Raw genomic sequence first — 114,422 nt, 5'->3', positions numbered from 1 at the left:
CCTTGGCATCCACCATGCCCTGCTTCTCGGTGGCGTCCGCCGTGGCGATCATCACCCTGGCCTGGGCCAGGCCTTCTGCCGCCGCCAGGGCTTCCTTGCCCTCGGCTTCCCGCTTCTTGGCCTCGGCGTCCTTCTCGGCCACCTTCAGCTTGGCTTCCGCCAGGGTCAGCTCCTCGGCGGCCTTGTGCCGGGCCTTGCGTTCCTGGGCTTCGGCGGCCTTCACTTCCAGCACCAGCTTTTCCTCAGCCTGGCCTTCGGCGCTGATCACCACGGACTTCCTGGTCCGGTCGGCTTCTGCCACCACCCGCACTTCCTTGATGGCTTCTTCCTGTTCGGCCACCGTGCGCTCGACGATGACCCGCTCCCGGACCACGTCGGCAATGGCCTTCTTCTGCACTTCGATGGCCTTTTCCTTGTCGATGCGCTGCAGGGCCACTTCCTTTTCCCGGTCCACGATCTCCAGCTCCCGGGCCCGGGTGACTTTTTCTTCTTCGATGGCCACGGCCCGCATGCGGTTGTTCTCGGCCACTTCCTTTTCCCGCAGCACGTTTTCCTGCTGCACGGAGATGGCCTGCTCGGCCAGCAGCCGGGCCAGTTCCGACTTGGTCTTTTCCTCGGCCTGGATCTTGGCGGTCTCAGCCTCTTCCCGGGCCCGCACGGAGGCCACTTCCCGCTGCTGCTTGGCGGTGGCGTCGGCCTGCTGCCGCTCCAGCTCCAGCAGGGCTTCCTGGGTTTCCACGTCCTTCTTCTTGATCTGCATTTCCTCGTTGCGGCGCAGTTCGTTGGTCCGCACGTGTTCCACCGCCGTCAGCTCGGTGATCTTCTTGATCCCCTGGGCGTCCAGGATGTTGTTGGAATCGAGCTTGTGCAGGGGGGTCTGTTCCAGGTAGTCGATGGCCGCGTCTTCCAGGACGTAGCCGGACAGGTCATCGCCGATCTGGCGGATGATTTCGTCGCGGAAATGGTCCCGGGCCTGGTAGAGGTCCACGAAGTCCAGGGACTTGCCTACGGTCTTCAGGGCTTCGGAGAACTTGGCGGAGAACAGCTCCTCCAGGATTTCCGGGCTGGAGGCCCGCTCGCAGCCTATGCCCTGGGCCACCTTGAGCACGTCCTCGGCGGTCTTGTTCACCCGCACGAAGAACTTCACCTTGATGTCGGCCCGGATGTTGTCCTTGCAGATCAGCCCCTCGTTGCCGGTCCGGTCGATTTCTATGGTCTTCAGGGAGATGTCCATCATCTCGGCCTTGTGGATGATGGGGTACACCATCCGCCCGGTGAAGGTGACCTCCGGCTCCGAGCGCAGGGTGTTGACGATCATCGCGTAGCCCTGCTCCACCTTGCGGTAGAACTTGGCGAACATGGCCAGCATCCCGAAGATGAAGACGGCCAGAACGCCTACGGCGATCAGTATCGGTTCCATGAAATCTCCCTTGTGATTGATTGTGAAGTGATGTTGCGTCCGGCCGGTGGGGGCCGGGTCAGGTTTCGGTTTCCGGGACGATCAGGTAGCGCTGGCGCTCCGGATCGTATTCGACGATGCGGGCCAGGCTGCCCTTGCCCAGTTGATTGGGTTCATCGGCCCAGACGGAAATGTTCACCCCGGCGCCCCGGGTGCTCACTTCGGCCCGGCCGAAGCTCTGGTCCACCCGGGTGGTGAGCACCTTGCAGGTACGGCCCACCAGGGCCTGGTTGGAGATGGCGTTGTGGGTGACGAACAGGCCCCGCAGGGGACGGATCAGCCGCGCCGTGACCGGCAGGGCCAGCACCGGGCAGAGCAGCAGCACCCCAGTGCCGGCCACCAGGGTGAGCACGGTGGTGGGCACCAGGGGCAGCAGCCACATGCCCAGCAGGCAGCTCAGGGTCCAGGAGATCAGCACCATCAGGCTGACGACGATGGAGAAAGGCACTCCGTTGATGCCCAGGGCCACCAGATAGCTGGCCAGGGTGCCCAGGTCCCCCACGTCGGCGTCGGCCTGCAGCTCGCTTTCCAGCTCGATGCCGCCGGACTCGAAATCCACCAGCCCGACCATGGCCAGTAGCCAGTAAAACAGCACCAGCCCCAGGAGGGCCGTGTAGATCATGGTGGGGTAGGCAAGCGCCGCGTCAATGAAGCTGATCATGGAGGTTCAGACCTGTGTCTCGGATTTTCGGGTTTCGGCAAAGTGGATCAGTTCCAGGGTCACCTGCTCCTTGATGGCCAGCCGGTCATCGGCGGCCAGCCCGTAACGCTGGGCCAGCAGCTCGTAATCGGCCGGGGCCAGGGACACCGTGAGCCGGGGCCGCTTGGGCCGGCTGGCGGTGCTCAGCCCCAGGAGGGCGCGGATCTGGTCCGAGGTGGAGCGGTTCTCCTCGAAAGCGGCCCGGCGCACGGCCTCCAGCACCGCCTCCTCCACGTCGAAGGCCACCTGGACGGCCCGGATGGCATCGTCGGAACTCTGCCAGCGGGCCGGTTTGCGGGCGGCGTTCATTCGCCCTTCTCGGCCGTCTCCTGGGCCGCTGCGGCCCGTTTGGCCTTGATCCGCTCCAGGGCCTTGCGCCCCCGGTCGCCATAGTTGCCGATGCCGGCTTCGGCCAGCTTGGCTTCCAGGGCCTTGTGTCCCAGCTCCTTGTCCAGGGCCTCGGCGGCCTGCATCCGGTCAGCCAGGTCCTCGTGGCGCTGCTTGATGCGCTCCAGGGACTGGCGGGCATCCAGCAGCTTGGAGCCGCTGCTGCCTATGGTGTCGGAGATGCTGCGGGTGGCCCGGTACACGCTCTCGGTGGTCTTGGCCATGGCGATTTCCCGCTCGTGCTCGCGAATCCTGGCTTCGGCCGACTTGATCATGTCCTTCAGCTTGACCACCTGCACCGCATAGGCCGCGTGCGCCTTGCTCTGCTCTTCCAGTTCCAGTTCCAGGGCGCCGACCCGGCCGGCCACTTCCTCGGCCAGACCTTCCTGACTCTTCTCCAGGGCCTCCAGGGCCAGGCCCTCGTAGCGCTCGACTTCCTTTTTCAGCCGCTCGATTTCCCGGGCGCTCTGCATTTCCTTGGCCATCACCCCCGTCAGGCTGGCCCGGGCCTCGTCGATGCTGTGCTTGGCATCGAGGATTTCCTGCTCGTAGATGCGGGTGGCGTTGGCGTCCAGGACGCTTTCACTGATCTCCCGGGCGCTACCGCGCAGCAGGGTCATCATCTTCCTGATTACCGACATGATCTGATCTCCTTATTTCAAGAATTCCGACAGGGCGTCCAGGGCATCCAGGGCGTTGTCGCTCAGGGCGACGATGTCCTGGGCCACGTCCTCCACCCGGGCATTGCGGGCCAGGGCACCGAACAGGACGTAGCGGTCGCCCACCCGGCCAAAGGAAGAAAGAGGCACCGAAGGGTTCAGGTCGAGCATGGTTTCCAGCATTTCCATGCGGCGCCCGGGCTGAACCTCGGCCTCGGCCCAGAGGTAGCACATGCAGAGAATCTGGGTATCGGAACAGGTCACGAAGATGGGCAGTTCTTCCCGCCCCTCGATGCTGACCTGGATCACCGGCACTTCGCCGGGGATGGGCTGGAGTTGCACCATCACCCCGCCCATCTGCTGGGCCGTGATCGTGTCCAATCCCTTCAGTTGCGCTTTCAGTGTCACTTTTGCTTCCTCCCTTGGATGAGCTGGCATGCAGCGGTCACGGCTCCAGATTAGTCAGCGGGACATATCATGTCAAGACATTTTATGTCGGATTTTTATCGAGCCCCGGATGATTCCGTGTGGGTCAGGCGATGAGCACGTCATTGTACGGATATGCCCCTGGCCCGGGAAAATTTCCGGCGCCGCCAATAGAGCTCAGCGCACGCTCAGGCTGACCCGGTCGTGACGGCCCTGGTCATCCATGGCGGTGATGTCGTACCGGCCCGGCTGCTCCAGGCGCTGGGCGTAGCCGGCCCGGGCCGGGCGGCGTCCCATGTTGCGGCCGTTGACCAGCCAGATCACCTCCCCTTCCGTCTTGCCGCGCACCTCCAGGCGGATCAGCGGCGCCTCATCCTTGACCGTGCGCCGCAGCACCTCGCCGGTGCTGGCACCGACGATCTTCAGGCCGCCTTCCGGGCTGCCGTGCCCGGCGCAGGCCGGCAGCCAGGCCGGGGCCAGGGCCCGCTCGCGCACATCGGGGGACAGCCAGGGTTCCAGCACAGCCGGCCAGCGGGCGATCTGCCGTTGCTCCAGGGGCCCGGCAAAACAGTCGGGCAGGGCCCGCCGGCCGCTGGCCGGGTCCACCTGCAGCGCCAGGCGGGGTTCCCCGCCCCGCAGCCGGTCGGCGAAGGTGGGCGGCGCCCCGCCATTGAGGGTCCAGGCCAGACGGGCCACATGGCAATGCTCCCCGGGCGTGGTCGACTCCCGCGTGCCCAGGGGCCAGCAGATCCGCTCCTGCTGCACCTCCGGCGGTGGCTGGCGCTGGCTGCCGGGTTGGGGGTCGATGGCGTCGAAGATGTCCACCAGCAGCGGCGCCGCCACGTTGGCACCGAAGAATCCCGGGTTGGGAGTGCCATCCGGCCGGCCCACCCAGACGCCTACCGTGTACCGGTCCGACACCCCGATCGACCAGGCATCCCGGAAGCCGAAGCTGGTCCCGGTCTTCCAGGCGATGCCCCGTTTCAGGCCGGCCCCGGTTTCCAGGGCCCGACCCATGGGGCCGCCGGACTCGAGAATGTCGCGGATGATGAACGCCGCTCCCGGCGACAGCAGACGCTGCTCCTCCAGGGGGTCTTCCGGGGTGAACCGGGGCCGCCCGGCCAGCCCCTGGCGGGCCAGGGCCCGGTAGGCGCCCACCAGCTGCTCCAGGCTGGTGCCGGCGCCCCCCAGGATCACCGCAAGGTTGGGCTCCGCCCCCCGGGGAAAGTCCAGCTTCAGGCCGCCCCGGCGCAGCAAGGCGACGAAATGGGCCGGCCCCAGGCGTTCCAGCACTTCCACGGCCGGCACATTGAGGGATTTGACCAGGGCTTCGGTAACGCTCACCGGGCCGTGGAAGGATTGCTGGAAATTACCCGGCTGATAGCCGGAGAAGGATTGCGGCACGTCCGCCAGGAGGGACTCGGAATGGATCAGTCCCTCATCCAGGGCCAGCCCGTACAGGAAGGGCTTCAGGGTGGAACCCGGGGAACGGGAGGCCTGGACCATGTCCACGTGGCTGAAGCGCTGGTCGTCGCCGAAGTCCGCCGAACCCGCGTAGGCCCGCACTTCCAGCGTGGTGTTGTCCATCACCAGGGCCGCCATGGAGACCCGCGGAGGCAGGCCCCGGATGCGGTCCGCCAGCAGCAGTTCCACGGTCTGCTGGGCCTGGACGTCGATGCTGGTATCGATGCGGATGCGCCCCTCCGCCTGCCGTTTCAGGCGCTGGGCAAACAGGGGCGCCAGCAGGGGCTCCTTGAGGGTCTGGGCATAAGGGGGCTCGCTCAGGGCATCCTCGATGTCCTGCGCTGCCCAAGTGTCTCCCATGCGTGCCAGTACCTTGTCCCGGGCCCGGCGGGCCCGCTCGGGGTGCCGGTCGGGCCGGTACAGGCTGGGGGCCTGGGGCAGCACCGCCAGGAGCGCCGCTTCCGCATGGCTGAGGCGGTTGGCGGGCTTGCCCAGGTAGGCCCGGCTGGCGGCCTCCACGCCTTCCAGGACCCCGCCCATGGGAGCGTAATTCACGTAGAGCCCGAGAATTTCCGCCTTGGAGTAGCGCCATTCCAGCTGCAGGGCTCGCAGCATCTGCCGGAACTTGCCCCCCAGGGTACGGGGCATGGGCTCGAGGATGCGCGCCACCTGCATGGTCAGGGTGGAGCCGCCGGAGACGATGCGCCCGTGGCGCAGCCACTGCCAGGCGGCCCGGGCCAGGGCCAGGGGATTGATGCCCGGATGCCAGTAGAAGGCCCGATCCTCGTAACGCACCAGGGCTTCCAGATAGCGGGGCGAGACCTGCTCCAGGGTCACCGGGTGGCGCCAGATATGGTTACGGTCGGGAAAGGCCCGCAGGGGCGTGCCGTCCCGGGCCACCACCAGCAGGGCCCGGGGCGAGTCGCGGCCGGGCACCGGGGGCGGATAGAGGCGGTCGAGCAGCAGCAGCCCCAGGATCAGGGCCAGGCTGCCGCCTACCAGAAAGCGCCAGGGGCGCGGCAAGGCTTGCCAGCGGCGCAAACCGGCTTACCTGTTCCGGGCTGCTGGAGCAGCTTTCCCGGCAGCGGGGGCAGCAGGAACGGGAGTGGCGGGCAGCGCACAGTCGCGCCGGCCCTCCTCCAGGTAGGAAAGCAGCGTCTTGCGCAGGGAGTTCTGGTCGGCGAAGTCCACATCCACCACCCGCCACTGCCCTTCCTGGCGCCCCAGCCGCAGGCGCTCGTGCCAGACCAGGGTCCGATAGGGATGGGCCCGGGGATAACGGGTGTCTAGGTAGACCAGGTCCACCTCCATGCTGGCTTCGTGCCCCATTTCCCGCTTCTGGCCGTAGGCTACTTCGCTGGCGCCCTCGTAATTTCCCACAAAAATATTGCCTTCCAGGACCGAGGGCTTTTCGTCCTTGGCCGCGGCCCGTATGCATTGTTGCTCCATCCGGGCGGCCTGATCCAGCAGGGTGAGCAGGTCCCGGGAAAGGACTCCCTCCAGCTTCTTTCGCAGGGCCGGCTCGGGCAGGCCAAAGCTGGCCGACCCCAGGATCAGCTGGTAGTAGTTTCTCGCCGCCGTTTCCACGGGGCCGGTCTCGGCCCGGGCCCCCGACAGCAGCAGCCCCAGGGCCAGGCCCAGGGTCAGGTCCAGAAGCAGCCGGCGTGCGCCGCCCTGCCCCCGGCTCATGGCCGCCCCCGGTAACGGCTGGCGAGGGAATCCCCCAGGGGCGTGATCAGATCCCTGACCCGCCAGCAGCGGGGTGCTGCCCCGGCCTCCAGTTCCAGGATCACCTGGCGCTTTTCCGCCGGCTGGCCGGGATCGAGTTCGAAGTCGAAGGCCATGCTCACCCGGCTACCGCCCTGGGAATCCGGCGTCGCGGCAAAGCTGGCCGCCCCCCGCATCTCGCCATCCTGGGCCCCGAGCCAGGGGTCGTAGTCCAGATGGCAGAGGCCTTCCCGCTCGGCACAGCGGTAGTGCCGCTTCAGGGCCTGCATCAGCGCCGGCGTCACATAGCCGGCCAGGCCCCGGGTTTGCTGGAAATAGAAGTCCCGGTGCTGCTGGAAGAATTCCCGGGCGAAGGCGGCCGGGTCGGATTTGCTGCAATCGCCGGCGGCCATGGCCAGGCCGGAGGAAAAAAACAGCAGGGCAAGGAAGGAACGCATGGTGGAACTCAGGGCTGAAGAAAAAAAACGGAGTAAAAGGCCAGGAAAAGGCGTTCGGCGCATCCTGCCCGGAAGCGCCTGGAATATCAAGAATTCCCCACGTCATGGTCCGCCGCCCGGGCCATGAAGTCCTGCACCCGGGCTGCGCAAGGACCGGGCAGGACCTGCAGCAGGAAATGGGGGGCGTGGAAATCCACCCGCTGGGCTCCGGGAATGTGTTCGGCTACCCACCGGGAAACCCGGGAGGGGATCAGCCGGTCGGCATCGGCCTGAAGACACAGGACCGGCATCCGGATCCGGGGCAGGCAGTCCCGCACATCCACCGCCAGTGCAGCTCGGGCCCGATGGCGCAACACCGCCGGCGACACCTGCCGGAGGGCAGCAGCCAACTGAGCCTGCAGGGCCGGAGTGGCGAAGGGCCCCAGCACCAGCAGGCCCAGCAAGCCCAGGGGCAGCAGACTGTGGGGCAGCGGCGGCAGCAGCGGTCCCAGGCAAGTCGGCAGGGGCTGGTGGGCGAAGGTGCAGCACAGGATGAGGCCCTGCAGCCCGGGAGGGGGCGCCGCCCCCAGGCGGATGCCCAGGGGACCGGAGAAGGACTCCGCCAGCAGGAAGAACGGCCGGTCCCGGGGCAGCCGGGCCCGGATCAGGGCTTCCAGCTCCGGATAATCCAGGGGGCGATCGGCGGGATAGGCCAGGGGCAGCACCTCCACCTGGGGACCGCAGGCGGCGGCGAACTCCCCCAGCAGCAATCCCGTGCCATCCAGCCCGGGCAGCAGCACCAGGGTATTCAAGGCGGGGCCATCGGGTGCCGGGCAGATTCGGCCCGGGCCATGGCCTTGCCATCGCAGCTCCGGAGCAGGACCATGGCCTGACGCCCTTCATCCCAGACCAGGGCCACGGGGCCGTCGGCCAGGACGTAGGGCTCCTCTCCGGGCGGATTGACCAGCAGCAGACGGCTGTCCCGGCGGTAGGAAAGGCCCATTTCCGAGGTATAGGGCAGCACCTGGGCCCGCCCGCTCTTCAGGCTCACCACCGCGTGCTGGATGCAGCCGCTGCCGCAGCCCCAGCTCACCAGCCGCAGGTGGCCGGCAAAATCCGGCGGCCCCTCCGCCGCCCCTGTGCGGATGCGGGTCCGGAAGAGCCGGGTTTCCCGGTTTTCCATCACCCGAGGCGGCACATAGGGGCCGCGAAAAGCCAGGGCGGCACGGGAGGCCGGGTATTTCCCGAAGTCCAGACAGCGGGCCGGCAGCTGCATTTCCATGGCCTGTCCCGGCAGGGCTGCGGCCCCGAGCAGCAGGAGCAGCCAGCGGCTCAAGCCCATGGGCTCAGTTGCACTGGGCCACCAGGGAATTGACCACCCCGTCCACCTTGGCCTTGCTGGGTTCGTCGAAATAAGTCTGGATGAAGGACAGGGCGTGTTCGCCCTTGACACAGGCGTAGTAACGCTGCTTGACCTGAATGCCGTTGATGCTGGTGCTGGCATCCAGATAGCCCAGCTTGGCCGCGCCCACCTGGGTGGTCTGGCAGCCGCCGGCGAACTTCAGGTTCATGGGGGAGGCTTCGATCAGTTTCTGGGCATGGAACAGGTAGTCGCAGCCGGACTTGACCCCGGGCATGACGCTGACGTTTTCGGCAACGGAGATGACGCTGGGGTTGGTCCGCACCGGGGCGCCCGGCTCGCTCTCGAAGAAGGCGAAGATGGGGGTGGTGCTCTTCAGGGACTGGTCGATGATGGCCTTCATCTGCTTGTTGTCACCGGCCATCATCCCGGAGGCCTGGGCATTCATCTTCATGGTGGTTTCCGGATCCTGGGCGAACCAGCCTTCCGGTTTCTTCACTTCCACCCCGAAGAACTCATTGACGTATTTGACCTGGTCGGCGGAACGGGTCAGGGCGGATTTTTCCTTGGCAGCGTCGGAGCAGCCGGCCAGGGCCGCCAGGACGCACAGGGACAGGATGGAATATTTCAATTGGGATCTCCCGAAAAAGGCCCCGGTATTCCCGGGGCCGTCAAAAAAACTGGGGCCGGGGCAAGGCCGCCGGCCCGGAACCGCTACCGGCCCCGGTTTCCCGGGAGCGGCAGCAGCGAGTTGTCGGCTTACTTGCCGCGCTTTTCATCCACCACGGTGAGACTCCCCTCCCCTTCGGCCAGGCCGTAGATGTTGGGCCGGTACATGTCTTCCGCGTAGATGGGCGGGAACACGAACTTGCCGGGAGTGACCACCCGGGCCCGGTAGAAGAGCAGCATGTTGCTGTCCAGGCGCAGGGCCGCCACGAAGCGGTCATCCCGGAACTCCACGTGCTGGATGCGGGAATCCGCCATGACCTGGGCAGGAAGCAGGCCATCCACCTGGACAGCATCCATGCCCTCGCCCTGGACGATGTTGAGGTTCTCGATTTCCAGGCCGGCGGGGATGCGGTCCACCACCAGGGCATTGGCCATGCGCACGAAGGGGTTGACGCTGAGCTTCACCAGCACGGTCTCGCCCACCTTGAGGCTGCGGTTGCCCAGGGGGCGCCCCTGGGCATCAAGCAGCTCCCGGCTCAGGCTCACCGCATCCTTGCGGGCAGCGGGCATCTTCACCGGATAGCCGCCCAGGGCCAGTTCCAGGTACAGCTTGTCGCTGCCCGGATTGCTGAGCTTGATGCCGGCGCTCAGGTCCCCGTTACCCAGCCCGTGCACCACGGCGCCCTTGCCGGACAGGCTGCTCTCGCCGGACTTGCCGGCCAGCTTCACCTGCCAGGACTTGCCTTCGCCGCTGCTCATCTGGCGCCCGGCCAGGAACAGGGCCAGCTTCTCCTGGGTGCTGGTGTAGCGCTTCTGTTCCAGCTCCAGGGCCACCAGGCTGATCAGGTTTTCCTGCCCCTGGACCTTCAGCTTGTGACGTTCCAGCAGGGCGTAGGACAGGGCCGCATCCCGCAGGGGGGTGCCGTAGTCGCCCCACCAGGAGTCATTGACCCGGGCTTTCACCACCCCTTCGGCCAGGGCGGTCTGGGCCCGCTTCTCGTCGCCCATCAGATGCAGGGCCAGCCCCAGGTGCACCAGGGCTAGGCCGGAGTGGGCCTGCTGGCGCAGGTCGAACATCTGCCGCAGGGTGGACAGGGGCGCCTTGGACTCCCGGGCCAGCACATAGGCCCCGTAGGACAGGGCCCCGAAGCGGCCGCTGCCGCCGTAGTGGTAGTCACGCCAGACATTTTCCTGGTTGTAGGCCTGGGGGCTGTTGGGCAGTCCGGCCACCCCCTGCTGCAGGGCCTTCAGGAGGAAATCCATGGCCTTCTGCTGCATCTGCTCGGGGACGTTGAAGCCCTGCTCCCGGCTGTCCAGCAGGAAGTTGGTGACGTAGGAGGAGAGCCAGTACTCGTAGGTGGACACATTGCCCCACAGGCTGAAGCCCCCGTTGGGCGCCTGCATGGCCCCCAGGCGGGCGGTGGCCTTCTCCAGCATCTCGGTACGCTGGGCCCGGCTGTAGGGCTTGAGCCCGAAGCTGCGGGCCTCCTCCTCGCCGATGAAGACGTGGGGATAGGCGGTGGAGGTGGTCTGCTCGGTACAGCCGTAGGGATAGGTGAGCAGCCCCTGGATGGCGCTCTTCACGTCGATGGGCGGCTTGTCGGACAGGGTCAGGTGGCTTTCCACCGTGGCCGGCAACAGGCCGCCCAGGTCCGCTTCCCGCAGGGTCATGGTTTCACCCGGCGCCAGGGTGTAGCGGCGCAGGAACTGCTGCCGGGGCGTGGCGGCCTGGACCTGGAGGGCGAATTCCCGCTTCAGGGTGACGCTGCCGCCCACCTTGACCTGCACCGGCACCAGGCCGAAGGCACTGCCCGCCTCCAGGGGGAAGCGCAGGGTGACCTTCTGCTGGTCCTGGAGGGTCAGGTTGCGCCGGGGCTCCTGGATCCTCAGGCCGTTGTCGTTGGCCAGCTCCACCTGCAGCTGCTGTTCGGCGCCGGAAAGGTTGTGCAGGTCCAGGGCGACGATGGCGCTGTCCCCCACGGTGAGGAAGCGGGGGGTGGCCAGCTCCGCCACCAGGGGGGCGGCCACGGTGACTTCGGATTCCGCATTGCCGAACCGGTCCGGTGCCGCCACCACGGCCATCAGGCGCAGGCGGCCGTTGAAGTCGGGCACCGGCAAGGTGATCTCCGCCTCGCCCTTTTCATCCAGGGCCACGGGGCCGGAGAACAGGTCCACCAGCTTCACCTTCTTGGGCATGCTCTGGGTGGCCTGGGGCGCCGCATCGCCACCGAACTTGAGCTTGCCCTTCTGGCCCGCCATCTTTTCGATCAGGCGGCCATAGACGTCGTACTGGTCGGCCCCGTAGCGCAGCTTGCCGAAGAAGTGGCCGAAGGGATCGGGGGTACGGAAGTTGGTGATGTTGAGGATACCCACGTCCACCGCCGAGAGGGTCACCTGGGCCTTCTGGCCCTTGGCGTCCGGCACCCGCACCTTCACCTTGAGGGGGGTCTCGGGGAGCATCTTCTGGGGCGCTTCCAGCTTCACCTGGAGCTTGCGCTCACCCCGCTCCAGGGGCAGGTGCACCAGGCCCAGGGCCCGGGCCGGGGTGACCTGCACGGCGCCGTCGCCGGGACGCAGCACCAGCACCGAGACATAGAGGTCATGGCGCAGCCAGTCCTTGTGCACCGGGATGTCCACGGTGCTGCCGGTGGCAGGCATGCGCAGCCGCTGCACCCACAGGGTCCGGTCCCCTTCCACGGTGATCAGGGCCTCGCCTCCGTGGGGCGGGGTGATGGTCAGGCGGGCGGTCTCCCCTTCCTTGTAGGCGGGCTTGTCCAGTTTCAGGTTGACCCGGTCGGGACGCACCCCCTGGCTTTCGTCGGAACGGGCGCTCCAACCTGCATAGAAGCGGTAGGCCAGACGCTTGCCGGTTTCCGGATCGTTGATCTCGAGACGGTAACGGCCGTATTTCACGGGCAGGGACAGTTTGCCCCGGCCGGTGGCCGGCAGCACGACGCTGGAGGAGGACACCAGCTCATCGGTTTCCGTGTAGCCCGAGTGCCAGCCACGCTGATCCTCGAAGCGCCAGTAGTAGTCCCGGTTTTCCCGGAACAGGCGCACCGGATAGGTGCCGGCGTGGAGCTTGCCGGTGGCGTCGGCACGGATCACCTCGAATTCCGCCAGGCTGCCTTCCCGGGCGTAGTCGCCGTTGAACAGGGGGCGCACGGCCAGGAGCTTGGGCGCCGGCCAGTAGGTGCGTTCCAGGGAGCGGATCACCGGCCGGCCGCCGCTTTCCAGCAGGCTCATGGTGGTCCGGATGCTGAAGGGGGAATGACGCCCTTCCACCTTTTCCAGGTCGATGTCGAGGCTGGCCTTGCCCTGCTCGTCCAGGGTGGTTTCGGGCAGCTCTTCCCGGGCCCGGGCCGTGTCTTCATTGACGTCGCCGAACTCGAAACCGGGCAGCTTGTCAGCCAGGGGATTCTTGTTGCGGAAGAACTGGGCCACCCCCAGCAGCCGGTTGCCGGCGGCTGGCGCCCCGTACAGGTAATTGCCGTCCACCTGCAGGGCAAAGGGATGCTGGGCATCGAGCTGGGGACTGGCGGTGCTCAGGTCCAGCTTCATGCGTTCGGGCAGGAATTCCTCGACCCCGAAGCGGAACACGGTGGTGGGCCGCTTGTCGGCAGGGTCGGCGCGCAGTTCCAGGTTCCAGAAGCCGGTGGGGGCATCGGCCGGCAGCTCCAGGCTACGCTGGTAATAGCCGTTCAGGGCGCCGCTGGGCTGCCAGGTGGCGGTGAACTGGGCCTTGCCGTCGGGCCGCTTGAGGATGGCCTGGATGGGCTGGGCCGGCACGGCATGGCCATCCGCATCCCGGGCCAGGACCGAGACGTCGAAGCGCTCCCCGGGCCGGTACAGGTCCCGGCCGGAGTAGGCGAACAGGCTCACATCCCGGCCGGGCAGGCCGCCGATGTCGTATTCGGACAAATCCAGGGCCGGCTCCTTCAGAGCGATCATGGCTACCTGCTTGCCCTGACGGGCCAGGATCACCACCGCGCCCTTGGGCCGCTCGGGGAAATGGGCCCGGCCGTCGGCATCGGTCTGCTTCTGGGCCAGGATCTTGCCCTGGGCGTCGAGCCAGGCGATGTCCACGCCGCTGGCCGCCGTGCCCTTGTCCAGGTTGCTCACGTAGGCATCGGCGCCCTTCTCGAACAGGCGGGTGTGCAGGCCCAGGTTGCTGGTATAGAAATAGGTCACCTGGTAGTCATGGCGGAAACGGTTGGGCTGGCTCATGACGGCGATGTAGATGCCCGGCTCGGCCAGCTCCTTGATCTCCTCCACGGGAATGAAGGTGACGCTGCGCCGGTTGGCCTTCTGCTCGGTGAGGAAGCGGCCGGTGTAGACGCTCTCGGTGAGCTTGTGCAGGGGGTCCAGCTCCCAGTTGCTCACGGCACCCTTGAGGCTGCTGGAGCGGTCGTAGTAGTAGCCCTCGTCTTCCTCGTCCTCGCTGGTATAGGTGTTGCCGCTGATCACCTGGTCCAGGAAGCGGGGCAGCTGGTCGGGCTTGACCCGCAGGAACTGGATGTCCACTTCCGGGACATTCACGGTGACCACCGGCAGACCGCCGTTCTGGCGGGCCGGCAGCACCATGCCCTTGCTGGCAAAGTAATAGGCGGGGGAAACGGCGGCCGTGCGGATGCCATAGGCAGACTCGGCGGCGAGCTGCTCGCCGTTGCGGGCCGGCAGGCCGGGGCTGACGCGCACCACGTAGCGGGTCTCGGGCTTGATGTGGGGGAAGAACAGCAGGCGGGGATTCTCGCCCACCACCCAGGCCCCCTTCACCAGGGTGCCGCCCTCGGTGTTCACGTCCTCGGGGGCGGTGCTGGCCACGGGGGCGGTGCTGCGGCTGCCGTCGTCGCCGTAGTAGCCGTCGTCATCCTGGCGGGCCTTGCGGTCCTGGGGACGGGCCGGCATCTCGAACACCTGAATGAAGCTGTTGTAGTTCTGGCGCGGGTCCAGGGGCTGGCTGAAGGTCAGGGCCAGGGCCGGAGAACCGTCCAGGTCCCGGTTGTTGAGCTCCACCAGTTCGATGGGGCCGGTACTCTCCTCCACCGCAGTGCGGCTGGGCAGCATCGAGCCCCCCTGACGCAACTCCCCGCCCAGGTAAAGGCCCAGGCCAGCCACCAGGCCGATCACGAGCACCACAATCAGAATATTGATTTTATTGCCGCGCCATTGACTCACGTCCCACCCCTCGAGTTGCCAAGCCGGCCCCAGGCCGGAAAAGCCGCCATTATTCCATCATTCTGAGTTGAAATGCTGGCCGGATGCGCTGGGGAAATACGGCCGCGAAAATTGACAGGGCCTGGAGCGGGCTGCAGAATCCGCCGCATTTGTCATGGACCCTCCGCCATGCGTATCCTCGTTCTCAGCGTTTCCGCCGGCGCCGGTCATGTGCGTGCCGCCCAGGCCCTGTGCGCCACTGCCGCCACCGAACTGCCGCAACTGGACGTCATCCACCAGGACCTGCTCGAACTGGTGCCCCAGGGCTTTCGCAAGCTCTACGGCAGCGGCTACATCAAGCTGGTGGAACGGGCGCCCCTGGTCTGGGCCTATCTCTACCAGCGCACCGACCATCCTGCCGGGGATTCCCTGCTCTCCCGCTTCCGCCGGCATGTGGAGCGCCTCAACACCCGGCGGCTGGAGGCGGAAATCGAGCGGATCAGGCCGGATGCCATCGTCTGCACCCACTTCCTGCCCGCCGAGCTGCTCTCCCGGCGCATCGCCCAGGGCCTGCCCACGCCCCCGGTGTGGGTCCATGTGACCGACTTCGACATCCACGGCCTCTGGCTGCATCCCCACATGGCTGGCTACTGCGTCGCCAGCGGCGAGGTGGCGGCCCGGCTGGCGGCCCGGGGAGTGGCCAAGGAGAACATCCACGTCACCGGCATCGCCATCATGCCCCAGTTCCGCCAGACACCGGAGCGCTCCCGGGCGGCCGCCGAGCTGGGCCTGGACCCGGCGCGCAGCACCCTGCTGATGATGTCCGGCGGTGCCGGCGTCGGGGACATGGAAGCCCTGGTGGCCCAGGTGGCCGCCCTACCCCTGGACCTGCAGATCGTCGCCCTGGCGGGCCGCAACGAGGCCCTGCTGACCCGGCTCCAGGCCCTGGCCGCCCGTCATCCGGGGCGCATCCTGCCCCTGGGCTTCACCCGCACCGTGGAGCGGGTCATGGCCGCTGCCGACCTGGCCATCACCAAGCCCGGCGGACTGACCTCCAGCGAGTGTCTGGCCATGGGACTGCCGATGCTGATCGTCTCCCCCATTCCCGGCCAGGAGGAGCGCAACGCCGACGCCCTGCTGGAGGCCGGCTGCGCCTGGAAGGCCGTGGACCCGGCAGCCCTGGCCTACAAGCTGGAACTGCTGATGCGCGATCCGGAACGGCGCCAGCGCATGGCCGCCTGCCAGCGACAGATGGCCCGCCCCGAAGCCGCCCGGGCCATCCTGGAGCGGGTCGGGGGCCTGGCATGAAGGGCCTGGGAAGGTGGCTGGCCGGCCTGACGCTGCTGCTGGCCGCCCTGCAGCCGGCCCAGGCTGAGGCCGACCGGATCAGCCTGTACCCGGGCTACAGCAACGGCCAGCGCCTTCTGGTCGAAGGCCGCATCGTCGAGGCCCGGAGCGCCGCCCCGGTTCGGGAGGCCGATGGCCGGCTCACCAACCTGTGGCGCAACTTGGGCCATTTCTTCAACGACGAGCGCCAGGGGCAGCCCCTGCAGCTGCACCTCCAGGGCCAGGTCTGGCCCCTGGTGAGCGATGCGGAAGGCTATTTCAGCCTGGACACCCCCCATCCGCCCCTGGCCCCGGGCTGGCACCAGATCATGGCCGAAAGCCGCGGCCACCAGGGACAGGGCCGGCTGCTGGTGGTGCCAAGGGAAAACCGCCTGGGCCTGATCTCCGACCTGGATGACACCCTGCTGATCTCGGAAGTGACCCGCAAGCACCGGCTGCTGGGCAACACCTTCCTCAAGAATCCGGCCCAGCGTCAGGTGGTGCCCGGCACGGCGGCCCTCCTGGCCCGGGTGGCTGCCGCCAACCCCCGGCCGGAGGCGGCGCCCCTCTTCTATCTCTCCGCCTCGCCGCGGCAGCTCCAGGATGGCATCGCCGATTTCCTGGAGCGCAACGCCTTTCCCGCCGGGGTGCTGCTCACCAAGCAGATCCGCGAGGACGGAGGCGGGGATCCCCTGCTCGACCAGTTCACCTACAAGACCCGGAAGATAGAAGGCATCCTGGCCCGCCTGCCCGGGGTGCGCTTCCTGTTGCTGGGAGATGACGGGGAGAAGGACCCGGAAATCTACGCCTGGATCCAGAAGCTGTACCCGGAACGGGTCGCCGGCATCTGGATCCGCCGGGTCAGCCCGCCGCCCCGGCAGCCCCTGCCGCCCGGCCAGCGGGACCTGGCCGAAGTCCTGGCGGCGACTTCCCTGCCGGAACTGGCCCCCTGAGGCCCCGGGGGCGCCGACAAACTGGTAGGATTTCCCCCTTTTTCCCAGTCCCTGTTTCGGCCTCATGCATACCCTGAACCGCACCATCTTCTTCGTTTCCGACGGCACCGGCATCACCGTGGAGGCCCTGGGCCACAGCCTGCTTTCCCAGTTCGAGGGCGTCAAATTCACCCAGGTGCGCATCCCCTTCGTGGATAGCGAGGACAAGGCCCGGGAAGTGGTGGCCCGCATCAACGCCAGAGGCGAGGCCGACGGCATCCGTCCCATCGTGTTTACCACCCTGATCAACCCGCGCCTGGCGGAGATCGTGCATCTGGCCGATGCCTTCTCCCTGTCCTATTTCGAGACTTTCCTCTCGCCCCTGGAAACCGAGCTGGGGGTGAAATCCAGCCATACGGTGGGACGCACCCACGGCTCCACCGACAGCTCCGACTACAAGGAGCGCATCGAGGCCATCAACTACACCCTGGCCCACGACGACGGGATTACCGACCTGGACCTGGAAGAAGCCGACGTGGTGCTGGTGGGCGTATCCCGCTGCGGCAAGACCCCCACCTCCCTGTACCTGGCCATGCAGTTCGGCCTCAAGGCCGCCAACTTTCCCCTGATCCCCGAGGATTTCGAACGAGGCCGCCTGCCGGGCACCCTGGAGCGGCACCGGGCCAAGCTGTTCGGCCTCACCATCCAGCCCGAGCGGCTGGCCCAGATCCGCGAGGAACGCCGGCCCAACAGCCGTTACGCCAGCCTCTCCAACTGCCGCCACGAGGTCAGCGAGGCGGAGCGAATGATGCGCCGGGAAGGCATCCGCTGGCTGGATTCCTCCACCAAGTCCATCGAGGAAATCTCCACCACGGTGCTGGAAGAACTGAAGCTCCGTTAAGCCCCACCGGAAAGGAAAGCCATGCTCAACTTCGACTACTACAACCCCACCCGCATCGTCTTCGGCCGTGACAGCATCGCCCGCCTGCAGGAGCTGGTCCCGGAAAACGCCCGGGTGCTGGTGCTCTACGGCGGCGGCAGCGCCGAGAAGAACGGCACCCTGGCCGAGGTGGAGGCTGCCCTGGCACCCCGCACGGTGATGCGCTTTGGCGGCATCGAGCCCAATCCCGCCTACGAGACCCTGATGCAGGCGGTGCAACTGGTGCGCCAGGAAGGCCTGGACTTCCTCCTGGCCGTGGGCGGCGGCTCGGTCATCGACGGCACCAAGTTCGTGGCGGCCGCGGTGGAATATCCCCGGGAAGACCCCTGGCACATCCTGGAAACCTTTGGCGCCAAGATCAGCAGCGCCCTGCCTCTGGGCTGCGTCGTCACCCTGCCCGCCACGGGCTCGGAGATGAACCATTTTTCCGTAGTCAGCCGCAAGTCCCTGCAGGCCAAGCTGCCCTTTGCCAGCCCCCACGTGTTCCCGCGCTTTGCCATCCTGGACCCGGTCAAGACCTTCAGCCTGCCGCCCCGGCAGATCGCCAACGGCATCGTGGATGCCTTCGTGCACGTCATCGAGCAGTACCTGACCTACCCGGTCAACGCCCCCCTCCAGGACCGCTATGCCGAAGGCCTGCTCCAGACCCTGGTGGACATCGGCCCCCGGGCCCTGGCAACGCCTCAGGATTACGATCTCCGGGCCAACCTGATGTGGGCCGCCACCCAGGCCCTGAATGGCCTGATCGGGGCGGGGGTGCCCCAGGACTGGGCCACCCACATGCTCGGCCACGAGATCACCGCCATGTATGGTCTCGACCACGCCCAGACCCTGGCCGTGGTCCTGCCGCCGCTCCTGGACCTGCGCCGGGAAGGCAAGCGGGAAAAGCTGCTCCAGTACGCGGAACGGGTCTGGGGCATCCGGGAAGGCAGCGACACGGCGCGCATCGACCAGGCCATCGCCCGCACCCGGGAGTTCTTCGCCTCCCTGGGGATGAAGTCCCGCCTGGGGGACTACCAGATCAGCGCCGAAGCCGTGCCCCGGCTGCTGGCCCAACTGGAGGCCCATGGCATGGACAAGCTGGGGGAAAGACAGGACATGGACCTGGAACTCAGCCGCCGGGTCCTGGAAGCCTGCCTCTGAGCGGCATCCATCCCTGAACACCGGGCCCTGCCCGCTGGCAGCAGCGGCAGGGCCCGTATGCTATCGGACGCCGGAAACAGGAACAGGGAGCAGGAACCGCCCCCCGACTCAGGCCGGCAGGCGCCGGCGCAGGGTTTCGAACAGGCAGATGGCGGCGGCGGCGCCCACGTTGAGGGATTCCACCGCCCCGGGCATGGGGATGTGGATGCGCTGCCCGGCCCGGGCCAGGACGGCGGGACTCACCCCCTGCCCTTCCGCACCGAACACCCAGGCCACGGGCCCCTGCCAGCAGGCCTGATGCAGGGATACGGCGCCTTCCAGGGCAGTGGCCAGACTGGCACCCTGGAACTGGGTGAGGAAGGTTTCCAGGTCAGCCCCTTCATGGATCTGCACCAGGAAATGGGCCCCCTGCCCCGCCCGCAGCACCTTGGGCGACCAGGCCCCGACACAGTCCGGCGACAGGAGCAGCTGCCCGAACCCGGCGGCAGCGGCCGTGCGCAACAGGGTGCCCAGGTTGCCCGGGTCCTGGATGCCGTCCAGGAGCACCGTGTCCCGGTCCAGCGCCGGCGCCTGATCAGCGGCGGGCACCTCCACCTCGGCCAGGACCCCGGCCGGAGTTTCCGTATCCGCCAGTTCCGCCAGCAAGCCATCCGCCAGCAGCACCACCCGGGCCTGGGGATGGGCGGCCAGCCAGGCGGCGATTTCCCCCTGGGCCGCGCCCCGTTCGCTCACCAGCACCATCTCCGGCAGGCCGTGCCGGGCCGTCCAGGCGGTCAGCAGGTGCATGCCTTCGAGCAGGGTACGGCCGGCCTTGCGCCGTTCCCGGCTGGACTGGGCCAGCTTCTTCCAGGCCCGGAAGGCCGGGTTATCCCGGGAAACGATGTGCTTCATGACTTCAGAGCAGGCTGAGCTGGGCCACCGGGCCGAAGCTGCGGCGGTGGGCCGGACAGGGCCCGTGGGCCTGGAGGGCGGCCAGATGGGCGGCCGTGGGGTAGCCCATGTGCCGCTCGAAACCGTATTGGGGATAGTTCTGGTGCAGGGCCACCATGCCCGCATCGCGCACGGTCTTGGCCAGGATGGAGGCCGCGGCGATGGCGGCGATCTTGCCATCCCCCTGCACCACCGCCTGCACGGGGATTTCCAGCCGCGGGCAGCGGTTGCCATCCACCACCGCACGGGCCGGGGCCAGGGCGAGGCCGGCCACGGCCCGCTGCATGGCCAGGAAAGTGGCCTGGAGGATGTTGATCCGGTCGATTTCCGCGGGGCTGGCTTCGGCCACGCACCAAGCCAGGGCGTGGGCCCGGATTTCTTCGGCCAGGATCAGGCGGCGTTTTTCCGAGAGCTTCTTGGAATCGTTGAGGCCCGGGATCGGGCGCTCCGGATTGAGGATCACCGCAGCAGCCACCACGGGCCCCGCCAGGGGCCCACGGCCGGCTTCGTCGATGCCGCAGACGTCGGCGGGCAGCGCACTCAGCTGGGCAGGCACGCAATCACCGCTTCGGCCGCCCGGGCAGCCGTGTTCTGCCGCAGTTGCTCGTGGATGCGGGTGAACTCCCCTTCCAGGTAGCTGGCCACCCGGGGGTCGCTGGCCAGGTTCACCAGGGCCTGGGCCAGGTTTTCCGGGGTGGCTTCGTCCTGCAGCAGCTCCGGCACCAGGAAGCGCCCGGCCAGGACATTGGGCAGCCCCACGTAAGGCAGGTAGCCCCGCTTCTTCATCATCCGGTAGGTGGTGGGCGAAAGCTTGTAGGTGATCACCATGGGGCGCTTCACCAGGGCGGCTTCCAGGGTGGCGGTTCCGCTTGCCACCAGCACCACGTCGGCGGCGCCCATGGCGTCCTGGGCGTGGCCGAACAGGAGCCGGAACGGCAGGTTGGCCACCTGCTGCCGGTAGATGGCGGTCTCGAACTGGAGCCGGGTCTCCCGGGTGGCCAGGGGCACCAGGAATATCGCCTGGGGCTGCAGCTGATGGATCAGGCGGGCGGTCTGGACGAAGGTGTCGGCCAGGTATTCCAGCTCCGACTGGCGGCTGCCCGGCAACAGGGCGTAGAGGGTGCCTTCCAGGGGCAGGTTGAGCTTGGCCCGGGCTTCCTTCTTGTCCGTGTGCAGGGGAATCTGGTCTGCCAGGGGATGGCCCACGTAGGTGACCGGGACCCCGGCCTTTTCGTACAGGGGTGGCTCCATGGGGAACAGGGCCAGCACCCGGTGCACTGCCTGGGCGATCTTGTGGATGCGCTTGCCCCGCCAGGCCCAGATGGAGGGACTGACGTAGTGGAGGGTGGTGACGCCCCTGGCCTTCAGGTCCGCTTCCAGGCCCAGGTTGAAGTCCGGGGCATCGACGCCGATGAACAGGTCGGGAGGGTCCTGCAGCAGGCGGGCTTTCAGGTCCCGGCGGATGCCGGCGATCTCCCGGTAGCGCTTCAGCACTTCCACGTAGCCCATGACCGCCAGCTTTTCCATGGGCCACCAGGCGGTGAAGCCCTGGGCCATCATCTTGGGACCGCCGATGCCGAAGAAGGAAAGCTGGGGCAGGCGGGCCTTGAGGGCGGCGATCAGGTGGCTGGCGAGCAGATCTCCGGATGCTTCGCCCGCCACGATGGCGATGCGAAACGGCCGGCTCATCGGATGATGCCGCGCTTGGAGAGTTCGAGGAATTCCACGAAGCGATGCACGTCCGGCTGCTCCCTGGCCATTTCCTCCAGCTTCACCTTGGCCTCTTCCAGCATCAGGCCGGACTTGTACAGGGTCCGGTAAGCCCGCTTCAGAGCGGTGATGGATTCGGCGGTAAAGCCGCGCCGCTTCAGGCCTTCCACGTTGATGCCATAGGGCGAGGCGGTGTTGCCGGCCGCCATCAGGTAGGGCGGCACGTCCTGGAGGATCACGGTGCCCACGGCGGTCATCACATGGGCGCCCACCCGGCAGAACTGGTGGATGCCCGTGTAACCACCCAGGATGGCCCAGTCGTCCACATGCACGTGGCCGGCCAGCTGGGCGTTGTTGGCAAAGGTGGTGTGGTTGCCCACCTGGCAGTCATGGGCGATATGCACATAGGCCATGATCCAGTTGTCGTTGCCGATGCGGGTCACCCCCGCATCCTGGACCGTGCCCAGGTTGAAGGTGCAGAACTCGCGGATGGTGTTGCGGTCGCCGATTTCCAGGCGGGTGGGCTCGTCCGCGTACTTCTTGTCCTGGGGCACTTCGCCCAGGGAGGAAAACTGGAAGATCCGGTTTTCCCGGCCGATACGGGTATGGCCGTGGATCACAACGTGGGGGCCAACCACGGTCTGGTCGCCGATCTCCACGTGCTCGCCGATGATGGAATAGGCGCCAATCTCGACCCCGTTGCCGATCCTGGCACCGGGATGGACGATGGCGGTGGGGTGGATCCGTTCACTCACTTGGCGATGTCCCGCTTGGCACACATGAGGTTGGCTTCGGCGGCGATTTCCCCATCCACCTTGGCCACGGCCTTGTACTTCCAGATGCCGCGCATCTGGCGTTCGATGTCCACGTGCAGGTGCAGCTGGTCGCCGGGCAGCACCGGCTTCTTGAAGCGGGCGTTGTCGATGCCGACAAAGTAGAACACGGAATCGTCGCTGGGCATCTCGCCCATGGTCTTGAAGGAGAGGATGCCGGCGGCCTGGGCCAGGGCTTCCATGATCAGCACACCCGGCATCACCGGATGATGGGGGAAATGGCCCTGGAAGAAAGGCTCGTTGATGGTGACGTTCTTGTAGGCGTGGATGGACTTGCCCGGCTCCACCTCCACGACCCTATCCACCAGCAGGAAGGGATAACGGTGCGGCAGGTGTTCCAGAATTTGATGAATATCCATTTAATCAGCTCTTTGTCTCTAATTCTTGAAGTTTTTTCTCAAGCTCGCTCACCCGCTGGGCCAGTTGCCCCAGGTGTTTCAGGTGGGCAGCGTTCTGCAGCCATTTGTCGTGGCTGTCCAGGGGATAGAGGGCCGTGTACTTGCCGCTCTTGGTGATGTTCTTCATCACCATGGTGCCCGGGGAAATCTCCGTGCCCGGGGCGATCTCCAGATGCCCCAGGATCATGGCCGCCCCACCGATGGCGCAGTGATGGCCGATGCGGGTGCTGCCGGCGATGCCGACGCAGCCGGCAATCACCGTGTGCTCGCCGATGACGCAGTTGTGGCCGATCATGATCTGGTTATCCAGCTTGCAGCCATCGCCGATCACCGTGTCTTCCAGGGCACCCCGGTCGATGCTGGTGTTGGCACCGATTTCCACGTCGTTGCCCAGCACCACCCGGCCGATCTGGGGAATCTTCAGCCATCGGCCCCCTTCCGGGGCAAAGCCGAAGCCGTCGGCCCCGATCACCGCACCGCTGTGGATGATGGCCCGCTCCCCAATCTGACAGCCGGGGTAGATGACGGCGCCCCCGTGCACGATGCTGTCGGCGCCGATACTGACCCCGGCACCGATCACGGCGTTGGCGCGGATCTCCACCCCCTCCCCCAGGCTCACCCCCGGACCTATCCAGGCCCCGGGGCCCACATGACAGGAGGCCGGCACCGGGCTTTCCAGCACGGCGGCCCCATGGCAGCCGGGCCCCAGGCGCGGCACCGGATTGAGCAGGGCCGCCACCCGGGCGTAATAGACGTAGGGCCTGGGCGTGACGATGGCGGCCACCCGGGGCTGACCGGCCGCGTCCACGGGCAGGTCTGCCAGGGCCTCAGGCGCCAGGATCACTGCACTGGCGCGGGTTTCCCCCAGGTGCTTGCGATACTTGGGATTGGCCAGAAAGGCTATCTGGCCGCTGACGGCGCCCTGCAGGGTGCCGACCTGGGCGACGGGGAGACTGGCGTCCCCCCGGATCTCGCCGCCCAGGCGGTCCACGATGGCCGCGAGCGTCCACACCGCTCCGCTCGCGTGCCCCTGCATCACTTGCCGTCCGAAAGGGCCTTCACCACCTTGTCGGTGATGTCCAGTTTGGGGCTGACCCAGACCACATCCTGCAGGATCAGGTCGAACTTCTCGCTGTCGGCGATCTGCTTGATGGCCCGGTTGGCCTTCTCGATGATGGCGGCGTTGGCTTCGTTCTGACGCAGGTTCAGGTCTTCACGGAACTCGCGCTGCTTGCGCTGGAACTCCCGGGACAGCTCGGAAAACTCGCGCTCCTTGTTGCGGCGCTCGGTTTCGGACATGGTGACGGCGTTCTTTTCCATGTTTTCCTGCATGCCCTGGAGCTGCTTGGCCATGCGCTGCAGTTCCTGATCCCGCTTGGAGAATTCAGCTTCGATTTCCTTGGCCGCCTTGATGGCGGAAGGCGCATTGCGGAAGATGCGCTGGGTATCCACATACCCCACCTTCAGATCAGCCGCCTGGGCAACCGGAGCCACCAGGGTGGCGGCACAAAGACTGGCGGCAAGAACGGACTTGGTATTCAACATTGTTCTCCTGCTTCAAAAAGTGGAACCCAGTTGGAACTGGAAGGTTTCGGTATCGTCCCCCGGCTTGTCGTTGAGCGGGGCGGCAATACTGAATTTGAGGGGACCGACGGGAGAGATCCACGCCAGCGAAACGCCGGTGGAAGCCCGGAAATCGTCAGTCTTGATTTTCTGGCCGGGACCGAAGGTCTGGCCGATATCGAAGAACACGCCCATGCGCAGGGACTTGTCGTAGCCGGGCAGGCCCCAGAGCAGTTCCGCATTGCCGACGATCTTGCGGTTGCCCCCGAGACGCTCGTCCTCGTACTTGGCATCCACGGGGCCCAGACTGGAGGCCGCATAGCCGCGCACGGAATTGATGCCGCCCACGTAGTAGTTCTTGTAGAACGGCAGGCCGTCCTGGCCCCCGTAACCGTCCCCGTAGCCGAAGTCCCCGTTGACCATCAGGGTCAGGGACTTGGAAATGGGGAAGAAACGCTGGTACTGGTAGCTCAGCTTCCAGTACTTCAGGTCGCCCCCGGGGAGGGCCAGTTCCAGACCGGCGCGCTGGTAGGTGCCGGTAGTCGGGAAGATGTAGCTGTCCTTGCCGTCACTGGTCCAGTTGATGGTCAACGGGATGGTGATGTTGGAGCTGCCATACTTATCCACAAAGTCGATGTAGCGCTGGGGACTGCTGTCGTAGGTGGTGATCTTGGTATGGTCCAGGGTCAGGCCCACGCCGATGGATTCCCGCTCGGAAATGGGGAAGCCGAAGCGGATGCCGGCCCCGGTGGAGGCGGTCTTGTAATCCCCCACGTCGATGGTGGTGGGCTCGTAGGTCCGGTGATAGACATCGAAGCCCTGGGAAATACCATCGATGGTGAAATAGGGATCGGTATAGCTCAGGGACAGGTTGCGGTTGGTCTTGCTGGTGTTCAGGCCCAGGGTCAGGTGCTTGCCGCTACCGAAGATGTTGTTCTGGGAGATGGAGCCGGACAGCATGACCTTCTCCGACTGGGAGAAGCCGGCCCCCAGCATGATGTTGCCGGTGGGCTTCTCGGTGACGTTGAGGTTTACGTCCACCTGGTCGGCGGTACCGGGCACGGGCGGTGTTTCCACGGTCACGTCGGCAAAATAGCCGAGCTTGTCCACCCGCTGCTTGGACAGGGTGACCTGCTCGGCGTTGTACCAGCCCCCTTCCATCTGCCGCATTTCCCGACGGATCACCTCGTCCCGAGTACGGGTGTTGCCGGTCACATTGATGCGGCGCACGTACACCCGCTTGCCCGGGTCCACGAAGATGGTGAAAGCCACCTGCTTCTTTTCCTTGTCCAGCTCCGGGGAGGCATTGACGTTGGCAAAGGCATAGCCCTGATCGCTCAGGCGGTCGGTGATGCGCTTGGTGGTGTTGTTCAGCTCTTCCCGGGAGAACACCTGGCCGGGCTTCAGGGGCACCAGCTTGCGAATCTCGGCCTCGGGCAGGATCAGGTCCCCGGCCAGCTTGATGGAGGAGATCTGGTAACGGTCCCCTTCGCTGATGTTCACCGTGATGTAGATGTCCTGCTTGTCCGGGGAAATGCTCACCTGGGTGGAATCGACGGCGAACTCCAGGTAACCCCGGTTCATGTAGTAGGAGCGCAGCTTTTCCAGGTCGGCGGACAGCTTCTGGCGGGAATACTGGTCATTCTTGGTGTACCAGCTCAGCCAGCCCGGGGTGCTCAACTCGAACAGTTCAAGCAGATCCTTCTCCTTGAAGGCTTGCACCCCGACAATGTTGATGGCCTTGATCTTGGCGGATTCCCCTTCGGTGATGTTGAAGTTGATCCCCACCCGGTTGCGCTCCAGGGGCGTCACGGTGGTGGTGATCTGCACCCCGTATTTGCCCTTGGTCAGGTACTGGCGTTTCAGTTCCTGCTCAGCCCGGTCCAGAAGGGCCCGGTCGAAAATCTGGGTTTCCGAGAGGCCCATGTCCTTCATGGCCTTGAGGATAGGGTCCTTCTCGAACTCCTTCATGCCAACGAAATCGATCTTGGCAATGGCCGGACGTTCCTGGAGGATCAGGACCATCACGTCCCCTTCCACCTCGACCCGCACATCCTTGAAGAAACCCGTGGCAAACAGGGCCTTGATGGACTGGGATGCCTTCTCGCTGGTAAGGGTGTCACCCACCTTGACCGGCAGATAGGTAAACACCGTGCCGGCCTCCGTCCGCTGGATGCCTTCAACGCGGATATCCCTGATGGCAAAGGGTTCGAAGGCATGGGCCGAAGCCGACAGCAGACCGGCAATCAGAACCGCACAAAGTTTTTTATTCATTCACTCAGCCGTTAAACAGGGGACCCAGCAGGCGACTCAAATCGTTGAAAAAGGCGAAAGCCATCAGGGTGAAAAGCAGGGAGAGCCCAATCTGCTGCCCCCATGCCATGGCCCTTTCCGAGAGTGGGCCGCCCTTGATGACTTCGAGAATATGATACATCAAATGCCCCCCGTCCAATACGGGGATGGGGAGCAGGTTCAGGATGCCCAGGCTGATGCTCACCAGAGCCATGAACTTGAGATAGTAGTCCAGGCCCAGGCGGGCCGACTGGCCGGCATAGTCGGCAATGGTGACCGGCCCGGAGAGATTGCGCCAGGAGGCTTCCCCGGTGATCATCTTGCCGAACATCACCAGGCTGAATACCGATTTGTCCCAGGTTTCCCGCACCGCCTTGATACCGGACTCCAGGAAGCCGTAGCTGACGAAGCCGCGCAGCTCCGGCATGGCCACCCCTGGAGCCTCGGCCACGCCCACTCCGATGCGTCCGAAGGTGACCCCCCGCTCCTCGACGGCTTCCGGCGTGATCTGCACCCGGAACTCCTGGTCGCCGCGGCGCAGCAGGAAGGACATGTCCCGCCCCGGAGCCTGACGCACGGTTTCCAGCACCTGGGCCCAGTGCTCGATCTTCTGGCCGCCGATCTCCAGGAACAGGTCCCCCTCACGCAGCCCCGCCCGGGCGCCCGGGGTACCCGGCTGCACCTGCCCCACCAGAGCCGGAATACGGGGCTGGTAGAAACGTAGCCCCAGATGGGCGAAGGCGTCCCCCTGCCAGCCCTGTTCGGCCAGCTCGGCCACGTCCAGGCTGCGGTAATGGCGTTCCTGCTGCTCGTTCAGGAGTTCCAGCTCCACCTGGGGCGCCTTGGCTGCCTGCTGCAGGAGCAGCCAGCGGAAATCCTGCCAGGTTTCCACCGGGATGCCGTTGACCTGCAGCACCCGCTCCCCGTTGGCGATGCCCGCCCGGGCCGCCGGCGTTTCCGCCACCGGGGGGCCTAGCACCGGGCGCAGCTCCTCGCTGCCCTGCCAGAACATCAGCCAGTAGATCAGGATGGCCAGGAGAAAATTGGCCAGGGGGCCCGCCGCGACGATGGCGCTGCGCCGCCCCACGCCCTGACGGTTGAAGGCTCGGGACAGTTCGGCTGCGGGCACCGGGGCCTCCCGCTCGTCGAGCATGCGGACATAGCCGCCCAGGGGAAAGGCGCTCAGGGACCATTCGGTCTGGTCCGCCCCGAAGCGGCGGCTCCAGATGACCGGGCCAAACCCCACGGAAAAGCGCAGCACCCTGACGCCGCAGAGTCGCGCCACGGCGAAATGGCCGAACTCGTGCACCACGATCAGCACCCCGAGCACGAGGATGAAGGCGCCCAGGTAAAAAGGAATGTCGCTCATGACCTGCCTCAGTTCATGCCGCGCAGCAGTTCCCCGGCGCGGCTCCGGGCCAGGGCATCGGCCGCCTCCACCTGCTCCAGGGTATCGGCCGCCGAGGCCGGCAGGGCTTCCAGCACCGCCGCCACCAGGCGGGCGATGCCGGTGAAGGCAAGCCGCCCTTCCAGGAAGGCTTCGACCGCAATCTCGTTGGCCGCGTTCAGCAGGGCCGGTGCCGTGCCTCCGGCCGCCAGGGCCTCGTAGGCCAGCTTCAGGCAGGGGAAGCGCTGGAAATCGGGCGGCTGGAAGTCCAGCCGGGCCACCTGGAACAGGTCCAGGGGTGCCACCCCGGCCTCGATCCGCTCCGGATAGGCCAGAGCGTGGGCAATGGGGGTGCGCATGTCCGGGTTGCCGAGCTGGGCCAGCAGGGAACCGTCGGCGTATTCCACCAGGGAATGGATCACGCTCTGGGGATGGACCACCACCTGGATGCGCTCGCCCGGCAGGCCGAACAGCCAGCGGGCCTCGATCAGCTCCAGGCCCTTGTTCATCATGGAGGCGGAATCCACGGAAATCTTGCGTCCCATGACCCAGTTGGGATGGGCGCAGGCCTGGGCCGGGGTGACATGTTCCAGGTCCGCCGCCGGCAGGTTGCGGAAGGGGCCGCCGGAAGCGGTCAGCAGGATGCGCCGCACCCCGGTGTTTTCCAGCCCCGGGCGGAACCCGGCCGGCAGGGACTGGAAGATGGCGTTGTGTTCGCTATCCACCGGCAGCAGGGTGGCGCCGTTCCGGGCCACCGCGTTCATGAACAGGGCTCCGGCAGTGACCAGGGCTTCCTTGTTGGCCAGCAGCACCCGCTTGCCGGCCTCCACCGCAGCCAGGGTGGGCGCCAGTCCTGCGGCACCAACGATGGCGGCCATCACCGTATCGGCCTCCGGCAAGGCGGCCATCCGGCACAGGGCCTCGGGACCGTACAGCACCTCGGTGGGCAGCTGCAGCGTTTTGAGCGCAGCGGCCAGTTGCGCGGCGCTCCCCGCATCCCCAAGCACCGCGTAGGCGGGGCGGAATTCCTGGCACTGGTCGCGCAGTTTCTCCCACTGGCGATGGGCGCAGAGGGCCAGGACCCGGTAGCGGTCCGGGTGGCGACGCACCAGATCCAGGGTGTTTTCCCCGATGGACCCGGTGGAACCGAGCAAGGTGATTTGACGCATGGGAATCAGGCCAGGAGCAACAGGAAACAGGCGGAAACCGGGAGGATGGCAGTGAGGCTGTCCACCCGGTCGAGGATGCCCCCGTGGCCGGGCAGCAGCTGGCTGCTGTCCTTGATGCCGGCGAGGCGCTTCAACAGGGATTCGAACAGGTCGCCCACCACGCTCACCCCGGTGAGCAGGGCCAGGACCAGGGCCCAGGCCCAGGGGGAAACGCCGGGCCAGGGGCCGACGACGAAGCCGAACAGCAGCACGCCGAGCACGGCACCGCCCACCCCTTCCCAGGTCTTGCCGGGGCTCACGGCGGGCGCCAGCTTGTGTTTGCCGAAGGCCCGGCCGGTGAAATAGGCGGCGATGTCCGCCACCCAGGCGATGGAGAGCACGGCCAGCAGCGTCAAGACCCCCAGGGCCCGGAACTGGACGATGGCCAGCCAGGCCGGCAGCAGCACCAGGAGGCCGAGCAGCAGGCCGCTCCAGCCCCGGACTGCCCAGCGCCGCCTCAGCCACAGGGGCACCAGGATCAGCCAGAACAGGGCGCTCAGGCCGTAGATGCCGAGCAGGAAGGCGCGCCAGCCGGGGGCCGACCACTGCAGCAGCTCGGGGTGGATCAGGGTGGGCGGGACCAGGAGCAGGAACACGGCCAGACCGTAAGCCTGCCGACCCCGGCCGGCATAGCCAGCCAGGGCCGCCCATTCCCAGGCCCCCAGGGCAATCACCAGGGCGGCAAACAGGGCCCAGCCGGACTGGGGCAGCCAGACCATGGCGGGGACCAGGACCAGCATCAGGAGGATGGCGGTGACAACCCGCTGGCGCAGCATTACCGGGCTCCCGGTTCCTGGGCGGTCAGTTGCTCACTGGTGCGGCCGAAGCGGCGCTCCCGGCGCTGGTAGGAGGCAATGGCGGCCGCCAGGGCTTCGGCGTCGAATTCAGGCCAGAGGGTTTCGGTGAAATGCAGCTCCGCGTAAGCCAGCTGCCAGAGCAGGAAATTGCTGATCCGCTCTTCACCGCCGGTACGGATGAACAGGTCCGGCTCCGGCGCGAAATGGGTGGAGAGATAGGGTTCCAGATCCGCTTCCGTCCAGCTGCCCGCCTTGTCGGGCGCTACGGCCGCCAGCCGGTTCACGGCCTGGAGGATGTCCCAGCGGCCCCCGTAGTTGGCGGCGATGGTCAGATGCAGGCGGGTGTTGCCGGCCGTGGCGGCCTCGGCATTGCGGATCAGCTCCTGGAGCCGGGTGTCGAAGCGGGACAGATCCCCGATCACCCGCAGGCGCACGCCGTTGCGGTTGAGCTTTTCCACTTCCTGCTGCAGAGCCGTGACGAACAGCTGCATGAGCAGGCTCACCTCTTCGGCCGGACGGCGCCAGTTCTCGGAACTGAAGGCGAACAGGGTCAGGTATTCGACCCCCTGCTCGATGCAGGCCCGCACGATCTCGCGTACGGATTCCACGCCCTTGACGTGCCCGGCGACCCGGGGCAGGAAACGCTTCTTGGCCCAGCGGCCATTGCCATCCATGATGATGGCCACGTGCCGGGGAACCGGACGGGTGTCCGGGACTTCCCGGGTTGCGCTCTTGAAGAAAGCCACTCAGTCCTTGCCCTGTGGCCTCAGACGGCCATCAGTTCGCTCTCTTTTTGAGCGAGCATCTTGTCTACTTCGGCCACATACTTGTCGGTCAGCTTCTGGATGTCTTCCTGGGCGCGACGCTCGTCGTCCTCGGAGATGTCCTTGTTCTTGACCCCGTCCTTGAGGGTGCTGTTGGCATCCCGGCGCAGGTTGCGGATCGCCACCTTGGCGTTCTCGCCCTCGCCCTTCACCACCTTGGCCAGGTCCCGGCGGCGCTCCTCGGTCAGGGGCGGCATGGGGACGCGGATCACTTCGCCCTGGGCGGAAGGATTGAGGCCCAGGTCGGATTCACGGATGGCCTTCTCCACCTTGGCGGCCATGGGCTTTTCCCAGACCTGGACGCCGATGGTACGGGCGTCGATCAGGGTCACGTTGGCCACCTGGTTGATGGGCATCATGGAGCCGTAATACTCCACCTGCACATGGTCCAGGATGCCGGTATGGGCACGACCGGTGCGCACCTTGGCCAGATCGTTCTTCAGGGCCTCGATGGACTTCTGCATCTTGCCTTCGGTGGTTTTCTTGAGTTCGGCAATCATGACTGACCTCGTTAGCAATACACCAGGGTGCCTTCGCTCTCGCCGCAGACCACGCGTTTCAGGGCACCCGGCTTGAAAATGGAAAAAACGTTGATGGGCAGCTTCTGGTCCCGGCACAGGGCGAAGGCTGTCGCATCCATCACCGCCAGATTGTTGGCGATGGCTTCATTGAAGCTGATCTGCTCGTAGCGGGTGGCGGTGGGATCCTTCTTGGGATCCGCCGTGTAGATGCCGTCCACCTTGGTGGCCTTGAGCACGATCTCGGCCCCGATCTCGGAGCCGCGCAGGGCGGCAGCGGTATCGGTGGTGAAGAAGGGGTTGCCGGTACCAGCACCGAAGATCACGATCTTGCCTTCTTCCAGATAACGGATGGCCTTGCCGCGGATATAGGGCTCCACCACCTGTTCGATATTCAGCGCCGACTGCACCCGGCCGTTCAGGCCGGCCTGGCGCATGGCGTCGGACAGGGCCATGGCATTCATCACCGTGGCCAGCATGCCCATGTAGTCGGCGGTGGCGCGATCCATCCCGGTGGCGGTACCCGCCATGCCCCGGAAGATGTTGCCGCCGCCGATCACCACACCGATTTCCACCCCCAGGTCGGCCACCGCCTTCACCTCGCCGACGATCTCGCCGATGGTCTGGGGATTGATGCCATAGGCATCCCCGCCCATCAGGGCCTCGCCGGAAAGTTTCAAGAGGATGCGCTTGTACTTGGGGGTGGTCATCGTTGGGCTCCTGACGGAATTACTTCTGGGCAGCGGCGGCAGCCTGGGCGGCCACTTCGGCGGCGAAGTCGGTAACCTTCTTCTCGATGCCCTCGCCCACCACGTACAGGGTGAAGCCGGCAATGGAGGCACCCTTGCGCTTCAGCAGCTGTTCCACGGTTTCCTTGCCATCTTCGGCCTTGACGAACACCTGGCCCAGCAGGGTGACTTCCTTGAGGAACTTCTGCACGGTGCCTTCGGCGATCTTTTCCAGCATGGCCTCGGGCTTGCCGGATTCCTTGGCCTTCTCGATGGCGATGCGGCGCTCGGCGTCGATCAGGGCGGCATCCACACCGGATGCATCCAGGGACTTGGGCTTGTTGGCCGCGATGTGCATGGCCAGGTCCTTGCCCAGCTGCTCGTCGCCACCCACCAGGTCCAGCAGCACGCCGATCTTGGCGCCGCCGTGGATGTAGGACACCAGCTGACCCTTGGCCTCGACGCGGACGAAGCGGCGCAGGGACATGTTTTCACCGATCTTGCCGACCAGGGCGGCACGGGTGGATTCCACGGTGCCGTCGCCCAGGGGCAGAGCGGACAGGGCTTCCACGTCGGCGGGGGCCTTGGTGGCCACCAGCTCGGCGCAGTTCTTCACCAGGCCCAGGAAATCGTCGTTCTTGGCCACGAAGTCGGTTTCGCAGTTCACTTCCAGGATGGCGCCCAGCTTGGCGTCAGCGGAAATGTGGATGCCCACGACGCCTTCGGCGGTGACGCGGGTGGCGGCCTTGCTGGCCTTGTTGCCCAGCTTGACGCGCAGGATTTCTTCGGCCTTGGCCATGTCGCCACCGGCTTCAGCCAGGGCCTTCTTGCATTCCATCATGGGCGCGTCGGTCTTCTCGCGCAGTTCCTTGACCATGCTTGCGGTGATTTCCGCCATGTTGTACTCCGGAATAGGGAACGAATATAAAGAAATGGCGAAGCTTAAAGACTTGCGTCCCGCTTCGCCATTACAGACAGATTACTCGGCGGACTCTTCTTCGACCTCGACGAATTCCTCGTCGCCACCGGCAGCCACGATCTCCTGGATCACCTGGCTGCGGCCTTCCAGGATGGCATCGGCGACGCCACGGGCGTACAGGCGGATGGCACGGGAAGAGTCGTCGTTACCGGGGATCACGTAATCCACGCCGGCGGGAGAGTGGTTGGTATCGACCACGCCGATGACGGGAATGCCCAGCTTGCTGGCTTCGGTCACGGCAATCTTGTGGTAACCCACGTCCACCACGAAGATGGCGTCGGGCAGGCCGTTCATGTCCTTGATGCCGCCGATGGACTTCTGCAGCTTTTCCAGCTCACGGGAGAAATCCAGGGCTTCCTTCTTGGGCATGCGCTCCAGCTCACCGGCTTCCACGGCGGCTTCCATGTCCTTCAGACGCTTGATGGAGAGCTTCACGGTCTTGAAGTTGGTCAGCATGCCACCCAGCCAGCGCTGGTCCACATAGGGAGCACCGGCGCGACGGGCTTCTTCAGCGATGATTTCGCGGGCCTGACGCTTGGTGGACACGAACAGGATGGTGCCGCGGTTGGAAGACAGCTTCTTCACGAACTCCATGGCCTCGTTGTACTTGGCCAGGGTCTTTTCCAGGTTGACGATGTGAATCTTGTTGCGGGCACCGAAGATGTAGGAAGCCATCTTGGGGTTCCAGAAACGGGTCTGGTGACCGAAGTGAACACCAGCTTCCAGCATTTGACGCATGGTTACAGACATTGCAAAAACTCCATTAAGGGTTGTACCGCCACCCGCCGCCAACGTCGCGAACATCCGGTTCGCAACACCCTTAACCGGCGGATGTGAGGATTTCCGGGCAAAACACCTTTGCCCAGGTTTTCAGCCACCATCGGCGAAAACCCGTCGATTATAGCAGCCCAGCCCCCCGCAAGACAAAGGGATCATGCATCTGCAGCCATTGCCCCGGGCCGGCGGGGCCGCTCCAGGGCCCGGCCGGCCCGCCCGGGAACTTCGGAACGGGCCAAATTGCCCAATCCCGGGCCTTCCCTTATCCTTCACCCCTTGCCGAACAGAAGAAGCCTTCATGACCATTCATATCAAGACGCCCGAAGAAATCGAGAAAATGCGCGTCGCGGGCCGGCTGGCCTCCGAAGTCCTGGATTACATCACTCCCCTGGTCAAGGCCGGCGTCACCACCGAGGCGCTGGACCGGCTCTGTCATGACTACATGGTCCAGGAACAGGGCTGTGTTCCCGCCCCCCTCAACTATGCCCCCCCGGGCTACAAGCCCTACCCCAATTCCATCTGCACCTCCATCAACCACCAGGTCTGCCACGGGCTACCCAACGACCGGCCCCTGAAGAACGGGGACATCGTGAACCTGGACATCACCGTCATCAAGGACGGTTTCCACGGGGATACCAGCCGCATGTTCTGCGTCGGCGAACCCTCGATCCAGGCCCGTCGCCTCTGCGACGTGACCTTCGAATGCCTGTGGCTGGGCATCCAGGCGGTGCGGCCCGGCGGCTTCCTGGGGGACATCGGCGCGGTGATCCAGAAGCATGCGGAGAAAAACGGCTACTCGGTGGTGCGGGAGTTCTGTGGTCATGGCATCGGCCGCAAGTTCCACGAGGACCCCCAGGTGCTGCATTACGGCAAGGCCGGCACCGGCCCCCTGCTGGAGCCGGGCATGATCTTCACCATCGAACCCATGATCAACGCCGGCAAGGCCGCCATCCGGGAACTGCCCGACGGCTGGACCATCGTCACCAAGGACCGCAGCCTGTCGGCCCAATGGGAACACACCATCCTGGTCACCGAGACCGGCTTCGAGGTGCTCACCCTGTCCGCCGCCTGTCCCCACGCCCCCCTGCCCTGACGCCCATGACGACCAGCGTGCCGGTAAAGACCCTGCGGGAAAATCTCAAGGCCGGCCGCAAGGCGCTGGCCGCCCGCTACCTGGAAGAACACGACGCCCCAGCCTACCTGACCCGGCACGCCGGCCTGGTGGATGGGGTGCTGGCAGAACTCTGGCACAGCCTGGCCTTCCCCCCGGAACTGGCCCTGGTGGCCGTGGGGGGATATGGTCGCGGCGAGCTCTATCCGGGCTCGGACGTGGACCTGCTGATCCTCCTGCCCGGGGAGCCCGATGCGGCCCTGACCGTCCGCCTGGAGCAACTGGTGGGCCTGTTCTGGGACATCGGCCTGGAAGTGGGCCACAGCGTGCGCACCGTGCCCGACTGCCTGCGGGAGGCGGCCGGCGACATCACCGTGCAGACCGCCCTCCTGGAAAACCGCCTGCTCACGGGCAGCCCGGACCTGTACACGGGCTTTGCCCAGTCCCTCAAGGCGGGGCTCAATCCCCAGGCCTTCTTCAAGGCCAAGCGCCTGGAGCAGGAAGAACGCCACCTGCGCTACCAGGAAACCCCCTACAGCCTGGAGCCCAACTGCAAGGAAAGCCCGGGGGGGCTGCGGGACCTGCAGAACATCCTCTGGATTGCCCAGGCCAGCGGCTACGGCACCAGCTGGCGGGACCTGAAGCTGCGCCAGCTGATCACCCAGGGGGAACACATCCAGCTGCAAAAGTGCGAACGCCACCTGCAGCACCTGCGCATCCACCTGCACCTGCTCACGGGCCGGCGCGAGGACCGGCTGCTGTTCGACCATCAGACCGCCCTGGCCCAGGCCATGGATGTGACGCCCACGGCCGCCAAGCGGGCTTCGGAAGAGCTGATGCAGGCCTACTACAAGAACGCCAAGCTGGTCACCCAGCTCAACACCATCCTGCTGCAGAACATCGCCGCCGACCTGATGCCGGTGGAGGCCGCCCCACCCTGCCCCCTGAACGAGCGCTTCCAGGTCGTTGGCGATTTTCTCGACGTGGTGCACGAACAGGTTTTCGAGGCCACCCCCTCGGCCCTGCTGGAAAGCTTCTGGCTGCTGCAGCAGCACCCGGAACTGCGCGGCATGACGGCCCGCACCCTGCGTGCTCTGTGGCGCAGCCGGGACCTGATCACCCCCGCCTTCCGCAAGGACCCGGCCCATCGGCGTCTGTTCCTCAGCCTGTTCCAGAGCGAACAGGGGGTGGTGCACGAATTCCGGCGCATGAACCAGTACGGCATCCTGGGGCGCTACCTGCCCGCCTTCGGCAAGATCGTCGGCCAGATGCAGCATGACCTGTTCCACGTCTATACGGTGGACCAGCACATCCTCATGGTGATGCGCAACCTGCGCCGCTTCGCCCTGGAGGAGTTCGCCCACGAATACCCCTACTGCAGCCGCCTGCACAACGCCTTTGCCCGGCCCTGGGTGCTCTACGTGGCCGCCCTCTTCCACGACATCGCCAAGGGCCGGGGAGGCGACCACTCCCTTTTGGGGATGGAAGACGCCCGGGAATTCTGCGAGACCCACGGGGTGGAGGGAGAAGACCAGGAGCTGATCGTCTGGCTGGTGGGCCAGCATCTGCAGATGTCTCAGGTGGCCCAGAAGGAGGACCTGACCGATCCCGAGGTGGTGGCCGCCTTCGCCGCCCGCATGAAGGACCAGCGCCACCTGACCGCCCTCTACCTGCTCACGGTGGCGGACATCCGCGGCACCAGCCCCAAGGTCTGGAACAACTGGAAGGCCAAGCTGCTGGAGGACCTGTACCGGCTCTCCCTGCGCTACCTGGAGGCCGGAGACGCCCCGGGACCCCAGGGGGTGATCCAGGAGCGCCAGGCCGAGGCCCTGCGCCTGTTGCGCTACTTCGCCCTGTCGGACACGGTGCACGAGCGGCTCTGGAAGCAGCTGGACACGGTCTATTTCCTGCGCCACACGGCCGAGGAAATCGCCTGGCACACCCGGGCCCTGCATTACCGCACCCAGATCGACAAACCCGTGGTCAAGGCCCGGCTGCACCCTGGCGGCGGTCTGCAGGTGATGGTCTATACCGAGGACCAGCCCGATCTTTTCCTGCGCCTGGTGGGTTTCTTCGCCAAGGCCGGCTACAGCATCGCCGACGCCAAGATCCACACCACCCGGCACGGCTACGCCCTGGACAGCTTCATCCTCCTGGACGTGGCCGACAATGCCAGCGACCGGGACATGATCCCGGTGATCGAAGCCGAACTGACCCGCCACCTGGAGTGCGGTCTCCCCGCCGAAGCCCCCTCCTCCGGCCGCCTGTCCCGGCAGGTGCGCCATTTCCCCATCACCCCGGAAGTGCACATCCGCCCCGACGAACGGGAAGCCCAGCAGATCCTCTCCCTGGTGGCGGCGGACCGGCCCGGCCTGCTGTTCCACGTGGCCCGCATCCTGGCCCAGCACGGCATCGCCCTCAAGGCGGCCCGCATTGCCACCCTGGGGGAACGGGTGGAGGACACCTTCCTGATCGCCGGCCCGGAGCTGGATAAGAGCAGCACCCGCATGAAGCTGGAAAGCGACCTGCTGGACGAACTGCAGATCTGAGCCCGCCACCCCCGGGGCCGGGGCTGCACTTGCCAGCTACTTGCCAAATAGGCAATTAGTAGTAGTCTAGCTGGCATAAGCACAAGCCTGCGGGCGGAACAGCCATGAACCCCGACACCCCTTTCGGCCCCCTGGGACTGACGCAGATCATCGAGGGCAATCCGGTCGCCACCCTGGTCATCGATGCCGGGCACCGGGTCACCCACTGGAACCGGGCCTGCGCCATCCTCACCGGGGTGGAGGCCGGGCAGATGCTCGGCACCCGGGAGCAATGGCGCCCCTTCTACCCGGAGCCGCGGCCCATCATGGCCGACCTGATCGTGGATGGCGCCATGGAAAGCGCCGTGGATCAGTTCTACGGCGGCAAGTTCCGCCGCTCCGGCATCATTGCCGGCGCCTTCGAGGCCGAAGACCATTTCCCCCACCTGGGCCCCGGTGGCCGCTGGCTGTTCTTCACCGCCGCCGCCCTGAGGGACGAAGCAGGCCAGATCATCGGCGCCATCGAAACCCTGCAGGACATCACCGCCCGGCACCGGGCCGAGGCCGCCCTGAAGGAAAGCGAGGAACGTTACCGGCAACTGAGCCGTACCGACGCCCTTACCGGCCTCTACAACTCCCGCCACCTGCAGGAATGCCTGCTCCAGGAGGTGGAGCGGGCCCGGCGCCATCCCTGCCCCCTGTCCCTGCTGGTCCTGGATGCCGATCACTTCAAGCGCATCAACGATACCCACGGCCACCTGGAAGGGGACCGGGTGCTGCAGGCCCTGGCCCGGACCATAGGGAACAATCAACGCCGCAGCGACCTGGCCTTCCGTTACGGGGGAGAGGAATTCGTGCTGCTCCTGCCCCATACCACCGGCACCGAAGCCCTGGTTCTGGCGGAACGGCTGCGCCGGGAATTCGCGGCCCAGGAGGTGGTGCCGGAACAGGGGGAGACCATCCGCTGCACCATCAGCATCGGCGTCAGCCAGTATCAGCCCGGGGAAAGCCCCCGGGATTTCATCCGCCGGGCCGATGCGGCCACCTACGCCGCCAAAGCCAGGGGGCGCAACTGCGTGGTCGGGGCCGACTGAAGGCCGGCCAGCGCCCCGATCAGTCCCGGCAGCAGGCCGTGTGGCAGCCCACCAGGCGCTCGATCACCGTGCGCACCCGGCCCATGGCCTCCTGCAGGGTTTCCTCCAGCCGTTCGAAGCGGATGCCATGGGTGCTCTCACCCCGCCCGGCCGCGTGGTTGGCCACCAGGTTGATGGCTGCATAGGGAATTTCCAGTTCCCGGGCCAGCACCGCTTCCGGCATGCCGGTCATGCCCACCACATCCACCCCTTCGCGCTCGTAGCGGCAGATTTCTGCCGCCGTTTCCAGGCGCGGCCCCTGGGTGGCGCCGTACACACCCCCGTCCTTGATGGCGATGCCCGCCTCGGCGGCAGCCTGGATCAGCAGGCGGCGCAGCTCCCCGTCGTAGGGCTCGGTGAAATCCACATGGACCACCGGGGTGCCGTTGCCGTCGAAATAGGTGGACTTGCGCCCCCAGGTGTAATCGATGATCTGGTGCGGAATGACGATGTCGCCGGGGTTCAGGTCATCGCGGATGCCGCCCACGGAGGCCACCGAGACGATGTGGGTGGCGCCGTATTCCTTCAGGGCCCAGATGTTGGCCCGGTAATTCACCATGTGGGGGGGAATCGCATGGCCATAGCCGTGCCGGGCCAGGAACACCACCTCCGCATTGCAGATGCGCCCGAACGTCAGGGCGCCGGAAGGCTCGCCGTAGGGGGTACGGGCCACCTCCCGGTGGGAGACGTCCAGGTTGGACAGCTTGGTCAGGCCGCTGCCGCCGATGATTGCCAGCATGGGAAAACTCCTAGGAAATCTTGCGCCGCACCAGCAGGGAAGCCAGTACGGGGGTGACGCTCTTGAGGGAGGGATGGGCGCGGCGCAGCTCGGCCAGCTCGGGCCCGCCCTCCAGCTTGCGGTACAGGGCATCCCGGCGCTCCGCCGTGAACGGCAGGTCCACCAGGGTCTTCATCTGATGGTAGCGCACCAGGGTATCCCGGCCCAGGTCCTTGGCCTGCCAGGGAATGGCAGTGCGGTCCACCAGGTGCACGGCCTGCACTGCAGGCAGACTGGCAGCCAGCTCCAGCACCAGCCGGTGCATCCGCTCCCGGTAGGCGGCCACGGCAGCCCGGGTATCCTGGCCCGGGGTCTGGGTGACATCCTGGGGAGCGCCCATCAGCCAGCAGACCACGACATCCGGCGCGAAGCCGGTCAGGGTCTGGTGGGTGGCGTCATCCAGCCCGGCCAGGTCCACCTGCAGGAAACTCACCCCGGGGGCCTCTGCCACCCGGGCCCGGGCCGCTTCCAGACAGGGTTCGAGAAAATCCAGGGCGAGCACTTCCAGGCCCCGGTCGGCCAGGGCCCGGGTACCGAAGCCCAGGCCGCAACCGATTTCCAGAACCCGGCGACCGGGAACCTGCTCCGCCATCCAGGCGTAATCCCCCTGGCGGGCGTAGGCCGCCCCTTCCGCTTCCCAGTAGCTGATGAAATCTTCCGTATCGGCACCGCTCATGCTGCCTCGCCTCCCTTGGCGTAAATGGCCGGCAGGTTACGCCAGGCACCGCAGATATCCATGCCGAAGCCGAAGACGAACTTGTCGGGCACGCTGAGCCCGACGAAATCCGCCTGAAGGGGCTTGGCCCTGCCGGTTTCCTTTTCCGCGAACACCGCCGTCAGGACCCGGGCCGCGCCCATCTGGCGCAGGCGCTCGCAGATGGCGGCCAGAGTCACCCCCTCGTCGAGGATGTCATCCACCACCAGCACGGTGCGCCCCTTGAGGGTGATCCAGGGACCGCTGCGCCAGGTCAGCTTTTCATTGCCGCTGGTGTTGGCCCCGTAGCGGCTGGCATGGAGGTAATCGAAATCCAGGGGAAAATCCAGGTGGGTCATCAGGTGCCCGGCAAAGGGCACGGCCCCGCTCATGACGCAGAGCAGCACCGGGTTGGCGTCCCCCAGGCTGGCCTTGATGCGGGCGCCGACCTCGGCCACGGCGGCCTGGACCGCTTCGGCCGAGTGGATCAGTTCCGCCCCGGCCAGGACGGCCCGGGCTTCCTCATTGGTCATGGTGCTGACCCAGCTGTTTCAGGTAGGCGCTGAAGGCTGCGCCCACTTCCGGATGGCGCTGGCCGAACACGGCGGTGGCCTGGAGGTAGCCCAGCTTGGAGCCGCAGTCGTAGCGGGTGCCGTCGTAGCGGTAGGCCAGGACCTGTTCCTCGGAGAGCAGGGCGGCAATGCCGTCGGTAAGCTGGATCTCGCCCCCGGCGCCAGGCTTGCCGTTTTCCAGGTGATGGAAGATGCGCGGCGTCAGGATGTAGCGCCCCACCACGGCCAGGTTGGAGGGGGCCTCCTCGGGTTTGGGCTTCTCCACCATGGCGCTGATCTGCTCGACCCGCTCGGCCACCGGCTTGGCAGCCACGATGCCGTAGCTCTTGGTGTCTTCCCGGGGCACTTCCTGGACTGCCAGCACCGAGCAGCGGTAGTAGTCATAGGCGTCGGCCATCTGCTTCAGCACCGGGGGCTGGCCGTCCAGCAGGTCATCGGCGAGGATCACGGCGAAGGGATCGTCCCCCACCACCTGCTTGGCGCACAGCACCGCATGCCCCAGGCCCAGGGCTTCGGCCTGGCGGATGTAGACGCAATTGACGCCCTTGGGGAGGATGTTGCGCACCAGCTCCAGCATTTCCGTCTTGCCCTTCTTCTCCAGCTCGGTTTCCAGCTCGAAGGCCTTGTCGAAATGGTCCTCGATGGCCCGCTTGCTGCGGCCGGTGACGAAGATCAGTTCCGTCACCCCGGCCGCCACGGCTTCCTCGACGGCGTACTGGATCAGGGGCTTGTCCACCACCGTCAGCATCTCCTTGGGGCTGGCCTTGGTGGCCGGCAGGAAGCGGGTTCCCAGACCCGCCACCGGGAATACGGCCTTGCGCACTTTCTTCACTGTTGTCCTCCTTGATGATTCAGTAAGTCCCTGAGGGCCGCCTCATCCAGGATGGGCACCCCCAGCTTCTGGGCATTGTCCAGTTTGGAGCCGGCTTCACTGCCGGCCACCAGGTAATCGGTCTTTTTCGAAACGGAGCCGCTCACCTTGCCCCCGGCCGCCTCGATCAGGGCCTTGGCCTCGTCCCGCTTCAGGCTGGGCAGGGTGCCGGTGATCACGAAGGTGAGCCCGGCCAGGGGCTGGGCCGGGCCTGCTCCGGGTTCGGGCAGGGCCGCCAGGATGGCCGCGCGCAGCTCGGCGGTCTGGAGCAGCAGCGCCCGGTGGGCAGCCACTTCCAGCCAGTCCACCAGGGCGGCGGAAACCGTCTGGGGCAAAGGCGAGAGGCGGGCCGCCAGGGCGGTTTCCCGGGCCAGTTCGGCACCGTCGGGAACCAGGGCCGCCAGTTCCCGGGCCCGGGTTTCCGTCAGCTTGGGCACCCCCAGCATCTCGTAGAGGCGGGCCCAGGCCAGGGCTTCGCCCAGCTCCGCCCGGGGCGAATGCTCGTCCCGGGGCAGCACACCGGCCGCCAGCAGGGCGTCGATGGCCGTTTCGTTGCGGGGCTCGGCGAAGAAATCGGCGATGGACTGGGCCACCACCCCGCCGATGTCCGGCAGCACCGCCAGAATGGGCTGGGGGGTGCGGCGCAGCAGGGCCAGGCTGCCGAGCCAGTCAGCCAGGGTCCTGGCGGTGGATTCCCCCACGTGGCGGATGCCCAGGGCGAAGATGAAACGCCCCAGGCTGCAGGCCTTGCTGGCCTCCAGGGCTGCCACCAGGTTCTCGGCGGATTTCTCCCCCATCCGCTCCAGACTGGCCAGGTTCGCCACCTCCAGCCGGTACAGGTCGGCGGGAGTCCGTACCAGGCCCTGATCCACCAGCTGCTCCACCAGCTTGTCGCCCAGGCCTTCCACATCCATGGCCCGGCGCCCGGCAAAATGCAGCAGGGCCCCCTTCACTTGGGCGGGGCAGACCAGACCGCCGGAACAGCGGGCCACGGCCTCCCCCTCCTCCCGCACCACGTGGGAGCCGCATTCGGGGCAGGTGGCCGGCAGCACGAAGGGGGGATGGAGGGGCTCCCGGGCGAACAGGTCGTCCGGCGACTGGGTCATGGGTCGCTCTTCGGGCACCACGGCCACCACCTCGGGAATCACGTCCCCGGCCCGGCGCACGATCACCAGATCTCCCACCCGCACATCCTTGCGGCGGGCCTCGTCCTCGTTGTGCAGGGTGGCATTGGTGACGGTGACGCCGCCCACGAACACCGGCTGCAGCTTGGCGACGGGGGTGATGGCACCGGTGCGCCCCACCTGAACCACGATGGCTTCCACCCGGGTCCGGGCTTCCTGGGCCGGATACTTGTGGGCCACGGCCCAGCGCGGCTCCCGGGAACGGAAACCGAGTTCCGCCTGGAGCGCCAGGCTGTCCACCTTGTACACCACCCCGTCGATGTCGAAGGGCAGCTCCGGCCGCAAGGCCCCCATGCGGGCATGAAAATCGGCCAGGGCCTGGGGACCGGCCAGCACCGCCCGGTGTTCGCAGACGGGCAGGCCGAAACCGGCCAGGGCATCCAGGAGACCGCTGTGGCTCGCGGGCCGGGCTGCGTCCCAGCCTTCCACCTGGCCGATGCCGTAGGCGAAGAATTTCAGGGGCCGGCCGGCGGCAATGGCCGGGTCCAGCTGGCGGATGCTGCCGGCCGCTCCGTTACGGGGATTGACCAGGGTCTTCTCGCCCCGGGCTGCAGCCTTTTCGTTGTAGCGGGCCAGGTCGTCCCGGCGCATGTAGACCTCGCCGCGCACTTCCAGCACGGCGGGAGCCTGGCCCTGGAGTTTCAGGGGAATGTCGTGCACGGTACGCAGGTTCTGGGTCACGTCCTCCCCGGTGGCGCCGTCGCCCCGGGTGGCGCCCTGGACCAGGACTCCCTGTTCGTAGCGCAGGCTCACGGCCAGGCCGTCGAACTTGAGTTCGGCGGCGTAGCGCACCGGCCCGTCCCCCTCCTCCAGCCCCAGCTCCTTCCTTACCCGGGCGTCGAAGTTCCAGGCGCCGCTGGCTTCCGTATCGGTCTCGGTCTGGATCGACAGCATGGGCACCCGGTGGGCTACCTGGGCAAAGGCCTCCAGGGGACGCCCCCCCACCCGCCGGGTGGGAGAATCCGGGGTCGCTAGTTCCGGATGCGCCGCTTCCAGGGCCTGCAGCTCCCGGAACAGGGCGTCATAGACCTCGTCGGAGACCGTGGGGGCATCCAGCTCGTAATAGGCCCGGTTGTGGGACTCCAGTTCCGCGCGCAGGGCGGCAGCCCGTTGCCGGGCAGTGTCGGGAACCGTCATCTCAGCTGAACAGCCGCAGGGCCAGGGAGCCGCCGGCGGGCAGGCCCTGGCTTTCCATCACGGCCTGGGGCTTCTGCACGTATTCCTGGCGGATGTGGGCCAGCTGGGGCTCGGCCAGGGGCTGACGGTTGTCATCCACCAGGGCCCCGTTCAGGGCCTCGGCAAAGCGCTTGGCGATATCCACCATCTGGGTATAGACATGCTGGCCCCGGGGCGTACGCGGCACATCCAGGAGGAACACCAGGCCATGGGTGCTCAGGGATTTCAGGGTGTCGGCGGCAAAACCGCTGGCTTCGAAGTTCTGTAGGGAGAACAGGGCCCGGCCGTCGTCGTCGTGGCGGGTGTAGCTACCGTCCATGCCCAGGGTCATGCCGGCGGCCTCGGCCAGGGCGCGGATCTTGGTGCCGGCAAAGGGGGTGCCGCGGCTCACCAGGTTCACCCCGATCTGCATGTCCACCTCGGCACAGAAGCGGTCGAGCTGCTGGGCCTGGTCCAGGGCCTGCTGGCTGGAGGGCATGTCCACCACGGCCATCAGCTCATCGGCCAGCTGCTGCATGGCGCCGGAAAAGAGGGAGAAATCGCCGCTGCTCACCGGCCCCTGACGGTCCGCCAGCTGCAGCCCCACCCGCAGACGCCGGTAGGCCCCGGGGGTGTCAGGCTGGATGAACTCCCATTCCCCCTGGGCCTCGTTGAACCCGACCCAGTGCAGGGGTTTGCGCAGGCGGCGCAGGGCCTCCCGCTGGGAAGCCATGACCTGGCTGGCCGGCACATGCTCCACCAGTTCCAGAATGGCAATGGCGTCCACCGCCGGGGACAGCAGGGTGGTGGGCATGGGCACGTCCTGGGCCGGCGCGGCCTGGGGTGCCGGAGCGGCGGCCGGAGCGGCAGCAGCAGTAACGGCGGGGGATTCCTCCTCCCAGGGCGGCAGCGAGCCGGCGGGCGTTTCACTCCCGGACCGGGGCTCGGCAACAGGCGCCCGGAACTCGGCAGGTTCGGCGGGCTGGGCGAGTGCGGCAGCCTGGACTGCAGCCGCCTGCTCGGCTTCGTGCCGTGCCCACTCGTCGTCCTCGTCCTCCACCCGGGCCAGGGCCGGCTCCCGGCGGAAATCCCCCGGCGCCGCTTCCTCATCCCGCCACACGGGTTCCGCCGCGCGACGCTCCAGCAGCACGTCCTCGTCCGGCTGCTGGAACACCCGTTCCGCCACCTTGCGGTGCTGATATTCCTGCCACTTGTTGTAGGCGAACACCAGCAACACGCCCACACCACCCAGGGCCAGAACCCCCATCTGCAATTCACTCATCAGGCTGCATCCCTCATCTTCAATGCTGCTTCCATATCCACTTCCACCACCCGGGAAACGCCGGATTCCTGCATGGTCACCCCCACCAGCTGCTCGGCCATTTCCATGGCGATCTTGTTGTGGCTGATGAACAGGAACTGGGTCTGGCCGGACATTTTCTGCACCATCTGGCAGAAGCGTTCAGTGTTCGTATCGTCCAGGGGCGCATCCACCTCGTCCAGGAGGCAGAAAGGCGCCGGGTTCAACTGGAACATGGAGAATACCAAAGCAATGGCCGTCAGGGCCTTTTCCCCGCCCGAAAGCAGGTGAATGGACGAATTTTTCTTGCCCGGCGGCTGGGCCACCACCTGCACCCCCGCATCAAGGATCTCGTCTCCGGTCATCACCAGCTCCGCCCGGCCGCCGCCGAACAGCTCCGGGAACAGCCGGCCGAAATGGCCATTGACCGTATCGAAGGTGTTCTGCAGCAGGTCCCGGGTTTCCCGGTCGATGCGGCGGATGGCGTTTTCCAGGGTCTCCATGGCCTCCACCAGGTCGGCGGCCTGGTCATCCAGGTAGCCCTTGCGCTCCCGGGCGGTTTCCAGTTCCTGCAGCGCCGCCAGGTTCACCGCCCCCAGCTCGGCAATGGCCTTCTGCAGCCGGCCGATTTCCTGGGCCAGGGCCTGGGGCCGGGCCTGCTGCAGTTCTTCCTGGAGCAGGCTCTCGTCGCTGCCGGCTTCCAGCAGCTGCCCGGCCAGCTGCTCCGCGTTCAGGGCGGCGGCCTGCTCCTTCAGTTTCAGTTCGCCGATGCGGCTGCGCAGGGGCTCCAGGCCCTGTTCGATGCGCAGGCGCTGCTCCTCCAGGGCGCGCAGGGCCTGGGTGGCGGATTCCAGGGCGTCGCGCCGGCCGGCGAGCTGGAGTTCCTGCTCCCGGCGATTTTCCAGGGCCAGCTGCAACTGTTCCTCATAAACCTCGGGGGGCGTGTCCAGGGCCTGGGCCCGGCCTTCGGCCAGGTCGCTGCCGATGCGCTGCAGCTGGCGCTGGGCCAGGGCCTGGTTGGCGAAGATTTCCTGCAGCTTGGCGGCGCATTCGCGCTGGGAAAACTGGGCTTCCCGCACCTCCCGGTCCCCGGCTGCAGCCCGTTCCCGTTCATCGCGCAGGGCCCGCTCGGCGGCCTCCAGACCGGCCCGGGCGTCTTGCTCCTGCTCCCGCAGCCCTTCCACCTGCTCGCGCAACTGGGCCACCAACTCCTCGGCCGTGTATTGCCGCTCCCGTTCGCTCTCCTCTTCCGCTTCCAGCTCGGCCAGCTGCTCGCTTATCCGGGCCTGCTGTTCCCGGTGCCGCTCCAGGGCCTGGGAGAGTTTCAGGGTTTCCACCTGCAGGGCATGAATGCGGCCCTGGGCTTCGCCCTGCTCCCGGCGCAGCTGCTGCAGGCTGGCCTGGAGCTGCGCCACCTCGTCTTCCAGGGCGGCCAGTTCCTCCCGGCAGGCTTCGGCCCGCAGGCGGAAGGCCTCGATGCTGCCCCCCAGGGTTTCGATTTCCCGCTGCCGCTCCAAGAGGCCATGCTCGGCCTTGTCCGGTGCAAACAGGGTAAGGCCGTGGCGCTCCACCAGGTCACCCCCCGGGGTGACACAGCAGCAGCCGGGAGGCAGCGTTTCGCGTCGGGCCAGGGCTTCCGGCAGGCTGGCAGCGGTCAGGACCCGGGCGAACCAGTCGGCCAGCAGCGGCTCCCAGGCGGGATCATCGACCCGCAGCCGGGCCAGCAGGCTGTCGGAGGCGGCGGCCTGGGGGGCGGCGCTCCCCGGCAGGCGCAGGGTGAGCTTCACCCCGGGCCGGTCCTGGGCCCAGCCGGCAGCCGCCTCGGCGGAGGGAGCCGCCAAGGCGCTCAGACGTTCCCGCAGCACCGCTTCCACGGCGCTTTCCCAGCCCGGCTCCACCTGCAGCTGCTGCCACAGGGGGCGTGCTTCGGCCAGGCCGTGCTGCTTCAACCATTCCGGCAGCTTGCCGCTGTGCTGCACCCGGGCCTGCATCTGCTCCAGGGTGCTGCGCCGGGATTCGGCGGCGGCCACCTCGCGCTGGGCCTGCTGCAGGCCTTCCTGGAGTTCCCGGCGCCGCTGTTCCAGGTCCGGCAGGCGCTCCTGCAGGGTCTGCAGCCGTTCATGGGCCTCGGCCTGGAGTTCCTGCTGCATGAGGAGTTCCGCCTGCCGGGTTTCCAGGGTGGTGGTGTCGGGGGCCTCCTGTTGCTCCAGCTCCTGGCGCAGGCGCTCCCGGCGCTGGGCCAGGCTCTGCAGGCTGCGCTGGGCGTGGGCCTGGTGGGTCAGTTCCACCTGCAGGTGCTGCTCCAGCTGGGACATGTCCCGGCGCAGACGGTCCACCTCCGCCTGGGCCCGGGCCTGCTGTTCTTCCGCCAGGGGCAGGCGTTCGGCCAGCATCTCGCCCTTGGCCTGGGCCTGTTCCAGGCGCAGCTCGGCTTCCTCCTGGCGCGCTTCCCAGTCGGTCCGGTCGCTGGCCAGCCGGGCGGCCTGGGTTTCCCAGTGTTGCTGCTCCCCTTCGAGCTGCACCAGCCGGGATTCCAGCTGCCGGCGGGATTCCTTGCGATGGCGGATTTCTGCTTCCAGGCGCGCCACTTCCGCGTTGGCGGCAAACAGTTCGCTCTGGGCCTGGTGCACCCCGTCGCCAGCGGCGAAATGGGTTTCACGAGCCTCTTCCAGCCGGGCTTCTGTTTCCCGCAGGCCGGCCGTGGCGCCTTCGAGCTCGGTGCTGGCCCGCTCCACTTCCAGGGACAGCCGCTGGGCTTCGGCCCGGGCGTCGTTGCGGCGCAGGATCCACAGGACCTGCTGTTTCCGCACCAGGGTGTCGTTGTAGTGGTGGTACTGGCGCGCCACCTCGGCCTGGCCTTCCAGCTTCTCCATCTGGGCGCCCAGTTCCAGGCGGATGTCTTCCACCCGGGTGAGGTTTTCCCGGGTGTCCTCCAGGCGGCCTTCGGTTTCCTTGCGCCGCTCCTTGTAGCGGCTCACCCCGGCGGCTTCTTCCAGGAAGACGCGCAGATCGTCGGGGCGCGCCTCAATGATGCGGGAGATCATGCCCTGGCCGATGATGGCGTAGGCCCGGGGGCCCAGGCCGGTGCCCAGGAACAGGTCGGTGATGTCCTTCCTGCGCACCTTCAGGTTGTTGATGAAGTAGTCGGACTGGCCGTTGCGGGTCAGCACCCGCTTCACTGCCAGCTCCGCGTACTGGCTCCACTGGCCCAGGGCCCGGCCCAGGGCATTGTCGAAGATCAGTTCCACCGACGCCCGGGCCACGGGCTTCCGGTTGGTGGAGCCGTTGAAGATCACGTCCTGCATGGACTCGCCGCGCAGTTCCGAGGCCTTGGATTCCCCCAGCACCCAGCGTACCGCGTCCATGATGTTGGACTTGCCGCAGCCATTGGGGCCGACCACGCCCACCAGCTGCCCGGGCAGGGCCACCGTGGTGGGATCGACGAAGGATTTGAAGCCGGCGAGTTTGAGTTTGGTGAGGCGCATGGAACGGATCGAAACGGACGGAGAACGGCCCGCCCCATGGGCGGCCCGCCAAAGCGGCCGCTATAATATCACCCAGTCAGGGGCCGCACCGGGCCCCTGGTTTGTTTTCATAACCGGACAGCATCCATGAGCAGCCAACCCAGCAAGACCCTGGAAACCTTCCCCAACCCCAACCCGGAGCGGGACTTCCACATCCACATGCAGATTCCCGAGTTCACCTGCCTGTGCCCCAAGACCGGCCAGCCCGACTTCGCCACCCTGATCCTGGACTACATTCCCGACCAGCTCTGCGTCGAATTGAAGAGCCTCAAGCTCTACACCTGGTCCTACCGGGATGAAGGCGCTTTCCACGAAGCTGTCACCAACCGCATCCTGAACGACCTGGTGGCCGCCACCCAGCCCCGCTTCATGCGCCTCACCGCCAAGTTCTACGTGCGCGGCGGCATCTTCACCAACGTGGTGGCCGAACACCGTCAGGCTGGCTGGCAGCCGGCTCCCCGGGTGGATCTGACCCAGTTCGAGACGAATTCCAACACCCGCGGCTAGAATGTCAGTTGCCTAAGCCCCAGGAGGACCGCCCATGCAGCCCAGCCCCTTCAACGACCAGGACCAGGTTTTTCTGCGCCGCACCCTGGAGCTGGCCCGGGACAATGTGGAGCGGGGCGACGGCGGCCCCTTCGGTGCCCTGGTGGCCCGGGACGGGCGCATCATCGCCGAAGGCTGGAACCGGGTGGTGGTGGATCATGACCCCACCGCCCATGCCGAAATCCTGGCCATCCGGGCCGCCTGCCGGGAACTGGGGCATTTCCACCTGGAAGGCTGCACCCTGTACGCCTCCTCCGAGCCCTGCCCCATGTGCCTGGCGGCGGCTTACTGGGCCCGGGTGGACCGCATCATCTACGCCAATGACCGAAGTGTCGCTGCGGCCATAGGCTTCTGTGACGACGAGCTCTACGGTCAGCTGAATCTGCCCCCGGAAGCCCGCCGGGTGCCGATGCTGCACCTTCCCCTGGAAAACGCCGCCGCCCCCCTGCTGGCCTGGGAGCGCAGCAGCCGCAAGACCGCCTACTGAGTGGGCGGGGCTTGCCGGCCATCGAGGGCCGGTCTATGCTTGCCGCCCATCAAGGATGCGGCGCGCCGAGCACAAGGGCAGGCGCGGACCCCAGGCGCCGCATACCCACTACAGCCCATCCCTGACAACCAGAAAAAAAGCCGCGCCCGATACCGGGACAGCGGCCCCCATGCCTTCAGGGAGATCCGCATGAGCTTTTTAGGAAAACTGACGCGCCTGTTCGGGCAGGAGGATGAGCCCATCCCTGCCGAACAACAGTGGCTGGCCCATGTGGTCGAGATGACCGACCACCGCATCGCCAGCGTGCCGGCCTATCAGGACATCCTCAGCCCGGCCATAGACCTGGCCCTGGCCTATTTCGAACAGACCCTGGCTCTGGTCCCCGGCCCCATTGCCATGGACAGCGCCAATCCCCTGCTGCCCCAGCTGTTTCCCCACCCCGAAGACCAGTCGGCCAGCCTGGGGCGCAGCCTGGCCGTGAAGCAGGAGCTGCCGGCCCTGATGGAAGAAGGCCACACCCGCCTGTACGCCCTGCTCGGCATGCGCACCAAGATCTCCCCCGAAGACGGCAGCCCCTACCTGACCGACCATACCATCCGGGCCCTGAGCACCAGCCCCACGGCGGTACGCCACAATCTCCAGGATGCCGCCTTCAACAGCCTACTCCAGGGCTTCGCCAACGAAAACCTGCACCACCAGAAGAAACTGGAACTGGCCCAGACCCAGAAGGAATTGCTCAAGGAAGCCCGGGCCCAATCCGGGCGCAAGACCCACTACTCGGGGGTATCCCAGTCCCTGGACGCCCACATCTCCCGAGCCAGCCACGACCTGAGTGCCGACAAGGTCCTGCAGAACCTGAAGGAATGGATACAGGCGCCGGAAAACTGCATGCGCCTGTGCAACCGCAGCGGCCACGCCCTGCGCCTGGCCCCGGAGCAGGAGGCCGCCGACGCCCTGCACCTGCCCCTGATGTCCACCCAGGACCGGCGCCAGTGGCTGGTCTGCCTGGTGGAGTTCCCGGCAGCCCTGGCCCGGGACGCCCTGGCGGCGGAGAACCACAACCACCGTTTCATCCTGATCTGAAACCGCCCGCCCGGCCAGGGCGGGTGCGGAAGATGCGAAGCGGGGCATTTTTCAGGGATAATCCCGCCCCTTGGCCCCGCAACCCTCCAGACCCAGCAACGTGAATCCCCACCTCGCCCAACTCCAGCCCTACCCCTTCGAAAAACTGCGCGCCCTGTTCGCCGGCGTCACGCCCAACCCGGGTCTGAAGGAGATCAAGCTCTCCATCGGCGAACCCCAGCACGCCACCCCGGCCTTCATCATGGAGGCCCTGGCCGGCAGCTTGAAGGGACTGGCCAGCTACCCCACCACCCTGGGCATTCCCGCCCTGCGCCAGGCCATCACCGCCTGGGCCCAGCGCCGCTATGCCCTGGAACTGGACCCGGAAACGGAAATCCTGCCGGTGAACGGTTCCCGGGAAGCCCTGTTTTCCTTCGCCCAGACGGTGATCGACGGCAGCCGCCCGGCACCCCTGGTGGTGAGCCCCAATCCCTTCTACCAGATCTATGAAGGGGCCGCCTACCTGGCCGGGGCCGAGCCGCGTTTCCTCAACACCCTGCCGGAAAACGGCTTTGCCTTCGACCTGGATTCCCTGACGCCGGAAGAGTGGGCCCGGGTGCAGCTCTTTTACGTCTGTTCTCCTGGCAATCCCACCGGCAAGGTGCTGAGCCTGGAAGACTGGAAGACCCTGTTCGCCCTCTCGGACAAGTACGGTTTCATCATCGCTTCCGACGAGTGCTACTCGGAAATCTATTTCGACGAGGCCAATCCGCCCCTGGGTGGCCTGCAGGCCGCCCAACTGCTGGGCCGGGGCATGGAGCGGCTGGTGATGTTCTCCAGCCTGTCGAAACGCTCCAACGTACCCGGCATGCGCTCCGGCTTCGTGGCCGGGGACCGGGAACTCCTGAAGAAATTCCTGCTCTACCGGACCTACCATGGCTGTGCCATGGCGCCTCCGGTCCAGACGGCCTCCGTGGCGGCCTGGAATGACGAGGCCCACGTGCTCGACAACCGCCGCCAGTACCGGGAAAAGTTTGCTGCCGTGACACCCCTGGTGGCCCAGGTGCTGGACACCGGCATGCCCGATGCCAGCTTCTACCTGTGGGCCCGGACCCCGGTGCCCGACACCGATTTCGCCCGGGCCCTGCTCGAAGCCTATAATGTCGTGGTTCTGCCGGGCAGCTTCCTGGCCAGGGAAAGCCGGGGCGTGAATCCTGGCGCCGGTTTTGTCCGCATCGCCCTGGTGGCCGGACTCGAGGACTGCCTGGAAGCCGCCGGGCGCATTCGCCAGTTTGCTCAACAACTCTAACAAGGAAATACGTCGTGTCCGTGACGTTGAAAATCATGCCGACCCATCAACATCCCCTGCAAGCCGTCATCGAACAACTCTGGGAACAGCGCGCCGAGCTTTCCCCCAACAGCCCCGCCGAGCACCTCCACGCCATCGAGCAGATCATCGGCGAACTGGACTGCGGCACCCTGCGCGTCGCCGAGAAGATCGACGGGGACTGGGTCACCCACCAGTGGATCAAGAAAGCCGTGCTGCTGTCCTTCCGCATCCGTGACAACCGGGTCCAGGAAGCCGGCGATCTGCGCTTCTTCGACAAGGTGGACACCAAGTTCGCCGACTGGAGCGAAGCCGATTTCCGCCAGGGTGGCTTCCGCGTCGTTCCCCCGGCCGTGGCACGCAAGGGCAGCTACATCGCCAAGAACGCCATTCTCATGCCCTCCTACGTGAATATCGGCGCCTACGTGGATGAAGGCACCATGGTGGATACCTGGGTGACCGTGGGCTCCTGCGCCCAGATCGGCAAGAACGTGCACCTCTCCGGCGGCGTCGGCATCGGCGGCGTGCTGGAGCCCCTGCAGGCCAACCCCACTATCATCGGCGACAACTGCTTCATCGGCGCCCGCTCCGAGATCGTCGAAGGGGTCATCGTCGAGGACAACTGCGTCATCTCCATGGGGGTGTACATCAGCCAGTCCACCAAGATCTACGACCGGGCCACCGGCGAAATCACCTATGGCCGGGTTCCGGCCGGCTCCGTGGTGGTGTCCGGCAACCTGCCGGCCAAGGATGGCAGCCACAGCCTGTACTGCGCCGTGATCGTCAAGAAGGTGGACGCCCAGACCCGGGCCAAGACCAGCATCAACGACCTGCTGCGCGACTAACCTGAAACCACACCAACCCGGCGGAGATTCACGCTCATGATCCTGGACAAACTTTTCCAACTCATGTCCGAAAAGCAGGCCTCGGACCTGTTCATCTCCGCCGGCACGCCCATCCACATCAAGATCCAGGGCAACACCATGCCGGTGAACCAGCAGGTGATGACCCCCGACATGATCGAGAAGATCGCCCTGGAGCTGATGACCCCCGAACAGGCCCAGACCTTCGAGGCCGAGATGGAGATGAACCTCTCCTTCGGGGTGCCCCAGGTGGGCAACTTCCGGGTCAACATCTTCCGCCAGCGCAACTCCATCGGCATCGTGGTGCGTTTCATCCTGGGCAACATCCCGGAGCTGGACACCCTGGGCCTGCCCCCCATCCTGGCCGAGCTGATCATGGAGAAGCGGGGCCTGATCCTGATCGTCGGCTCCACGGGTTCGGGCAAGTCCACCACCATCGCCTCGATGCTGGACTACCGCAATGCCAACCGCACCGGCCACATCCTCACGGTGGAAGACCCCATCGAATTCCTGTTCCGCCACAAGAAATCCGTGGTGAACCAGCGGGAACTGGGGATGGATACCCGGGACTGGAACTCCGCCCTGAAGAACGCGATGCGCCAGGCTCCCGACTGCATCCTGATCGGTGAAATCCGCGACCGGGAAACCATGCAGGCCGCCCTGGCCTACGCCCAGACCGGCCACCTCTGCCTGGCCACCCTGCACGCCAACAACAGCTATCACGCCCTGAACCGGATCATCAACTTCTTCGCCCTGGAAAACCGCCCGGCCCTGTTCCTGGACCTGGCCACCAGCCTGCGGGCCATCATGTCCCAGCGCCTGGTGAAGAAGCCGGACGGCAAGCGCATCCCCAGTGCCGAAGTGCTGCTCAACACCCGCCACATCAGCGAACTGATCGAACGGGGCGAAGTCCAGGCCATCAAGGAAGCCATGGAGCAGACCATGGCGCCGGGCTCCCAGACCTTCGAGCAGGACCTGTTCCGCCTCTACCGGGACGGGGTCATCACCCTGGACGAGGCCCTGGCCAGTTCCGATTCCCCCACCAACCTATCCTGGCTCATCAACAACTCCGAGCTCAGCGCCGGTTCCGGCGCGGACGAGAAGAAGAAGCGCAGCGAAGGGGCCCTGGAATTCGAGGCCGACACGGAAAACGGCGCCTCCTTCAAGGAATTCACCCTGTCCCTGGCCGACGCCCCTGACGAACCCGGGCAATAAGCCCCCCTGCCCCCGGCCGGCAGGCCGGGGCGCCCTGTCGAGACCCATCCCCATGACCACCGAAGCCACCCTGAGCCTGGCCCAGGCCCTGCTCGCCTGTCCCTCCGTCACCCCTGCCGACGGGGGCTCCCTGGAACTGATCAAGTCCCGCCTCGCCCCCCTGGGCTTCAGCTTCGAAGCCATCGACCGGGGCCGGACCCGGAACCTCTGGGCCCGACGCGGCACGGCCAAGCCCCTGTTCTGCTTTGCCGGCCACGTGGACGTGGTGCCCACCGGCCCCCTGGAGCAATGGACCTCCCCCCCCTTTGAACCGGAAATCCGGGACGGCTACCTCTACGGCCGGGGCGCCGCCGACATGAAATCCTCCATCGCAGCCATGATCGTGGCCGTGGAGCGCTTCGTGGCCGCCCACCCGGAGCACCCGGGCTCCATCGCCTTCCTGATCACCTCCGACGAGGAGGGCGATGCCCTGGACGGCACCGTGGCCGTGGTGGAAACCCTGCAGGCCCGGAGCGAGACCCTGGACTACTGCATCATCGGTGAACCCACCTCGGTCCATACCGTGGGCGACATGGTCAAGAACGGCCGGCGCGGCTCCCTCTCGGGCAAACTCAAGGTGAAGGGCATCCAGTGTCACATCGCCTACCCGGACAAGGGCCGCAACCCCATCCACCAGCTGGCCCCGGCCCTCACCGAACTGGCCGCCACCACCTGGGACGAGGGCAACGAATACTTCCAGCCCACCACCTGGCAGGTCTCCAACATCCACGCCGGCACGGGTGCCAACAACGTGGTTCCGGCCCATGTGGAACTGCTGTTCAACTTCCGCTTTTCCACCGCTAGCACCCCGGAAAGCCTGCAGCAGCGTTTCACCGCCCTCCTCGACCGGCATGGTCTGGAGTACGAGATCAGCTGGACCCTGGGCGCCCGTCCCTTCCTCACCGGCCGGGGCGTGCTGGCTGATGCGGTGAGCGCCGCCATCCAGGCGGAAACCGGCCTCACCACCGAACTCTCCACCACCGGGGGCACCTCCGACGGCCGCTTCATCGCCGCCATCTGTCCCCAGATGGTGGAAGTGGGACCAGTCAACGCCACCAGCCACAAGATAGACGAGTGCATCGCCGTGGACGCCCTGCCCAGGCTCACCGGCATTTACCAACGCATCCTGGAGCAGATCCTTCATGTTTGACAACGCCCGCAACGACCTGCACACCCTCCGGGACTGCCTGCGCTTTGCCGTCACCCATTTCAACGAGGCCGGGCTGTTCTTCGGCCACGGCAGCGACAACGCCTGGGACGAGGCCGTCTACCTCACCCTGCACACCCTGCACCTGCCCCTGGACCGGCTCGAACCCTTCCTGGACGCCCGCCTGCTGCCCAAGGAAAAGAGCGCCCTGCTGCGCATCTATGAACGCCGGGTGCAGGAACGGATTCCCGCGGCCTATCTGACCAAGGAAGCCTGGCTGGGCGAACACCGCTTCTACGTGGATGAGCGGGTGATCGTACCCCGCTCCTTCATCGCCGAACTGCTGGACGAGCAGCTCTCTCCCTGGATCGAAGACCCCTGGCAGGTGGAAACGGCCCTGGACCTGTGCACCGGCTCCGGCTGCCTGGCCATCCTTGCCGCCCTCAATTTCCCCGAGGCCCGGGTGGATGCCATCGACCTGTCCCCGGACGCCCTGGCCGTGGCCCGGAAGAACGTGGACGACTACCAGCTGCAGGAGCGGGTGCGCCTGATCGAGTCGGACGGCATGAACGCCCTGGGCGACGAACGCTACGACCTGATCATCTCCAATCCCCCCTACGTGGATGCCGCCTCCGTCGCCGCCCTGCCCCCGGAATACCTGAAGGAGCCGGAACTGGCCCTGGGCTCCGGCGAGGACGGCCTCGACTTCACCCGCCGCATCCTGGCCGAGGCCAAGGCCCGCCTCAATCCTGGCGGCATCCTGGTGGTGGAGATCGGCCACAACCGGGAAGTGCTGGAAGCCGCCTATCCGCAGTTGCCCTTCACCTGGCTGGACACGGCCGCCGGGGACCAGTACGTGTTCATGCTGCGCCAGGAAGAACTCTGAGCCGGCGTTGCCGACGGAACGGGGGCGAGCGGTTCGGATCCCACAGCCTCCTTCACCCTGGACTAGATTAAGAGCAGGAGTTTCGCCCCCTTCCTTAGCCCCCCAGGAGGTGCCATGGCCAGCATCCGTCCCCCCGCCGTCGCCGGCACGTTTTATCCGGCCGATCCCGGCCAGTTGCGCCAGCAGGTGGAAGACCTGCTCGCCGCAGCCCGGCCCCAGGCCCTGCCCCGGCAACCCAAGGCCCTGATCGTGCCCCACGCGGGCTATCTCTATTCCGGCGCCACCGCCGCCCTGGCCTACGCCCCGCTGCTCCCCTGGCGCAGCCGCATCACCCGGGTGGTGCTGCTGGGCCCCAGCCACCGGGTCCCGCTGCAGGGACTGGCCCTTCCGCCCTGGAGCAGTTTTGCCTCGCCCCTGGGCAGCGTGCCCCTGGACCAGACCGCCCAGGAGAGACTCCAGGACCTGCCCCAGGTGGGCGTCAGCGATCAACCCCACCTCCTGGAACACGCCCTGGAAGTGCAGCTCCCCTTCCTGCAATGCGTCCTGGAAACGTTCCAGCTGCTGCCCCTGGTGGTGGGCCAGGCCGATGCAGAAGCCGTGGCCGAGGTCCTGGACCGGCTCTGGGGCGGGCCGGAAACCCTGGTGGTAGTGAGCTCCGACCTGTCCCACTTTCTTCCCGACCGGGAAGCCCGCCCCCGGGATCAGGACACGGCCCGGCGCATCCTGGACCTGGAAACCAGCCTGCGGGGCGAACAGGCCTGCGGCGCCATGCCCATCAACGGCCTGCTGCGCTCGGCCCGGCGTCACCACCTGCAGGCCCACTGCCTGGAACTGTGCAACTCCGGCCAGACCACCCGGGACCTGCAACGGGTGGTGGGCTATGGGGCCTTTGCCTTGCTGCCGGAGGCCAGCCATGACTGAACAGTCCCTGGGTCCCGCCCTGCTCGCCCACGCCCGCTGGGCCATCGCCGAACGCCTGGGGCTGGCCGGCGAGCCGCCCGTCACCCCGGCCGCCCTGGAAGCGCCGGGCGCCTGTTTCGTGACCCTGAGCCAGGCAGGCGCCCTGCGCGGCTGCATTGGCAGCCTGGAAGCCCACCGTCCCCTGGTCCTGGACGTCACCGAGAATGCCCGGGCGGCGGCCTTCCGGGACCCACGTTTCGCGCCGGTGAGCGCCGGGGAATGGCCCGACATCCAGGTGGAGGTCTCCCTGCTCGGCCCCCACGAAGCCCTGGCGGCCGGCTCGGAAGCGGAACTCCTGGCCCAGCTCCGCCCCGGGGTGGATGGCCTGATCCTGGCTGCCGGCCCACGCCGGGCCACCTTCCTGCCCCAGGTCTGGGAACAGCTGCCCGATGGCCGCGACTTCCTCCTGCAACTGCGCCGCAAGGCGGGCCTGCCCGGAGATTACTGGGGCCCGGACCTGCGCTGCTGGCGTTACCAGGTCCGGAAATGGAGGGAAGCATGAACGCCACCGCCCGCTGGTGGCACCCCCTGCCCGACGGTCGCCTGCAATGCGACCTCTGCCCCCGGGACTGCCAGCTGCACGAAGGCCAGCGGGGCGCCTGCTTCACCCGCATGGCCGTCGGCGGGCAGATGCAGCTCACGGTTTATGGCCGCTCTTCGGGCTTCTGCCTGGATCCCATCGAAAAGAAACCCCTGAACCATTTCTACCCGGGCAGCAGCGTGCTTTCCTTCGGCACCGCCGGCTGCAACCTGTCCTGCAAGTTCTGCCAGAACTGGGAAATCTCCCATGCCCGGGCCCAGGAGGAGGAACTGCAAACCGCCAGCCCCGAGCGCATCGTGCGCACCGCCCTGGCCCGGCAGGCCCGCTCCGTGGCCTATACCTACAACGACCCGGTGATCTCTGCCGAGTACGTCCTCGACACGGCCCGGGCCTGCCGGGAGGCGGGTCTCCTGAACGTGGCGGTGACGGCCGGCTACATCCACCGGGAGCCGGCCCGGGAGTTCTTCCCGGCCATGGATGCGGCTAATGTGGATCTCAAAGCCTTCACCGACGATTTCTACCACAGGCTCTGCGCCGGCCACCTGCAGCCGGTGCTGGACACCCTGGTCTACATCCACCGGGAAACTGCCTGCTGGCTGGAGCTCACCACCCTGCTCATTCCCGGCCACAACGACAGCCCGGCGGAAATCGAAGCCCTCTGTGCCTGGGTGGCGGAACAGCTGGGCCCGGAAGTGCCCCTGCATTTCACCGCCTTCCACGGGGCCGGACGCATGCAGGAAGTGCCCGCCACCCCGGCCGCCACCCTGAGCCGGGCCCGGGAACAGGCCCTGGCCGCTGGTCTTCATTTCGTCTACACCGGCAATGTCCATGACCGGGAAGGCGGCACCACCCGCTGCGCCGGCTGCCAGCGCCCCCTGATCCAGCGGGACTGGCAGCAGGTCCTGACCTACGCTCTGGACCCCGCCGGCCGCTGCCCCCACTGCCATACCCCCTTGCCCGGCCGCTTTGCCAGCGCCCGGGACCGCCATAATGTGGCCCCTTCCCCCGTTCACCTTGCGCCCCCATGATCCCCCAGGAAATCGCCATCACCTCCGGCCGCCAGCCCCTGCGGGCCAGCCTCTGCCTGCCCGATGCCCCCCGGGGGCTGATCCTGCTGCCCCAGACCGGTGGCATCCACCCGGGCTGCCGCCATGAATTCGCCGCCCGCATCCAGGAAGAGCACGGCTTTGCCACCCTGCTGCTCAATCTGGTCAGCTTCCGGGACGCCCAGGGCAGCGATCTGTACGGCAACGTGCCTCTGCTCACCCAGCGCATCCTCGATGCCCTGGCCTGGCTGCACCAGGAAAGTCTGACGGCTGCCCTGCCCTGCGGCATCCTGGCAGCGGGCAGCGCCGTACCGGCCGCCCTGCGCGCCGCAGCCCAGCGGGATGCCCAGGTGCAGGCCCTGGTCTGCCGGGGCGGGCTGCCGGACCAGGCGGGCGCCTTCTACCTGGAAACCCTGCTATGCCCGACCCTGCTGCTGTTCGGCGCCGACGACCCCCAGGGCCAGGCCTCGGGGCTGCGCTGCCAGGACAAGACCCACCGGCACTGCAAGCTGCAGATCATTCCCGACGCGGACCGGGAGTTCAGCGCCCCACCCCATTTCGAAACCGCCGCCCGGATCGCCGGCCAGTGGCTGCTCGCCCATGTGGGCCAGGCCCCCCCGGGGCCGGAAAGCATGCGGCTTGCCGTGCCCGGGACCTAGGCTTTAAGCTGCCAGGGGTTTCGGAGACACTCACAAACGACAGGGAGCCTCGCCATGCCGGGCGATGCCACACACAACAACAACGGACGCCGCGCCTTTCTCGCCAGCCTGCCAGCCCTGACGCTGCTGGCGGGCGGCTGCCAGCTGTCCCAGCCCAGCGCCCTGCGCCTGGGCTTCAACCCCTGGCCCGGCTACGAACTCTTCAAGCTGGCCGAGCAACTGGGTTACTACCAGGAACTGGGGCTGAATCTGCAACTGGTGGAATTCACATCCCTGGGTGACAGCCGCAGAGCCTTTGAACGCCAGCAGATCGACGTGGCTGCCGGCACGGCAGTGGAACTGCTCACCGCCGGCGCCACCCTGGGCTTGCCCGTACAAGCTTTTTTCCTCACCAACATCTCCATAGGTGCCGATTACCTGATCGCCCATCCGGCCCTGGAGCGACTGGAGGTCCTCAAGGGGCGGAAGGTGGCCGTGGAGCCCGGTAGCCTCAACCTGCTGCTCCTCTACCTGGCCCTGGCCTCGGCCGGGATGAAGCTCCAGGAAGTGCAGATGCTGCCCATGGCCCAGGCCAGCATGCCCGGCGCCTTCCAGCGGGGCGAGGTGGACGCGGTGGTGGTCTATCCCCCGGTGGCCGACGAACTGCTGGCCCAAGGTCCCGGCAAGGCCCGGGTCCTGTTCGACAGCAGCAGGGTTCCGGACGCCATCATCGACCTGCTCTACGCCCGCCGGGAGCTGATCGAACAGCGGCCCGGGGAACTGGCCGCCCTGGTGCGGGGCTTCGAGATGGCCCGGGAGTACACCGTCCGGCATCCCGACGATGCCTATGCCCGCATGGCGGCCCGCACGGGTCGGCAGCGGGACGATTTCGAGCGGGACATGGGGGGCCTGAAACTGCTGCCCCTGGCAGAGCAGGCCCCCCTGTTCGAACCCGGAGGGCGGGTGGACCTGACCCTGTTCGAGACCCTCCAGGCCCTGCGGGATGGAGGCATGACCCTTAAGATGGCAGAAGGCGGCCTCGCCACCCCCGCCATCCTGCGCCGGAGCCTGCAGCCATGACCCCACCGGCACCCGCCCAGAAAACCCTGCGCCACATCCTGCTGGTGCCCCTGCTGATCCTGGTCTGCCTGTTCTTCCTGGCCGTCACCCTGCTGGTCCTGATCCAGAACCAGCGCATGCTGGTCCGCCAGACCGAGCACCAGGCCCAGACCATCCTGGAAGCCATCCAGGGGGCCCTGGAAGTCTCCCGGGACCCTCTGGAGCTGCAGCGCCAGATCACGGTGATCGGGGGCGAGCGGCAGATCAAGGGTATCAGCGTCGCCCTCTCCAGCCCCATCCGCATCGTCGCCAGCACCCGGCATGCCTGGCTGGGCAAGAGTCTCGACGACATTCCCCAGCAGGAGGAAATCAAGCCCCTGCGCCAGGTGCTGCGGGAAGGCGGCCGCCTAGCCCTGCAGCGGGACGATCCGCCCGAATGGCAGTTCGTGGGCGAAATTTCCCTGACCAATACCAGCCAGGCCACGGGCCAGCCGATCCGGGGTGCCGTCTCGGTGGTGCTGGATGCGGGCCCGATCCGCGCCAGCCAGCGCCAGAGCATGATCATCCTGCTCCTGGCCATGGCCCTGGTGCTGGGCCTGGGCGCCCTGTTCACCTGGCGCCTGCTGCGCCGCCACGTGATCGCCCCGGTGGAAACCATGGCTGAAGCCGTGGCCCTGCGGGCCCGGGGTGATGACGGCGTGCGCATCCCCGTCCAGGCCGACGACGAGATCGGCATGCTCGGCCGCGCCCTGAACACCCTGCTCGACGCGGAAGACCAGGCCCAGCAACGGGTGGAACGGGAACGGGCCCTGGCCCAGGCCCTGTTCAATCTTCATGCGGGCAGCGCCGGCCAGAGCGAAGGCGAGCGCCTCGCCAGTGCCCTGAAACTGGCCATGGACCTGTGTGCCTGCCAGTCCGGCCGCATCCTGGTCCGCCCGCCCGGGGGTGAAGCACTACAACCCGCCTGCCAGCAAGGCCGGCCCCACCATGAATGCCGGATCGACATCGAGGAACAGGGCAGCCCCTGCCTGCGCCTGGAACTGGGCGACAAGCCCCAGGGCTTCGACGAGGACGATGCCCGCCAGGCCCGCTACATCGCCCACGAAGCCTGGCAGATCCTGCGCCGCCGGCGCATGGACCTGGCCCTGCAGGACGCTGACGCCCGCTTCCGGCGCATGATCGAAACCACCCTGGAAGGGGTCTGGATCTTCGACGGCGGGCTGCGGGTCACCTACGCCAACCAGCGCACCTGCGCCATGCTGGGCTTTGCCCTGGAGCAGATGCTCGGGCATCCGGTGATCGACTTCATTCCCCCCGAGGAAATAGCCGACCACCAGCGCCAGATGGACCTGCGCCTGGCGGGCAAGGGAGCGGTGTACGAACGCCGTTTCCTGCGCGCCGATGGCAGCACCCTCTGGTGTCTGGTGTCCGCTTCGCCGATGCTGGCCGAGGACGGCAGCTTCCAGGGCTCCTTCGCCATGCTGAGCGACATCAGCCGCATCAAGGAAACCGAGGAAGCCCTGAAACTGGCGGCCCACGTCTACGATGACAGCCCCAACGCCATCGCCATCACCGACGCCAGCTTCCGGGTCCAGTCGGTGAACCAGGCCTACACCCAGATCACCGGCTTCACTCCCGAGGAAACCCTGGGGCGCCCGGCAGCATTCCTGGACCAGGAGCACAAGGAAGAATGGCTGCGCCTGCCGCCCGGGGGGCGCTGGCAGGGAGAAATCTGGAACCAGCGCAAGTCCGGCGAACGCTATCCGGAATGGCTCAGCCTCTCCCCGGTCAGCGACGGGGGGCGCATCACCCACTACGTGGCCATCATCTCCGACCTCACGGAACGCAAGGAAGCCGAATCCCGCATCGACTACCTGGCCAGCCACGACCCCCTCACCGGGCTGCCCAACCGGGTGCTGTTCCAGGGGCGTACTGATCAGGCCCTGGGCATGGCCGCCGGCCAGGGACGCAAGGCCGCCGTGGCCCTCCTCAACCTGGACCGGTTCAAGACCATCAACGATTCCCTCGGCCACGCCGTGGGCGACGCCCTGCTGGTGCAGGCGGCCCGCCGCCTGGAAACCAGCCTGGGCCAGGCCAACGTGCTCTGCCGCCAGGGAGGGGACGAATTCCTGATCCTCCTGAGCGAGGTGGAGGATGCCAGCTGTGCCGGCCAGCAGGCCCAGCGCCTGCTGCAGGTGCTCACCGAACCCTTCCACAGGGAAGGCCAGGACATCCAGATTTCCGCCTCCCTGGGCCTGGCCCTCTATCCGGACGACGGACGCAGCTTCGCCGAACTCCTGCCCCGGGCCGATTCGGCCATGCGTCAGGCCAAGGAGAGCGGGCGCAACACCCTGCGCTTCTACCGGGCGGAGATGAATTCCGATGCCCTGGCCCGCCTGCAGCTGGAAAACTCCCTGCGCGAAGCCCTGGCCCAGGGCCAGTTCCAGCTCCATTACCAGCCCCTGGTGCGGGCCGAGGCCGGCCAGGTGTGCGGGGTGGAGGCCCTGCTGCGCTGGCCCCATCCGGAACAGGGGATGATCTCCCCGGCCCAGTTCATTCCCCTGGCGGAAGAAAGCGGCCTGATCGTTCCCCTGGGCGCCTGGGTGCTCCAGGAAGCCTGCCGCCAGGCACGCCACTGGCAGGACCTGGGCCTGCCCCTGCGGGTGGCGGTGAACCTGTCCTCGGTCCAGTTCAAGCGCGGCGACCTGGTGGCCACGGTGCGCGAAGCCCTGGAGGAAACCGGACTGGACCCGGCCCGGCTGGAACTGGAACTGACCGAATCCATCCTCATCCAGGATGTGGAGGAAACCCTGGAAACCGTGCACCAGCTGCGCGCCCTGGGCCTGGAGCTGTCCATCGACGATTTCGGCACCGGCTATTCCAGCCTGGCCTACCTGCGCCGCCTGCCGGTGCACAAGCTGAAGATCGACCAGTCCTTCGTGCGCCACCTGACGGAAAAGAGCGAGGATGCCGCCATCGTCAGCACCATCCTGGCCATGGCCCGGCAACTGAACCTGGAAACCGTGGCCGAAGGGGTAGAGACCCAGGCCCAGTATGAATGGCTCAAGTCCCGGGGCTGCACCACGATCCAGGGCTACTACTTCAGCCGTCCCCTGCCCGCCCCCGAGATTCCCGCCCAGATCGAGCGCATCCGTCCATGAATCCTCCCGCCTCCCTGCGCCGCCTGGGCATCCGGGCCAAGCTGATCCTGCTCTTCGTGCTGATCAAGGTCATTCCCCTGGTGCTACTGGCGCTCCTGGCCTGGGAGGGGGTCACCCACCTGGGCGGTCAGGTTTCGGAAGAAACCGAAACCCTGAGCCAGGAAGTGGGCAGTACCGTGGCCGACATGGGCAAGACCTTCTCCCGGGAGGCGGAAAAGGCCCTCAACGACCGGGCCCGGGAGGAACTGGAACGGCTCACCACCGATACGGCCCGGGCAGTGGCCGACTTCCTCCACGACCGGGACCAGGACCTGCTGCTGGCCGCCCAGCTGGAGCCCACGGAAAAGGCCTACCGGGACTTTCTCCAGCACCGCACCCGCAAGCTGGTGGACCAGGGCCAGTGGGAGCTGGCCGCCGATGGCAAATCCTGGCTGCCGCGCCAGAGCCGCACCGTGCCCTACCGGCGGGTGGAAGCCAGCAATGCGGAAAACCGCCAGGACTTCCACTACCGCCCGCCGGAGGCCGTGCTGCGCGACCGCAGCGCCCCCCTGTTCCATGAAATCACCTTCGTGGGCCTGGATGGCCGAGAAAAGCTCAAGGTCAGCGCCACCAACCTGCTGCCCCGGGAACTCCGGGATGTCTCGAAGAAGGAAAACACCTACGCCCGGGCGGAAACCTACTTCACCCACCTGAAAAACCTGAAGCCCGGGGAAATCCATGTCTCCGACGTGATCGGCCCCTACGTGCCCTCCCGCATCATCGGGCCGGTGACCCCGGAAAAAGCCAAGAGCCTGGGCCTTCCCTACGAGCCGGAAAAGGAAGCCTACGCGGGCCGGGAAAACCCCCTGGGACGGCGCTTCCAGGGCATCATCCGCTGGGCCACGCCGGTGCTCCGGAACGGCCAGATCACGGGTTACGTGACCCTGGCCCTGGACCATAGCCACGTGATGAGCTTCACCGACAACCTGATGCCCACCGATGGCCGCTACACCCCCATTGCCGATGCCACCAACGGCAACTATGCCTTCATCTGGGATTACCAGGACCGCTCCATCGCCCATCCCCGGCACCATTCGGTGGTGGGCTTCGACCCGGACACCGGGGAATACGCGGTGCCCTGGCTGGAGGCCTCCATTCACGAGGGCTGGCAGCAGAGCGGCAAGCCCCTGCGGGAATACCTGGCTGGCGTGCCCCCCTTCGATCACCAGAGCCGCGACAAGAAACCCGCCAAGGCCTTGACCCAGGCCGGCCAGGTGGGGCTGGAATGCCGCTACCTGAATTTCGCGCCCCAGTGCCAGGGCTGGCATGACCTGACCCAGTTCGGCGGCTCCGGCTCCTTCCTGATCCTGTGGACCGGGGTCTGGAAACTCACCACGGCCGCCACCATTCCCTACTACACCGGCCATTACGGCGAGACTCCCCGGGGCTTCGGCTACGTGACCATAGGCGCCAACATCGACGACTTCCAGAAGCCAGCCCAGAACACGGCCAGGCTGATGCAGCAGCGGGTCGAGGAATTCGCCACCCGGATGCGGGAGCGGCAGGCCGCCCTGCGGAGCCTGATCGAAACCTCCATGACCCGCACCGCCGCGAGTCTGACCGGCTCCACCCTGCTGATGATCGCCCTGGTGGTGGCCATCGCCATCTGGCTCGCCTCCATGCTCACCCGGCGCATCACCGACCTGAGTGCGGGCCTGGGCCGCATCGAAGGGGGCGACTACGGCTTCCGCTTCCCCCATGCCTCCGACGACGAACTGGGCCAGCTCAACGACGCCCTGAACCGCATGGCCGACAGTGTCCAGGAATCCTTCACCCGCCTGGAGCAGGCCCGCCAGGAGGCCGAGCAGGCCAGCCTGATGAAGAGCGATTTCCTGGCCCGCATGTCCCACGAGCTGCGCACCCCCTTGAACGGCATCCTGGGCTTCTCGGAACTGATCAAGCTGGACGCCCCCAGCGAGGACATCCGCGAGCAGGCCCAGACCATCTACCAGAGCGGCGAACACCTGCTGCGCCTGGTCAATGACATCCTCGACCTGGCCAAGATCGAATCCGGGCACATGACCCTGGAACCGGAGGACATGGACCTGCCCCGCCTGCTGGAAGAAGTGGCCGGCCTGCACCGGGGCGCCGCCCGGCAGAAGGGGCTGGAGCTGGAACTGGATCTGGAGGCATCCCTGCCGACCCGACTGCACGGGGACGCCACCCGGCTGCGCCAGATCCTCAACAACCTGCTCAACAACGCGGTGAAATTCACCCCCGCCGGCCAGGTCACCCTGGCCGCCCGAAGCGAGGCCGGACGGGTGCTGTTCCTGGTGGAGGACACGGGCCCCGGCATCCCCCAGGAAGCCCAGGCCATCATTTTCGAGAAGTTCCGCCAGGCCTCCAGCTTCATCACCCGGGAACACGGGGGCAGCGGCCTGGGCCTGGCCCTGGTGCGCGAACTGGTGACCCTGATGGGGGGCGAGATCACCCTGGTCTCCACCCCCGGGGCCGGCGCCCGCTTCGAGTTCTGGCTGCCCCTGGCCTGAAAAAGCAAAGGGCCCCGCGGGCCCTCAGGGGAAAGACAGAGGTGAGCGCCGTTCAGTCCGGCAGTTTGGTCAGCAACACGTCCATGGTCATGGGCTTGATGATGATGTCGTTGAAGCCGGCCGCCATGATGCGCTGCTTTTCCGACTCCAGGGCATGGGCCGTATAGGCCACAACGTGCAGGCCCCGGGTATCCGCCATGCTGCGGATGCGCCGGCAGACCTCTTCTCCGTCCAGCCCGGGCATGCTGATGTCCAGCAACACGTGATCGTAGGCCGTGCTCTCCAGCATGCGCAGGGCCGCGAAACCGTCCTCGGCCTCATCGGCCTCCCAGCCCCGCTTCCTGAGCATGGCCACCGCCAGCTTGCGGTTCACCGCATTGTCATCCACCACCAGAACGCGCTTCATGTTTTGTTCAAATGTCTTACGTGGCGCGGAGCTTAGCGCGTTCGCATCCGGCTGTCGATCCTGCCCCGCCCCGGCCTCAGGGCGGACAGTTGCCGGGCACGGCCAGATGCTCCCCCGAGGGGGAAGCCAGGGCCGGCCCCAGCACCGGGTTGTCCCGCTGGCTGCGCAGGCAGTAACGTCCCCAGGGGCCGCGCACTTCCACCTGGGTTTCCCCACCTGGCAGACGCCGGACCTCCTCTGCCATCCGGGGACGGGATTCGATCCGCACCGGCGGCGCCAGATCCAGTTCATCTTCGGGAAGCCCGCCCCCCTGGGCCCCCAGGCCGGAGGCCAGCTCCAGGAGTACCGCCCCGGTCAGCAGGATTTTCCTAGTCCCCATCCCAGGCCTCCTGATCGGGACGGTATTCGAGCAGGTCCCCGGGCTGACAATCCAGGTGGCGGCAGATGGCCTCCAGGGTGGCAAAGCGCACCCCCTTGACCTTGCCCCCCTTCAGCAGGGAGAGGTTCTGTTCGGTCATGCCGATGGCTTCGGCTAGCTCCCGGGAGCGCATCTTGCGCTTCGCCAGCATGACATCGAGGTTGAGAATGATCGACATGGCCGCTCACAAAATAAGGGCGTGTTCTTCCTGCAGGCGCCGCCCGGCTTCCATCACCTGACCGAGCAGGTGGATCGCCAGGCCCACCAGCACCATGGCCATCACGTCGCCGCCGATACCGATGGACAGGAGGCGCTGGCCCTCTGGTTTGTCCAGGGTCAGGGCCAGCACCAGCAGGGTCCCGGCCAGCACCTCCCCCAGGGCCCAGGCCAGCATGCCCAGGGCAAAACGCCGGTAGGCCTGGGCCACCCGGGCCGAGAACAACTCTCCCTGGCGGTACCAGTGGCAGATGCGCGCCAGGGTGAAGAACACCAGGCAGCCGGCCGCCAGGGCCGGCATGTTGCTCATGAACCCCATCAGGCGTTGGGAAGGGCTCAGCTGCTCCGGCGCCACCCCGGCAATCTGGAAGGCTGCCGGCAGGCTCAGGTGCCATTCCCGCCAGGACTCCACATGCCACCATAACCAGGCAGTCAACAGGGGCAGCAGGAACACCATCAACAGGGCCACCATTTCCAGGCCCCGGGCCCAGCGGCGCAGCCGCGAATCGATATCAGACATATAAGACTCCATGGCAAAAATTTAATGTTTTATATTAATTTTTTGCCACTATACGATGATACCCACCACCCCGCAAGCCCCCTTCCCTGGCGCCGCCGGCCGGGTGGCGTATCATTCCCGGCTTTGCCGCACACACGCCCAGAGGCCCACGATCATGAAAACCGATACCCCCCAGACCATTTACCTGAAGGACTACACCCCCCCTGCCTACCTGGTGGAGCAGGTGGACCTGGACGTGGACTTCCAGCCCCGGGAAAGCGAGACCGTAGCCATCGTCACCGCCCGCCTCAACTGCCAGCGCAACCCGGATGCCCGGGGCCAGGGCCGCCTGGCGCTGGACGGGGAGGAGCTGGAAACCCTGGAAGTGAAGGTGGATGGCCAGCCCCATCCCTACCAGATCCAGGGTGATCAGCTGATCCTCACCGACCTGCCCCTCACCTTCACCCTGGAGACCCGGGTGCTCATCCACCCGGACGGCAACACCAAGCTCTCGGGCCTCTACCGCAGCAAGGATGGCTACTTCACCCAGTGCGAGGCCCAGGGCTTCCGCCGCATCACCTGGTTCCTGGACCGGCCCGACGTGATGGCCGCCTACCGGGTCACCCTGCATGCCGACAAGGCCCAGTTCCCGGTGCTGCTGGCCAACGGCAACCCGGTGGCGAGCGGCGACGAAGCCGGCAACCGCCACTACGCCACCTGGGAAGACCCCTTCAAGAAGCCCTGCTACCTGTTCGCCCTGGTGGCCGCCAAGCTGGACGTGCTCAAGGACAGCTTCAGCACCGCCAGCCGCCGCCAGGTGCAGCTGGCCATCTACGTGGAACCGGGCAAGCTGGACCAGTGCGCCCACGCCATGGCCGCCCTGAAGAAGTCCATGGCGTGGGATGAACAGCGCTTCGGCCTGGAATGCGACCTGGACCACTACATGATCGTGGCCGTGGGCGACTTCAACATGGGGGCCATGGAGAACAAAGGCCTCAACATCTTCAACACCAAATACGTGCTGGCCCGGGCCGACGTGGCCACCGACGTGGATTTCGAGAATATCGACCGGGTCGTGGCCCACGAGTACTTCCACAACTGGACCGGCAACCGGGTCACCTGCCGGGACTGGTTCCAGCTCTCCCTGAAGGAAGGCCTCACCGTGTTCCGCGACCAGGAATTCGGCGCCGACCTGCACAATCGGCAGACCGCCCGCATCCGCGAGGTGCGCAACCTGCGTGCCGCCCAGTTCCCCGAAGATGCCGGCCCCATGGCCCACCCGGTGCGCCCCGCCTCCTACATGGAGATCAACAACTTCTACACCGCCACCGTCTATGAAAAAGGCGCCGAGGTGGTGCGCATGATCCAGACCCTGATCGGCCGCGATGCCTTCCGGGCCGGCATGGACGAATACTTCGCCCGCCACGACGGCCAGGCCGTCACCTGCGACGATTTCGTGGACGCCATGGCCGCCGCCTCCGGCTTCGACTTCAGCCAGTTCATGGGCTGGTACAGTCAACCCGGCACGCCCCTGGTCCGGGCCGAAGCCAGCTTCGACGCCGCCACCCGGCGCTACAGCCTGAGCTTCACCCAGTCCAACCCCAAGGCCGCCGACGCTGCCCCCTACCTGATCCCCATCCGCGTCGCCCTGTTCACCCGGGACGGTCAGGAGCTGGAGGACTACAGCCGTACCCTGATACTCACCCAGAAAACCCAGCGCTTCGATTTCGAAAACCTGGACGCAGCCCCTGTCCCCTCCATGCTGCGGGACTTCTCCGCCCCGGTGATCCTGGACTTCCCCTACAGCGACGCCGAGCTGACCCTGCTTCTGGCCCGGGAATCCGATCCCTTCAACGCCTGGGAAGCCGGACAGCGCCTGGCCTCCCGGCTGATTCTGGAAGCCACCGCCCGGATCGCCGCCGGAGACACCCCCAGCTTCCCGGCCAGCTTCACCGAAGCCGCCCGCCTGCTGCTCCAGACCCAGGCCCAGCGCGGCGCCGCCTGCGTGGCCGAAGCCCTGACCCTACCCGGCGAGAGCACCCTGGCCGAAAGCCTGCCGGAAGTGAATCCCGACGCCCTGCATGGGGCCCGCAACGCCCTGCGCCTGCACCTGGCCCGGGAGCTGGAGCAGGAATTCAGCGACCTCTACGCCACCCTGGCTCCCACCGGCCCCTACACCCCCAGCGCTGCGGAAGCCGGCCGCCGGGCCCTGCGCAACACCTGCCTCGCCTACCTGCTGGAGCTGGACACGCCCCACTACCGTCACCTGGCCCAGGCCCAGTTCCGGGATGCCGACAACATGACCGACCAATTCGCCGCCCTGGCGGTCCTGGCCAACGTCAATGCCGCCCACTGCCCCGAGCGGGACGCCGCCCTGGCCGCCTTCTACCACCAGTGGCAGGACGAAGCCCTGGTAGTGGACAAATGGCTGTCCGTGCAATCCACCAGCCGCCGCCCGGACACCCTGGAACGGGTGCAGCAGCTCACCGCCCACCCGGCCTTCCAGCTCACCAACCCCAACAAGGTCTACGCCTTGCTGCGGGCCTTCGGCGCCAACCTGGTGCGCTTCCACGCCGCTGACGGGGCCGGCTACCGCTTCCTGGCCGAGCAGATCAAGGCCCTGGACCCCAGGAATCCCCAGGTAGCCTCCCGCCTGGCCCGCTGCTTCGACCGCTGGAAAAAGTTCGACCCCGCCCGCCAGGCCCATGCCCGGGCCGCCCTGGAAGACCTGCGGCAACATCCCCAGCTGTCCCGGGATGTGTTCGAAGTGGTGGACCGGGCCCTGGGCTGATCCCCGACTGAAAATCCACCCCGATGCCCCCGGTTCCTGGCCTGGAACCGGGGGCTTTTTTTGCCTCCGAGTTGCCTGCCAGCAGGACCCAATACTTTTTTGCGATGGGCTGTAAGAAACCCGCCCCCAGCCCCGACCAAGGAGCAGGCAGGCTTTCTGCCGTGTTTGCGCCAGTACTGGCTACCCCAACTCCATGGAGATCATCATGAAAAAACAGACCCTCGCTTCCCTGAGTATCGGTTCCGCCTTCGCCGCCCTGGCCCTGAGCCCCGCCGTACATGCGGCCGACAACCCCTTCGCCGCCAAGCAGTTGAGCGCTGGTTACCAGTTGGCGCAGGCCGACACCAAGGGCAAGGACGGCAAATGCGGCGAAGCCAAGTGTGGCGCCAGCAAGAAAGCGGCGGAGAAGAAGAAGGACGGCAAGTGTGGCGAGGCCAAGTGCGGCGCCGACAAGAAGGCCGCTGAAGGCAAGTGCGGGGCAAGCAAGCAGTCCGGCGAGAAAACGCCGGATGGCAAGTGCGGCGCCAGCAAGTAAGCCCCTCCTCCCCGGGGCCGGCGACTGCCGCCGGCCCACATCAAGGAACGCCCATGCCCCCATCCCTGCTCCCCCACCCGCCAGCCCCTGCTTCCGCCAGGCCGCAACGCGCCGAGGCTGGCCCGCCGCACGGCGCCGGCCTCGGTTTCCGGCGCGAACTGATCGCCCCGCTGCAGGGCGGCGTGCCGGCGGCGATCGATTTCTTCGAACTGGCGCCCGAGAACTGGGCCGGCATGGGCGGCCGTTCGGCGCGCCAACTGCGCGAATTCAGCGAACGCTACCCCTTCGTCTGCCACGGCCTGTCGCTGTCGCTGGGCGGCAGCGGGCCGCTCGACGAGGCGCTGCTTTACCGCATCCGCGATTTCATGCGTGAACACGGGATGACGCTGTACACCGAACACCTCTCCTGGTGCGCCGACGACCGCCAGCTCTACGACCTGCTGCCGATCCCGCAGACCGAGGCGGCGGTGCGCTGGACCGCCGAACGCATCTTGCGCGCGCAGGACATCCTCGGCCGGCAGATCGGCATCGAGAACGCCTCGACCTACGTCGAACCGCCCGGCGCCGAAATGAACGCCGCCGAGTTCATTAGCGCCGTGGTCGACGCCGCCGACTGCCTGCTCCACCTCGACGTGAACAACATCTACGTCAACAGCCGCAACTTCGGCTTCGACGCGCACGAATTCCTCGCCGCGCTGCCGCTGGCACGCACCTGCTACGTCCATGTTGCCGGCCACTACGTCGAGCCGGACGGGCTGATCATCGACACCCACGGCGCGCCGGTGATCGACCCGGTGTGGGCGCTGCTCGCCGATGCCTACGCGCGCATCGGCGGCGAGGTGCCGACCTGCCTCGAACGCGACTTCAATTTCCCCGATCTGGCGGCGTTGACCGCTGAGGTCGAAACCATCGCCGGGCTGCAGGCCGCGGCCAAGCAGCGCAAGGCGGCCTGAACATGGAATTCCAGAACTTCCAGCAAGCCTTCGCCCGCCACCTGCGCGACCCGCACCGCGCCCCCCGCCCGGCCGGCGTGCCGGCGCGCGGCATGGGCGTGTATCAGGAACTGGTCGGCAACAACCTGCAGGGCTTTGTCGACAGCGCCTTCCCGGTCTGCCGCGCCATCCTCGGCGAGGCGCGCTGGCAACGCCTGGGGCGCCGCTTCCGCCGTGACTGGCCGCTGCGCACACCCTGGTTCCGCGAAATCCCGCGCGAGTTCATGCGTTTTTTGGCCGACACGCCCGGCCTGCGCCTGCCGCGCTGGCTACCCGAGCTGGCGCATTACGAGTGGGTCGAGCTGGCCACCGACATCGCCGACGCGCCTATCCCGCCGCACGATCCGGCCGGCGACCTGCGCCACGGCACGGTCGTCCTCAACCCGGTGCTGTTCAACCTCACCTACGCCTGGCCGGTGCACCGCATCGGCCCCGACTGGCGACCGCGCAAGGCGCAGGCAACGCAGTTGCTGGTCTACCGCGATGCCGACGACGTCGTCCGCTTCAGCGAGACCAACCCGGTCACCGCCCGCCTGCTCGCGCTGCTGGCGGAAACCCCGCACAGCGGCGAGGCGGCCTGCCGCCGGCTGGCCACCGAACTGCAGTACGCCGACCCCGACCAGCTGGTCGATTTCGGCGTCGAACTGCTGGCCGAACTAGGCCGCCAGGGCGTCGTCCTCGGCAGCGCCTAGCAGCCTGTCGGACTTGATGGGTCGCAGCGAAAAAAGTGGGAGACGAGGGCAGTTTTTCACGGGTTTCAAGCGAATAGTCGTTCTATTCGCGCAGAAACACGGGGGAAAATGAACCGTCTTCCCACTTTTTGCAGCCGACTTGGTCAAGTCCGACAGGCTGCTAGATAGCTGCGCGCGTAGCGGCGGCCCAGGCTGGTCAGGATTTCGTAGCCGATGGTGCCGGCCCGGCCGGCGATGGCGTCGACGCCGTTGACCGGGTCGGCCAGGTCGACGTAATCGCCTTCGCCGAGCCGGCCTTCGGGCAGGTCGGTGATATCGACGATCAGCGTATCCATCGAGATGTTGCCGACCAGCGGCAGCGCCACGCCATCGCAACGGGCAACGCCGCGATTGCTCAGGCTGCGCAGGTAGCCGTCGGCATAGCCGACCGCCAGCGTCGCCAGGCGCGAGTCGCGGCCCGCCGTCCAGGTGTGCGAGTAAGCGACCGCCGTGCCGGCGGCGATGCGCCGCGTCTGCAGCACCTTGCCCTGCAGGCGGACCACCGGACGCAGCGGGTTGGGCTGGCCGGCCACCGGCGCCACGCCGTAGAGCGCGGCGCCGGGGCGAACGAGGTCGAAATGGTAGTCGGCGCCGAGAAAGATCCCCGACGAATTGGCCAGGCTGGCCCTGACCCCGGGCAGGCGCTCCAGCGCTGCCCGGAAATCGGCGAGCTGGCGGCGGTTGATCGGCGCCGCCGGGTCTTCGGCGCTGACCAGGTGGCTCATCAGGTAGCGCAGTTCGATGCCGGCCAGACCGTCGGCGCTGGCCAGCAGTTGCGCGAACTCGGCGGCATCCAGGCCGAGCCGGGCCATCCCGGTGTCGATCTGGAGGATCGCCGCCAGCGGCCGGCCGAGCCGGCCGGCCAGCGCCCGCCAGGCGGCGACCTGGGGCAGGCTGTTGAGCACCGGCTGCAGGCCGTGGCGGACAAACTCGGCCTCGCTGCCGGGATGCGCGCCGTGCAGCACCGACAGCGTCGCGTCGGCCGGCAGCAGCGGGCGCAGCGCAATGCCCTCGTTGAGATGCGCGACGAAGAACTGGCGGCAACCGGCGCGGTACAGCGCCGGCGCCACCTGCGCCGCGCCCAGGCCGTAGGCGTCGGCCTTGACCACGGCGCCGCAGTCGCCGCTGGCCAGGCGGCCGCGCAGGCTGCGCCAGTTGTCGCAGAGGGCGTCAAGGTCGATGCTCAGGCGGGCGCCGTAGGCGGCAAAAGCGTCGCCGCTCATGCCTTGCTCCGCGCCGCGGCCAGCGCCGCCTGCCGGGCGCGCTCCTGCTTCGCCCAGTATTCCTGGCTCAGGCGGACGACGACCGGCGCCAGCAGCAGCAGCGACACCAGGTTGGGCAGCGCCATGAAGGCGTTCAGGGTGTCGGCGACCAGCCACACGAAATCGAGCTGGGTAACCGCGCCGACCAGGACGAAGACCGTCCACAACACGCGGTAAGGCACTTCGACCGCGGTGCCGACCAGGTATTCCCAGCATTTCTCACCGTAGTAGGCCCAGCCGAGGATGGTGGTGAAGGCAAAGACGGTGATGGCAAGGGCCAGGAACTGCCCGCCGAAGCCCTGGAAAGCCGCGTCGAAACCGGCGGCGCTGAGCGCCGCGCCCTTCAGGCCGCTGTTCCAGACGCCGGTGACGATCAACACCAGCCCGGTCATCGTGCACACGATGATGGTGTCGATGAAGGTGCCCATCATGCCGATCAGCCCGGATTCGACCGGGTTCTTCGTCTGCCCCGCCGCCTGGGCGATGCCGGCGGTGCCGAGACCGGCTTCGTTGGAGAAGATGCCGCGGGCGACGCCGTAGCGGATCGCCATCATCACCGCCGCGCCGGCAAAGCCGCCGGTGGCGGCCACCGGGTTGAAGGCGCTGTCGACGATCAGCACCAGCGCAGCCGGAATCTGTTCGGCGTAGATGCCGAGCACGATCAGCGAGGCGACGATGTAGCCAACGCACATGAAGGGCACCAGCTTCTCCGCCACGGCGCCGATGCGCTTGACGCCGCCGAGCAGGACGAAACCGGTACAGGCCGCCATGATCACGCCGGAAACCCAGGGATTGACGCCGAAAGCACTGTCGAGCGCGCCGGCGATGCTGTTCGACTGGACCATGTTGCCGATGCCGAAGCCGGCCAGCCCGCCGAAGATGGCAAACGCGGTACCGAGCCAGCGCCAGTGCCGGCCGAGGCCGTTCTTGATCGCGTACATCGGCCCGCCGATCTGCTCGCCGCGGTCGTCGGTCTCGCGGTAATGCACGGCGAGCACGACTTCGGCGTACTTGGTGGCCATCCCGACCAGCGCCGTCATCCACATCCAGAACATCGCCCCCGGTCCGCCGACGGCAATCGCCGTCGCCACGCCGGCGATGTTGCCGGTACCGACGGTAGCCGCCAGCGCCGTCATCAGCGCCGCGTACGGGGTGATCTCGCCGGGCGCGTCGGGTACTGCCTTGCGCCCGCGCCAGACCATGGCGAAGCCGGCAACGATCTTGGTGATCGGCATGAACTTCAGGCGCAGCTGCAGGTAGAGGCCGGTGCCGAGAATGGCAACCAGCATCGGCGGTCCCCAGACTAGGTCGTTGATGGCGGTGATGAATCCGGTCATTGTCTCCATGTTTTTTCTTTCTCTGTCAGGGTTGGGAAATCAGGCGTAGCGGGCGACGCCGAGGTCGTCCACGTCGATGTCGGGGGTCTTGCCGGAAAGCAGGTCGGCGACGACGCGACCGGTGCCGGTCGCCATCGTCCAGCCGAGCGTGCCGTGGCCGGTGCTCAGGGTCAGGTTGGGGTAGCGGGTCTTGCCGATGATCGGCGTGCCGTCCGGCGTCATCGGCCGCAGGCCGGTCCAGAATTCGGCGCGGGCAACGTCGCCGCCCTGCGGGAAGAGATCGCTGACGACGAACTCCAGCGTCTTGCGCCGCCCTTCGTCCAGATTCAGGTCGAAGCCCGAGAGCTGGGCCGTGCCGCCGACGCGGATGCGGTCGCCGAGGCGGGTGACGGCGACCTTGTGCGTCTCGTCCATGATCGTCGATTCGGGCGCCATCTCCGGGTTGGTGATCGGCACCGTGATCGAGAAGCCCTTGACCGGATAGACCGGAATGTCGATGCCCAGCGGCTTCAGCATCTGCGTCGAGTAGCTGCCCAGGGCGAGCACGTAGTGGTCGGCCTGCACCTTGCCCTGGTCGGTATGGATGGCGGTGATCTGCCGGCCGTCGTGCTCGATGCCGGTGATGCTGCAGCCGAAGCGGAAATTGACGCCGAGCGCCTCGGCCATTTTGGCCAGGTTCTGGGTGAACTTGAAGCAGTCGCCGGTTTCGTCGCCGGGCAGGCGCAGGGCGCCGACGAACTTGTCCTTGACCGGCGCCAGCGCCGGCTCGTATTCGAGATAGCCGGCGCGGTCGAGCACCTGGAAGGGAACGCCGAAGGCCTTGAGGATGGCGACATCCTTGTCGATGCCGTCGAGCTGCTTCTGGGTGCGGAACAACTGCAGCGTGCCCTGGCTGCGCTCGTCGTAGGCGATGCCGGTTTCGGCACGCAGTTGCTTGAGGCAGTCGCGGCTGTATTCGGCGACGCGCACCATGCGGCTCTTGTTCACCTGGTAGGCCGCTTCCGTGCAGTTGCGCAGCATGGCCAGCCCCCAGCGCCACATCGCCGGGTCGAGCATGGGCTTGATCACCAGCGGGCTGTGGTGCATCAACAGCCACTTGATCGCCTTCAGCGGCACGCCGGGGCCGGCCCAGGGCGCCGAGTAGCCGGGCGAGACTTCGCCGGCGTCCGCAGCGTCGAGCCGCTGGGCATGCTGCCGGGGGCGCAGCGCCGCCTCTACCTCGACACCCTGCTCGCCTCGCAACCCGACCCGATCTTCGCCATCGATGCAGGCGGCCGCATCGCCCTCGCCAACAACGCGGCCAGCATCGCCTGCGGCATCGACGAAGCCAGCCTGATCGGCAGCCCGATCCAGGACCTGATCGGCAACCCGGAACTGCTCAAGGCCCTGATCGACGGCGGCTATCACCTGCCGGTCTGCGAAATCGTCATCAACCGCGAGCCCTACATGCTGGAAACCACGCCGCTGCACGAGAGCGGCGGCCACGTCGCCGGCGCCGTGCTCACCCTGCATGCGCCGAGCCGCATGGGCGAACGGATGAGCGCCCTGCAGAACTACGACGCCGGCGGCTTCGACGCGATCCTCGGCAGCTCGCCGGAAATCCTCCAGCTCAAGCAGCGCGCGGCGCGCATGGCGGTCGTCGATGCGCCGCTGCTGATCACCGGCGAAACCGGCACCGGCAAGGAACTGCTCGCCCACGCCTGCCACGCCGGCAGCAACCGGCGCAGCCAGCCCTTCTTTGCGCTCAACTGCGCGGCGCTGCCGGAAAGCCTGGCCGAAAGCGAACTGTTCGGTTACGCCGCCGGCGCCTTCACCGGCGCGCTGCGCGGCGGCAAGCCCGGCCTGCTCGAACTGGCCGACGGCGGCACCGTCTTCCTCGACGAAATCGGCGAGATGTCGCCCTACCTGCAGGCCAAGCTGCTGCGCTTCCTCAACGACGGCAGCTTCCGCCGCGTCGGCGGCGACCACGAGCTGCGCATGAACGTGCGCATCATCAGCGCCACTCATCGCTCGCTCGACGCCATGGTCGCCAGCGGCCACTTCCGCCAGGACCTGCTGTTCCGTCTCAACGTGCTCAACCTGCACGTGCCGCCGCTGCGCGAACGCCCCGGCGACATCCTGCCGCTGGCCCAGTTCTTCCTCGGTCGCGCCTGCGCCCAGGCAGCGCGGCCGCCGATGCGGCTGGCCCAGGCGGCGTGCGCGGCGATGCTGGCCAACCCGTGGATCGGCAACGTCCGCCAGTTGCAGAACGTGATTTTCCGGGCGGTGACGATGACCGAAGGCAACGTCATCAAGGCCGGCGACCTCGAACTGGCGCAGGAAGCGACCCCGGCCCTGCCCGGCGAGAGCGGCGATTTCGCCAGCCTGGAAGCGGCCGTCGCCGATTTCGAAAAGAACCTGCTGCAGCGCCTGTACCGCGAATTCCCGTCCAGCCGGCGCCTGGCCCAACGCCTGAACACCTCGCACACGGCCATCGCCAAGCGCCTGCGCCGCTACGGCATTTCATGAAAAAACGGGGGCGGCTGTAAGTTTTTCGCCCCCGGCGCCGACCAAAGGAAAACCCTTCCGGAGTCGACGCATGTACAAGACACTGATCACCCCCATCCACCGCCTGCTCGCCGGCCTCGACCTGATCGGCCTGTGGCTCGGCCTGCTCGCGCTGCGCATCGTGCTCGGCTGGGAATACTTCGAAGCCGGGCGCGAAAAATTCCTCGGCGACAACTGGTTTGCCGATATCCAGGACCGTTTTCCCTTCCCGTTCAACCTCGTGCCGCCCGAAATCAGCTGGCAGATGGCCACCTGGTTCGAGCTGATCGGCGGCATCGCGCTGGTCCTCGGCCTGGCCACGCGCTTCTTCTCGCTGTCGCTGATCGTCCTCACCGTCGTCGCCATCCTCAGCGTGCACTGGCCGGAAAGCTGGCAGACGCTGGGCGAACTGCTGCAGGGCTACGCAATCAGCGACGACGGCCACGGCAACTACAAGCTGCCTGCGATCTTCCTCGCCATGCTGCTGCCGCTGGTCTTGCAGGGCCCCGGCCGGCTGTCGGTGGACCATTGGCTGCGCCGCCGGACGACGGCGGGCGGCGCTTGAGCTACCATGCCCCATATCCGCAGCCGACCGGGGAGCCTGCCATCATCGATAACGCCTTCGTCGAACACGTCCGCCGCGACATGCTGGCCTTCGCCCAGTTGCAGCTGCGCGATGCCGCGCTGGCCGAGGACGCCGTCCAGGACGCGCTGACCGCCGCCCTTACCGGCGGCCAGGAGTTCGCCGGCCGCTCGGCGCTGAAGACCTGGGTCTTCGGCATCCTGCGCCACAAGATCGTCGACCTGATCCGCCAGCAGTCACGAACGACGCCGATCTCCGCCTTCGGCGACGACGAGGACAGCCTGGACCAGGCCTTCGACAGCCTGTTCAAGGAAAATGCCCACTGGCAACCGGCGCACCGCCCGGCCGCCTGGGGCGACCCGGAAGCCTCGCTGCGCGACAAACACTTCTGGGCCGTCTTCGACGCCTGCCTGACCCACCTGCCCAAGAACACCGCGCGCGTTTTCATGATGCGCGAATTCCTCGAACTCGATACCGGCGAGGTGTGCACCGCCGCCGGCATCAGCACCAGCAACTGCCACGTCATCCTGCACCGCGCCCGCAGCGCCCTGCGCGGCTGCCTGGAGAAAAGCTGGTTCCTCGCCGGAGAACGCCCATGTTGAGCTGCAAGGACGCCACCCGCCGCATGTCGGAAGCCGAAGACCGCGAGCTTGCCCTGTCCGAACGCCTCGAACTCGGCATGCACCTCGCCCTGTGCAAGGGCTGCCGCAACTACCAGCAGCACCTGCACGTGCTACGCGAGGCTTGCAGGGAGTATCGGGAGGAACTGACAGGCGGGGAGGAGAAAGGTAAAAGCGGGGCCCCCGCGCCATCATCCGGGCGCTGATCAACCTTCAAAGCGCCGCGTGCTGAACGGCTTGAACCGGCCCCAAGGCAGCGCTCACGACTTTAGATGCAGCTTGAATCCACATCACCGTGATGGATGAACTGCCCCGTAGCTGGCTCCCAGGTGAAATGAACTTCGAGGCCCAGGTAGTCCTGTTCGGGCTGGCCGGACTGGGAGGGGAGCTCAAGGCAATGAACGAGGAAACTGAATCGGTACTCCCGGCTGCGGCCAACGCGCTGGAACCATGGTTCATCATTGACCCAATAGGACTCAGCGGCCAGGTAGTAACGACCAGACAAGCGACTGGGTACCGGGAAGGATCGAGGCTCCCTGTCGGCCGGGACCGACAGCCGATCAACGTAAGCCTGCACTGCCTCGAAAACAATGGCCAGGATATCTTCCCGCTGTGCCAGAAGGCGCGAATACTAGCCAGCGGGAAATGCCAAATCAATGTTCATCTCGAGCGGAGTGGCCCAGCCAGGCGTCGGTATGAGCAGCATCATTGGCAGCGGGAATCGATCAGGAGGTGGGAAAATAAAAAATCGGGGTAGAAATAAGCCTCGCGGTCTCTCTCCCGCATTATCGGACAAAGATCTCACGCATTCAGCAGTTCCATGAATATAATCCTTACCATAAAGGCTGAATATTTTGGGTTAAAGGTAAGAAAAACCAGATTTTTTGCAACGCCACTTCTGACCAATGCTCAGAATTGAGCGATCAGCGAGTGGCGATACTACTGACAAACCTTTTACGCAGATTTATCAGGATTCCATTCCTCATCTCAAGCTTTGCTCGAACATTTTCCCATTCGATAAAAACAGGAACTTGTTTTTCGACTTTGCCTTTTATAGAGAAGTAGGCAGTGAGACCAATGCTTTGAGAATTTGTATATTTTTTGTACCTACGAATCGCTGTCTCGACCGATGCGCGCGCTGCCTGCAGCGTAGGTGCGACTGTTTGCCGAACGAGTTTCTGGACGACTCCTAATGACTCAACGTAGACCCGTGAGGCATGTAGCTCAACGTAGACCCGTGAGGCATGTAGAAAGTCAACGGCGCGTCGATTCAAATCAGCTCTCACCTCAAAGAAATCTTGGTAGCTCGTTCGACATCGAACCATGTCAAGCGCCGCCAAGGAAAGAGCGGTTTGCTCGAGTTCGAGATAATTACCTATAAGCAGATCAAAATTCTCCTCAATCGGAAACCCAGCAACGAGCTTCCGCCTCGCATCAGAAAGTGCATCAAATTCCTTCTTCGTTATTCGAAGGGCCGGGGGCGGCGCAAGAACTGCTGGCTGCAAGTAATACACGTAACACCTAACCTATAAATTGAGCATGAACAGCAAATCTGCGGTACAAAACCACAGAATGAACCTACCGGAAACTAGCTTGCCATAAGATTCTAAAAGAATGATCCGTATTTTTACACAATTCCAAATCAGTCATGAAAAGCAGCAGCCCCTTCGCAGTATTTCCTAACCAGAAGCACGATTCTAATCGGCTACCTCAATATCTTCATCACAGTTTATGGATTGGCCGGAGCTTACTAAGGTGCGCACAGATGCTGTAGTGCCCTGCTGCTAAACGCGGAGCCGTGTAGACGTGTCCTTCCGCCCGCTCCAGCCCGACCTGCGGGCTGCACAGTCTCCTCACCCCGCCCCAGTCCTTTCGATCAGGCTGCGCAGATTCTCTCCTCCGGGCAGTTGAAAGCCGAGCCCGAGCGCCCGCACCTGCCAGTCGCCGCCGGGAGTCCAGCGCTGGAAGCCTTTCAGCACGCAGTCGGTGCCGCGCTTTTCGCCGGCTTCGGGCGGGGCGCCGAGCATCTGGGTATAGGGGGCCAGCCCCGGCTGTTCGAGGATCAGGTAGGCGCGCTCGCGGGGGATAGGCGCCACCGGGTCCACGCCGTCGGGACGGAGGGTGACGGTGAACTCGGCAGGCGGCGGCGCATTGGTGAAATCCAGCACTGGCGTGAATTCCGAGCGCTGCCGGGGGCCGAAGCCTTGTTCCCAGTGCAGGCGCAGGTAGGGCGGCGGCTCCCGGGACGACCACATGAGATGCAGGTCATTGCCGTCGGTGCAGTACATCGGATGGGCGATGCCCTGGTAGACCGGCCACAACCCGCCCTGGCGCTGTTCGACGGCAAGCAGCCGGGTATCCGGCGGCGCCAGCAGGGACTGGGTGTAGATCAGCCCGACGCCGGGTAGCTGGTAGCGCTGCACTGGCTGCACGGCGTGGCGCAGCTGGATGTTGTCGGCCGGCAGCGTACGCTGGCTGCCGATCTCCCGGGCAGCGGCGCGAAGCGGCGCTTCGGCGGCGAAGAAGGCGGTACCGGGAATGGCCAGGATAGCCAGTCCGCTGACCGCCAGGGCCAGACTCTCGCCCGGCGTCAGCAGCGGCCTCGCCCAGCGGCCGGCCAGCAGGTGGCTGCCGAACCAGAGCGGCGGGGCGATGAAGAGCAGAACTCCGTAGAACACCGCCAGGGCCTCCGGGCCGCCGACGCTGCGCGCCGGGACGATCAGCACGGCAAGCAGCAGCGGGGCCGCCAGCGCCGACACCAGGCGCACGAAGAGCCAGCCAGCGAGGCGCCCGGACCGCTTGAACCAGCGGCTTTCGAGCCAGAGCAGGCCAAGCATCAGAAGCAGCAGGCCGGCCGCCGTCAGCCACCAGAGCTGCCGTTGCCCGGAGGGCAGGCGCGAGAAGGTATCGAGGATTTGCTGCCATTCCATGCTTGGACTCCGGAAAATGCTGGGGACCAGCTGCCCGGTAGTTTAACCGCCGGCCAGACTTCCTTGCCGGCCCTGTAGCCCCCAGCCCAACCTGGCCCCGCCCTGCCGGTTCCGGTTTTTCCCCGATGCCGCCCCTGCTACCCGGTATATAATCATTCGCTTATAAAAATCAGCGGCCCCGGCCGCCTCCTGGAGAACTGTCCCATGTTGAGATTGCTGACCCTCCTGAACAAGAACCTGATCCTGGCCATTCCCGTGGTCATGGTGCTGGGTTTCGGGTTCGGGCTTGCCTTTCCCGGTACCTGGCTCAAGGCCCTGATCATTCCCCTGACCTTCCTCATGGTTTATCCCATGATGGTCACCCTGAAGCTGGACAAGGTGCTGGAAGGCGGCGACGCCAAGGCCCAGCTCATGGCCCAGGTGATCAACTTCGGCATCATCCCCTTCGTAGCCTTCGGCCTGGGCCGCTACTTCTTTCCCGAGCAGCCCTACTACGCCATGGGTCTGCTGCTGGCGGCCCTGCTGCCCACCAGCGGCATGACCATTTCCTGGACCGGTTTTGCCGGGGGCAACCTGGGCGCCGCGGTGAAGATGACGGTGCTGGGCCTGATCCTGGGTTCCCTGGCCACGCCCTTCTATGTCCAGTGGCTGATGGGCGCCACAGTGCCGGTGGATCTCTGGGCCGTGTTCAGCCAGATCCTGTTCATCGTCTTCCTGCCCATGGTGGCGGGCCACCTGACCCGCAGCCAGCTGCTGAAGAAACACGGGCAGCAGCTGTTCCAGAAGGAATGGGCGCCCCGCTTCCCGCCCTTTTCCACCCTCGGGGTGCTGGGCATCGTCTTTGTCGCCATGGCCCTGAAGGCCGGACAACTGGTGGCCCGGCCTGGGGAACTGCTGGTACTGCTGCTGCCCCTGCTCTCCCTGTACGGTATCAACTACCTGCTCAGTACCCTGGTGGCCAAGCTGCTGCTGCCCCGGGGCGACGCCATCGCCCTGGTGTATGGCACGGTGATGCGTAACCTCTCCATCGCCCTGGCCCTGGCCATGAACGCCTTCGGCCCCGCCGGCTCCGATGCGGCCCTGGTGATCACCCTGGCCTACATCATCCAGGTGCAGTCGGCGGCCTGGTACGTGAAGCTGACGGACAAGCTGTTCGGAGCCAAACCCGCCCAGTAAGTGACCAATAAGCGGACAACTAGACGGAAGAAACGGGGGGCGCAGGAATGCGCCTCCGCCGTTCCAGGAGCTGCCAATGGCATAATGGCGCCCCTTTTCCCTCCCGGTTGCCGCCATGAAGTACGCCATCCTGCTGTTCCCTGTCCTGCTCACCTGCTGGGGCCATGCCAGCGCCGGGGAAGAGCTGGCCTTCACCCACCTCCCCGTCCAGGCCGTGGCGGGAACAGCCCAGCACTTCTCCGCCCGGGGGAAGCGGGTGGAAATCCTGTTCCAGAGTTTCGCTGAGCCGGCCGACCCCGCAGTGGACGCCTTTCCGGAGCCTCCGGTGCGGCTGCGGGACAGGCAGGGGAATTCCATCTGCGACATCAGCCAGGGCGGCATCTGGGTGCGCAGCCAGGTCTATCTGGACCGCAGCGAACGCTATCTGCTGCTGAGCGAATACAGCGGCTCCTCCACCGATCTCGTCGCCTACGACACCCGCAACTGCCAGCCCATCAGACGCCTGGACGTCTCCGGCGCCCGCTGGGAAATCGAGGGTGCCAAAGCACGGCTGGGAGAGGAATGCAGCGGCGCGACCCTGCAGAGCTGCCAGCGCATCGGCCCCCTGGACCTGAGGATTTTTGTTTTCCCCGGTTAAGTGGCCCGACCGGGTAGCGCGGTAAAGCCCGGCAATACCACCGTTTCAGGCGGTTTTTTTCCATCTCCTGCGCCGCCATGAAAAACGCCTTCCCGGAGGAAGGCGTCGTCGCAATCAGCGTAGGGGTAATTGATCAGGCCAGATCCCAGCACCCGGCAATGACGGGGGCCAGCGCCTGCTGGTAGGCATCAGGCAGGACCGTTTGACCCGTGACAGGCACAGTGAAGGCAGCCATGGCGTCCACCAGGGTCTGGACATCCCCATCAGTCAGCACATCGCCATCATGGGTCTTGAACTGCTCGACCCGGTAAGCGTTGTTGGAATACCAGTTGCTCACGGTCATCTTGTCCTCGGTACCGATGATGCTGACTTCCAGGTTGGAACCCACCTTGCGGAACCACAGCTGCTCGGTGGAAATACCGGCACCAAACACCAGCGTATCGACATTAGCTGCAGTCGTGTCATAGTCATACACGCTGTCCTGCCCATCGCCACGATCGAGCCGGTAGGTGTCATTGCCAGCATTACCCTGCAAGGAATCATTCCCCAAACCGCCAATCAGCAGGTCGTTGCCGTCCCCACCATACAGGTAGTCGTTACCAGCCCCCCCCATCAGGGTATCGTTGCCGGCTTCACCGTACAGGTAATCTTGGCCATCATTCCCCATGAGGAGGTCATCCCCGGCTTTTCCATAGATGTAGTCATTCCCCGCCCCACCGGAAATCGTATCGGCCGTGGCATAGCCATAAAGGCTGTCGTTACCGGAGGTGGATTTAATGGCCATGGATTTGATGGTATTAAGATCCCAGACGGAACCATCGGCAAAGCGGATTTCTTCGATCAAGTAGGCACTATCTCCATCGTTATAGAAGTAATTGGATACTGTCACCTTGTCCGTACTGCCCACGATATTCAGGATCATGTAGTCCCCCGAACGGGTGATCCGTACATCGCTGGTACTGATCCCCGCTCCTAATTCGATGACATCCTTGTTTCCTGCAATGGTGTCATAGTCACCTACGATATCCTGACCATCACCACGGCTGAAACGGTAAATGTCGTTTCCGGCCTCGCCATACAAGTAGTCATTACCCACGCCACCAGTGAGAACTTCGCTACCTCCACCGCCATATAGGTAGTCATTACCCTCTTCTCCCATCAGCACGTCGCTGCCCTCACCTCCATATAGATTGTCATCATCCCCCCCTCCCTCCAGAGTATCGTTGCCGACATCACCGTACAGGTAATCCCTGCCTCCTTCCCCACGCAGCAGGTCATCCCCAGCTTTCCCATAGATATAGTCGTTACCCGCCCCACCAGAAATCGTATCTACAGTAGCGTAGCCATAGAGGGTGTCATTTCCATCGGTACTCTGGATGGCCAGTTCTTTAACCTTGTTCAAATCCCATACCGTGCCGTCGGCAAAACGGATTTCTTCGATCAAGTAGCCACTATCCCCATCGTTATAGAAGTAATTGGATACCGTCACCTTGTCTGTACTACCGACGATGTTCAGGATCATGTAGTCCCCAGAACGGGTAATCCGTACATCGCTAGTGCTGATTCCCGCTCCTAACTCGATGACATCTTTGTTTCCTGCAGCAGTATCGTTTTCACCTACAATATCCTGACCATCGCCGCGGCCAAAACGGTAAACGTCATTTCCGGCCTCGCCATACAAGTAGTCATTACCCACGCCACCAGTGAGAACTTCGCTACCTCCACCGCCATATAGGTAGTCATTCCCCTCTTTTCCCATCAGCACGTCGCTGCCTTCACCTCCGTATAGACTGTCATCATCCCCCCCTCCCTCCAGGGTATCGTTACCTGCTTCTCCATAGAGGTAATCCCTACCTCCATCCCCGCGCAGCAGGTCATCCCCGGCTTTCCCATAAATGGTGTCATTACCCGCCCCACCGGAAATCGTATCGGCCGTGGCGTAGCCATAGAGGGTGTCATTTCCATCGGCACTCTGGATGGCCAGTTCTTTAACCTTGTTCAAATCCCATACCGTACCGTCAGCAAAACGGATTTCCTCAATCAGATAGCCACCTTCCCCATCACCATTGAAGTAATTGGACGCTGTTATCTTATCCGTGCTGCCAACTATATTCAGAGTCATGGAATCGCCTGAGCGGGTTACCCGGATATCGCTCGTGGAAATTCCTGCACCCAGCTCAATCACATCCTTTTTTCCCGCAGTGGTGTCGTAACCATATATGACATCCTGACCATCACCACGGCCAAAACGGTAAATATCATTACCCCCTTGACCTTGCAAATTATCATCCCCATAACCACCGATAATAATATCGCTCCCTTCCCCACCATATAGCGTATCGTTACCGCCGTCCCCCCTCAGTACGTCGCTACCGTCTCCTCCATAGAGAATATCATCATCGGCCCCGCCCTCCAGGGTATCGCTACCCGCTTCTCCATAGAGGTAATCTCTGCCTCCATCCCCCCGCAGCAGGTCATCGCCGGCTTTTCCATAAATGGAGTCATTACCCGCCCCACCACAAATCGTATCGGCTGTAGCGTAGCCATAGAGGGTGTCATTTCCATCGGTACTCTGGATGGCCAGTTCTTTAACCTTGTTCAAATCCCATACCGTGCCGTCAGCAAAACGGATTTCTTCGATCAAGTAGCCACCATCTCCATCGTTATAGAAGTAATTGAATACTGTCACCTTGTCCGTACTGCCCACGATATTCAGGATCATGTAGTCCCCCGAACGGGTAATCCGTACATCGCTAGCGCTGATTCCCGCTCCTAACCCGATGACATCCTTGTTTCCCGCCGTGGTGTCGTAATCACCCACGTTATCCTGGCCATCGCCGCGGCTGAAACGGTAAATATCGTTTCCGGCCTCGCCATATAAGTAGTCATTACCCACGCCACCAACGAGAACGTCGCTCCCTCCACCAGCATAGAGAATATCGTTCCCTTCCCCACCCAACAGGGTATCGTCCCCCAGATCGCCGGAAATGTTGTCGTTGCCTTTTCCACCATCGATGACATCATGCCCCTCATGTCCTCTCATCGACTCGCCAGCATCGTTGCCCAGCACGATATCCCGAGAACTTGAACCTATGGCACCTTCGACCACATGCAGGGTTGCCATCAAGGCGGAAAGCTCGGGGTCGTTTTTGGCGTAGGCAGACCATTCCCGTAACAGATCCAGGGGCTCCCAGCCCAGATCGCGCAGGACATTGCCACCTGAATGCACCAGATCCGCCAGGTCCCCATAGGCCGCCAGGCGGTCTTCGGCCCAGCGGTCAGCCAGCATCTGTTTCAGCCCACTCAGGTCCGCCCCCCCGGGAGTCATGACGATGGTGTCCATATAGGGTTTCAGCCGAGTTTCCAGAGCCAGACCGTAGTACAAGGCATCTACCAATTCGTTGTAACTGGCCTCCAGCAAACCCACTTGATAATTGCTGACGGAGCAATACACATCAGGATTAAATTCAGAACCATAAAAGAAAGCTTGGTTAGCCCATAATCCTTTAATTGCCCCCTCACGATGATCATAATCGACAAACTGGTAACGATTAATAGATTCCGTTATTCTTATTAAATCTTTGATATGATTAAGATCACCAATCAAATCTTGTCTTCTCGCATACTCATCTGCACTTAACATATATCCATCATTACTGCCACCCGCCTCTGATTCTGGCGCAAAAAGACCGTAAAGCCATTCTATATCTGCACTTCCAGCTCCTGGAGGAAGATAGCGAATCCCATCATCAAAAGAGATCGAATAGTTGGCGTTATCGACCCATTTGTCAAAAACCCCTTTGATTTTCCCCATATACTCATCCCTATCCAGAAGCCCGCAGGTCGCCAGTTTTTCAATATAGCCGGTAGCATATTGCTTGGCGCCCGCAACCATCTCGGATGAGTCGGAAAAACTGCTGTTGTAAGTTGCCATGGGTTCTCCAGTTGGGATCGTAGAAAAATCGCACGGGATACTACATTGACATCAAAGACAGCCACAATATCCATAAAGCCATAGACTCTGCCCTTCCCCACTTTCTGGTGCAGCAAGGGGAACAGGAGGTGGCAGCGCCCCCACAAAAGTGCGGGTGCGTGAGTTGCAGTTGCCAAGAGGGAAAGCGGCGGCGCCTGGGCAGGCAGCCCAGGAGGAGGCCGGCCGGAGGGACTTCCGGCCGGATCAGATGCAGCGCCCTAAATCGGGCAGATGGGAATTACTGGCGACGCAAGGCCTTGGTCCAGGCTTCCATGGCCTGGTTGGCGGGCTGCATGGGGGCTTCCATGAAGCTGATGATGAACTTGTCGCCCATGTCGGCGATGCCGATGGAGCGGGGGCGCACGGCCAGCATCTGGGGATTGGGGATGGCGAAACCGAAGCAGAAGATGATGTCCACGGCGGCCTGAAGGCCCTGGACCATTTCACCGCCGATGCGGCTGGTGTGGGCGTAGTGGTCGAACACGCCGATGAAATGCACTTTGGGATTCTCGGCGATCTTGCCCTTGTAGTATTCCACTAGGGCATCCACGCTTTGGTAGTCGGTCTCGATCTTGCCGATCTCGGCCACGAAGATGGGATATTTTTCCTGCAACAGGGTTTGTTTCATGAAACTTCCTCTAGGAAATTGTTGTAGTAGGGAGGCGAATATTAGCACTCTCTAATTCCAAGAGGCAGCCAGGGACAACCGTGTTACGCCGCCGTCCGGAGGCCCGCTCCGGGCGGCGGCGGACGGGATTTAGATCACCCCCTGGGCCAGCATGGCATCGGCCACCTTGACGAAGCCGGCGATGTTGGCGCCATTCACATAGCTCACCCGGCCGTCGGCGCCGCGGCCATACTCCAGGCAGGCTTCGTGGATGCCCACCATGATGCTGTGCAGGCGGCTGTCCACTTCCTCCCGGGGCCAGGACAGGCGCATGGCGTTCTGGCTCATTTCCAGGCCGGAGGTGGCAACCCCGCCGGCATTGCTGGCCTTGCCCGGCGCGTAGAGCACCCCGGCCTTTTCAAAGGTGCGCACGGCCCCGGCGGTGGAAGGCATGTTGGCCCCTTCGGCTACACAGCGCACGCCATTGGCCACCAGGGCGGCGGCGTCCTGCTCGTCCAGCTCGTTCTGGGTGGCGCAGGGCATGGCCACATCCACGGGAATCCGCCAGGGGCGCTGCCCCGGGAGGAAGGTGCAGCCGACCCGCCCGGCGTAGTCGCTGACCCGGCCATAGAGGTGATTCTTCACTTCCATCAACTGGGCCAGTTTCTCGGGAGTGAAACCCTCCTCGTCCAGGATGGTGCCGCTGGAGTCGGAAACGGTGACCACCCGGGCTCCCAGGGCCATGGCCTTTTCCACCGCGTACTGGGCCACGTTGCCGGCGCCGGAGACGCTCACCCGCAGGCCTTCCAGGCTTAACCCCTGCTGTTTCAGCATTTCCTGGGCGAAATAGACGGTGCCGTAGCCGGTGGCTTCCGGCCGGATCAGGGAGCCGCCGAAGCTCAAGCCCTTGCCGGTGAACACGCAGTCGGCCCGGTTGGAGAGCTTCTTCATCATGCCGGCCATGTAGCCCACTTCCCGGCCGCCGACGCCGATGTCCCCGGCGGGCACGTCGGTATCGGAACCCACGTGGCGGAACAGCTCGCTGACGAAAGCCTGGCAGAAACGCATCACCTCCCCGGGGCTGCGGCCCTTGGGATCGAAGTCGGAACCGCCCTTGCCGCCACCCATGGGCAGGGTGGTCAGGGCGTTCTTGAAGGTCTGCTCGAAGGCCAGGAACTTGAGGATGGATAGATTCACCGAGGGATGGAAGCGGATGCCACCCTTGTAGGGACCGATGGCGGAAGAGTGCTGGATGCGGTAGCCCCGGTTCACCTGCACGTCACCCTGGTCATTGACCCAGGACACCCGGAAGGAGATGGCCCGCTCCGGCTCCACCAAGCGGTCCAGCAGCCCCTGCTCGGCATAGCGGGGATGGGCCTGGATGAAAGGCCAGAGACTCTCGATGACCTCGGTGACCGCCTGGAGGAACTCGGGCTGACCCGGATTGCGGGCCTCCACATGGGCGATGAACGCTTCAAAGGACTTGTATTTCACGAACCAACCTCCTGCAGCAGGATATGAGAATGAAGGCGCCCCGAGGGGCGCCGGTAACAGGTTTGAGCAGAGGAGGCGCGGCCCGGGCCGCAGCCGGCAGGCGATGCGGTTCCGGCCAACGTCAGGTTCAGCCCCGGCTCGGGCCGGCGGCAGTGGAACCCGGGCAGACGGAGCCCGCTCCCGGGACAGAACCGGGGACCGGACCAGGGCGTATCCGGTCACCAAACGCAAACACATTGATTCCATATTGGAAACAATAGTAGGATTCAGCCTTACCCCGGAAGGCACCACACAGTATCCCGGGAGTCATGCAGAAAGAATTTCCAGCGCCGGGAACGGCGATGATATCCTGCACCAGATGTGCCTTTCAGGCCCGAAATGTACTCTGCAAATAAACAAGCCGTTTATGATAGGCAGAGCCACCAGGCTTGATAAGCCCAGGATCACGAATAACTAGGTTTCCAACTAAGAAACAAAATGCACGACATCAACGACATGCTGATCTTCGCCCAGGTGGTCAAGGCCAAGAGCTTTTCCGGCGCGGCCCAGCAACTGGACACTTCTAAATCCCGCATCAGCAAGGCCGTGGCCCGCCTGGAATCCAGCCTCGGGGTACGGCTCCTGCACCGCAGCACCCGCCGGCTCAGCCTGACGGAAATCGGCGCCGCCTATTTCGAGCACTGCGACCGGATACTGGAAGAGCTGAACCAGGCGGACAGCACTGTGCACCGCCTGCACCAGGAGCCCCGGGGCACCCTGAAGATCAGCACCTCCGTGGCCTTCGGCACCATGCACGTGGCCTCCGCCCTGCCCGGCTTCATGGCCCAGTACCCGGACCTGTCGGTGGACATGACCATTTCCGACCGTATGGTGGATCTGGCCGAGGAAGGCTACGACCTAGCCCTGCGCATCACCGCGGAACCCGGCCTCAACCTGGTGGCCCGGCGCCTGGCGCCGATCCGCCGGAAGATCTGCGCCAGCCCCGACTACCTGGCCCGGCGCGGCACCCCGGAAACCCCCCAGGACCTGGCCCGGCACAACTGCCTCGATTACACCTACATGAGCACCCAGGGTCAGTGGCGCCTCAAGGGCCCCCAGGGGGACATTGCCGTGCCCGTCTCGGGCACCCTGCGCATCAATGACGACGAAGCCCTCTCCCAGGCCGTGCTGGGCGGGCTGGGACTGGCCCTGCTACCCACCTTCATCGTGGGTCGGGAAATCCAGGCGGGCCGCCTGGTGGAAGTGCTGCCCGGCTACGTGCCGGTGGAACGCTTCCTCTATGCCGTGTATCTGCCCAACCGGCACCTGCCCCTGAAGGTCCATGCCTTCATCGAATATCTGGCCGAACGCTTCGGCAGCGAACCCTACTGGGATCGGGAAGATGGCCTGGCCCTGCAGGCTCCGGCCCTGGGCGGCGTCCTGCCGGTTTCGGGCCTGGCCTGCTGCGCGGATTGAAGCAGCCTGGATGTTGGCGCTGCCGCTACCAAAGGCAAGGTGCGGTCAGCTGCCCAGGGAGAAGAAGTGGCGGATGCGGCCGAGGATTTCGGCGCTGAAACGGGCCGGGTCGCGCTGGGGCGGCGGGCTGTCCTGCTGCTGCAGAGTCTGTTCCAGCTCCTGGCGCCGGGCGGCCAGGGTGCGGGACAGGCCTTCGGCGATTTCCGGCCGGGCCTGGAGGATGTCCTCGAACCCCGCCTTGTCCAGCCGGTAGCACTCCACCGCTGAAGCAGCCTTGACCGTGGCCGAGCGGGGGGCGCCAGTCATCAGCCCCATTTCGCCGAAGACGCTGCCCGTGGGCAGGGCGGAAACCCGCCGGCTGCCTTCGGCGCCATCCAGCCAGACCTCGGCTTCGCCACTCACCAGGATGTAGAGCCAGTGGGCCACCGCTCCCTGGCGGGTGATCACATCCCCGGCCTCGAAGGGGGTGTACATGAGCCGTTCCGCCAGGGCCGACAGCTCCTCCCCGGAAAGGCCGGAGAACAGTTCCACGCCCCCCAGGGCGTGCAGCCGGCGGGCCAGCTCCCGGGCATGCAGACGCTGCTCGTGGCTCTGGTTTTCCTTGATGATGTGGCGCGCCTCTTCGGGGATGGCGATGCGCATGCCGGCCCGCTGCAGGGCGGCAAAGACGTGCTGACGCACGGCGGAATCGGTGGGGTCATCCACCTGGGGATCGGTGAGCCAGTAGCGCAGGGCGTACTTGCCGTAACCGGCGGCAAACTCCATGAGCACACACTGGGGCGCCGGAGTCGGGGCCACCCGGGGAATGTCGGCCTGGCGGATGGCTTTTTCCACGGTTTCGATGACGTGACCCGGAGGCCACTGGTAATCGACACCGAACCAGATCCAGCGCCGCCAGCTGTATTCCCCGCCCCGGGCACCGATCACCGTGAAGCGGTTCTTCATGAGTACGCTATTGGGCACCACCACGGTCTCCCCGTTGCGGGTGATGACCCGGGTGTAGCGCCAGCGGATGTCCGTCACCTTGCCGGAAACCCCTTCCAGCACCACCCAGTCGCCGATTTCCACCGAATGATCCAGATGGATCGCGAGACCGCCGAGAATGTTGCCCAGGGTGTCCTGCATGGCGAAGGCGATCACTGCCGTCATCACCGCCGAGGTGGCGATGATGCCGGACAGGTCCATGCCCGCGTAACGCAGGCGGATGGCGCCCCAGACGAAATAGGCGAGGATCACCGTGATGTCTTCCAGGATGCGCGGCGCCGAGTAACCCAGGGCCGGCAGCAGGATGCGGAACAGCATCACCCCGCTCATGCGGATGATGGCGACGCCCACCCCGACGATGGCCAGCTCCATCAGGCCGGCGGCCAGGGTGCCCCAGCCCATGCCGTGCAGCAGCGCCGCCCCGGCCTGGCCAGCCAGGCAGAGCAGGAAGAACACCAGGGTCTGGCGCAGGGTGTAGCGCTCGCTGGGCAGGATGCGCCCCACCAGGAGCGCCAGGGCCAGGGTCAGCCCGATCACGTAGGGCTGCTCGTGGCGCCAGAAGAAGGACAGGCTGCGGGAGAGGAAGCCGCTCAGTTCGCCGAGGGCATCCATGGGAGGCTCACTCGCCGATCACGTCCGCCCCCTTGGGCGGCGTGAAGCGGAACAGGCTGGCAGCCAGGGCGGGATTGCGCTCCGGCTGGTGGAACCGCAGGGTGGTGGTCTGGCCGAAGTTATCGGACAGCTCCATGGCTTTCAGGTCCCCGTTCGCGGCAAACCCCAGGCGCACCTTGTCGAAGCCCGCCTCCTGGCTCCTGGGCCGGGCCTCGGCCCAGTTCAGGCCGTCGGCCTCCCCGCCTTCGCTCAGAACGAAGTTGCGCAGCATGTCGCTGCTGCCGGACAGGAGGGCCGCCGGGGTGTTCCCCAGAGCCTGATCCATCTTCTTCACGGTCACCTGCTCCAGCTCCGGATCATGGATCCAGACCTTCTGCCCGTCCCCCACCATCAGCTGGGGATAGGGCTTTTCCACCTCCCAGCGGAACTTGCCGGGCTTCTGGAAAGCCAGCCGGCCACTGGAGGCCTGGGGCCGGCGCCCGCTTTTGGAAAGCACCGACTGGGAAAACTCGGCCTTGAAGCTGCGGGTGCTGTCGAGGAACTGCTTCAGGGCATCCACGGCACCGGCGCTGGCCGGCAGGGGCAGGCTCAGGATCAGGGCACTGGCAAACAGGAACAGGCGACGTTTCATTCTTCTTCCTTGCGGGCCAGGACTTCCCGGCCGCCGCGGCCATCCATGGCGGAGACCAGGCCCGAGTGTTCCATGGCCTCGATGAGCCGGGCGGCCCGGTTGTAGCCGATGCGCAGGTGGCGCTGCACCAGGGAGATGGAGGCCCGGCGGTTTTTCAGCACCACCTCGACGGCCTGATCGTACAGGGGATCGTTTTCCGCGTCGCCCCCCTCCTCGCCGCCGGCGCCGCCGCCGCCCTCGTCGTCCAGGCTGGCGGTCAGGATGTCCTCGATGTAGTCGGGCGCTCCGGTCTGCTTCAGGTGTTCCACCACCCGGTGCACCTCGTCATCGGTGACGAAGGCCCCGTGCACCCGGGTCGGGTAGCCGGTGCCGGGGGCCAGGTAGAGCATGTCCCCCTGGCCCAGCAGATTCTCGGCGCCCATCTGGTCGAGGATGGTGCGGGAGTCGATCTTGCTGGACACCTGGAAGGAAATCCGGGTGGGAATGTTGGCCTTGATCAGGCCGGTGATCACATCCACGCTCGGGCGCTGGGTGGCCAGGATCAGGTGCAGGCCGGCGGCCCGGGCCTTCTGGGCCAGACGGGCAATCAGCTCCTCCACCTTCTTGCCCACCACCATCATCAGGTCGGCCAGCTCGTCGATCACCACCACGATATGGGGCAGCACGGTCAGGGGTTCCGGCGCCTCGGGCGTGAGGCTGAGGGGATTGGGAATGTGCTCGCCCTTCTTCTCCGCCTCGCGGATCTTGGCATTGAAGCCGGCCAGATTGCGCACCCCCATGGCGCTCATCAACTTGTAGCGCTTTTCCATTTCGCCGACGCACCAGTTCAAGGCATTGGCCGCCTGGCGCATGTCGGTGACCACCGGCGCCAGCAGATGGGGAATACCCTCGTAGATGGAGAGTTCCAGCATCTTGGGGTCGATCATGATCAGGCGCACGGTCTCCGGCTCGGACTTGTAGAGCAGGGAGAGGATCATGGCGTTGACCCCCACCGACTTGCCCGAACCGGTGGTACCGGCCACCAGCAGGTGGGGCATTTTGGCCAGGTCGGCGACCACGGGCTGGCCGCCGATGTCCTTGCCCAAAGTCACGGTCAGGGGGCTGCCCATGTCGTTCCAGGGTTTGCTGGAAATGATCTCCGCCAGCTTCACCGTCTGGCGGCGAGCATTGGGCAGCTCCAGGGCCATGCAGGACTTGCCCGGCACCGTCTCCACCACCCGGATGGACACCAGGGCCAGGGCCCGGGCCAGGTCCCGGGCCAGGTTTACGATCTGGGAGCCCTTGACCCCGGTGGCCGGATCAATCTCGTAGCGGGTGATCACCGGCCCGGGCAGGGCCGCCAGTACCTTCACCTGGACACCGAAGTCGGCCAGCTTGCGTTCGATCAGGCGGGAAGTGAATTCCAGGGTATCGGCCGCCACCGTCTCGGTGTGGGTCGGGGCCGGGTCCAGCAGATGCAGGGGCGGCAGCTGGCCGCCGATCAGGGCCTCGGGGAACAGGCTGGCCTGCTTTTCCCGCTCGATGCGCTTTTCCGCCTTGGGGGAAACCACCACTTCCACGGGGGCCGGGGGTTCGATGAACACGGGCTCCTGGAACTCCACCCGCTTCTTCTCCTCCTCCACCACCGCTTCCCGCTTTTGCGCCACGCTACGGCCGATGCGCTGATCCTGCCAGCGTTCGTAGAGACCGAAGACGGTCTGCCAGGCATTCTCCAGCCAGGCCCCCAGGCGCTCGAAGAACCACAGCCAGGACATGCCCGAAAACATGCTCCAGCCCACCGCCATGACCGCCAGCAGCAACAAGGTGGCGCCGGTGTACCCCATGGCTTCGCCCAGGGCGCCCCCCACCTCCACCCCCAGGAGCCCTCCCGGGGCCATGGGCAGCTGCAGCTGATGGGAACGGAAACGCAGGGATTCCAGGGCAGCACTGGCTGCCAGCAGCAGGGCGAAACCGGCCAGGGCGATCAGGAGCGGCCGGCGATCCACCTTTTCCCCGGCCTCGGCCCCGAAACCGTTCAAGTGCCGGTAGCCCCACCAGACGAACATGGCCAGGAGCACGATCCACCACCAGGCGGAAAAGCCGAACAGGAACAAGAGCAGGTCGGAAATCCAGGCCCCGGCGCGGCCGGCCGGGTTCTGCAGCACCGCGGCCCCGACGGCATGGGACCAGCCCGGATCCCCCGGGTGGTAGCCCCAGAGGGACAGGGCCAGGAACAGGGCCAGGGCCCCGATCAGCAGCCAGCGGGACTCCTGCAGCAGGGTGCCGATTTTCTCGGGCAAGGGGCTGGGATTGTCCAGCCGGCGGGAAGAAGCGGCCATGGGGAAGGCTCCAACATTAGTATTTTCTACTATTTCGAAAGCATCGACCCTGGGGGTCGTTACACTTAAATTTCATTCACTTAGAATGGAATTATAAAGCTTTGAGTGAAAATCACCAGCCGCCAGCGTTACCCAAGCCCCAGGTGCTGCAGCTATAATTTTGCGACCCGAACGCACCTACAAGAGAGATTCCATGACCCAAGCCACCCGCCACAGCCCCCTGCTCATCCTCGGCTCCGGCCCCGCCGGTTATACCGCCGCCGTCTATGCCGCCCGCGCCAACCTGAAACCGGTGCTGGTCACCGGCCTGGCCCAAGGGGGCCAGCTGATGACCACCACCGAGGTGGACAACTGGCCGGCGGATGCGCAAGGGGTCCAGGGGCCCGAGCTGATGGCCCGCTTCGAGCAGCACGCCCGCCGCTTCGACACCGAAATCATCTTCGACCACATCCACACGGTGCAGCTGCAGCAAAAGCCCTTCACCCTGATCGGCGACGCCGGCACCTACACCTGCGACGCCCTGATCATCGCCACGGGCGCCTCCGCCATGTACCTGGGCCTGCCCTCCGAAGAAAAGTTCATGGGCAAGGGCGTCTCCGCCTGCGCCACCTGTGACGGTTTCTTTTACCGCAACAAGCCCGTGGCCGTGGTGGGCGGCGGCAACACCGCCGTGGAAGAAGCCCTGTACCTGGCCAACATCGCCAGCCACGTGACCCTGATCCACCGCCGGGAAAAGTTCAAGGCCGAGAAAATCATGGTGGACAAGCTCTACCAGAAGGTGGAAGAAGGCAAGATCACCCTGCTGCTGGATTCCGTGCTGGACGAAGTGCTGGGCGACAACACCGGCGTCACCGGCCTCAAGGTGAAGAACGTGAAGAGCGGCGCCGTCCAGGAAGTGGCCGTGCCCGGGGTGTTCATCGCCATCGGCCACAAGCCCAATACCGACATCTTCGCCGGCCAGCTGGAAATGGATAACGGCTACCTGGTGACCCAGGGCGGCCGCCACGGCAATGCCACCCAGACCAGCATCGAGGGGGTGTTCGCCGCCGGCGACGTCCAGGACCAGATCTACAAGCAGGCCATCACCAGTGCCGCCACCGGTTGCCAGGCAGCCCTCGACGCCGAGCGCTACCTGGACAATCTGGGTCACTGAGACCCGGATCATGGCGCGGCGGCGCGCCCTGCACCCCGCGTTCGACGCCCTGGCCGGACTCACCAAGCACCCGGCCCGGGCGCCCCGCAAACCCCGCAACACGGCTCCCCGCCCCCTTCCTCCCAGGGACCAGGAACTGTTCCGTGCCGCCATGGAAGGGGTGCGCCCCCTGCCCCCTTCGGACCGGGCCGAACTGGACCTGCCCAAACCCCGGCCCCAGCCCCTGCAACGCCGCCAGGATGACGCGGCCGCCCTGGCGGAAGCCCTGCTGGGGCCCCTCTCCTTCGAAGACCGGCTGGAAATGGGCATCGAAGATGCCTTCCTGCGCCCCGGCCTGCCGCGCCGCCTCCTTTCCGACCTGCGCAAGGGCCGCTGGGTAATCCAGGCGGAACTGGACCTGCACGGCCTGACCCGGGAGGAAGCCCGGGAAGAACTGGCCCATTTCCTCGCCACCTGTCTGATCCAGGGTTACCGCTGCGTGCGCATCATCCACGGCAAAGGGCTCTCCTCCCCCGGCGGAGAATCGGTGTTGAAAGCCCTGTCCCGCCACTGGCTGGCCCGGCGCGATGCAATTCTGGCCTTCTGCCAGGCCAAACCCCACGACGGCGGCGAAGGGGCGCTGCTGGCCCTGCTCAAGGCCCCCCGCTTCAAATAATTCCCCGACACCCGGCCTGCGCCCGGCCGGAGCCAGTATCCACGGCCCTGCAGGTGAGTGACTTCATCTTCCAGATCCTCGACAGCGTCAGGGACCCGGCCATCGTGCCCCTGGGTTCCAGCTTTCCTTCCCCGACGCTCTTTCCCCCTGGAACACGAGAGAATTTAGCAACCGTTATCATTTACTCAACAACCGAGTGCCGCTAGAATCATCCCGGTAATCCATCCACGATCCCACGGAGACCCTGATGAAGCCTCAAGCCGCATTGCTGACCGCCCTCCTCGCCTGCACCGCCATCGGCGCCCAGGCCCAGGAAAAAGTCCTCAATCTCTACTCTGCCCGCCACTATCAGACGGATGAGGCCCTGTACGCCAACTTCACCAAGCAGACCGGCATCAAGATCAACCGCATCGAAGGCAAGGAAGACGAATTGCTGGAGCGGATCCGGAATGAAGGCGCCAACAGCCCCGCCGACGTGCTCCTGACCGTGGATGCCGCCCGTCTCGCCGCTGCCCATGAACTGGGCCTGTTCGCCCCGGTCAAGTCCAAGCTGCTGGAAACCCGCATCCCCGCCTACCTGCGCACTGACGACTGGTTCTCCTTCTCCACCCGGGCCCGGGTGATCGTCTACAACAAGGCGGAAGTGAAGGCCGAGCAGGTACAGAATTACGAAGATCTGGCCAACCCGGCCCTGAAGGGCAAGTTCTGCTCCCGCTCCGGCTCCCATCCCTACAACCTCTCCCTGATGGCCGCGGTGATCGCCCATGACGGAGAACAGAAGGCCGAAAGCTGGGCCCGGGGCCTGGTGAGCAATTTCGCCCGCACGCCCAAGGGGGGCGACACCGACCAGATCAAGGCCGTGGCCGCCGGCGAGTGCGGCGTCGCCATCGCCAATTCCTACTACGTGGCCCGGCTGATGCGCTCCGACAAGGCCGAGGACAAGAAGGTCATGGAAAAGGTGGCCGTGGTCTGGCCGAACCAGAAGAGCAGCGGCACCCACATCAACGTCTCCGGCGGCGGCATGCTCAAGTACGCCCCCAACAAGGCGGCGGCCGTGAAATTCCTGGAATACCTGGCCAGCGACGAGGCCCAGCGCTACTTTGCCGATGGCAACAATGAATGGCCGGTGGTCGCCAGCGTCAAGGTGAAGAATCCCGCCCTGGAAGCCCTGGGCCCCTTCAAGGTGGATACCTTGCCGGTGGGCTCCCTGGCCATGTACCGGGCCAAGGCCCAGGTCATTTTCGACCGGGCCGGCTTCCGCTGATCCCGGCCCCAGGCCCTGCGCACCAGCCCCCGCCCCGGCGGGGGCTTTTTACTGGCGCGGAAAAACCTACTTCTTGCGGCTGTTGGCGATCTGCCGGGACAGGGCGATCAGGGGCAGAAGCCCCACGGCCACGATGGCCAGGGCGGCGGTGGAAGCCTCCGCCAGCCGCTCGTCGGAAGCCAGGGTATAGGTCTGGGTCGCCAGGGTGTCGAAGTTGAAGGGGCGCATCACCAGGGTCGCGGGCAGCTCCTTCATCACATCGACGAACACCAGCAGGGCGGCGGTAAACAGGCTGCCGCGCAGGATCGGCACATGTACCCGCCCCAGGGTGGCGGCCTGACCCAGCCCCAGGCTGCGGGCCGCATCGTCCATGCTGGGGGTGATCTTGCCCAGGCTGCTGTCCACCGTCTGCAGGGCCACGGCCAGGAAGCGCACCAGATACGCGTAGATCAGGGCGGCAATCCCCCCGGTGAAGATCAGCCCCGGGTTGCTGCCGAACCACTCGGTCCACAACCCCGCCAGCCAGGTATCCAGACGGGTGACGGGAATCAGCACCCCGACGGCAATCACTGCCCCGGGCACGGCATACCCCAGCCCCACCAGACGGTTCAAGCCCTGGGCCAGGATGGTCTTCGAGAGTCTGGCCCCGTAGGCCAGCAGCAGCGCCAGACAAACGGCCAGGCCGGCGGTCAGGCCCGCCAGGGTGAAACTGTTGCCCGCCAGGGTCAAAAAGCGGCTGCCGAACTGGGCATCCCCCTCCAGCAACGCCATACGCAACAGCAATCCAGCTGGCAGCAGGAAGCCCAGGAACAAAGGCAGGAGGCAGGCCAGGAAAGCCAGGAGCGCCCAGGCACCGTGCAAGCGCTGGCCGGGCATGGGCCGGTTGCGCCCGGTGGTGTTGTGATAACGGGCCCGGCCCCGGGAGCTCCGCTCCAGCAGCACCAGCAGGATCACGAAGCCGAGCAGCACGGCGGAGAGCTGGGCGGCGGCCGTGCGGTCCCCCAGAGAAAACCAGGCCCGGTAGATGCCGGTGGTAAAGGTATCCACGCCAAAATAGGCCACGGTGCCATAGTCAGCCAGGGTCTCCATCAGGGCCAGGGCGACCCCGGCGGCAATGGCCGGCCGGGCCAGGGGCAGGGAAATCCGGAAAAACGCCGGCCAGGGACCAACGCCCAGGGTGCGGGCCGCCTCCAGCATGCCGCTGGCCCGCTCCAGGAAGGCGTTACGGGCGAGCAGGTACACATAGGGATAGAGGACGAACACGAACATGCCCACCGCCCCCCCCAGGGTACGCACATCCGGGAACCAGTAATCGGCCCGGGTCCAGTCGAAGGTGTCTCGCAGCCAGGTCTGCACCGGTCCCACGAACTGCAGCAGGTCGGTATAGAGATAGGCCATCACGTAGGCGGGTACCGCCATGGGCAGCACCAGGGCCCATTCGAAAACGCGCCGACCGGGAAACTCGTGCATGGCCGTGAGCCAGGCGGTACTCACGCCCAGGAGCGCCGTTCCCAGGGTCACCCCGAGGCAGAGCAGCAGGGAATTGAGGACATAGTCTCCCAGCACCGTCTGGACCAGGTGGGACCAGGTATCGCCGGTGCCCCCCGCCAGCAGGTTGAGGCCGACACTGGCCACAGGCAGGGCCGCCAGGGCGGCTACCAGCAGGGAAAACAGCAGCAGGGGAGAAAAGTTGCGCATGGGTGAGCTCTCGTGGAGTTGGGAATTATAATCGACACCTCTACACAGGACCCCTGCCCATGGCTCATCTGGAAATCCACAATCTCGTACAACGCTACGGCGCCCACGTCGTCGTCCAGGATGTCAGCTTCCAGGTGGAAACTGGCCACATCGCCTGCCTGCTGGGCCCTTCTGGCTGCGGCAAGACCACCTTGCTGCGCTGCATCGCCGGTTTCGAGGAAGTGGCCGGCGGCGAAGTCCGGCTGGACGGAGTGAGCGTCAGCCGCCCGGGGTTCCGCCTGCCTCCCGAGCGGCGCAAGATCGGCATGGTGTTCCAGGATTACGCCCTGTTTCCCCACCTGACCGTGGACCAGAACGTCGCCTTCGGCCTGGGCCAGGCGTCTGCGGCCGAAAAGCAGGCCCGGGTGGAGCACCTGCTGGCCCTGGTGGGCCTCCAGGGCCAGGGCTACAAATATCCCCACGAACTGTCCGGCGGCCAGCAGCAACGGGTGGCCCTGGCCCGGGCCCTGGCGCCCCGGCCCCAGCTGATCCTGCTGGATGAGCCCTTTTCCAATCTGGACGTGGACCTGCGCGAACGGCTCTCCCTGGAAGTGCGCGACATCCTCAAGGAAGAAGGCTGCACCGCCATCCTGGTGACCCACGACCAGCACGAGGCCTTCGCCATGGCCGACGAGATCGGCATCGTCGCCGAAGGCCGGATCCAGCAGTGGGACAGCCCCTACAACCTCTATCACCAGCCAGCCAATCGTTTCGTGGCCGACTTCATCGGCCAGGGGGTGCTGGTCCCCGGGCGGGTGATCGGCGAACACCAGGTCAGGATCGACCTGGGCACCCTGAATTCCGTCAGCCCGGTGGAATGCAGCAAGGGCTGCGGCACCTGCAACGGCGCCCGGGCCGAACACCAATGCCAGGTGGACGTGCTGCTGCGTCCCGATGACGTGGTGCACGACGATGCCAGCAGCACCCGGGCCCGGGTGTTGAACAAGGCCTTCCGGGGTGCCGACATCCTGTACACCCTGGAGCTGACCGGCGGTACCCGGGTCCTGTCCCTGGTGCCCAGCCACCACAACCACGCCCTGGGAGAGGAAATCGGCATCCGCCTGGACGTGGATCACGTGGTGGCCTTCAGGTCCCATCAGCCCGCGGACCTGCCGGCCAGCCGGATTCCCAACCTGGCCCGCTGAGCGCCATGATCCCCTGGCTGGAAGGAGATGCCCCCTTCCCTCCTCTGGAGCAGGCCCTGGAGGAGCCCAACGGGCTCCTGGCCGCCGGGGGCGAACTGTCCGCCCCGCGCCTGCTGCGCGCCTACCGCCAGGGCATCTTCCCCTGGTTTTCCGAACATCAGCCCGTGCTGTGGTGGAGCCCGGACCCGCGCATGGTCCTGTTCCCGGAAGAATTCCGCCTCACCCGCTCACTGCTGAAAACCCTGCGCAATGCGGATTATCAGGTGCGTCTGGACAGCGCCTTCCACCAGGTGATCGCCGCCTGCGCCCAGACGCCGCGGCCCGGCCAGGACGGCACCTGGATCACGGCTGAAATCCGCCACGCCTACGGCGCCCTGCATGAACTCGGCCTGGCCCATTCGGTCGAAACCTGGGTGGAGGGCGAGCTGGTAGGCGGCCTCTATGGCGTTGCCCTGGGCCGCATGTTCTACGGAGAATCCATGTTTGCCCGGCGCCGCGATGCCTCCAAGATCGCTTTCGCCCACCTGGTCCGTTACCTGCGGCAGGAAGGATTTGCCATGATCGACTGTCAGATGAAGACCGGACACCTGGCCTCCCTGGGGGCCCGGGAAATCCCCCGCCGGGACTTCATCGCCCGATTGCAGGAACTGATCGCCCTCCCACCCCGCTCCGGCGGCCGGGGCCCCTGGCAGTCCGATGGGGCCTGCGGCAGCTGGAAGGTCTAGAATGACGAGCCGGATTCCACCGGCCACCACCAGGCGCTCCAGCACATGTCCTCCCTGAACGATTCCCGCCTGCCCTTCTCCCTGTTGCAGTTCTATGCAACCTCCACCTATCCCTGCAGTTATCTGGGGGACCGGGAGGCCCGCTCCCAGGTGGCGACCCCGGCCCACCTGATCGACACCCCGGTCTACAGCCAGCTGATCCGCGCCGGCTTCCGCCGCAGCGGCCTGTTCACCTACCGGCCCTGGTGCGACAACTGCCGGGCCTGCGTGCCGGTGCGCCTGCCCGTGGATCGCCTGGAACTCTCCCGCAGTCAGCGCCGGGCCCTGAAACGCCATGGCAACCTGACGGTGCGGGAACTGCCCCTGCTGCACAACGAACAGCACTACGAGCTCTATGCCCGCTACCAGTCCCGGCGCCACCCGGGGGGCGGCATGGATGAGGACAGCCGGGAGCAGTACGCCCAGTTCCTGCTGGAAAGCCAGGTGGACACCCGCCTGATCGAGTTTTCCGAAGGCGAGCGGGTGTGCATGGTGAGCATCATCGACGTGCTGGATGACGGCATTTCCTCGGTCTACACCTTCTTCGACCCGGACGCCCCGGGCACCGCCTACGGCACCTTCAACATCCTCTGGCAGGCCCACCTGTGCCAGCGCCTGAACCTGCCCTACCTCTACCTGGGCTACTGGATCAAGGAAAGCGGCAAGATGGCCTACAAATCCAGATTCCGCCCCATCCAGGGCTACCTGGACGGCATCTGGCGGGACCTGGCCAGCAGCGAACTGGCTGGCTGACCCTTCCACACCCCGCTCCGGGCCCCGGCAGGATTTTCCTGGCCGGGGCCTTGTCATTGTTTACGCTCAGTCTTCATCCCTGGGTTAGAATGCGCGCCGCAATTTAATAAAATTGCAAAGCAGGCCTGCAACCCGGTTTTAAAATTTCCGCAAGTCACTGAAAAACATTGGCTTGATTGGAATAACAAAATTAAACATAACGTAATCGCAGACGGGCGCAGGAATCGGTCAGACCGGCCATTCTTCAATCAATCTGGAAACGCCCCATGTCCCACGACACCCGAGTCCTCAATCCACAACTTCGCAGCAAGATCATGTCGGCCGAAGAGGCCGCCGCCCTCATCCAGTCCGGCATGAACGTCGGCATGAGCGGCTTCACTGGCGCCGGCTATCCCAAGGTGGTGCCCGCCGCCCTGGCCAAGCGCATCATGGACGCCAACTTGCACGGTCAGAAGTTCAAGATCGGCGTCTGGACCGGCGCCTCCACCGCCCCCGAACTGGACGGCGCCCTGGCCATGGTGGACGGCGTGGAAATGCGTCTGCCCTACCAGTCCGACCCCACCTGCCGCAAGCGCATCAACGCCGGCGAGATGGAATACATCGACATCCACCTGTCCCACGTGTCCCAGTTCGTCTGGGGCGGCTTCCTGGGCAAGCTCGACGTGGCCGTGGTGGAAGTGGCCGGCATCACCGAAGACGGCAAGCTGATCCCGTCCTCCTCCGTCGGCAACAACAAGACCTGGCTGGACCAGGCCGACAAGATCATCCTGGAAGTGAACACCTGGCAGAGCCTGGACCTGGAAGGGATGCACGACATCTATTACGGCACTGCCCTGCCGCCCCACCGCAAGCCCATCCCCATCATCCGCACCCAAGACCGCATCGGCCAGCCTTACTTCAACGTCGATCCCAACAAGATCATCGCCATCGTTGAAACCAACAAGCCGGACCGCAACTCCGCCTTCACCCCGCCGGACGCCAACTCCAAGCTGATCGCCGGCCACATCCTGGACTTCCTCCAGCATGAAGTGAAGATGGGCCGACTGCCGGCCAACCTGCTGCCCCTGCAATCGGGCGTCGGCAACGTGGCCAATGCCGTGATGGCCGGCTTGAAGGACGGTCCCTTCGAGAACCTCACCGCCTACACCGAAGTGCTGCAGGACGGCATGCTGGAACTGCTGAAGTGCGGCAAGATGACCTGTGCTTCCGCCACCTCCTTCTCCCTCTCCCCCGAGGCCCTGGCCGATCTCACCGCCAACCTGAAGGACTTCAAGGACAAGATCATCCTGCGGCCCCAGGAAATCTCCAACCATCCGGAAGTGATCCGCCGCCTGGGCGTCATCGCCATGAACGGGCTCATCGAAGCCGACATCTACGGCAACGTGAACTCCACCCACATCATGGGCACCTCCATCATGAACGGCATCGGCGGCTCCGGCGACTTCGCCCGCAACGCCTTCATCTCCATGTTCATGACCCCCTCCAGCGCCAAGGGCGGCACCATCTCCTGCATCGTGCCCATGGTCTCCCACGTGGACCACACCGAGCACGACGTGCAGGTGATCGTCACCGAACAGGGCCTGGCCGACCTGCGCGGCCTGGCCCCCAAGGCCCGGGCCAAGACCGTGATCGAGAAGTGCGCCCACCCCAACTTCAAGCCCGCCCTGCAGGAATACTACGAGCGGGCCCTGCGCTACTCCCCCGGCCGCCACACCCCGCACCTGCTGGACGAGGCCTACACCTTCCTGCCCAACTGGGTGGCCAACAAGGCTGCCCGGGAAGCCTGGCGCGACGACGCCCTGGTCCAGGCCGACGCCTGGAAGAAGTAAGACTTACGGCCTCCGGGTCTCAAGCCGGTTCCCGCGGGAACCGGCTTTTTGTTTGGGGCCGGGTTGTGCAGCCAGGATCAGGGCCGGGGCAGGAAATCGAAATAGCGGTCCGGATAGGGCTCCCGGGCCAGGGTGAAATGCCACCACTCCTGATCGTAGGGTTTGAAGCCGTGCCGCAGCATCAAAGCCTGGAGCAGGGCCCGGTGGGCCCGCTGCCCGGCATTGGGGACCCCGCTCGTGGGCCAGGACTCGGGTCCGAAGAAGTCGAACCCGGAGCCCATGTCCAGCTCCCGGCCCGGCACCCCCTCGGGGGAAAGCTCCACCAGGGTGAGATCCACGGTGCTGCCCCGGCTGTGGCCGGAGCGGTCGGCGATATAGCCCTCCACGAACAGGCGCGACTTGTCTACCCGGGGATAGTAGCGGGCCTGCATGCGCACATCCTGGAGATCCCGGGCCCAGCGCACGAAGTGATCCACCGCCCGCTGGGGCCGGTAGGCGTCAAAAACCTTGAGCCCCAGGCCGAAGGGAGCCAGGTCCTGCTGCACCCGGGCCAGGGCCTCGGCGGCCGCCCGGGTGAGCATGGGTCTGGCCCCCTGGTAGCCGTCTACGGGCTGACCGAGGAAATTGTCCGCCCCCTGGTAACGCAGATCCACCACCAGCCCGGGGATCAGGGCCTCGAGGAAAACAAAGTCCCCGGGCAGCTCCACCTGGACCGGGGAGGACGGCGGTTCGGAAGATACGCCCTCCTGGGCCCAGGCCGGCAAGGCCAGACAGGAGAGCAGCAGGCAGACAGGCAAGAGGTTCCGGTAACCCATGGGGCGCTCCAGCAAGTAAGAAAAGTCTCCCGCGCCAGCAGTACGCGGCAGGGCCCCGCCATCTTCACACAGAAATGCCACAGATATCCGCCATCCAGCGCCTTTGCCGGCCTGCCGGGTTTGCCTGACCCGGGGCCCAAACGGTATCCTCTCGCCCTTCCCCACCGCCCGCCGGCCATGTCCGTCCCGATCCTGCCCATCCTGATGTATCACCACGTAAGCCCGAATCCGGGCCTGGTGACCCTCTCCCCGGCCGCTTTCCGGGAACAGATGGCTTGGCTCGCCCGCTCCGGCTGGCACACCCCCGGCGCCCGGGAAATCGAGGCCTTCCACCAGGGCCAGCCGCTGCCCCGGAAAAGCGTGGTGATCACCTTCGACGACGGCTACCTGGACAACTGGGTCCATGCCCAGCCGGTGCTGGCGGAATTCCAGCTCAAGGCCCTGCTCTTCATCAGCACCGACTGGATAGGCTCCGGCCCCCTGCGCCAGGGTCCCCAGGAATGTCCGGACCACCGCAGCTGCAAGGCCCGGATTGCCGCCGGAGACCGGGACGGGGTGATGCTGCGCTGGGCCGAGGTGGAAGCCATGGCCGCAGCCGGCACCTTTGAATTCCACAGCCACACCCACACCCATACCCGCTGGGACAGGCAACTGCCGCCGGGAAGCGCCCGCCAGGAGGCCCTGGCCGCCGACCTGGCCCGCTCCCGGGAAATCCTGGTCCAGCGCCTGGGCAGCTGCAGCCGCCACCTGTGCTGGCCCCAGGGGTATTACGACCCGGACTACGTGGCCACGGCCCAGTCCCAGGGCTTCGACCACCTGTACACCACCGAAAGGCGCCTCAACGCCGCCGACCAGCCGCCCCTGAGGCTGGGCCGCATCAGCACCAAGGAGCGGGAAGACAGCGGCTGGCTGAAGCGGCGCTTGTTCGTATACGGCCAGCCCCTGCTCTCCCGACTTTACATGCGCCTCCAGGGCGACCGCTGAATCATGACCGGAACCTCCCTCCACGTCCTGCACACCGAATCTTCTCCCTCCCTGGGCGGACAGGAGCTGCGCATCGTCCTGGAAATGGAGGCCCTGGCCGCCCGGGGCATAAATTCGGTCCTGGCGGCCCGCCCCGGCACCCCCATCGTCGCCGAAGCCCGGCAGCGGGGCCTGACCACCTACGAGGTGCCGCTGCGCTTCAACCTGGACCCGGCCAGCATGTGGCAGCTGGGCCGCATCATGAGGCGGCACCGGATCGATGTGCTCAACGCCCACAACTCCAAGGACGGCTGGTGCGCGGCCCCGGTGGCCCGGCTCCTGGGCGTTCCCGTGATCCGCGCCCGGCACATCGCCAATCCCATCCGCGACTGCCGCAGCAGCAAGCTCATCTACGGCCCCCTGTGCGACGCGGTGATGACCACCGGCGAGGGCATCAAGGCCGGGCTGGTGCGGCGCGGCATCCCGGCGCGCAAGATCGTCTCGGTACCCACAGGCATCCGCATGGAAAGCTTCATCGCCGCCCGCCCCGGCAGCCTGCGCCAGGACCTGGGCATTCCCCCGGAAGTCCCCCTGGTGGGCCAGGTGGCGGTGCTGCGCGGCGACCGGGGCCCGGACATCTTCGCCCGGGCGGCCCAGATCGCCATCGAACAAGGCAGCGACGCCTGGTTCGTGCTGGTGGGTGACGGCCCGGCCCGGACCAAGGTGGAAAGGGTGCTGGCTGAAGGGGGCCACGGGGACCGGATCAAGCTGGCGGGCTTTCGCCGCGACATTCCCCAGGTGCTGGCCGACCTGCGCCTGTTCGTCCTGGCCTCCACCATCTCCGAAGGCGTGGCCCAGGGGGTCCTGCAGGCCCACTCGGCCAGCGTGCCGGTGATCGCCACCCACCAGACCGGCCTGGATGAAGTGGCCATCGCCGACCAGACCGCCCGCTGCGTCCCGTCCCGGGACCCCCAGGCCCTGGCCGAGGCCATCCTGGACCTGCTCGCCCGGCCGGAGGAAGCCCTGCGCCTGGCCACAGCGGGCCATGCCCTGGTGCGGGACGGCTACACCCTGGAACACATGCTGGACAAGATGGAGGCCCTGTACCGGGGCCTGGTGGAGCCCGCTTGAGCGCTTCCGGCAGCACCCCTTCCGCAATTCCCCGCAGCATCGACCTGGCCCGGCGCATCCTTGCCCTGGCCTGGCCGGTGCTGGTGGCCCAGCTGGCTTCCATCGGCATGATGGTGGCCGACACCCTGATCGTCGGCCGCCACTCCACCGAACACCTGGCCGCCGTAGCCGTGGGCGCCGGCATCTACGTCACCCTGATGCTGGGCCTGGCCGGCGTGGTCCAGGCCCTGGGCCCCATCATCGGCCACCATTACGGCGCCGGCCGGCACCAGGAAATCGGCCCGGAAATGCGCCAGGGCCTGTGGCTGGTGCTGTTCCTCTCCCTGGGCGGCATGGCCCTGCTGGCCTTTCCCCACCCCCTGCTGGCACCGGCCCGGCTGACCCCGGAGGTGGAAAGCATCGCCGCCACCTACCTGCAGTTGCTGGCCCTGTCCCTGCCCGCCTCCCTGGGCTACCGGGCTTTTCACGCGGCGGCCAACGCCCTGGGCCACCCCCGCCCCCTGATGTACATCGCCCTGGTGGAAACCCTGGCCCACGCGCTCCTGGCCTGGGCCCTGGTGGGCGGCCACCTGGGCCTGCCCGGCCTGGGCGCCCTGGGGGCCGCCATTTCCCAGATCATCGTCACCTGGTGCGCCATGGGGCTGGGTTTCTGGCTCATGGCCCGGCAGGCTCCGTTCGCCCCGTTTCAGGTATTCGCCCGGTTCCAGGGGCCCCGCTGGACGGCCCAGAAGGCGCTGCTGCGCCTGGGGCTGCCCATGGGATTCTCCTACCTGGTGGAAATCAGCGCCTTCACCCTGATGGCCATCTTCATCGCCCGCCTGGGGCCCGAGGTGGTGGGCGGCCACCGGATCGCTGCCAACCTCTCCGCCCTCACCTACATGCTGCCCCTTTCCCTGGCCCTGGCCACCGCGGCCCAGGTGGCCCAGGCCGCTGGCGCCGGGCGCGAGGCCCTGGCCTGGGCCACCGCCCGCGCCGGCATCCTGCTGGCCTCGGGCCTGGCTCTGGGGGTCGCCCTGCTGCTCTGGTGGCTGCACCAGTCCATCGCCGGCCTGGCTACCGATGATCCCCGGGTGGCCGGCATCGCCGCCGGATTGATCCTGTACATCGCCGTGTACCAGTTCTTCGATGCGGCCCAGACCATCGCCGGCTTCTCCCTGAGGGCCTACAAGGTCAGTTTCCTGCCCCTGCTGATCCACCTGACCTGCTTCTGGGGCCTGGGCCTGGGTCTGGGCTACTGGCTCGCCTTCCATGCGCCGGAGCCCCAGGGGGCGGCCGGTTTCTGGCAAGCCGCCGTGGTGTCCACCGTCACCGCTTCGGTGCTGCTGGGGGGCTTGCTGCTCTGGGTCGTGGCCCGGCGGCGAAGCTCCCGCGCCTGATTCCCCCCGCCCTCTTTTTTGCCGGTGCTTTTCCGCCGGCCAGCGCCCGTGAACGGCCCCCGGCGCCGCGCCCCGCCTGGCTCGTGCCGGCCTTGTGAGCGCGGAACCCCAGACCCCACATTTAGTCAACACGTTGCACAGCACCACTACATGTAGTAGCTTTACGCCCCATTACAAAAATAACCCACTAGACAAACCGTCCTACCAGGAGTGCTGAATGAGCCAGGCCGCCGAACAACTTTCCCTTGCTGAAATTCCCGCCGCACCCGAGATTGCCCCCCTGCCCGAGCAGGAGATCTCCACCGAGGTGCTGATCGAAAAATACGCGAAAGGCAAGGAAACCAGCGTTCATGACGTGCGCCGGCGCGTCGCCCACGCCCTGGCCGCCATGGAGCAGGAAAAGGAACGGGGCCACTGGGAAGCCCGCTTCCTCTGGGCTCAGGAAAACGGCTTCGTGCCCGCCGGGCGGATCAACTCCGCCGCCGGCACCGACCTCCAGGCCACCCTGATCAACTGCTTCGTGCAGCCCGTGGGCGACTCCATCGTCGAAGTCACCGACGGCCGCCCCGGCATCTACACCGCGCTCGCCCAGGCCGCCGAAACCATGCGCCGGGGCGGCGGCGTCGGTTATGACTTCTCCAGCATCCGTCCGGTGGGCGCCCAGGTGAAGGGCACCCAGTCCCGGGCCTCCGGCCCCGTCTCCTACATGCGCGTCTTCGACCGCTCCTGCGAGACCGTGGAATCCGCCGGCGCCCGCCGGGGCGCCCAGATGGGCGTGCTGCGCTGCGACCATCCGGACATCGAGGACTTCATCCACGCCAAGGACCAGGGTGACCTGACCAATTTCAACATCTCCATCGGCGTCACCGACCCCTTCATGCAGGCCGTGGAAGCCGACGGCATGGTGGAACTCACCCATCGCGCCGAACCCAACGCCGACATGCGCAGCGCCGGCGCCTACCAGCGCGAGGACGGCCTGTGGGTGTACCGCAAGGTGCGCGCCCGGGACCTGTGGGACCAGGTGATGAAATCCACCTACGACCACGCCGAGCCGGGCATCCTGTTCCTGGACCGGATGAACAAGGACAACAACCTCAACTACTGCGAAGTGATCGAGGCCACCAACCCCTGCGCCGAACAGCCCCTGCCCCCCTACGGCTGCTGCTGCCTGGGCTCCATCAACCTGACCCTGTTCGTGCGCCACCCCTTCTCCGAGCAGGCCGAGTTCGACTTCGACGCCTTCGCCGAAGTCTGCCGGGTCTCCACCCGCATGCTCGACAACGTCCTGGACGCCACCCACTGGCCCCTGCAGCAGCAGAAGGAAGAAGCCGCCAACAAGCGCCGGGTCGGCCTGGGCTTCACCGGCCTGGGTGATGCCCTGACCATGCTGCGCCTGCGCTATGACCGCCCCGAAGCCCGGGCCATGGCCACCCGCATCTCCGAGCACATGCGCGACACCGCCTACCTGTACTCCGTGGAACTGGCCAAGGAGCGCGGCGCCTTCCCCCTCTTCAATGCCGAGCTCTACCTCTCCGGCGGCAACTTCGCCTCCCGCCTGCCCAATGCCGTCAAGGCCGAGATCCGCAAGCACGGTCTGCGCAATTCCCACCTGCTCTCCATCGCCCCCACCGGCACCATTTCCCTGGCCTTCGCCGACAACGCCTCGAACGGTATCGAGCCGCCCTTCTCCTGGACCTACAACCGCAAGAAGCGCATGCCCGACGGCACCCTGAAGGAATACTCGGTGGAAGACTACGCCTGGCGCCTCTACAAGCACCTGGGCGGCGACGTCAGCAAGCTGCCCGACTACTTCGTCACCGCCCTGGAAATCTCCGCCGCCGCCCACAAGGACATGGTGGCCGCCGTAGCCCCCTGCATCGATACGGCCATCTCCAAGACCGTGAACGTGCCGGCCGACTACCCCTACGAGGACTTCCAGAACCTCTACATGGACGCCTGGAAATCCGGCCTCAAGGGGCTGGCCACCTACCGGCCCAACAGCATCCTGGGCTCCGTGCTCTCCGTCGAACCGAGCAAGACCGAAACCGCCGACGACAGCGCCAAGTCCCCCCAGGACTTCGTCAGCGACGCCAACCGCCGCCTCTCCATCAAGCACCTGCCCGCCCCGGTGCTCTCCAGCCTGCGCTGGCCGGGCCGCCCCAACCTGCCCGAAGGCAACATGTGCTGGACCTACATGGTGGACTCCCCGATCGGCAAGTTCGCCCTGTTCGTCGGCCACGTGGAACCTGAAGGCCGGGCCTGGCCCTTTGAAGTCTGGGCCAATGGCCCCGCCGAACCCCGGGGCCTGGGCGCTGTCGCCAAGACCCTGTCCATGGACATGCGCGCCAACGACCACGGCTGGCTGCAGATGAAGCTGGAAGCCCTGGCCCGTACCCCCGGTGACGCCTTCGAAATGCCCATGCCGCCCCACGGCGAAAGAAAGCGCATGCCCTCCGTGGTCTCCGCCATGGCCCAGGTGATCCAGTGGCGCTGCGAGCAGCTGGGCGCCTTCAAGCACGAAGGCCCCACCCCGGTGAAGGACGCCCTGTTCAGCGCCAAGGAGCCCAAGACCGGCACCGACGGCACCCTGTCCTGGACCGTGGACGTCAACAACCCCTCCACCAACGAGGACTTCGTCCTGGGCCTGAAGGAAATCACCCTGCCCGACGGGGTCACCCGCCCCTACTCCATGTGGCTGGCCGGCAACTACCCGCGCGCCCTGGACGGCCTGTGCAAGCTCCTGTCCCTGGACATGCGCGTCCTCGACCCGGCCTGGATCGGCATGAAGCTCCGGAAACTGCTGGACTACTCCGAGCCCCTGGGTGATTTCATGGCCTTCACCCCCGGCTCCCGCAAGCAGCAGACCTACCCCTCCACGGTGGCCTACATCGCCCAGCTGATCATTCACCGCTACGCCATGCTCGGCGTCCTGGACGAATCCGGCTTCCCCCTGCAGCAGATGGGCATCCTCGAAGCCCCGGAAGACTCCACCAGCAACAAGGTGCTGCCCACCGTCGGCAAGCTCTGCAGTGAATGCGGCAACCACACCATGATCAGGAAAGACGGCTGCGACTTCTGCACCGCCTGCGGCGCCGTGGGCACCTGCGGCTGAGCGGTAGTTTTAGCCCCGGAAACGAAAAAGCCCCTGGAACGATTCAGGGGCTTTTTTAATTGGGTCGTGGGGAAGCTTTCGGCCGGGAGCACATCGTCGGCATCGCCCACGAGCAGGTAGCTTTCCGGGTACGGGCGGATAGCGGGGGCAAGAAGCGCGTGCTGCGTCTAGCGGGAAGCGAGTTCATCGCCCGCTTCCTGTTGCATGTGCTGCCCAGTGGTTTCAAGCGCATCCGGCACTATGGCCTGCTCTCGCCGGCGAGAAAGAAAGTCGGGCTGGCGGCAGCGCGCTCGGCCCTGGCCGTGCCGCCGCCGGAACCGGCGATCATCGAATCGGTGACGGCATTCCTGCATCGGGTGGCTCGCTTTGCGTCGATGTGCTGTCCGCACTGCGGCGGGCAGTTTCGGGTTACCGCCACGCTGCTGCCGCAGCGCGGGGCAACGGCCCGAGGATCGCCATGAGACGCTGCATCAAGCCCCTGCTGACGGTTTCTCCAACGGATGGTCAGACCATTCTCGGAAGGCTTCGCCCTGCGGCCTACCCAGTGATTCCCGAGCAGCTACGCAAGCATGATCGAGCCGGTTTGCTTCTCCCGAATCCTCTCTCCGCAATGCCTGGCGCGCACCAATCCACCGCCTTGTTTCATGCCATGCGATTGACTTCGGAAAAGCCCGCCTTACAATCCCCATAACCATCGCCCGTCCGGCGGTCCAGTCCAACGAGGTTTATCCGCCGATATGACTTCATCCCTTCTTCAAACTCGTCCGCGTCGGCGGATAAACGCTATTCGTTCAGGCACGACGTAGCCCATCAACGAGGACATGCTCAGAGATCATGTTGAGACTGCTCACCATTCTTGTTTTTCTCACGCACTCAGTGATTTCTTATGCTTCTCTACCGTCGGTCTCGTCTGACTGGTTGTATACCCGATCGGATCTAATTGTTGTCGGGAAATTGACGGGAACAACTACGATTACTCCTAGTGGAAAAGCAGCAGCCGTCATGAAGGTGTTCTTCTCGATCAAAGGATCGAATACTTCGGAAGTTCTTGTGTGCGATGACGACAGTAGTCAGGAAGGATTGCACGTCACCAAAGGCGCAACCGATACGACTCTCGAACCAAAACGAATTTACTATCTAAAGAAAATCGAGGGGTGTTATATCGGGACTTTTGGTTACAAATCGTACATAAATTTCTACGGCGAGAATAACTGTATCTATACCGCGTTAGCATATCAGACAGAGCGGCATGAGAAAGATTTCGAACCTCTTGAAACGTTTATTGAGAAGCTCACCGGAGTTCATCCAGTTCTACCTAGTTTCTTAACGAGCAGGCCAGGTGAATGTGATGGAAAGATTGAGGAAATAAAGCCCGCCAATGATTGCAAGCCATAGCACCCATTTGCTGCCTAACCCGGCGCTCAACCCCGTTCGCTTCGCTCTCTGGACGCTGCGCGATAGAGCTGCGCAGCGCCGGTTAGCTCTACGTTAGCCCCCAATGGCAAAAACCCGTCGTGACCGCGACTTCTTCAAACTGCGGAAGCTTGCGAAGAAGATGACCGAAATGCTTCCGCAGATTTCGAACGCCGCTGAGATCTCAATTATTAATTCGGCTATGACTGCGCCGGAATACGCCGCTCTCGATGCAAAGTTCAATGGTTTGTGGTCCAAGTACGGCAAGAAATCAATGGTTATGGACAGAAGGCGGCGCGTATCAACAAGACATGCCAATCAACAAGGGCAACTCGCTGAAGGCCGCGCGAAAAAGCGCAGTGAAAAGCAAAAAGCACTCATGTCTATAAAGGCAGAGCTAAATGAAAAATAGGCTGTGGTCTAACATTCCTATATGGACTCCCCCGGAAATCAAGGAAACTGAACGATAGGTTTGGCAGCTGGAAAGCGCATGCAGTCGTATATCCGGCATCTG

The 114,422-nt window shown here is 65.8% G+C and carries 98 protein-coding genes and 1 pseudogene (1 of these 99 running past the window's edge); 47 read left to right on the top strand and 52 right to left on the bottom strand.

Annotated elements, in window-relative coordinates; translation table 11 throughout:
* From G474_RS0114645 to G474_RS0114590, 12 genes are all read right to left on the bottom strand, one after another.
* A protein-coding gene (locus G474_RS0114645) for a flotillin family protein (protein WP_026687637.1) crosses the window boundary here: on the bottom strand, positions 1-1,420 show its 5' portion. The gene continues 683 nt to the left of window position 1, outside the view; only the first 1,420 of its 2,103 coding nucleotides appear in the window; the start codon lies at positions 1,418-1,420; its stop codon lies beyond the left edge, outside the window.
* A gap of 58 nt (positions 1,421-1,478) precedes the next feature.
* The gene (locus G474_RS0114640) at positions 1,479-2,120 is read right to left on the bottom strand and encodes a hypothetical protein (protein WP_026687636.1); all 642 of its coding nucleotides are present in this window, start codon (positions 2,118-2,120) and stop codon (positions 1,479-1,481) included.
* A 6-nt stretch (positions 2,121-2,126) separates the two neighbouring features.
* Complete coding sequence (locus G474_RS0114635) at positions 2,127-2,468, bottom strand: hypothetical protein (RefSeq protein WP_026687635.1); 342 nt, start codon at positions 2,466-2,468, stop codon at positions 2,127-2,129.
* A complete protein-coding gene (locus G474_RS0114630) occupies positions 2,465-3,187 on the bottom strand; it encodes a PspA/IM30 family protein (protein WP_026687634.1) in 723 nt (240 codons plus the stop codon). The genes G474_RS0114635 and G474_RS0114630 overlap by 4 nt, the downstream gene beginning before the upstream one ends.
* A gap of 12 nt (positions 3,188-3,199) precedes the next feature.
* On the bottom strand, positions 3,200-3,613 hold the full coding sequence (locus G474_RS0114625; protein WP_211228121.1) for a YjfI family protein: 414 nt from the start codon (positions 3,611-3,613) through the stop codon (positions 3,200-3,202).
* 195 nt (positions 3,614-3,808) lie between these two features.
* A complete protein-coding gene (gene pbpC, locus G474_RS0114620) occupies positions 3,809-6,136 on the bottom strand; it encodes a penicillin-binding protein 1C (RefSeq protein ID WP_043464582.1) in 2,328 nt (775 codons plus the stop codon).
* Positions 6,137-6,142: 6 nt separating this feature from the next.
* Positions 6,143-6,784, bottom strand: a complete 642-nt coding sequence (locus G474_RS0114615; protein WP_026687631.1) for a hypothetical protein — start codon at positions 6,782-6,784, stop codon at positions 6,143-6,145.
* Positions 6,781-7,260, bottom strand: a complete 480-nt coding sequence (locus tag G474_RS0114610; protein WP_026687630.1) for a YqhG/Tai3 family protein — start codon at positions 7,258-7,260, stop codon at positions 6,781-6,783. Before G474_RS0114610 ends, G474_RS0114615 begins: the two co-directional genes overlap by 4 nt.
* 86 nt (positions 7,261-7,346) lie before the next feature.
* Positions 7,347-8,051 (bottom strand): serine aminopeptidase domain-containing protein, encoded by a 705-nt coding sequence (locus tag G474_RS20965; RefSeq protein ID WP_043464578.1) that lies wholly within the window; start codon positions 8,049-8,051, stop codon positions 7,347-7,349.
* Complete coding sequence (locus G474_RS22200) at positions 8,048-8,575, bottom strand: hypothetical protein (RefSeq protein ID WP_156919277.1); 528 nt, start codon at positions 8,573-8,575, stop codon at positions 8,048-8,050. Before G474_RS22200 ends, G474_RS20965 begins: the two co-directional genes overlap by 4 nt.
* A gap of 10 nt (positions 8,576-8,585) precedes the next feature.
* Positions 8,586-9,230: a hypothetical protein gene (locus G474_RS0114595; protein ID WP_026687629.1), complete on the bottom strand. Its 645-nt coding sequence runs from the start codon at positions 9,228-9,230 to the stop codon at positions 8,586-8,588.
* 128 nt (positions 9,231-9,358) lie between these two features.
* The gene (locus G474_RS0114590) at positions 9,359-14,446 is read right to left on the bottom strand and encodes an alpha-2-macroglobulin family protein (RefSeq protein WP_051282319.1); all 5,088 of its coding nucleotides are present in this window, start codon (positions 14,444-14,446) and stop codon (positions 9,359-9,361) included.
* 168 nt (positions 14,447-14,614) lie between these two features.
* Between G474_RS0114590 and G474_RS0114585 the strand changes: the two genes are divergently transcribed.
* The 4 genes from G474_RS0114585 (at position 14,615) to G474_RS0114570 (ending at position 18,766) form a co-directional block, all read left to right on the top strand.
* Positions 14,615-15,733 (top strand): MGDG synthase family glycosyltransferase, encoded by a 1,119-nt coding sequence (locus tag G474_RS0114585; protein WP_043464575.1) that lies wholly within the window; start codon positions 14,615-14,617, stop codon positions 15,731-15,733.
* Positions 15,730-16,704, top strand: coding sequence for a phosphatase domain-containing protein (locus G474_RS22195; protein ID WP_026687626.1), 975 nt, complete (start codon positions 15,730-15,732; stop codon positions 16,702-16,704). The genes G474_RS0114585 and G474_RS22195 overlap by 4 nt, the downstream gene beginning before the upstream one ends.
* Before the next feature lie 64 nt (positions 16,705-16,768).
* Complete coding sequence (gene ppsR, locus G474_RS0114575) at positions 16,769-17,584, top strand: posphoenolpyruvate synthetase regulatory kinase/phosphorylase PpsR (protein ID WP_026687625.1); 816 nt, start codon at positions 16,769-16,771, stop codon at positions 17,582-17,584.
* 21 nt (positions 17,585-17,605) lie between these two features.
* Positions 17,606-18,766: an iron-containing alcohol dehydrogenase gene (locus G474_RS0114570; RefSeq protein ID WP_026687624.1), complete on the top strand. Its 1,161-nt coding sequence runs from the start codon at positions 17,606-17,608 to the stop codon at positions 18,764-18,766.
* A gap of 108 nt (positions 18,767-18,874) precedes the next feature.
* Here G474_RS0114570 and G474_RS0114565 read toward each other — a convergent pair whose 3' ends face one another.
* From G474_RS0114565 to rpsB, 16 genes are all read right to left on the bottom strand, one after another.
* Complete coding sequence (locus tag G474_RS0114565) at positions 18,875-19,657, bottom strand: TrmH family RNA methyltransferase (RefSeq protein WP_026687623.1); 783 nt, start codon at positions 19,655-19,657, stop codon at positions 18,875-18,877.
* Between the two features lie 4 nt (positions 19,658-19,661).
* A complete protein-coding gene (gene rnhB / locus G474_RS0114560) occupies positions 19,662-20,252 on the bottom strand; it encodes a ribonuclease HII (RefSeq protein WP_245589376.1) in 591 nt (196 codons plus the stop codon).
* The gene (gene lpxB / locus G474_RS0114555; protein ID WP_026687621.1) at positions 20,237-21,385 is read right to left on the bottom strand and encodes a lipid-A-disaccharide synthase; all 1,149 of its coding nucleotides are present in this window, start codon (positions 21,383-21,385) and stop codon (positions 20,237-20,239) included. Before lpxB ends, rnhB begins: the two co-directional genes overlap by 16 nt.
* Positions 21,382-22,161, bottom strand: a complete 780-nt coding sequence (gene lpxA / locus G474_RS0114550; RefSeq protein WP_026687620.1) for an acyl-ACP--UDP-N-acetylglucosamine O-acyltransferase — start codon at positions 22,159-22,161, stop codon at positions 21,382-21,384. Before lpxA ends, lpxB begins: the two co-directional genes overlap by 4 nt.
* Positions 22,158-22,598 (bottom strand): 3-hydroxyacyl-ACP dehydratase FabZ, encoded by a 441-nt coding sequence (gene fabZ, locus G474_RS0114545; RefSeq protein ID WP_026687619.1) that lies wholly within the window; start codon positions 22,596-22,598, stop codon positions 22,158-22,160. Before fabZ ends, lpxA begins: the two co-directional genes overlap by 4 nt.
* A gap of 4 nt (positions 22,599-22,602) precedes the next feature.
* On the bottom strand, positions 22,603-23,649 hold the full coding sequence (gene lpxD, locus G474_RS0114540) for a UDP-3-O-(3-hydroxymyristoyl)glucosamine N-acyltransferase (RefSeq protein ID WP_026687618.1): 1,047 nt from the start codon (positions 23,647-23,649) through the stop codon (positions 22,603-22,605).
* A 23-nt stretch (positions 23,650-23,672) separates the two neighbouring features.
* The gene (locus G474_RS0114535; RefSeq protein WP_043464570.1) at positions 23,673-24,182 is read right to left on the bottom strand and encodes an OmpH/Skp family outer membrane protein; all 510 of its coding nucleotides are present in this window, start codon (positions 24,180-24,182) and stop codon (positions 23,673-23,675) included.
* A gap of 12 nt (positions 24,183-24,194) precedes the next feature.
* Entirely contained in the window at positions 24,195-26,474 is a 2,280-nt protein-coding gene (gene bamA / locus G474_RS0114530) for an outer membrane protein assembly factor BamA (RefSeq protein WP_026687616.1), read from the bottom strand.
* 4 nt (positions 26,475-26,478) lie between these two features.
* Positions 26,479-27,861: an RIP metalloprotease RseP gene (rseP, locus tag G474_RS0114525; RefSeq protein WP_026687615.1), complete on the bottom strand. Its 1,383-nt coding sequence runs from the start codon at positions 27,859-27,861 to the stop codon at positions 26,479-26,481.
* An 8-nt stretch (positions 27,862-27,869) separates the two neighbouring features.
* Positions 27,870-29,048 carry a 1-deoxy-D-xylulose-5-phosphate reductoisomerase gene (gene ispC / locus G474_RS0114520; RefSeq protein WP_043464567.1) on the bottom strand — a complete coding sequence of 393 codons (1,179 nt, stop codon included), beginning with the start codon at positions 29,046-29,048 and terminating at the stop codon, positions 27,870-27,872.
* A gap of 5 nt (positions 29,049-29,053) precedes the next feature.
* Entirely contained in the window at positions 29,054-29,863 is an 810-nt protein-coding gene (locus tag G474_RS0114515; protein WP_026687613.1) for a phosphatidate cytidylyltransferase, read from the bottom strand.
* Positions 29,863-30,630 (bottom strand): polyprenyl diphosphate synthase, encoded by a 768-nt coding sequence (uppS, locus tag G474_RS0114510; protein ID WP_026687612.1) that lies wholly within the window; start codon positions 30,628-30,630, stop codon positions 29,863-29,865. Before uppS ends, G474_RS0114515 begins: the two co-directional genes overlap by 1 nt.
* A 20-nt stretch (positions 30,631-30,650) precedes the next feature.
* Positions 30,651-31,208, bottom strand: coding sequence for a ribosome recycling factor (frr, locus tag G474_RS0114505; protein WP_026687611.1), 558 nt, complete (start codon positions 31,206-31,208; stop codon positions 30,651-30,653).
* A gap of 11 nt (positions 31,209-31,219) precedes the next feature.
* A complete protein-coding gene (pyrH, locus tag G474_RS0114500; RefSeq protein ID WP_026687610.1) occupies positions 31,220-31,936 on the bottom strand; it encodes a UMP kinase in 717 nt (238 codons plus the stop codon).
* 19 nt (positions 31,937-31,955) lie between these two features.
* Positions 31,956-32,852 (bottom strand): translation elongation factor Ts, encoded by an 897-nt coding sequence (tsf, locus tag G474_RS0114495; protein ID WP_026687609.1) that lies wholly within the window; start codon positions 32,850-32,852, stop codon positions 31,956-31,958.
* 81 nt (positions 32,853-32,933) lie between these two features.
* Positions 32,934-33,683: a 30S ribosomal protein S2 gene (rpsB, locus tag G474_RS0114490; RefSeq protein WP_026687608.1), complete on the bottom strand. Its 750-nt coding sequence runs from the start codon at positions 33,681-33,683 to the stop codon at positions 32,934-32,936.
* A 325-nt stretch (positions 33,684-34,008) separates the two neighbouring features.
* Here rpsB and map point away from each other — a divergent pair, with 325 nt between their 5' ends.
* The 3 genes from map to G474_RS20950 all read left to right on the top strand — a co-directional run bounded on the left by map (position 34,009) and on the right by G474_RS20950 (position 38,443).
* A complete protein-coding gene (gene map / locus G474_RS0114485; RefSeq protein WP_026687607.1) occupies positions 34,009-34,803 on the top strand; it encodes a type I methionyl aminopeptidase in 795 nt (264 codons plus the stop codon).
* 5 nt (positions 34,804-34,808) lie between these two features.
* The gene (locus tag G474_RS0114480; protein WP_043464564.1) at positions 34,809-37,370 is read left to right on the top strand and encodes a [protein-PII] uridylyltransferase; all 2,562 of its coding nucleotides are present in this window, start codon (positions 34,809-34,811) and stop codon (positions 37,368-37,370) included.
* A 104-nt stretch (positions 37,371-37,474) separates the two neighbouring features.
* Entirely contained in the window at positions 37,475-38,443 is a 969-nt protein-coding gene (locus G474_RS20950; RefSeq protein ID WP_051282318.1) for a sensor domain-containing diguanylate cyclase, read from the top strand.
* A gap of 19 nt (positions 38,444-38,462) precedes the next feature.
* Here the strand turns inward: G474_RS20950 and G474_RS0114470 are convergent, their stop codons facing one another.
* From G474_RS0114470 to smc, 7 genes are read right to left on the bottom strand one after another with little or no spacing between them, the layout of a single operon-like run.
* Positions 38,463-39,221 (bottom strand): S-methyl-5'-thioinosine phosphorylase, encoded by a 759-nt coding sequence (locus tag G474_RS0114470; RefSeq protein WP_026687605.1) that lies wholly within the window; start codon positions 39,219-39,221, stop codon positions 38,463-38,465.
* 10 nt (positions 39,222-39,231) lie between these two features.
* Complete coding sequence (locus G474_RS22190) at positions 39,232-39,936, bottom strand: class I SAM-dependent methyltransferase (RefSeq protein WP_026687604.1); 705 nt, start codon at positions 39,934-39,936, stop codon at positions 39,232-39,234.
* Positions 39,933-40,487, bottom strand: coding sequence for a hypoxanthine-guanine phosphoribosyltransferase (locus tag G474_RS0114460; protein WP_026687603.1), 555 nt, complete (start codon positions 40,485-40,487; stop codon positions 39,933-39,935). The genes G474_RS22190 and G474_RS0114460 overlap by 4 nt, the downstream gene beginning before the upstream one ends.
* Complete coding sequence (gene galU, locus G474_RS0114455; RefSeq protein WP_026687602.1) at positions 40,477-41,358, bottom strand: UTP--glucose-1-phosphate uridylyltransferase GalU; 882 nt, start codon at positions 41,356-41,358, stop codon at positions 40,477-40,479. The genes G474_RS0114460 and galU overlap by 11 nt, the downstream gene beginning before the upstream one ends.
* The gene (ligA, locus tag G474_RS0114450; protein WP_026687601.1) at positions 41,355-43,718 is read right to left on the bottom strand and encodes an NAD-dependent DNA ligase LigA; all 2,364 of its coding nucleotides are present in this window, start codon (positions 43,716-43,718) and stop codon (positions 41,355-41,357) included. The genes galU and ligA overlap by 4 nt, the downstream gene beginning before the upstream one ends.
* 1 nt (position 43,719) lies before the next feature.
* Complete coding sequence (locus tag G474_RS0114445; RefSeq protein ID WP_026687600.1) at positions 43,720-45,018, bottom strand: cell division protein ZipA C-terminal FtsZ-binding domain-containing protein; 1,299 nt, start codon at positions 45,016-45,018, stop codon at positions 43,720-43,722.
* Positions 45,018-48,521: a chromosome segregation protein SMC gene (gene smc / locus G474_RS0114440; RefSeq protein WP_026687599.1), complete on the bottom strand. Its 3,504-nt coding sequence runs from the start codon at positions 48,519-48,521 to the stop codon at positions 45,018-45,020. The genes G474_RS0114445 and smc overlap by 1 nt, the downstream gene beginning before the upstream one ends.
* Before the next feature lie 126 nt (positions 48,522-48,647).
* Here smc and queF point away from each other — a divergent pair, with 126 nt between their 5' ends.
* From queF to G474_RS0114365, 15 genes are all read left to right on the top strand, one after another.
* Positions 48,648-49,067: a preQ(1) synthase gene (queF, locus tag G474_RS0114435; protein ID WP_026687598.1), complete on the top strand. Its 420-nt coding sequence runs from the start codon at positions 48,648-48,650 to the stop codon at positions 49,065-49,067.
* Positions 49,068-49,101: 34 nt separating this feature from the next.
* A complete protein-coding gene (locus G474_RS0114430) occupies positions 49,102-49,593 on the top strand; it encodes a nucleoside deaminase (RefSeq protein WP_051282317.1) in 492 nt (163 codons plus the stop codon).
* A 189-nt stretch (positions 49,594-49,782) separates the two neighbouring features.
* Positions 49,783-50,676: a hypothetical protein gene (locus G474_RS0114425; RefSeq protein WP_026687596.1), complete on the top strand. Its 894-nt coding sequence runs from the start codon at positions 49,783-49,785 to the stop codon at positions 50,674-50,676.
* 100 nt (positions 50,677-50,776) lie between these two features.
* Positions 50,777-51,964 carry a succinyldiaminopimelate transaminase gene (dapC, locus tag G474_RS0114420; protein ID WP_026687595.1) on the top strand — a complete coding sequence of 396 codons (1,188 nt, stop codon included), beginning with the start codon at positions 50,777-50,779 and terminating at the stop codon, positions 51,962-51,964.
* A 35-nt stretch (positions 51,965-51,999) separates the two neighbouring features.
* Positions 52,000-52,827, top strand: a complete 828-nt coding sequence (gene dapD / locus G474_RS0114415; protein WP_043464558.1) for a 2,3,4,5-tetrahydropyridine-2,6-dicarboxylate N-succinyltransferase — start codon at positions 52,000-52,002, stop codon at positions 52,825-52,827.
* Positions 52,828-52,863: 36 nt separating this feature from the next.
* Positions 52,864-54,060 (top strand): PilT/PilU family type 4a pilus ATPase, encoded by a 1,197-nt coding sequence (locus G474_RS0114410; protein WP_026687593.1) that lies wholly within the window; start codon positions 52,864-52,866, stop codon positions 54,058-54,060.
* Positions 54,061-54,112: 52 nt separating this feature from the next.
* On the top strand, positions 54,113-55,249 hold the full coding sequence (gene dapE / locus G474_RS0114405; RefSeq protein WP_043464556.1) for a succinyl-diaminopimelate desuccinylase: 1,137 nt from the start codon (positions 54,113-54,115) through the stop codon (positions 55,247-55,249).
* Complete coding sequence (prmB, locus tag G474_RS0114400; RefSeq protein WP_026687591.1) at positions 55,242-56,132, top strand: 50S ribosomal protein L3 N(5)-glutamine methyltransferase; 891 nt, start codon at positions 55,242-55,244, stop codon at positions 56,130-56,132. Before dapE ends, prmB begins: the two co-directional genes overlap by 8 nt.
* A 114-nt stretch (positions 56,133-56,246) precedes the next feature.
* On the top strand, positions 56,247-57,053 hold the full coding sequence (gene amrB, locus G474_RS0114395) for an AmmeMemoRadiSam system protein B (RefSeq protein ID WP_026687590.1): 807 nt from the start codon (positions 56,247-56,249) through the stop codon (positions 57,051-57,053).
* Positions 57,046-57,594 carry an AmmeMemoRadiSam system protein A gene (amrA, locus tag G474_RS0114390; protein WP_026687589.1) on the top strand — a complete coding sequence of 183 codons (549 nt, stop codon included), beginning with the start codon at positions 57,046-57,048 and terminating at the stop codon, positions 57,592-57,594. The genes amrB and amrA overlap by 8 nt, the downstream gene beginning before the upstream one ends.
* Positions 57,591-58,661, top strand: coding sequence for an AmmeMemoRadiSam system radical SAM enzyme (gene amrS / locus G474_RS20940; protein WP_211228120.1), 1,071 nt, complete (start codon positions 57,591-57,593; stop codon positions 58,659-58,661). The genes amrA and amrS overlap by 4 nt, the downstream gene beginning before the upstream one ends.
* Entirely contained in the window at positions 58,658-59,338 is a 681-nt protein-coding gene (locus tag G474_RS22185) for a dienelactone hydrolase family protein (protein WP_051282314.1), read from the top strand. Before amrS ends, G474_RS22185 begins: the two co-directional genes overlap by 4 nt.
* A gap of 54 nt (positions 59,339-59,392) precedes the next feature.
* Positions 59,393-60,397: an ABC transporter substrate-binding protein gene (locus G474_RS20930; protein ID WP_051282313.1), complete on the top strand. Its 1,005-nt coding sequence runs from the start codon at positions 59,393-59,395 to the stop codon at positions 60,395-60,397.
* Positions 60,394-63,537, top strand: coding sequence for an EAL domain-containing protein (locus G474_RS22180; RefSeq protein WP_051282312.1), 3,144 nt, complete (start codon positions 60,394-60,396; stop codon positions 63,535-63,537). Before G474_RS20930 ends, G474_RS22180 begins: the two co-directional genes overlap by 4 nt.
* On the top strand, positions 63,534-66,065 hold the full coding sequence (locus G474_RS0114365; protein ID WP_026687588.1) for a sensor histidine kinase: 2,532 nt from the start codon (positions 63,534-63,536) through the stop codon (positions 66,063-66,065). Before G474_RS22180 ends, G474_RS0114365 begins: the two co-directional genes overlap by 4 nt.
* Positions 66,066-66,117: 52 nt before the next feature.
* On the opposite strand, the gene G474_RS0114360 is transcribed toward G474_RS0114365, so the two are convergent.
* From G474_RS0114360 to G474_RS0114345, 4 genes are all read right to left on the bottom strand, one after another.
* Positions 66,118-66,471 carry a response regulator gene (locus G474_RS0114360; RefSeq protein ID WP_026687587.1) on the bottom strand — a complete coding sequence of 118 codons (354 nt, stop codon included), beginning with the start codon at positions 66,469-66,471 and terminating at the stop codon, positions 66,118-66,120.
* Between the two features lie 76 nt (positions 66,472-66,547).
* Complete coding sequence (locus G474_RS0114355) at positions 66,548-66,850, bottom strand: hypothetical protein (RefSeq protein ID WP_026687586.1); 303 nt, start codon at positions 66,848-66,850, stop codon at positions 66,548-66,550.
* Entirely contained in the window at positions 66,840-67,067 is a 228-nt protein-coding gene (locus G474_RS0114350) for a helix-turn-helix domain-containing protein (RefSeq protein ID WP_026687585.1), read from the bottom strand. The genes G474_RS0114355 and G474_RS0114350 overlap by 11 nt, the downstream gene beginning before the upstream one ends.
* A gap of 6 nt (positions 67,068-67,073) precedes the next feature.
* Positions 67,074-67,625, bottom strand: coding sequence for a DUF2975 domain-containing protein (locus G474_RS0114345; RefSeq protein ID WP_026687584.1), 552 nt, complete (start codon positions 67,623-67,625; stop codon positions 67,074-67,076).
* A gap of 154 nt (positions 67,626-67,779) precedes the next feature.
* Between G474_RS0114345 and pepN the strand changes: the two genes are divergently transcribed.
* The 4 genes from pepN to G474_RS0114325 all read left to right on the top strand — a co-directional run bounded on the left by pepN (position 67,780) and on the right by G474_RS0114325 (position 72,614).
* Positions 67,780-70,395, top strand: coding sequence for an aminopeptidase N (gene pepN, locus G474_RS0114340; RefSeq protein ID WP_026687583.1), 2,616 nt, complete (start codon positions 67,780-67,782; stop codon positions 70,393-70,395).
* A 205-nt stretch (positions 70,396-70,600) separates the two neighbouring features.
* Entirely contained in the window at positions 70,601-70,930 is a 330-nt protein-coding gene (locus G474_RS0114335) for an HvfA family oxazolone/thioamide-modified RiPP metallophore (RefSeq protein ID WP_043464609.1), read from the top strand.
* A 53-nt stretch (positions 70,931-70,983) separates the two neighbouring features.
* On the top strand, positions 70,984-71,883 hold the full coding sequence (locus G474_RS20920) for an HvfB family MNIO-type RiPP peptide maturase (protein WP_084513780.1): 900 nt from the start codon (positions 70,984-70,986) through the stop codon (positions 71,881-71,883).
* 2 nt (positions 71,884-71,885) lie between these two features.
* A complete protein-coding gene (locus G474_RS0114325; protein WP_043464554.1) occupies positions 71,886-72,614 on the top strand; it encodes an HvfC family RiPP maturation protein in 729 nt (242 codons plus the stop codon).
* Between the two features lie 143 nt (positions 72,615-72,757).
* On the opposite strand, the gene alr is transcribed toward G474_RS0114325, so the two are convergent.
* Genes alr through G474_RS20910 form a run of 3 tightly spaced genes read right to left on the bottom strand, consistent with a single transcriptional unit; the run spans position 72,758 to position 76,494 of the window.
* The gene (gene alr / locus G474_RS0114320) at positions 72,758-73,876 is read right to left on the bottom strand and encodes an alanine racemase (protein ID WP_026687580.1); all 1,119 of its coding nucleotides are present in this window, start codon (positions 73,874-73,876) and stop codon (positions 72,758-72,760) included.
* Entirely contained in the window at positions 73,873-75,261 is a 1,389-nt protein-coding gene (locus G474_RS20915; RefSeq protein WP_043464552.1) for an alanine/glycine:cation symporter family protein, read from the bottom strand. Before G474_RS20915 ends, alr begins: the two co-directional genes overlap by 4 nt.
* Positions 75,262-75,291: 30 nt before the next feature.
* On the bottom strand, positions 75,292-76,494 hold the full coding sequence (locus tag G474_RS20910; protein WP_245589375.1) for a D-amino acid dehydrogenase: 1,203 nt from the start codon (positions 76,492-76,494) through the stop codon (positions 75,292-75,294).
* Here G474_RS20910 and G474_RS20905 point away from each other — a divergent pair.
* The 4 genes from G474_RS20905 to G474_RS0114290 all read left to right on the top strand — a co-directional run bounded on the left by G474_RS20905 (position 76,441) and on the right by G474_RS0114290 (position 79,187).
* Positions 76,441-77,760, top strand: coding sequence for a sigma 54-interacting transcriptional regulator (locus tag G474_RS20905; protein WP_245589374.1), 1,320 nt, complete (start codon positions 76,441-76,443; stop codon positions 77,758-77,760). The two genes, G474_RS20910 and G474_RS20905, sit on opposite strands and share 54 nt — an antisense overlap.
* 70 nt (positions 77,761-77,830) lie before the next feature.
* A complete protein-coding gene (locus G474_RS0114300; protein WP_084513779.1) occupies positions 77,831-78,343 on the top strand; it encodes an HvfX family Cu-binding RiPP maturation protein in 513 nt (170 codons plus the stop codon).
* Positions 78,340-78,963 (top strand): sigma-70 family RNA polymerase sigma factor, encoded by a 624-nt coding sequence (locus G474_RS0114295; protein ID WP_084513778.1) that lies wholly within the window; start codon positions 78,340-78,342, stop codon positions 78,961-78,963. The genes G474_RS0114300 and G474_RS0114295 overlap by 4 nt, the downstream gene beginning before the upstream one ends.
* Complete coding sequence (locus G474_RS0114290) at positions 78,957-79,187, top strand: zf-HC2 domain-containing protein (protein WP_026687577.1); 231 nt, start codon at positions 78,957-78,959, stop codon at positions 79,185-79,187. Before G474_RS0114295 ends, G474_RS0114290 begins: the two co-directional genes overlap by 7 nt.
* A 717-nt stretch (positions 79,188-79,904) precedes the next feature.
* Here G474_RS0114290 and G474_RS23505 read toward each other — a convergent pair.
* Both G474_RS23505 and G474_RS0114280 read right to left on the bottom strand, forming a co-directional pair.
* Positions 79,905-80,495 carry a hypothetical protein gene (locus G474_RS23505; RefSeq protein ID WP_156919276.1) on the bottom strand — a complete coding sequence of 197 codons (591 nt, stop codon included), beginning with the start codon at positions 80,493-80,495 and terminating at the stop codon, positions 79,905-79,907.
* A gap of 339 nt (positions 80,496-80,834) precedes the next feature.
* Entirely contained in the window at positions 80,835-81,911 is a 1,077-nt protein-coding gene (locus G474_RS0114280; RefSeq protein ID WP_026687575.1) for a hypothetical protein, read from the bottom strand.
* A gap of 204 nt (positions 81,912-82,115) precedes the next feature.
* Here G474_RS0114280 and G474_RS0114275 point away from each other — a divergent pair, with 204 nt between their 5' ends.
* Complete coding sequence (locus tag G474_RS0114275) at positions 82,116-83,087, top strand: arsenic resistance protein (RefSeq protein ID WP_026687574.1); 972 nt, start codon at positions 82,116-82,118, stop codon at positions 83,085-83,087.
* A 115-nt stretch (positions 83,088-83,202) separates the two neighbouring features.
* On the top strand, positions 83,203-83,724 hold the full coding sequence (locus tag G474_RS20900; protein WP_051282311.1) for a hypothetical protein: 522 nt from the start codon (positions 83,203-83,205) through the stop codon (positions 83,722-83,724).
* Between the two features lie 133 nt (positions 83,725-83,857).
* Here the strand turns inward: G474_RS20900 and G474_RS24465 are convergent, their stop codons facing one another.
* From G474_RS24465 to gdhA, 3 genes are all read right to left on the bottom strand, one after another.
* Complete coding sequence (locus G474_RS24465) at positions 83,858-87,658, bottom strand: calcium-binding protein (protein ID WP_084513777.1); 3,801 nt, start codon at positions 87,656-87,658, stop codon at positions 83,858-83,860.
* 277 nt (positions 87,659-87,935) lie between these two features.
* Complete coding sequence (locus G474_RS0114260) at positions 87,936-88,325, bottom strand: DUF6858 family protein (RefSeq protein ID WP_026687573.1); 390 nt, start codon at positions 88,323-88,325, stop codon at positions 87,936-87,938.
* 129 nt (positions 88,326-88,454) lie between these two features.
* A complete protein-coding gene (gene gdhA / locus G474_RS0114255) occupies positions 88,455-89,798 on the bottom strand; it encodes an NADP-specific glutamate dehydrogenase (RefSeq protein WP_026687572.1) in 1,344 nt (447 codons plus the stop codon).
* 477 nt (positions 89,799-90,275) lie between these two features.
* On the opposite strand from gdhA, the gene G474_RS20890 reads away from it, so the two are divergent.
* Complete coding sequence (locus tag G474_RS20890; RefSeq protein WP_051282309.1) at positions 90,276-91,253, top strand: LysR family transcriptional regulator; 978 nt, start codon at positions 90,276-90,278, stop codon at positions 91,251-91,253.
* A 45-nt stretch (positions 91,254-91,298) separates the two neighbouring features.
* On the opposite strand, the gene G474_RS20885 is transcribed toward G474_RS20890, so the two are convergent.
* Genes G474_RS20885 through G474_RS0114235 form a run of 3 tightly spaced genes read right to left on the bottom strand, consistent with a single transcriptional unit; the run spans position 91,299 to position 95,798 of the window.
* Entirely contained in the window at positions 91,299-92,849 is a 1,551-nt protein-coding gene (locus G474_RS20885) for a mechanosensitive ion channel family protein (protein WP_084513776.1), read from the bottom strand.
* 7 nt (positions 92,850-92,856) lie between these two features.
* Entirely contained in the window at positions 92,857-93,480 is a 624-nt protein-coding gene (gene lolA, locus G474_RS0114240; protein ID WP_026687571.1) for an outer membrane lipoprotein periplasmic chaperone LolA, read from the bottom strand.
* Positions 93,477-95,798: a DNA translocase FtsK gene (locus G474_RS0114235; RefSeq protein ID WP_051282308.1), complete on the bottom strand. Its 2,322-nt coding sequence runs from the start codon at positions 95,796-95,798 to the stop codon at positions 93,477-93,479. The genes lolA and G474_RS0114235 overlap by 4 nt, the downstream gene beginning before the upstream one ends.
* A gap of 193 nt (positions 95,799-95,991) precedes the next feature.
* On the opposite strand from G474_RS0114235, the gene trxB reads away from it, so the two are divergent.
* The 3 genes from trxB to G474_RS0114220 all read left to right on the top strand — a co-directional run bounded on the left by trxB (position 95,992) and on the right by G474_RS0114220 (position 98,870).
* Positions 95,992-96,951 carry a thioredoxin-disulfide reductase gene (gene trxB, locus G474_RS0114230; RefSeq protein WP_026687569.1) on the top strand — a complete coding sequence of 320 codons (960 nt, stop codon included), beginning with the start codon at positions 95,992-95,994 and terminating at the stop codon, positions 96,949-96,951.
* A 10-nt stretch (positions 96,952-96,961) separates the two neighbouring features.
* Positions 96,962-97,606, top strand: a complete 645-nt coding sequence (locus G474_RS0114225; RefSeq protein WP_084513775.1) for a Smr/MutS family protein — start codon at positions 96,962-96,964, stop codon at positions 97,604-97,606.
* 247 nt (positions 97,607-97,853) lie between these two features.
* Positions 97,854-98,870 (top strand): Fe(3+) ABC transporter substrate-binding protein, encoded by a 1,017-nt coding sequence (locus G474_RS0114220; RefSeq protein WP_026687567.1) that lies wholly within the window; start codon positions 97,854-97,856, stop codon positions 98,868-98,870.
* Positions 98,871-98,936: 66 nt separating this feature from the next.
* On the opposite strand, the gene G474_RS0114215 is transcribed toward G474_RS0114220, so the two are convergent.
* Positions 98,937-100,568: an ABC transporter permease gene (locus tag G474_RS0114215; RefSeq protein WP_026687566.1), complete on the bottom strand. Its 1,632-nt coding sequence runs from the start codon at positions 100,566-100,568 to the stop codon at positions 98,937-98,939.
* 59 nt (positions 100,569-100,627) lie between these two features.
* On the opposite strand from G474_RS0114215, the gene G474_RS0114210 reads away from it, so the two are divergent.
* From G474_RS0114210 to scpC, 4 genes are all read left to right on the top strand, one after another.
* Positions 100,628-101,752, top strand: a complete 1,125-nt coding sequence (locus tag G474_RS0114210; RefSeq protein WP_026687565.1) for an ABC transporter ATP-binding protein — start codon at positions 100,628-100,630, stop codon at positions 101,750-101,752.
* 5 nt (positions 101,753-101,757) lie between these two features.
* A complete protein-coding gene (gene aat, locus G474_RS0114205) occupies positions 101,758-102,477 on the top strand; it encodes a leucyl/phenylalanyl-tRNA--protein transferase (protein ID WP_026687564.1) in 720 nt (239 codons plus the stop codon).
* A 45-nt stretch (positions 102,478-102,522) separates the two neighbouring features.
* Complete coding sequence (locus G474_RS0114200; RefSeq protein WP_026687563.1) at positions 102,523-103,269, top strand: arginyltransferase; 747 nt, start codon at positions 102,523-102,525, stop codon at positions 103,267-103,269.
* A gap of 266 nt (positions 103,270-103,535) precedes the next feature.
* Entirely contained in the window at positions 103,536-105,098 is a 1,563-nt protein-coding gene (gene scpC, locus G474_RS0114195) for a succinyl-CoA:acetate CoA-transferase ScpC (RefSeq protein ID WP_026687562.1), read from the top strand.
* A 77-nt stretch (positions 105,099-105,175) separates the two neighbouring features.
* On the opposite strand, the gene G474_RS0114190 is transcribed toward scpC, so the two are convergent.
* Positions 105,176-105,913 (bottom strand): M15 family metallopeptidase, encoded by a 738-nt coding sequence (locus tag G474_RS0114190; protein ID WP_026687561.1) that lies wholly within the window; start codon positions 105,911-105,913, stop codon positions 105,176-105,178.
* 177 nt (positions 105,914-106,090) lie between these two features.
* On the opposite strand from G474_RS0114190, the gene G474_RS0114185 reads away from it, so the two are divergent.
* From G474_RS0114185 to G474_RS23490, 7 genes and pseudogenes are all read left to right on the top strand, one after another.
* On the top strand, positions 106,091-106,897 hold the full coding sequence (locus G474_RS0114185; protein ID WP_043464551.1) for a polysaccharide deacetylase family protein: 807 nt from the start codon (positions 106,091-106,093) through the stop codon (positions 106,895-106,897).
* Between the two features lie 3 nt (positions 106,898-106,900).
* Positions 106,901-108,007, top strand: coding sequence for a glycosyltransferase family 4 protein (locus G474_RS0114180; RefSeq protein ID WP_026687559.1), 1,107 nt, complete (start codon positions 106,901-106,903; stop codon positions 108,005-108,007).
* Positions 108,004-109,383 carry an MATE family efflux transporter gene (locus tag G474_RS0114175; RefSeq protein ID WP_026687558.1) on the top strand — a complete coding sequence of 460 codons (1,380 nt, stop codon included), beginning with the start codon at positions 108,004-108,006 and terminating at the stop codon, positions 109,381-109,383. The genes G474_RS0114180 and G474_RS0114175 overlap by 4 nt, the downstream gene beginning before the upstream one ends.
* Before the next feature lie 217 nt (positions 109,384-109,600).
* Positions 109,601-112,495: an adenosylcobalamin-dependent ribonucleoside-diphosphate reductase gene (locus tag G474_RS0114170; RefSeq protein ID WP_026687557.1), complete on the top strand. Its 2,895-nt coding sequence runs from the start codon at positions 109,601-109,603 to the stop codon at positions 112,493-112,495.
* A gap of 74 nt (positions 112,496-112,569) precedes the next feature.
* A pseudogene (locus tag G474_RS24595) lies at positions 112,570-112,956 on the top strand (transposase); the annotation flags it as partial.
* Between the two features lie 373 nt (positions 112,957-113,329).
* Positions 113,330-113,890, top strand: a complete 561-nt coding sequence (locus G474_RS23495) for a hypothetical protein (protein WP_156919275.1) — start codon at positions 113,330-113,332, stop codon at positions 113,888-113,890.
* A gap of 103 nt (positions 113,891-113,993) precedes the next feature.
* On the top strand, positions 113,994-114,320 hold the full coding sequence (locus G474_RS23490) for a hypothetical protein (RefSeq protein ID WP_156919274.1): 327 nt from the start codon (positions 113,994-113,996) through the stop codon (positions 114,318-114,320).
* Positions 114,321-114,422: the final 102 nt, after the last annotated feature.

It is taken from the genome of Azovibrio restrictus DSM 23866 (genome assembly GCF_000429665.1).
In the GTDB taxonomy this organism is placed as follows: Bacteria; Pseudomonadota; Gammaproteobacteria; order Burkholderiales; family Rhodocyclaceae; genus Azovibrio; species Azovibrio restrictus.
Note: the sequence above shows the minus strand (reverse complement) of the source record. Positions and strands in the feature narration are given on the sequence as shown.

What these genes read in the sequence shown, in the direction of transcription:
- lolA (WP_026687571.1), bottom strand. Translation starts at nt 93,480, where the DNA reads ATGAAACGTCGCCTGTTCCTGTTTGCCAGTGCCCTGATCCTGAGCCTG.
- G474_RS0114460 (WP_026687603.1), bottom strand. Translation starts at nt 40,487, where the DNA reads ATGACCAATGAGGAAGCCCGGGCCGTCCTGGCCGGGGCGGAACTGATC.
- G474_RS0114350 (WP_026687585.1), bottom strand. Translation starts at nt 67,067, where the DNA reads ATGTCGATCATTCTCAACCTCGATGTCATGCTGGCGAAGCGCAAGATG.
- G474_RS22195 (WP_026687626.1), top strand. Translation starts at nt 15,730, where the DNA reads ATGAAGGGCCTGGGAAGGTGGCTGGCCGGCCTGACGCTGCTGCTGGCC.
- ispC (WP_043464567.1), bottom strand. Translation starts at nt 29,048, where the DNA reads ATGCGTCAAATCACCTTGCTCGGTTCCACCGGGTCCATCGGGGAAAAC.
- G474_RS0114565 (WP_026687623.1), bottom strand. Translation starts at nt 19,657, where the DNA reads ATGAAGCACATCGTTTCCCGGGATAACCCGGCCTTCCGGGCCTGGAAG.
- smc (WP_026687599.1), bottom strand. Translation starts at nt 48,521, where the DNA reads ATGCGCCTCACCAAACTCAAACTCGCCGGCTTCAAATCCTTCGTCGAT.
- rseP (WP_026687615.1), bottom strand. Translation starts at nt 27,861, where the DNA reads ATGAGCGACATTCCTTTTTACCTGGGCGCCTTCATCCTCGTGCTCGGG.
- G474_RS0114470 (WP_026687605.1), bottom strand. Translation starts at nt 39,221, where the DNA reads ATGCTGGCAATCATCGGCGGCAGCGGCCTGACCAAGCTGTCCAACCTG.
- G474_RS0114335 (WP_043464609.1), top strand. Translation starts at nt 70,601, where the DNA reads ATGAAAAAACAGACCCTCGCTTCCCTGAGTATCGGTTCCGCCTTCGCC.
- map (WP_026687607.1), top strand. Translation starts at nt 34,009, where the DNA reads ATGACCATTCATATCAAGACGCCCGAAGAAATCGAGAAAATGCGCGTC.
- G474_RS0114535 (WP_043464570.1), bottom strand. Translation starts at nt 24,182, where the DNA reads ATGTTGAATACCAAGTCCGTTCTTGCCGCCAGTCTTTGTGCCGCCACC.
- G474_RS0114200 (WP_026687563.1), top strand. Translation starts at nt 102,523, where the DNA reads ATGTCCTCCCTGAACGATTCCCGCCTGCCCTTCTCCCTGTTGCAGTTC.
- amrA (WP_026687589.1), top strand. Translation starts at nt 57,046, where the DNA reads ATGACTGAACAGTCCCTGGGTCCCGCCCTGCTCGCCCACGCCCGCTGG.
- aat (WP_026687564.1), top strand. Translation starts at nt 101,758, where the DNA reads ATGATCCCCTGGCTGGAAGGAGATGCCCCCTTCCCTCCTCTGGAGCAG.
- G474_RS0114325 (WP_043464554.1), top strand. Translation starts at nt 71,886, where the DNA reads ATGGAATTCCAGAACTTCCAGCAAGCCTTCGCCCGCCACCTGCGCGAC.
- G474_RS0114635 (WP_026687635.1), bottom strand. Translation starts at nt 2,468, where the DNA reads ATGAACGCCGCCCGCAAACCGGCCCGCTGGCAGAGTTCCGACGATGCC.
- prmB (WP_026687591.1), top strand. Translation starts at nt 55,242, where the DNA reads ATGTTTGACAACGCCCGCAACGACCTGCACACCCTCCGGGACTGCCTG.
- G474_RS0114185 (WP_043464551.1), top strand. Translation starts at nt 106,091, where the DNA reads ATGTCCGTCCCGATCCTGCCCATCCTGATGTATCACCACGTAAGCCCG.
- G474_RS0114210 (WP_026687565.1), top strand. Translation starts at nt 100,628, where the DNA reads ATGGCTCATCTGGAAATCCACAATCTCGTACAACGCTACGGCGCCCAC.
- lpxB (WP_026687621.1), bottom strand. Translation starts at nt 21,385, where the DNA reads ATGAGCCGGCCGTTTCGCATCGCCATCGTGGCGGGCGAAGCATCCGGA.
- G474_RS23490 (WP_156919274.1), top strand. Translation starts at nt 113,994, where the DNA reads ATGGCAAAAACCCGTCGTGACCGCGACTTCTTCAAACTGCGGAAGCTT.
- G474_RS0114290 (WP_026687577.1), top strand. Translation starts at nt 78,957, where the DNA reads ATGTTGAGCTGCAAGGACGCCACCCGCCGCATGTCGGAAGCCGAAGAC.
- queF (WP_026687598.1), top strand. Translation starts at nt 48,648, where the DNA reads ATGAGCAGCCAACCCAGCAAGACCCTGGAAACCTTCCCCAACCCCAAC.
- trxB (WP_026687569.1), top strand. Translation starts at nt 95,992, where the DNA reads ATGACCCAAGCCACCCGCCACAGCCCCCTGCTCATCCTCGGCTCCGGC.
- pyrH (WP_026687610.1), bottom strand. Translation starts at nt 31,936, where the DNA reads ATGACCACCCCCAAGTACAAGCGCATCCTCTTGAAACTTTCCGGCGAG.
- G474_RS0114360 (WP_026687587.1), bottom strand. Translation starts at nt 66,471, where the DNA reads ATGAAGCGCGTTCTGGTGGTGGATGACAATGCGGTGAACCGCAAGCTG.
- G474_RS0114275 (WP_026687574.1), top strand. Translation starts at nt 82,116, where the DNA reads ATGTTGAGATTGCTGACCCTCCTGAACAAGAACCTGATCCTGGCCATT.
- G474_RS0114235 (WP_051282308.1), bottom strand. Translation starts at nt 95,798, where the DNA reads ATGGCCGCTTCTTCCCGCCGGCTGGACAATCCCAGCCCCTTGCCCGAG.
- frr (WP_026687611.1), bottom strand. Translation starts at nt 31,208, where the DNA reads ATGATTGCCGAACTCAAGAAAACCACCGAAGGCAAGATGCAGAAGTCC.
- G474_RS20885 (WP_084513776.1), bottom strand. Translation starts at nt 92,849, where the DNA reads ATGGATGCCCTCGGCGAACTGAGCGGCTTCCTCTCCCGCAGCCTGTCC.
- G474_RS0114570 (WP_026687624.1), top strand. Translation starts at nt 17,606, where the DNA reads ATGCTCAACTTCGACTACTACAACCCCACCCGCATCGTCTTCGGCCGT.
- G474_RS0114345 (WP_026687584.1), bottom strand. Translation starts at nt 67,625, where the DNA reads ATGTCTGATATCGATTCGCGGCTGCGCCGCTGGGCCCGGGGCCTGGAA.
- ppsR (WP_026687625.1), top strand. Translation starts at nt 16,769, where the DNA reads ATGCATACCCTGAACCGCACCATCTTCTTCGTTTCCGACGGCACCGGC.
- alr (WP_026687580.1), bottom strand. Translation starts at nt 73,876, where the DNA reads ATGAGCGGCGACGCTTTTGCCGCCTACGGCGCCCGCCTGAGCATCGAC.
- G474_RS24465 (WP_084513777.1), bottom strand. Translation starts at nt 87,658, where the DNA reads ATGGCAACTTACAACAGCAGTTTTTCCGACTCATCCGAGATGGTTGCG.
- G474_RS22180 (WP_051282312.1), top strand. Translation starts at nt 60,394, where the DNA reads ATGACCCCACCGGCACCCGCCCAGAAAACCCTGCGCCACATCCTGCTG.
- G474_RS0114260 (WP_026687573.1), bottom strand. Translation starts at nt 88,325, where the DNA reads ATGAAACAAACCCTGTTGCAGGAAAAATATCCCATCTTCGTGGCCGAG.
- dapD (WP_043464558.1), top strand. Translation starts at nt 52,000, where the DNA reads ATGCCGACCCATCAACATCCCCTGCAAGCCGTCATCGAACAACTCTGG.
- G474_RS0114180 (WP_026687559.1), top strand. Translation starts at nt 106,901, where the DNA reads ATGACCGGAACCTCCCTCCACGTCCTGCACACCGAATCTTCTCCCTCC.
- G474_RS22185 (WP_051282314.1), top strand. Translation starts at nt 58,658, where the DNA reads ATGATCCCCCAGGAAATCGCCATCACCTCCGGCCGCCAGCCCCTGCGG.
- G474_RS20905 (WP_245589374.1), top strand. Translation starts at nt 76,441, where the DNA reads ATGCTGCCGGGGGCGCAGCGCCGCCTCTACCTCGACACCCTGCTCGCC.
- G474_RS0114425 (WP_026687596.1), top strand. Translation starts at nt 49,783, where the DNA reads ATGAGCTTTTTAGGAAAACTGACGCGCCTGTTCGGGCAGGAGGATGAG.
- dapE (WP_043464556.1), top strand. Translation starts at nt 54,113, where the DNA reads ATGACCACCGAAGCCACCCTGAGCCTGGCCCAGGCCCTGCTCGCCTGT.
- G474_RS0114215 (WP_026687566.1), bottom strand. Translation starts at nt 100,568, where the DNA reads ATGCGCAACTTTTCTCCCCTGCTGCTGTTTTCCCTGCTGGTAGCCGCC.
- G474_RS20950 (WP_051282318.1), top strand. Translation starts at nt 37,475, where the DNA reads ATGAACCCCGACACCCCTTTCGGCCCCCTGGGACTGACGCAGATCATC.
- G474_RS0114585 (WP_043464575.1), top strand. Translation starts at nt 14,615, where the DNA reads ATGCGTATCCTCGTTCTCAGCGTTTCCGCCGGCGCCGGTCATGTGCGT.
- tsf (WP_026687609.1), bottom strand. Translation starts at nt 32,852, where the DNA reads ATGGCGGAAATCACCGCAAGCATGGTCAAGGAACTGCGCGAGAAGACC.
- G474_RS0114615 (WP_026687631.1), bottom strand. Translation starts at nt 6,784, where the DNA reads ATGAGCCGGGGGCAGGGCGGCGCACGCCGGCTGCTTCTGGACCTGACC.
- G474_RS20890 (WP_051282309.1), top strand. Translation starts at nt 90,276, where the DNA reads ATGCACGACATCAACGACATGCTGATCTTCGCCCAGGTGGTCAAGGCC.
- G474_RS20930 (WP_051282313.1), top strand. Translation starts at nt 59,393, where the DNA reads ATGCCGGGCGATGCCACACACAACAACAACGGACGCCGCGCCTTTCTC.
- G474_RS20915 (WP_043464552.1), bottom strand. Translation starts at nt 75,261, where the DNA reads ATGGAGACAATGACCGGATTCATCACCGCCATCAACGACCTAGTCTGG.
- G474_RS0114640 (WP_026687636.1), bottom strand. Translation starts at nt 2,120, where the DNA reads ATGATCAGCTTCATTGACGCGGCGCTTGCCTACCCCACCATGATCTAC.
- G474_RS0114190 (WP_026687561.1), bottom strand. Translation starts at nt 105,913, where the DNA reads ATGGGTTACCGGAACCTCTTGCCTGTCTGCCTGCTGCTCTCCTGTCTG.
- G474_RS20920 (WP_084513780.1), top strand. Translation starts at nt 70,984, where the DNA reads ATGCCCCCATCCCTGCTCCCCCACCCGCCAGCCCCTGCTTCCGCCAGG.
- G474_RS23495 (WP_156919275.1), top strand. Translation starts at nt 113,330, where the DNA reads ATGTTGAGACTGCTCACCATTCTTGTTTTTCTCACGCACTCAGTGATT.
- G474_RS0114410 (WP_026687593.1), top strand. Translation starts at nt 52,864, where the DNA reads ATGATCCTGGACAAACTTTTCCAACTCATGTCCGAAAAGCAGGCCTCG.
- G474_RS0114630 (WP_026687634.1), bottom strand. Translation starts at nt 3,187, where the DNA reads ATGTCGGTAATCAGGAAGATGATGACCCTGCTGCGCGGTAGCGCCCGG.
- scpC (WP_026687562.1), top strand. Translation starts at nt 103,536, where the DNA reads ATGTCCCACGACACCCGAGTCCTCAATCCACAACTTCGCAGCAAGATC.
- G474_RS0114365 (WP_026687588.1), top strand. Translation starts at nt 63,534, where the DNA reads ATGAATCCTCCCGCCTCCCTGCGCCGCCTGGGCATCCGGGCCAAGCTG.
- G474_RS0114610 (WP_026687630.1), bottom strand. Translation starts at nt 7,260, where the DNA reads ATGCGTTCCTTCCTTGCCCTGCTGTTTTTTTCCTCCGGCCTGGCCATG.
- rpsB (WP_026687608.1), bottom strand. Translation starts at nt 33,683, where the DNA reads ATGTCTGTAACCATGCGTCAAATGCTGGAAGCTGGTGTTCACTTCGGT.
- G474_RS0114515 (WP_026687613.1), bottom strand. Translation starts at nt 29,863, where the DNA reads ATGCTGCGCCAGCGGGTTGTCACCGCCATCCTCCTGATGCTGGTCCTG.
- amrB (WP_026687590.1), top strand. Translation starts at nt 56,247, where the DNA reads ATGGCCAGCATCCGTCCCCCCGCCGTCGCCGGCACGTTTTATCCGGCC.
- G474_RS0114170 (WP_026687557.1), top strand. Translation starts at nt 109,601, where the DNA reads ATGAGCCAGGCCGCCGAACAACTTTCCCTTGCTGAAATTCCCGCCGCA.
- G474_RS22190 (WP_026687604.1), bottom strand. Translation starts at nt 39,936, where the DNA reads ATGAGCGGTGCCGATACGGAAGATTTCATCAGCTACTGGGAAGCGGAA.
- G474_RS0114445 (WP_026687600.1), bottom strand. Translation starts at nt 45,018, where the DNA reads ATGAGTGAATTGCAGATGGGGGTTCTGGCCCTGGGTGGTGTGGGCGTG.
- pepN (WP_026687583.1), top strand. Translation starts at nt 67,780, where the DNA reads ATGAAAACCGATACCCCCCAGACCATTTACCTGAAGGACTACACCCCC.
- G474_RS0114300 (WP_084513779.1), top strand. Translation starts at nt 77,831, where the DNA reads ATGTACAAGACACTGATCACCCCCATCCACCGCCTGCTCGCCGGCCTC.
- G474_RS0114355 (WP_026687586.1), bottom strand. Translation starts at nt 66,850, where the DNA reads ATGGGGACTAGGAAAATCCTGCTGACCGGGGCGGTACTCCTGGAGCTG.
- G474_RS0114480 (WP_043464564.1), top strand. Translation starts at nt 34,809, where the DNA reads ATGACGACCAGCGTGCCGGTAAAGACCCTGCGGGAAAATCTCAAGGCC.
- G474_RS0114225 (WP_084513775.1), top strand. Translation starts at nt 96,962, where the DNA reads ATGGCGCGGCGGCGCGCCCTGCACCCCGCGTTCGACGCCCTGGCCGGA.
- fabZ (WP_026687619.1), bottom strand. Translation starts at nt 22,598, where the DNA reads ATGGATATTCATCAAATTCTGGAACACCTGCCGCACCGTTATCCCTTC.
- G474_RS0114220 (WP_026687567.1), top strand. Translation starts at nt 97,854, where the DNA reads ATGAAGCCTCAAGCCGCATTGCTGACCGCCCTCCTCGCCTGCACCGCC.
- G474_RS0114430 (WP_051282317.1), top strand. Translation starts at nt 49,102, where the DNA reads ATGCAGCCCAGCCCCTTCAACGACCAGGACCAGGTTTTTCTGCGCCGC.
- G474_RS20900 (WP_051282311.1), top strand. Translation starts at nt 83,203, where the DNA reads ATGAAGTACGCCATCCTGCTGTTCCCTGTCCTGCTCACCTGCTGGGGC.
- G474_RS0114280 (WP_026687575.1), bottom strand. Translation starts at nt 81,911, where the DNA reads ATGGAATGGCAGCAAATCCTCGATACCTTCTCGCGCCTGCCCTCCGGG.
- amrS (WP_211228120.1), top strand. Translation starts at nt 57,591, where the DNA reads ATGAACGCCACCGCCCGCTGGTGGCACCCCCTGCCCGACGGTCGCCTG.
- ligA (WP_026687601.1), bottom strand. Translation starts at nt 43,718, where the DNA reads ATGACGGTTCCCGACACTGCCCGGCAACGGGCTGCCGCCCTGCGCGCG.
- bamA (WP_026687616.1), bottom strand. Translation starts at nt 26,474, where the DNA reads ATGAATAAAAAACTTTGTGCGGTTCTGATTGCCGGTCTGCTGTCGGCT.